104 protein-coding genes and 1 tRNA gene (1 of these 105 only partly in view) are annotated in these 113,193 nt (G+C 72.6%); 36 read left to right on the forward strand and 69 right to left on the reverse strand.

The features are described from left to right. Position 1: 1 nt before the first annotated feature. The 3 genes from clpX to B042_RS0110505 form a co-directional block, all read right to left on the reverse strand. Positions 2-1,279 carry an ATP-dependent Clp protease ATP-binding subunit ClpX gene (gene clpX, locus B042_RS0110495; RefSeq protein WP_036554649.1) on the reverse strand — a complete coding sequence of 426 codons (1,278 nt, stop codon included), beginning with the start codon at positions 1,277-1,279 and terminating at the stop codon, positions 2-4. A gap of 121 nt (positions 1,280-1,400) precedes the next feature. Continuing rightward, positions 1,401-2,456 (reverse strand): TetR/AcrR family transcriptional regulator, encoded by a 1,056-nt coding sequence (locus B042_RS0110500; protein ID WP_028648247.1) that lies wholly within the window; start codon positions 2,454-2,456, stop codon positions 1,401-1,403. A 71-nt stretch (positions 2,457-2,527) separates the two neighbouring features. Next, entirely contained in the window at positions 2,528-3,376 is an 849-nt protein-coding gene (locus B042_RS0110505) for a universal stress protein (protein WP_028648248.1), read from the reverse strand. 176 nt (positions 3,377-3,552) lie between these two features. On the opposite strand from B042_RS0110505, the gene B042_RS0110510 reads away from it, so the two are divergent. After that, on the forward strand, positions 3,553-5,691 hold the full coding sequence (locus tag B042_RS0110510; protein ID WP_028648249.1) for a SpoIIE family protein phosphatase: 2,139 nt from the start codon (positions 3,553-3,555) through the stop codon (positions 5,689-5,691). A gap of 139 nt (positions 5,692-5,830) precedes the next feature. Continuing rightward, positions 5,831-7,870 (forward strand): acyltransferase family protein, encoded by a 2,040-nt coding sequence (locus tag B042_RS0110515; RefSeq protein WP_028648250.1) that lies wholly within the window; start codon positions 5,831-5,833, stop codon positions 7,868-7,870. 45 nt (positions 7,871-7,915) lie between these two features. On the opposite strand, the gene B042_RS22790 is transcribed toward B042_RS0110515, so the two are convergent. Then, positions 7,916-8,578 (reverse strand): septum formation family protein, encoded by a 663-nt coding sequence (locus B042_RS22790; RefSeq protein WP_036554651.1) that lies wholly within the window; start codon positions 8,576-8,578, stop codon positions 7,916-7,918. Between the two features lie 335 nt (positions 8,579-8,913). On the opposite strand from B042_RS22790, the gene B042_RS25655 reads away from it, so the two are divergent. Both B042_RS25655 and B042_RS0110530 read left to right on the forward strand, forming a co-directional pair. After that, complete coding sequence (locus tag B042_RS25655) at positions 8,914-9,474, forward strand: helix-turn-helix domain-containing protein (RefSeq protein WP_155989011.1); 561 nt, start codon at positions 8,914-8,916, stop codon at positions 9,472-9,474. A gap of 170 nt (positions 9,475-9,644) precedes the next feature. Then, positions 9,645-10,409 (forward strand): IS5/IS1182 family transposase, encoded by a 765-nt coding sequence (locus B042_RS0110530; protein WP_028648251.1) that lies wholly within the window; start codon positions 9,645-9,647, stop codon positions 10,407-10,409. A 13-nt stretch (positions 10,410-10,422) separates the two neighbouring features. On the opposite strand, the gene B042_RS0110535 is transcribed toward B042_RS0110530, so the two are convergent. The 4 genes from B042_RS0110535 to B042_RS0110550 form a co-directional block, all read right to left on the reverse strand. Continuing rightward, a tRNA-Val gene (locus B042_RS0110535) sits at positions 10,423-10,496 on the reverse strand. A gap of 39 nt (positions 10,497-10,535) precedes the next feature. Further along, entirely contained in the window at positions 10,536-11,006 is a 471-nt protein-coding gene (locus B042_RS0110540) for a peroxiredoxin (protein ID WP_028648252.1), read from the reverse strand. Between the two features lie 125 nt (positions 11,007-11,131). Then, positions 11,132-11,557 (reverse strand): DUF3052 domain-containing protein, encoded by a 426-nt coding sequence (locus tag B042_RS0110545; protein WP_028648253.1) that lies wholly within the window; start codon positions 11,555-11,557, stop codon positions 11,132-11,134. A 186-nt stretch (positions 11,558-11,743) separates the two neighbouring features. Continuing rightward, a complete protein-coding gene (locus B042_RS0110550; protein ID WP_028648254.1) occupies positions 11,744-12,148 on the reverse strand; it encodes a YjbQ family protein in 405 nt (134 codons plus the stop codon). 128 nt (positions 12,149-12,276) lie between these two features. On the opposite strand from B042_RS0110550, the gene B042_RS0110555 reads away from it, so the two are divergent. Beyond that, the gene (locus B042_RS0110555) at positions 12,277-13,923 is read left to right on the forward strand and encodes an alkaline phosphatase D family protein (protein WP_028648255.1); all 1,647 of its coding nucleotides are present in this window, start codon (positions 12,277-12,279) and stop codon (positions 13,921-13,923) included. Between the two features lie 12 nt (positions 13,924-13,935). Here the strand turns inward: B042_RS0110555 and B042_RS0110560 are convergent, their stop codons facing one another. Together B042_RS0110560 and B042_RS22800 are read right to left on the reverse strand one after the other, a co-directional pair. Next, positions 13,936-14,775, reverse strand: a complete 840-nt coding sequence (locus tag B042_RS0110560) for a hypothetical protein (RefSeq protein WP_028648256.1) — start codon at positions 14,773-14,775, stop codon at positions 13,936-13,938. A 279-nt stretch (positions 14,776-15,054) separates the two neighbouring features. Continuing rightward, positions 15,055-16,275: a CdaR family transcriptional regulator gene (locus tag B042_RS22800; RefSeq protein WP_036554655.1), complete on the reverse strand. Its 1,221-nt coding sequence runs from the start codon at positions 16,273-16,275 to the stop codon at positions 15,055-15,057. A gap of 245 nt (positions 16,276-16,520) precedes the next feature. Here B042_RS22800 and B042_RS0110570 point away from each other — a divergent pair, with 245 nt between their 5' ends. The 5 genes from B042_RS0110570 (at position 16,521) to B042_RS0110590 (ending at position 21,481) form a co-directional block, all read left to right on the forward strand. Continuing rightward, positions 16,521-17,498 (forward strand): ACP S-malonyltransferase, encoded by a 978-nt coding sequence (locus tag B042_RS0110570; protein WP_028648257.1) that lies wholly within the window; start codon positions 16,521-16,523, stop codon positions 17,496-17,498. 2 nt (positions 17,499-17,500) lie between these two features. Next, complete coding sequence (locus tag B042_RS0110575) at positions 17,501-18,457, forward strand: beta-ketoacyl-ACP synthase III (protein ID WP_028648258.1); 957 nt, start codon at positions 17,501-17,503, stop codon at positions 18,455-18,457. Between the two features lie 90 nt (positions 18,458-18,547). After that, entirely contained in the window at positions 18,548-18,787 is a 240-nt protein-coding gene (locus tag B042_RS0110580; protein ID WP_028648259.1) for an acyl carrier protein, read from the forward strand. A gap of 106 nt (positions 18,788-18,893) precedes the next feature. Next, entirely contained in the window at positions 18,894-20,132 is a 1,239-nt protein-coding gene (fabF, locus tag B042_RS0110585; protein ID WP_028648260.1) for a beta-ketoacyl-ACP synthase II, read from the forward strand. 233 nt (positions 20,133-20,365) lie between these two features. Continuing rightward, positions 20,366-21,481 (forward strand): EAL domain-containing protein, encoded by a 1,116-nt coding sequence (locus tag B042_RS0110590; RefSeq protein WP_231493928.1) that lies wholly within the window; start codon positions 20,366-20,368, stop codon positions 21,479-21,481. 75 nt (positions 21,482-21,556) lie between these two features. On the opposite strand, the gene B042_RS22805 is transcribed toward B042_RS0110590, so the two are convergent. Further along, positions 21,557-22,390: an SGNH/GDSL hydrolase family protein gene (locus tag B042_RS22805; RefSeq protein WP_231493929.1), complete on the reverse strand. Its 834-nt coding sequence runs from the start codon at positions 22,388-22,390 to the stop codon at positions 21,557-21,559. A 614-nt stretch (positions 22,391-23,004) separates the two neighbouring features. On the opposite strand from B042_RS22805, the gene B042_RS0110600 reads away from it, so the two are divergent. Beyond that, a complete protein-coding gene (locus tag B042_RS0110600) occupies positions 23,005-25,302 on the forward strand; it encodes a hypothetical protein (RefSeq protein WP_028648262.1) in 2,298 nt (765 codons plus the stop codon). 398 nt (positions 25,303-25,700) lie between these two features. Here the strand turns inward: B042_RS0110600 and B042_RS0110605 are convergent, their stop codons facing one another. From B042_RS0110605 to B042_RS0110640, 8 genes are read right to left on the reverse strand one after another with little or no spacing between them, the layout of a single operon-like run. Beyond that, entirely contained in the window at positions 25,701-26,069 is a 369-nt protein-coding gene (locus B042_RS0110605) for a metal-sulfur cluster assembly factor (protein WP_028648263.1), read from the reverse strand. After that, positions 26,069-26,542 carry a Fe-S cluster assembly sulfur transfer protein SufU gene (gene sufU / locus B042_RS0110610; RefSeq protein WP_028648264.1) on the reverse strand — a complete coding sequence of 158 codons (474 nt, stop codon included), beginning with the start codon at positions 26,540-26,542 and terminating at the stop codon, positions 26,069-26,071. Before sufU ends, B042_RS0110605 begins: the two co-directional genes overlap by 1 nt. Before the next feature lie 20 nt (positions 26,543-26,562). After that, positions 26,563-27,861 carry a cysteine desulfurase gene (locus B042_RS0110615; protein ID WP_028648265.1) on the reverse strand — a complete coding sequence of 433 codons (1,299 nt, stop codon included), beginning with the start codon at positions 27,859-27,861 and terminating at the stop codon, positions 26,563-26,565. Between the two features lie 2 nt (positions 27,862-27,863). Next, positions 27,864-28,625 (reverse strand): Fe-S cluster assembly ATPase SufC, encoded by a 762-nt coding sequence (gene sufC / locus B042_RS0110620; protein WP_028648266.1) that lies wholly within the window; start codon positions 28,623-28,625, stop codon positions 27,864-27,866. 7 nt (positions 28,626-28,632) lie between these two features. Beyond that, positions 28,633-28,968, reverse strand: a complete 336-nt coding sequence (locus B042_RS0110625; protein WP_028648267.1) for a non-heme iron oxygenase ferredoxin subunit — start codon at positions 28,966-28,968, stop codon at positions 28,633-28,635. Continuing rightward, positions 28,961-30,121 carry a Fe-S cluster assembly protein SufD gene (gene sufD / locus B042_RS0110630; RefSeq protein ID WP_028648268.1) on the reverse strand — a complete coding sequence of 387 codons (1,161 nt, stop codon included), beginning with the start codon at positions 30,119-30,121 and terminating at the stop codon, positions 28,961-28,963. The genes B042_RS0110625 and sufD overlap by 8 nt, the downstream gene beginning before the upstream one ends. A gap of 1 nt (position 30,122) precedes the next feature. Further along, positions 30,123-31,535, reverse strand: coding sequence for a Fe-S cluster assembly protein SufB (gene sufB, locus B042_RS0110635; protein ID WP_028648269.1), 1,413 nt, complete (start codon positions 31,533-31,535; stop codon positions 30,123-30,125). Between the two features lie 27 nt (positions 31,536-31,562). Further along, the gene (locus tag B042_RS0110640; protein ID WP_028648270.1) at positions 31,563-32,348 is read right to left on the reverse strand and encodes a metalloregulator ArsR/SmtB family transcription factor; all 786 of its coding nucleotides are present in this window, start codon (positions 32,346-32,348) and stop codon (positions 31,563-31,565) included. A gap of 325 nt (positions 32,349-32,673) precedes the next feature. Between B042_RS0110640 and B042_RS0110645 the strand changes: the two genes are divergently transcribed. The 3 genes from B042_RS0110645 to B042_RS0110655 all read left to right on the forward strand — a co-directional run bounded on the left by B042_RS0110645 (position 32,674) and on the right by B042_RS0110655 (position 35,323). Next, complete coding sequence (locus B042_RS0110645; protein WP_028648271.1) at positions 32,674-33,615, forward strand: ABC transporter ATP-binding protein; 942 nt, start codon at positions 32,674-32,676, stop codon at positions 33,613-33,615. A 1-nt stretch (position 33,616) separates the two neighbouring features. Beyond that, a complete protein-coding gene (locus tag B042_RS0110650; RefSeq protein WP_028648272.1) occupies positions 33,617-34,450 on the forward strand; it encodes an ABC transporter permease in 834 nt (277 codons plus the stop codon). Between the two features lie 84 nt (positions 34,451-34,534). Then, positions 34,535-35,323, forward strand: coding sequence for an inositol monophosphatase family protein (locus B042_RS0110655; protein ID WP_028648273.1), 789 nt, complete (start codon positions 34,535-34,537; stop codon positions 35,321-35,323). 10 nt (positions 35,324-35,333) lie between these two features. Here B042_RS0110655 and B042_RS0110660 read toward each other — a convergent pair whose 3' ends face one another. Continuing rightward, positions 35,334-36,032: an RICIN domain-containing protein gene (locus B042_RS0110660; RefSeq protein WP_051415624.1), complete on the reverse strand. Its 699-nt coding sequence runs from the start codon at positions 36,030-36,032 to the stop codon at positions 35,334-35,336. A gap of 133 nt (positions 36,033-36,165) precedes the next feature. On the opposite strand from B042_RS0110660, the gene B042_RS0110665 reads away from it, so the two are divergent. The 3 genes from B042_RS0110665 to B042_RS0110675 all read left to right on the forward strand — a co-directional run bounded on the left by B042_RS0110665 (position 36,166) and on the right by B042_RS0110675 (position 38,651). Continuing rightward, entirely contained in the window at positions 36,166-36,531 is a 366-nt protein-coding gene (locus B042_RS0110665) for a hypothetical protein (RefSeq protein WP_028648275.1), read from the forward strand. A 6-nt stretch (positions 36,532-36,537) separates the two neighbouring features. Then, positions 36,538-37,470 (forward strand): DMT family transporter, encoded by a 933-nt coding sequence (locus B042_RS0110670; RefSeq protein WP_028648276.1) that lies wholly within the window; start codon positions 36,538-36,540, stop codon positions 37,468-37,470. A 74-nt stretch (positions 37,471-37,544) separates the two neighbouring features. Next, positions 37,545-38,651: a heme A synthase gene (locus tag B042_RS0110675; RefSeq protein ID WP_028648277.1), complete on the forward strand. Its 1,107-nt coding sequence runs from the start codon at positions 37,545-37,547 to the stop codon at positions 38,649-38,651. Here the strand turns inward: B042_RS0110675 and B042_RS0110680 are convergent. Next, positions 38,587-39,873: a PrsW family intramembrane metalloprotease gene (locus B042_RS0110680; protein WP_028648278.1), complete on the reverse strand. Its 1,287-nt coding sequence runs from the start codon at positions 39,871-39,873 to the stop codon at positions 38,587-38,589. The two genes, B042_RS0110675 and B042_RS0110680, sit on opposite strands and share 65 nt — an antisense overlap. A 135-nt stretch (positions 39,874-40,008) precedes the next feature. Between B042_RS0110680 and B042_RS25660 the strand changes: the two genes are divergently transcribed. Further along, positions 40,009-40,419, forward strand: a complete 411-nt coding sequence (locus tag B042_RS25660; protein ID WP_028648279.1) for a hypothetical protein — start codon at positions 40,009-40,011, stop codon at positions 40,417-40,419. A 66-nt stretch (positions 40,420-40,485) separates the two neighbouring features. Here B042_RS25660 and B042_RS0110690 read toward each other — a convergent pair whose 3' ends face one another. After that, the gene (locus B042_RS0110690) at positions 40,486-41,454 is read right to left on the reverse strand and encodes a heme o synthase (RefSeq protein ID WP_028648280.1); all 969 of its coding nucleotides are present in this window, start codon (positions 41,452-41,454) and stop codon (positions 40,486-40,488) included. A 639-nt stretch (positions 41,455-42,093) separates the two neighbouring features. On the opposite strand from B042_RS0110690, the gene tkt reads away from it, so the two are divergent. The 5 genes from tkt to pgl all read left to right on the forward strand — a co-directional run bounded on the left by tkt (position 42,094) and on the right by pgl (position 48,717). Beyond that, the gene (gene tkt, locus B042_RS0110695; protein WP_028648281.1) at positions 42,094-44,187 is read left to right on the forward strand and encodes a transketolase; all 2,094 of its coding nucleotides are present in this window, start codon (positions 42,094-42,096) and stop codon (positions 44,185-44,187) included. A 91-nt stretch (positions 44,188-44,278) separates the two neighbouring features. Further along, entirely contained in the window at positions 44,279-45,388 is a 1,110-nt protein-coding gene (tal, locus tag B042_RS0110700; RefSeq protein ID WP_028648282.1) for a transaldolase, read from the forward strand. A gap of 92 nt (positions 45,389-45,480) precedes the next feature. Then, positions 45,481-47,031: a glucose-6-phosphate dehydrogenase gene (gene zwf, locus B042_RS0110705; protein WP_028648283.1), complete on the forward strand. Its 1,551-nt coding sequence runs from the start codon at positions 45,481-45,483 to the stop codon at positions 47,029-47,031. Between the two features lie 16 nt (positions 47,032-47,047). Beyond that, complete coding sequence (locus B042_RS0110710; protein ID WP_028648284.1) at positions 47,048-47,968, forward strand: glucose-6-phosphate dehydrogenase assembly protein OpcA; 921 nt, start codon at positions 47,048-47,050, stop codon at positions 47,966-47,968. A gap of 2 nt (positions 47,969-47,970) precedes the next feature. After that, positions 47,971-48,717, forward strand: a complete 747-nt coding sequence (gene pgl / locus B042_RS0110715; RefSeq protein WP_028648285.1) for a 6-phosphogluconolactonase — start codon at positions 47,971-47,973, stop codon at positions 48,715-48,717. A 60-nt stretch (positions 48,718-48,777) separates the two neighbouring features. Here pgl and B042_RS0110720 read toward each other — a convergent pair whose 3' ends face one another. Continuing rightward, a complete protein-coding gene (locus B042_RS0110720) occupies positions 48,778-49,203 on the reverse strand; it encodes a DUF6069 family protein (RefSeq protein WP_028648286.1) in 426 nt (141 codons plus the stop codon). Between the two features lie 128 nt (positions 49,204-49,331). Here B042_RS0110720 and B042_RS0110725 point away from each other — a divergent pair, with 128 nt between their 5' ends. Then, complete coding sequence (locus B042_RS0110725; protein WP_028648287.1) at positions 49,332-50,333, forward strand: AraC family transcriptional regulator; 1,002 nt, start codon at positions 49,332-49,334, stop codon at positions 50,331-50,333. Between the two features lie 54 nt (positions 50,334-50,387). On the opposite strand, the gene B042_RS0110730 is transcribed toward B042_RS0110725, so the two are convergent. Continuing rightward, complete coding sequence (locus B042_RS0110730; RefSeq protein ID WP_081748724.1) at positions 50,388-52,007, reverse strand: alpha/beta hydrolase; 1,620 nt, start codon at positions 52,005-52,007, stop codon at positions 50,388-50,390. 233 nt (positions 52,008-52,240) lie between these two features. On the opposite strand from B042_RS0110730, the gene B042_RS0110735 reads away from it, so the two are divergent. Next, a complete protein-coding gene (locus B042_RS0110735; RefSeq protein ID WP_028648289.1) occupies positions 52,241-52,972 on the forward strand; it encodes a response regulator transcription factor in 732 nt (243 codons plus the stop codon). Continuing rightward, entirely contained in the window at positions 52,969-54,432 is a 1,464-nt protein-coding gene (locus B042_RS0110740) for a cell wall metabolism sensor histidine kinase WalK (protein ID WP_231493930.1), read from the forward strand. Before B042_RS0110735 ends, B042_RS0110740 begins: the two co-directional genes overlap by 4 nt. Before the next feature lie 69 nt (positions 54,433-54,501). Here the strand turns inward: B042_RS0110740 and B042_RS22810 are convergent, their stop codons facing one another. The 5 genes from B042_RS22810 to B042_RS0110765 all read right to left on the reverse strand — a co-directional run bounded on the left by B042_RS22810 (position 54,502) and on the right by B042_RS0110765 (position 60,477). Then, entirely contained in the window at positions 54,502-56,172 is a 1,671-nt protein-coding gene (locus tag B042_RS22810; RefSeq protein ID WP_051415625.1) for a CotH kinase family protein, read from the reverse strand. Then, positions 56,172-56,858, reverse strand: a complete 687-nt coding sequence (locus tag B042_RS0110750) for a DUF4956 domain-containing protein (protein ID WP_028648291.1) — start codon at positions 56,856-56,858, stop codon at positions 56,172-56,174. Before B042_RS0110750 ends, B042_RS22810 begins: the two co-directional genes overlap by 1 nt. A gap of 31 nt (positions 56,859-56,889) precedes the next feature. Beyond that, positions 56,890-57,783, reverse strand: coding sequence for a polyphosphate polymerase domain-containing protein (locus tag B042_RS22815; RefSeq protein WP_051415626.1), 894 nt, complete (start codon positions 57,781-57,783; stop codon positions 56,890-56,892). 173 nt (positions 57,784-57,956) lie between these two features. Then, positions 57,957-60,107, reverse strand: coding sequence for a CRISPR-associated protein (locus tag B042_RS0110760; RefSeq protein ID WP_028648292.1), 2,151 nt, complete (start codon positions 60,105-60,107; stop codon positions 57,957-57,959). Positions 60,108-60,120: 13 nt separating this feature from the next. Continuing rightward, positions 60,121-60,477 (reverse strand): hypothetical protein, encoded by a 357-nt coding sequence (locus B042_RS0110765; RefSeq protein WP_028648293.1) that lies wholly within the window; start codon positions 60,475-60,477, stop codon positions 60,121-60,123. Between the two features lie 321 nt (positions 60,478-60,798). Here B042_RS0110765 and B042_RS0110770 point away from each other — a divergent pair, with 321 nt between their 5' ends. Beyond that, on the forward strand, positions 60,799-61,944 hold the full coding sequence (locus tag B042_RS0110770; protein ID WP_028648294.1) for a hypothetical protein: 1,146 nt from the start codon (positions 60,799-60,801) through the stop codon (positions 61,942-61,944). A gap of 11 nt (positions 61,945-61,955) precedes the next feature. Here the strand turns inward: B042_RS0110770 and B042_RS0110775 are convergent, their stop codons facing one another. The 6 genes from B042_RS0110775 to B042_RS22825 all read right to left on the reverse strand — a co-directional run bounded on the left by B042_RS0110775 (position 61,956) and on the right by B042_RS22825 (position 70,710). Next, complete coding sequence (locus tag B042_RS0110775) at positions 61,956-64,118, reverse strand: TIGR03986 family CRISPR-associated RAMP protein (RefSeq protein ID WP_028648295.1); 2,163 nt, start codon at positions 64,116-64,118, stop codon at positions 61,956-61,958. Continuing rightward, positions 64,118-64,867 (reverse strand): hypothetical protein, encoded by a 750-nt coding sequence (locus B042_RS0110780; RefSeq protein WP_028648296.1) that lies wholly within the window; start codon positions 64,865-64,867, stop codon positions 64,118-64,120. Before B042_RS0110780 ends, B042_RS0110775 begins: the two co-directional genes overlap by 1 nt. Further along, positions 64,864-66,456, reverse strand: a complete 1,593-nt coding sequence (locus tag B042_RS0110785; protein ID WP_028648297.1) for an RAMP superfamily CRISPR-associated protein — start codon at positions 66,454-66,456, stop codon at positions 64,864-64,866. Before B042_RS0110785 ends, B042_RS0110780 begins: the two co-directional genes overlap by 4 nt. A 167-nt stretch (positions 66,457-66,623) precedes the next feature. Further along, on the reverse strand, positions 66,624-68,360 hold the full coding sequence (locus B042_RS0110790; RefSeq protein WP_028648298.1) for a hypothetical protein: 1,737 nt from the start codon (positions 68,358-68,360) through the stop codon (positions 66,624-66,626). After that, a complete protein-coding gene (locus B042_RS22820) occupies positions 68,357-69,043 on the reverse strand; it encodes a hypothetical protein (RefSeq protein WP_051415627.1) in 687 nt (228 codons plus the stop codon). Before B042_RS22820 ends, B042_RS0110790 begins: the two co-directional genes overlap by 4 nt. Further along, complete coding sequence (locus tag B042_RS22825; protein WP_231493931.1) at positions 69,040-70,710, reverse strand: hypothetical protein; 1,671 nt, start codon at positions 70,708-70,710, stop codon at positions 69,040-69,042. The genes B042_RS22820 and B042_RS22825 overlap by 4 nt, the downstream gene beginning before the upstream one ends. 409 nt (positions 70,711-71,119) lie before the next feature. Between B042_RS22825 and B042_RS25665 the strand changes: the two genes are divergently transcribed. Continuing rightward, a complete protein-coding gene (locus tag B042_RS25665) occupies positions 71,120-71,296 on the forward strand; it encodes a hypothetical protein (protein ID WP_155989014.1) in 177 nt (58 codons plus the stop codon). A gap of 86 nt (positions 71,297-71,382) precedes the next feature. Here B042_RS25665 and cas6 read toward each other — a convergent pair whose 3' ends face one another. After that, complete coding sequence (gene cas6, locus B042_RS0110805) at positions 71,383-72,288, reverse strand: CRISPR system precrRNA processing endoribonuclease RAMP protein Cas6 (protein WP_197024261.1); 906 nt, start codon at positions 72,286-72,288, stop codon at positions 71,383-71,385. Between the two features lie 92 nt (positions 72,289-72,380). After that, a complete protein-coding gene (locus B042_RS0110810; RefSeq protein WP_028648300.1) occupies positions 72,381-72,920 on the reverse strand; it encodes a DUF1697 domain-containing protein in 540 nt (179 codons plus the stop codon). Between the two features lie 119 nt (positions 72,921-73,039). Between B042_RS0110810 and B042_RS0110815 the strand changes: the two genes are divergently transcribed. Then, positions 73,040-74,062, forward strand: a complete 1,023-nt coding sequence (locus B042_RS0110815; protein ID WP_028648301.1) for a hypothetical protein — start codon at positions 73,040-73,042, stop codon at positions 74,060-74,062. 32 nt (positions 74,063-74,094) lie between these two features. Here B042_RS0110815 and B042_RS0110820 read toward each other — a convergent pair whose 3' ends face one another. Next, a complete protein-coding gene (locus B042_RS0110820; protein WP_028648302.1) occupies positions 74,095-75,882 on the reverse strand; it encodes a cation acetate symporter in 1,788 nt (595 codons plus the stop codon). Beyond that, positions 75,879-76,253, reverse strand: coding sequence for a DUF485 domain-containing protein (locus B042_RS22830; protein WP_369797692.1), 375 nt, complete (start codon positions 76,251-76,253; stop codon positions 75,879-75,881). Before B042_RS22830 ends, B042_RS0110820 begins: the two co-directional genes overlap by 4 nt. Before the next feature lie 320 nt (positions 76,254-76,573). On the opposite strand from B042_RS22830, the gene B042_RS0110830 reads away from it, so the two are divergent. Beyond that, positions 76,574-76,837, forward strand: a complete 264-nt coding sequence (locus B042_RS0110830) for a hypothetical protein (protein ID WP_028648303.1) — start codon at positions 76,574-76,576, stop codon at positions 76,835-76,837. A gap of 108 nt (positions 76,838-76,945) precedes the next feature. Here B042_RS0110830 and B042_RS0110835 read toward each other — a convergent pair whose 3' ends face one another. The 4 genes from B042_RS0110835 to B042_RS0110850 all read right to left on the reverse strand — a co-directional run bounded on the left by B042_RS0110835 (position 76,946) and on the right by B042_RS0110850 (position 79,639). Then, positions 76,946-78,040, reverse strand: a complete 1,095-nt coding sequence (locus B042_RS0110835) for a GNAT family N-acetyltransferase (protein WP_028648304.1) — start codon at positions 78,038-78,040, stop codon at positions 76,946-76,948. Between the two features lie 176 nt (positions 78,041-78,216). Further along, complete coding sequence (locus B042_RS0110840; RefSeq protein WP_028648305.1) at positions 78,217-78,618, reverse strand: type II toxin-antitoxin system VapC family toxin; 402 nt, start codon at positions 78,616-78,618, stop codon at positions 78,217-78,219. Continuing rightward, positions 78,615-78,875 carry a hypothetical protein gene (locus B042_RS0110845; RefSeq protein ID WP_028648306.1) on the reverse strand — a complete coding sequence of 87 codons (261 nt, stop codon included), beginning with the start codon at positions 78,873-78,875 and terminating at the stop codon, positions 78,615-78,617. Before B042_RS0110845 ends, B042_RS0110840 begins: the two co-directional genes overlap by 4 nt. An 83-nt stretch (positions 78,876-78,958) precedes the next feature. After that, a complete protein-coding gene (locus B042_RS0110850; protein ID WP_028648307.1) occupies positions 78,959-79,639 on the reverse strand; it encodes a hypothetical protein in 681 nt (226 codons plus the stop codon). Between the two features lie 122 nt (positions 79,640-79,761). Between B042_RS0110850 and B042_RS0110855 the strand changes: the two genes are divergently transcribed. Next, positions 79,762-80,025, forward strand: coding sequence for a hypothetical protein (locus B042_RS0110855; RefSeq protein ID WP_028648308.1), 264 nt, complete (start codon positions 79,762-79,764; stop codon positions 80,023-80,025). Here B042_RS0110855 and B042_RS25670 read toward each other — a convergent pair. The 11 genes from B042_RS25670 to B042_RS22835 all read right to left on the reverse strand — a co-directional run bounded on the left by B042_RS25670 (position 80,004) and on the right by B042_RS22835 (position 91,052). Then, on the reverse strand, positions 80,004-80,150 hold the full coding sequence (locus B042_RS25670; protein ID WP_155989018.1) for a hypothetical protein: 147 nt from the start codon (positions 80,148-80,150) through the stop codon (positions 80,004-80,006). The two genes, B042_RS0110855 and B042_RS25670, sit on opposite strands and share 22 nt — an antisense overlap. A 169-nt stretch (positions 80,151-80,319) precedes the next feature. After that, on the reverse strand, positions 80,320-80,691 hold the full coding sequence (locus B042_RS0110865; RefSeq protein WP_081748726.1) for an RNA polymerase-binding protein RbpA: 372 nt from the start codon (positions 80,689-80,691) through the stop codon (positions 80,320-80,322). A 77-nt stretch (positions 80,692-80,768) separates the two neighbouring features. Beyond that, positions 80,769-81,002, reverse strand: coding sequence for a preprotein translocase subunit SecG (gene secG / locus B042_RS0110870; RefSeq protein ID WP_028648310.1), 234 nt, complete (start codon positions 81,000-81,002; stop codon positions 80,769-80,771). 294 nt (positions 81,003-81,296) lie between these two features. Then, the gene (tpiA, locus tag B042_RS0110875; protein ID WP_028648311.1) at positions 81,297-82,073 is read right to left on the reverse strand and encodes a triose-phosphate isomerase; all 777 of its coding nucleotides are present in this window, start codon (positions 82,071-82,073) and stop codon (positions 81,297-81,299) included. Positions 82,074-82,111: 38 nt separating this feature from the next. After that, entirely contained in the window at positions 82,112-83,296 is a 1,185-nt protein-coding gene (locus tag B042_RS0110880) for a phosphoglycerate kinase (RefSeq protein ID WP_028648312.1), read from the reverse strand. Between the two features lie 127 nt (positions 83,297-83,423). Continuing rightward, positions 83,424-84,428, reverse strand: coding sequence for a type I glyceraldehyde-3-phosphate dehydrogenase (gene gap, locus B042_RS0110885; RefSeq protein ID WP_028648313.1), 1,005 nt, complete (start codon positions 84,426-84,428; stop codon positions 83,424-83,426). Between the two features lie 327 nt (positions 84,429-84,755). After that, on the reverse strand, positions 84,756-85,736 hold the full coding sequence (whiA, locus tag B042_RS0110890; protein ID WP_028648314.1) for a DNA-binding protein WhiA: 981 nt from the start codon (positions 85,734-85,736) through the stop codon (positions 84,756-84,758). A gap of 243 nt (positions 85,737-85,979) precedes the next feature. Then, the gene (yvcK, locus tag B042_RS0110895; RefSeq protein WP_028648315.1) at positions 85,980-86,957 is read right to left on the reverse strand and encodes a uridine diphosphate-N-acetylglucosamine-binding protein YvcK; all 978 of its coding nucleotides are present in this window, start codon (positions 86,955-86,957) and stop codon (positions 85,980-85,982) included. 127 nt (positions 86,958-87,084) lie between these two features. After that, a complete protein-coding gene (gene rapZ / locus B042_RS0110900; protein WP_028648316.1) occupies positions 87,085-87,969 on the reverse strand; it encodes an RNase adapter RapZ in 885 nt (294 codons plus the stop codon). Then, positions 87,966-89,957 (reverse strand): excinuclease ABC subunit UvrC, encoded by a 1,992-nt coding sequence (gene uvrC, locus B042_RS0110905; RefSeq protein ID WP_028648317.1) that lies wholly within the window; start codon positions 89,955-89,957, stop codon positions 87,966-87,968. Before uvrC ends, rapZ begins: the two co-directional genes overlap by 4 nt. A 195-nt stretch (positions 89,958-90,152) precedes the next feature. Beyond that, positions 90,153-91,052: a helix-turn-helix domain-containing protein gene (locus B042_RS22835; protein WP_051415628.1), complete on the reverse strand. Its 900-nt coding sequence runs from the start codon at positions 91,050-91,052 to the stop codon at positions 90,153-90,155. Positions 91,053-91,228: 176 nt separating this feature from the next. Here B042_RS22835 and B042_RS22840 point away from each other — a divergent pair, with 176 nt between their 5' ends. Then, positions 91,229-92,374 carry a mechanosensitive ion channel family protein gene (locus tag B042_RS22840; RefSeq protein ID WP_036554661.1) on the forward strand — a complete coding sequence of 382 codons (1,146 nt, stop codon included), beginning with the start codon at positions 91,229-91,231 and terminating at the stop codon, positions 92,372-92,374. 64 nt (positions 92,375-92,438) lie between these two features. On the opposite strand, the gene B042_RS0110920 is transcribed toward B042_RS22840, so the two are convergent. From B042_RS0110920 to B042_RS0110985, 14 genes are all read right to left on the reverse strand, one after another. Continuing rightward, positions 92,439-92,831 (reverse strand): Rieske (2Fe-2S) protein, encoded by a 393-nt coding sequence (locus B042_RS0110920; protein ID WP_028648318.1) that lies wholly within the window; start codon positions 92,829-92,831, stop codon positions 92,439-92,441. Between the two features lie 108 nt (positions 92,832-92,939). Continuing rightward, entirely contained in the window at positions 92,940-93,539 is a 600-nt protein-coding gene (locus B042_RS22845; RefSeq protein WP_081748727.1) for an RDD family protein, read from the reverse strand. Between the two features lie 87 nt (positions 93,540-93,626). Then, on the reverse strand, positions 93,627-96,461 hold the full coding sequence (gene uvrA, locus B042_RS0110930; RefSeq protein WP_028648319.1) for an excinuclease ABC subunit UvrA: 2,835 nt from the start codon (positions 96,459-96,461) through the stop codon (positions 93,627-93,629). Positions 96,462-96,758: 297 nt separating this feature from the next. Next, positions 96,759-97,784 (reverse strand): TerC family protein, encoded by a 1,026-nt coding sequence (locus B042_RS0110935; protein WP_028648320.1) that lies wholly within the window; start codon positions 97,782-97,784, stop codon positions 96,759-96,761. Between the two features lie 277 nt (positions 97,785-98,061). After that, complete coding sequence (locus B042_RS0110940; RefSeq protein ID WP_028648321.1) at positions 98,062-99,144, reverse strand: glycosyltransferase family 4 protein; 1,083 nt, start codon at positions 99,142-99,144, stop codon at positions 98,062-98,064. Further along, on the reverse strand, positions 99,141-100,742 hold the full coding sequence (gene murJ, locus B042_RS0110945) for a murein biosynthesis integral membrane protein MurJ (RefSeq protein ID WP_028648322.1): 1,602 nt from the start codon (positions 100,740-100,742) through the stop codon (positions 99,141-99,143). Before murJ ends, B042_RS0110940 begins: the two co-directional genes overlap by 4 nt. A 31-nt stretch (positions 100,743-100,773) precedes the next feature. Continuing rightward, positions 100,774-101,598, reverse strand: a complete 825-nt coding sequence (locus B042_RS0110950) for a hypothetical protein (RefSeq protein ID WP_036554700.1) — start codon at positions 101,596-101,598, stop codon at positions 100,774-100,776. Positions 101,599-101,603: 5 nt separating this feature from the next. Beyond that, positions 101,604-102,779, reverse strand: coding sequence for a copper transporter (locus B042_RS0110955; protein WP_028648324.1), 1,176 nt, complete (start codon positions 102,777-102,779; stop codon positions 101,604-101,606). Beyond that, on the reverse strand, positions 102,776-103,981 hold the full coding sequence (gene steA, locus B042_RS0110960) for a putative cytokinetic ring protein SteA (protein WP_197024263.1): 1,206 nt from the start codon (positions 103,979-103,981) through the stop codon (positions 102,776-102,778). The genes B042_RS0110955 and steA overlap by 4 nt, the downstream gene beginning before the upstream one ends. A gap of 129 nt (positions 103,982-104,110) precedes the next feature. Further along, positions 104,111-105,820, reverse strand: coding sequence for a DNA repair protein RecN (recN, locus tag B042_RS0110965; RefSeq protein WP_028648326.1), 1,710 nt, complete (start codon positions 105,818-105,820; stop codon positions 104,111-104,113). A 74-nt stretch (positions 105,821-105,894) separates the two neighbouring features. Then, positions 105,895-106,821 carry an NAD kinase gene (locus tag B042_RS0110970; protein WP_028648327.1) on the reverse strand — a complete coding sequence of 309 codons (927 nt, stop codon included), beginning with the start codon at positions 106,819-106,821 and terminating at the stop codon, positions 105,895-105,897. A gap of 110 nt (positions 106,822-106,931) precedes the next feature. Further along, positions 106,932-107,738: a TlyA family RNA methyltransferase gene (locus B042_RS0110975; protein ID WP_036554666.1), complete on the reverse strand. Its 807-nt coding sequence runs from the start codon at positions 107,736-107,738 to the stop codon at positions 106,932-106,934. Further along, a complete protein-coding gene (locus tag B042_RS0110980; RefSeq protein WP_028648329.1) occupies positions 107,739-107,933 on the reverse strand; it encodes a hypothetical protein in 195 nt (64 codons plus the stop codon). A gap of 104 nt (positions 107,934-108,037) precedes the next feature. Further along, complete coding sequence (locus B042_RS0110985) at positions 108,038-108,715, reverse strand: hypothetical protein (RefSeq protein ID WP_028648330.1); 678 nt, start codon at positions 108,713-108,715, stop codon at positions 108,038-108,040. A gap of 217 nt (positions 108,716-108,932) precedes the next feature. On the opposite strand from B042_RS0110985, the gene B042_RS0110990 reads away from it, so the two are divergent. The 3 genes from B042_RS0110990 (at position 108,933) to B042_RS0111000 (ending at position 111,878) form a co-directional block, all read left to right on the forward strand. Then, entirely contained in the window at positions 108,933-109,283 is a 351-nt protein-coding gene (locus tag B042_RS0110990; RefSeq protein WP_028648331.1) for an SCP2 sterol-binding domain-containing protein, read from the forward strand. A gap of 80 nt (positions 109,284-109,363) precedes the next feature. Beyond that, positions 109,364-110,671 (forward strand): DUF1015 family protein, encoded by a 1,308-nt coding sequence (locus B042_RS0110995; protein WP_028648332.1) that lies wholly within the window; start codon positions 109,364-109,366, stop codon positions 110,669-110,671. A gap of 199 nt (positions 110,672-110,870) precedes the next feature. Next, complete coding sequence (locus tag B042_RS0111000) at positions 110,871-111,878, forward strand: HAD-IIA family hydrolase (protein WP_028648333.1); 1,008 nt, start codon at positions 110,871-110,873, stop codon at positions 111,876-111,878. Between the two features lie 5 nt (positions 111,879-111,883). Here the strand turns inward: B042_RS0111000 and B042_RS0111005 are convergent, their stop codons facing one another. Beyond that, entirely contained in the window at positions 111,884-112,249 is a 366-nt protein-coding gene (locus B042_RS0111005; protein ID WP_028648334.1) for a single-stranded DNA-binding protein, read from the reverse strand. A 182-nt stretch (positions 112,250-112,431) separates the two neighbouring features. Here B042_RS0111005 and B042_RS0111010 point away from each other — a divergent pair, with 182 nt between their 5' ends. Next, positions 112,432-113,193, forward strand: partial view of an MBL fold metallo-hydrolase gene (locus B042_RS0111010; RefSeq protein ID WP_369797693.1) — the 5' portion only. 228 nt of this gene lie beyond the right edge of the window; only the first 762 of its 990 coding nucleotides appear in the window; the start codon lies at positions 112,432-112,434; its stop codon lies beyond the right edge, outside the window.

A 113,193-nucleotide genomic window follows, 5' to 3' on the forward strand; every position in this document is an offset into this window, starting at 1 on the left:
CTCAGGCGGACTTCTCCTCCGGACCGCCCTCCGACAACCCCCGACGCACGATCGTCGGATTCACGTGGTCCACCACCGTCTCCCCCGTAATGATCACCCGACCCACATCCTCACGCGAAGGCACCTCATACATCACCGACAACAACACCTCCTCGATGATCGCCCGCAACCCACGCGCACCCGTCCCCCGCACGATCGCCTGATCCGCAATCGCCTCCAACGCCCCCTCAGTGAACTCCAACCCCACATCATCCAACTCGAACAACCGCTGATACTGCTTCACCAACGCATTGCGCGGCAACGTCAGAATCCGCACCAGCGCCGCCCGGTCCAGATCATGCACACTCGTGATCACCGGCAACCGACCCACGAACTCCGGAATCATCCCGAACTTCAACAGATCCTCCGGCATCACCTCACCCAGCAGCGCCGACTCCGCCACCTCCGACCGCGGCCGCAACACCGCGTTGAACCCCATCCCCTGCCGACCCGTCCGCGACTCGATCAACTTCTCCAACCCCGCGAACGCCCCACCACAGATGAACAACACATTGGTCGTATCGATCTGGATGAACTCCTGGTGCGGATGCTTGCGCCCCCCCTGCGGCGGCACCGACGCCGTCGTCCCCTCCAGGATCTTCAACAGCGCCTGCTGCACCCCCTCACCCGACACGTCCCGCGTGATCGAGGGGTTCTCGCTCTTACGCGCGACCTTGTCCACCTCGTCGATGTAGATGATCCCCGTCTCGGCCTTCTTCACGTCGTAGTCGGCCGCCTGGATCAACTTCAACAGGATGTTCTCCACATCCTCGCCCACATACCCCGCCTCGGTCAGCGCCGTGGCGTCGGCGATCGCGAACGGCACGTTCAGGATCCGCGCCAGCGTCTGCGCCAACAGCGTCTTGCCCGACCCCGTCGGACCCAGCAGCAAGATGTTGGACTTGGCGATCTCCACACCCTCCTCGCCCGGACGCTCCCCCTCCGACCGCACACGCTTGTAGTGGTTGTACACCGCCACCGACAACGCCTTCTTCGCCGCGTCCTGACCAATCACGTACGAGTCCAGAAACTCGTAGATCTCCCGCGGCTTCGGCAGACTGTCCTCCTGCGCGCTGAGGAGGCCGACGGACTCCTCCTCGGCCATGATCTCGTTGCACAGGTCGATGCACTCGTCACAGATACAGATGTGGCCGGGACCGGCGATGAGCCTGCGCACCGCGCGCTGGTCCTTGCCGCAGAACGAACACGTCAGCAGCGGCCTGTCGTCCGTACCCGTCACTCCCACGATCTCCTCACAGACACCGCCCGGCACCGGGCCCCGATTCCAGATGATGTGATCATCTGGAAGGCACGGTATCCCGTGTCGGCGCGGGCCGCAAAGTCGGCGGGGCAGCCCGTGATCAGCGGCGATCGGCCACGACGAAGGAGGCCGCGGCGTGCGCGGCGCCCCTGCCCAGGGCACTGGCCACGACCCGTCCCCGGTCGACGCGCACCGCGCACTCGGTGGTGTCGTCCACCCGGTCGACGCCCAGGCTCCGGGCGACCCGGCCGCAGGCGTCCAGGACCAGCCGCAGCCGCGGCCAGGCCCACTCGGGGAAGGCCGCCCGCAGCGCCCCGCACGACTCCGCTGCCACGATCCTGGCCAGCGGCATGCGCTCGGCGGGGTCCCCCGTGACCACCGCCGCGGTCACCTCGACACCGGGAGGCGCCGCACGCACCGCCTCCTCCACCGCCTCCAGCCTGTGCAGCCCCAGGACGGCCACCACCCCGTCCCCGGACAGGGCGGCCGGAACGCGACGGACCGCGTCGAAGGCCTCCGGCGGCTCCCACGGCAGGTCGGCGGGCCGGGCCGGGGGAATGTGCCCGAGGTGCGGCGGCGGCCAGACGTCACCGGTGTCCAGATCTGCGAGCCGCTCGCAGGCCCGGACCACGCCGAAGGGGTCGACGAAGCCCGGGGCGGTGTCGGACAGCCGCACGGCCCCGTACAGGAGGGTGAGGACGGCTTCGGCCGTGCGCACCCTGCGGCCGCACCGCCCGCCCTCGACCGCTTCCAGAGCCAGGCCGAGCAGGATCGCGTCGAGCCGCACCAACTGGCCGTAGGCGGTGCGGAGCGGGCCCTCGGCCAGGGCGGCCGCGCCCGACCGCTCCGCCGCGCCGGAGAGCCGTGCACGGGCCAGTGCGCCCAGCACCGCACCGGGTTCGGTACCCCCTCGCGCGGTACCGTCCGGGGCGCTCTCCCCGAATCCGGCCTCGGCGGCGTCGGCGAGGACCGACAGGTACAGGGCCCGCTTGCTCGGGAAGTTGGAGTAGACCGCCCCCCGGGTGAGCGCGGCGCGCTGGGCGATGCGGTCGACCTTGGCGTCGCGGAAGCCCCGCTCGGAGAACTCGTCCCGGGCCGCGGCCAGCACCCTGGAGCGGTTGCGTGCCTGCTGCTGCTCCCTCGTGAGCCGGGCCATCGTCTTTCCCTCCCCCGCACGTGCCCCCATCGTACGGAGACCTGGGATCCGCCCACCCGACGGCGTCGGCCTCAGCGGCGACGGACCACCAGGACCGGGCACGGCGCGTGGTGGAGCACGGCGTGCGCCACACCGCCCAGAGAGAGGCGGGCGAAGCCCCGCGCGCCGCGGGCGCCCACGACGACGAGACGGGCGCCGGATGCCGCCTCCAGCAGTGCGGCCGCGGGCTGGGAGCGGACGACCTCCCGGACCACCTCCACCTCGGGGAAGTCGCAGGTGTGGCGGGCCAGCGCCTCGGCCAGCCTCCTGTGCTGCTCCTCCTCGGCCTCCTCCGCGCGGCGCCCCCGGGAGGCGACGGGGTGCCACGCCCGCACCGCGCGCACCCGGTCACCGTGCCGGGAGGCCGTTTCGAGCGCCGCCAGCACCGCGTCGTCGGCATTGGGTGAGCCGTCCACACCCACCACGACCCCCGAGGCCCCGCGGTCGACCGCCTCTCCGCTGGTGACCAGCACGTCCCCGGGGGCGTGGGCCGCCACCTGGTAGGCCACCGACCCGATCCGCATTCCGAGGAAGCCGCCCCGGCCGCGGTGCCCGACGACGACGAGCCCGAAGTCGCGCGCGTGGCGTAGGAGCTCCTCGGCGGGTGAGCCCGCGACCACGCGCACCCGTGGCTCGAGGCCCGGAGCGACGGACCGCACACGCTCACGGGCCGCCTCGACCGCAGCCAGCGCGTCCTTCTCGTCCAGGTCGGAGGGCCAGCGTGACACCGAGTCGTCCAAGCGCTCCTCGTGCGCGGCCATCAGCGTCAGGTCCGCGTCGCCGCGCAGGGCCTCCTCCGCAGCATGCTCGGCGGCCCGCAGGCCGATCTCGGATCCGTCCACTCCCACCAGTACCGGTCGCACGAGCGCCCCCGTCCCCATAGCCGTCCACTGGCACCACTCTCGCCCACACGCCGCCGGAACACGAGCAGGCGGAGCCCGGAGCGCCGAGCAGGACACGGTCCCTGGCCCGACATTTACCGAAAGTATGACAAACGGCACGTATCGTCGGTTATGGAGTCGTGCCAGCTCCGCCGAGGTGGCGTGTGGGAGGGACCATGTCCGAATCGACCGCACGGGACGAACACTCCGTCGGCCGCGCCCCGGACCTGAGGGACCTGGGCGAGGAACTGCTCCGGATACTGCACACGATGGACTACCACGCCGGAGGCGTCTACCTGAGCGACCCCGAGAGTTCGGCACTGGCGATGTCGGTCCTGACCGGGATCACGCGCGACTTCATGCGCCCCTGGTTCCGCATATCCGCCACGAACAGAGGCCCGGTCACCGAGGCCCTCTACGAGCGGAAGATGGTGTGGCTGCCCAGCGGCGAGGAGATGGCCAAACGCTATCCGCGCCTGGCCATCGTCACTCCCTACGACTACGCCTTCCTCTCCTACCCCCTGCTGGGGGACGGAGGGGAGCTCCACGGCGCCTTCTTCCTGCTGGGCACCTCCTGCCAGCACTTCCCCTCCTCCGCCGAGCGTCGCGCCCTGGCGGAGGTGGCCAAGAGGATGGTCGACCTGCTGCGCCAGGCCCGTGAGGAGGGCCACCCGGTCCTACCGGCGCCGGCCCCCTTCGTGCTGCGCTCCCCGCCCCCGGAGGAGCAGGCGGCGGACTCCCTTGCGGCGGCGGTCGACCGGCTGCCCGAGGGGCTGTGCGCCCTGGACTCCAACGGCCGGGTCGCCATGGCCACGGACCGGGCCCTGGAACTGCTCAGCACCAAGCGCGAGAGGCTGATCGGGTCCCGGCCCTGGTCCGCGCTCCCCTGGCTGGACAACCCCTCCTACGAGGACCGGTACCGGGCGGCCGTCTTCAGCCACAGGTCCGCGGAGTTCGTGGCCCTGCGACCGCCGAACCAGTGGCTCTCCTTCCGCCTCCATCCGGGGCAGGAGGGCGTCAGCGTGCTGATCACCCCCACGGAGGCGGAGTGGGGTTCGGAGGAGCTCCGCCAGGAGGAACGGGGACACGCGCGGGCCGGGGTGCTGTACCACATCCTCCACCTGGCCTCGGCCCTGACCGAGGCCGCGACCGTGAGCGACGTGACCGACCTGGTCGCCGAGGAGATCGTCCCGGGGGTGGGGGCCCACGCACTCGCCCTGTTCGAACACAACCAGGAGCGGCACCGGCTGCGCCTACTCGGCCAGCGCGGGTTCAAACCCGACTTCGTCGCCGTCATCGACGGCGCGCCGACGGAGATCCGGGCGCCGGCCACACGCGCGGCGGTCACCGGCCTGCCGGGCTTCTTCCGGACCAAGAAGGAGTTGCTCTCGGTCTACCCCGACATGCCCTACCTGCCCAACCCCGGGGAGATCGAGGGGTGGGCCTTCGTCCCCCTGGTGGCGTCGGGGCGGCCGATCGGCGTGTGCATGATCGGGTTCCGGCAGCCGCACAACTTCACCGTGCAGGAGCGCACGGTCCTGACCTCCCTGGGCGGCCTGGTCGCCCAGGCCCTGGAACGGGCCCGCCTGTACGACATCAAGCGCGACCTGGCGCGCGGGCTCCAGTCGGGCATGCTCCCGCGCCGCATCCCGGAGGTCCCCGGCCTGTCGATCGCCCAGCGCTACCTGTCCGGGACCGAGGGCATGGACATCGGCGGCGACTTCTACGACCTCATCCCCCTGGGATCGAACCGGGTCGCGGCCGTGATCGGCGACGTCCAGGGGCACAACGTGGGCGCGGCGGCCCTGATGGGGCAGTTGCGGACCGCGGTCCTGGCCTACACCGCGATGCTGGAGGGCAGCCCCGGTGACGTGCTGACCCAGAGCAACCGGCTGCTGTGCATGCTGGAGCCGGAGCTGTTCGCGAGCTGCCTGTTCCTGCGCCTGGACCTGGACACGGGCATGGTGCGCATGGCCCGGGCCGGGCACCCCGAACCGGTGATGGGCGGCCCCGGGGGCGGCCGGGTCCTGGACGCACCCGACGGGCTGCTCCTGGGGATCGAGCCGGACGTGAAGTACCCGGAGATCGAGTTCCCGATGCCCGAGGGCTCGACGCTGGCGCTGTACACCGACGGCCTGATCGAGCGGCCCGGCGTCGACCTGGAGGAGGCCCAGGAGACACTGGCCCACCGGTTGGCGTCGCTGCACGACATGACGGTGGAACAGGTCGCCGACGAGCTGACGTCGGCGGTGAGCTCGGTGCCGCACCGCAGTGACGACATCGCCCTGTTCCTGCTGCGCGCCCAGCCGGGCTGAGCGGCTCCGAGGGGTCCGGTGGCGGGACCGGGGGGGGCGCCGTTCAACCGGCGTTCCCCGGCCGGACATCCTTTTTGTGCACAATGACGGATTCTCCCCTTCCCTGGCGCAGTGAAAGCGCGAAAGCGAGTACCCGCCCGTGTCCCTCACCACCGCCCCCGCCGCGCCCGCGCGGGCCCGGCCCGCAGCCGTCGGCGCACGCGGGCACCGGGCCGACATCGACGGCCTGCGCGCCGTGGCCGTGCTCCTGGTGGCCGCCTACCACGTCTGGTTCGGGCGGGTCTCCGGCGGTGTCGACGTCTTCCTGATGCTGACGGGCTTCTTCATCACGGCCTCCCTCGTGCGCTCGGCCACCGGCGGCGGCCTGCGCTACGGGGCCTTCCTCGCCCGGCTCGCCGCACGCCTGGTGCCGACCGCCGCGATCGTGGTCCTGGCCACGCTGGGCGGCACGTGGCTCCTGCTGAGCGAGATCCGGTGGCGCGACGCCCCCCGCGAGGCGGCAGCGGCCCTGCTCTACCACACGAACTGGCACCTGGCCCTGGACTCGGTCGACTACCTGGCGCGCGACGGGGACGTCAGCCCGTTCCAGCACTTCTGGTCGCTGTCGGTGCAGGGGCAGTTCTACCTGGTGTGGCCCGTGCTGGTCGCGGCCGCCGTGTGGGCGGCCCGCAGGCGCGGGAGCGACCCCAGGCCCCTGCTGGCCGTCGCCCTGTCGGCCGTCTTCACCCTCTCCCTGGCCTACTCGGTCCTGATGACGCGGGCCGACCAGCCGTGGGCCTACTTCGACACCGGGGCCCGGATGTGGGAGCTGGCCCTGGGCGGCCTGCTCGCGCTGGCACTGACCAGGATCGACCTGCCCCGGGGGCCGCGCGTGGCACTGGGCTGGGCCGGGCTGGTGTCACTGGTGCTGTGCGGCGCGCTGCTCCAGGTCTCGTCGGTCTTCCCCGGCTACGCGGCGCTGTGGCCGACCCTGGCCGCCGCGGCCGTCGTCGCGGCGGGCCCCAGAGGTTCGGCGCTGGGCGTCGACCAGCTACTCGCGCTGCGCCCGCTGCGCTACCTGGGTTCGATCTCCTACGCGCTCTACCTGTGGCACTGGCCGCTGCTCGTGTTCTACCTCTCCGTGACCGGCCGCGACCTGGCCACGCCGCTGGGCGGGGCCGCCGTCATCGCGGTATCGGTGGCGCTGGCCGCGGCGACCACGCCGGCGGCCGACCGGCTGGCCGCCCTGGGGCGCGGCGGCGGGCGGCGGGCTGCGCTGAAGGGGACGGCGGTGGCCCTGGCCTGCCTGCTGCCGGTGCTGCTCACGGCCGGGGCCTGGTTCGGGTACCAGAGCACCGAGCGCGACCGGCTGTCGGCCCTGGCCGAGGAGGGAGGCGGCTACCCGGGCGCCGAGGGGGACGGGACCGCAGCGGACCTGCCCGTCTACCCGCCCCTGGCCTGGGCGGCCGAGGACGCCCCGCGCACCTACGACGACGGCTGCAACCAGACCACCGCCGCCGCCGAGGTGATCGTGTGCGAGTACGGCTCCGACGCCCCGGTGCGCACGGTGGCGCTGGTGGGCGGCTCGCACGCGGCACACTGGTTCCCGGCGCTGGAGGACCTCGCCCTGGAGCACGACTGGCGCGTGGTGAACATCGTCAAGGGCGCCTGCCTGTTCACCGACGCCCCGCAGACCTACCGGGGCGAGCCCTACACGGCCTGCGCGGAGTGGAACCGCGGTGTCATGGCCGAACTCGACCGGCTGCGGCCCGACACCGTCTTCACCACGGGCACCACCACGAGCCTGGACACCTCGGCGGGCTACGGCGAGGAGCAGGTGGTGGACGGCTACGTCGAGCGCTGGCGCGAACTCGACGGGATGGGCATCGGCGTGGTGGCCGTGCGCGACACCCCCAGGTTCGGCTTCGACGTCCCCGGGTGCCTGGCCGGGGCCGCGCCGGAGGAGTGCACGTCCGCCCCCGGGGAGTCGATGGCCGAGGTCTCACCGCTGGAGGGGCTGGACCTGCCGGAGAACGTGACGGTGCTGGACCTGACCGACCGGTTCTGCGACACCGACGTGTGCCGCCCGGTGATCGGCAACGTCCTCGTGTACTGGGACAGCAGCCACATCGGGGCGACGTTCATGCGCACCCTGGCCCCGGAGCTGGAGCGGCGCTGGGCGGCGGCCGAGGGCTGGTGAGGGCGGCCGCGTGCCCAGGCGGGTCCGGAGCGCACGGCCACCCGGTCAGCCCAGGTAGGCCTCCAGGGTTCCGGTGAACCGCTGGCCAGGCTGGTAGACCACGCACACGATGTCGCGGTCGCCCGCGTTCCAGCCCTCCTCGGTGGGGGCGAAGTAGGAGATGTACGGGACGGAGTCGGAGTAGGGGATCCCGACGAACTCGGTGAACCCGAGCATGCACCTGTGGTTGGCCTCGGTGTTGACCGCCTCGACCCCGGGATAGGGGTCGGGGTGCAGCGGGTAGACGAGGTAGACCTCCTTGTCGTGGGGCTGGTCGCACGGGACCGTGGGGATCTCCGCGTTCTCCACCACGTCGGCGTCGTCGTAGCAGTCCCCCCTCTCCAGGCCGACGGTGGAGCGCGCGACGACCCCGCCCCCCGAGCCCTCGTAGGGGATGTCGCCGGGGGCTGCGTCCGCCGGTGGGCCGTCCGCGTCGGCGGGGGCCTCGGTCCCGGCCGGAGCCCCGGTCTCGGCGGCCTCCCCGGTGGGAGAGGGGGAGCCCTCCGCCGGAGTGGCGGTGGCGGCAGGTTCGGTGCCGGGGTCCTCGGCGGGCTCCGGGGACGTGCAGGCCGCCAGGAGGAGGGCGGCGCCGACCCGTCCGCTCCGGCACACCCGCCGGGAACGGCTCGGGACGGCGGCAGCCGCCATCGTGTCCGCGCAGCCCGCCACAGGAAAGGATCCCCGCGATGCCCTCAGAGGACGACGGCTGGACCCGGTGGGGCGGCGGCCCTCCGAAGCAGAGCCCCCGGGAAAAGGAAAGCGTGTACGACCGCGAGGCCCGCACGTGCGACCGCTGCCACGCCCGCCTCGACAGCCCCGGCGATGTCACCGAACACCAGAGGAAGGGGGTGCGGGCGGTAGCCCTGCGGCGGGGGTGTCGAGAATCTTGCTGTGGCAGAGGAGAGTGCTGTTCTCCTGGTGGGGAACGGTTGCGGATTCCTTGTCGATCTCCTGTGTCCCGCCGCCACCGGGTTCACATTTATTACAGACACGAGGAGGATGTCATGGCCGCGACTCTCGCCAGAGTGATGGAAGAACTCGACCCGCTGGACACCGACGAGCACCGGGAAGCCGCCCGGGCACTCGTCAGGCATATCCTCAACGGCACCCCGCACGTGCTGCTACGCCTGCCCGGTGGAGAGGAGTACCGACTCGACGGCACGGAACTGCGGGCCCTCCTCGCCGTCGCCTCGGCCCGAGCGGACGGCCAGCGGGTCTCGGTGATCAGCCACGACGTGATGCTCAGTCCGCAGCAGGCCGCTGAGCTGCTGGGGGTGTCCCGGCCGATGGTCTACCGCTTCATCGAGCGCGGTGACCTGGACGCGACGCGCGTGGGTACCCACTGGCGCCTCGTGGCGGCTGACGTGCTCGCCCTGGCGGATCGGCGCTCCCGTCTCACCAGCGAGGTGGACGCCGGACTCCAGCGGGTCACCGAGGTCATGGCCTCCCGGGACGATGAGGTCTCCGGCCTGGACGCGAAGGAGAGTTGGCGCTCGGCCGGCGAGGGGCGGCGTGAAGCGTCCCTGGAGCGGGTGCGGTGCAGGGCGAAGGGGCAGAGGAAATGAACGGGTCCCGAGCCCCTGCTCGGCGTTGCACTGGACGCCAATGAGCCTTTTTCATCCTGAAGGTGCAGGTCACAGCCCCGTACCGGTCTCCCCGCACCTCTTCTGAACATCAAGAAGCCCCTGGTAGGTGGGTTAACAACCACGAAAACCTGCCACACCAAGGGCTCTGCATGCTGTTCTACCGCTCCGCGCTGCCGTTGTCACGCCGCACTCTCAACCTGGCCGCCCGCACCATCCGCTCCCACCGCGCCCGCACCGGTTCTCGATGGCGGCGCCTGGACCCGGCCGCCCAGGCTCTGCTCGTCCCGGTCCACCTGCACAAGGGCGAACCGTTCGCCCAGGTCGCGGCCGGCTTCGGTGTCGGCACCACGACCGCCTGGCGCTACGTGCGCGAGACCACGGACCTGCTCGCCGCCCAGGCGCCCACCCTGGAACAGGGGCTGCGCCGCGCCCGCCGCAAGGGCTGGGCGTACGTGACCGTGGACGGCACCCTCATCGCCTGCGACCGCCTCGCGGCCGACCGCCCGTTCTACTCCGGCAAGCACAAACAGCACGGCATGAACATCCAGGTGGTGTCCGCCCCCGATGGCGAGCCGCTGTGGACGTCGTGGTCGCTGCCCGGGGCGGTGCACGACACCAGGGCCGCCCGGGTGTGGAAGATCGCCGAGCGCATCGAGGCCGCCGGGCTGATCGGGCTGGGCGACAAGGGCTATGTCGGGCTCTCCGACGTGGTGTTCTGCCCGTTCAAGGGGCGGGGCAAGCCGCAGTGGAAGAAGGACGCCAACTCCGCCCACGCCAGGCTCCGCTCGCCGGGCGAGCGCGCGATCGCCCAGCTCAAGCAGTGGGACATCCTGCGCCGCCTACGCTGCTGCCCGCAACGCGCCGGGAAGATCACCCGCGCTGTTCTGGTCCTTCAGCTCCGAGAAGCAGGATGAAAAGGGTTCAAGGTGGGCGCGAAGGGACTCGAACCCCTGACCTATTGCTTGTAAGGCAATTGCTCTAACCAACTGAGCTACGCGCCCGTATCGCGAGTGATCATACCGTCTCGCGGTGGTCCGTGCTCACGGGTTTTCGGTCAGCGAACGCAGTCCGCGCAGGTACTCGCCCGTGTCGCGGGGCTCGGAGACCGGGGTGGCGACCGTCCAGCGCACGCGGCCCCGCGCGTCGATGAGGAAGGTGCCCCTGCGGGCGGTGCCGCGCCGGTCGTCGAACACGCCGTAGGCGTCGGCGACGGCGCCGTGCGGCCAGAAGTCCGACAGCAGCGCGAACGGGAACGACTCGCGGTCGGACCAAGTGCGCAGGGCGAAGACCGAGTCCACGGACACGGCCAGGACGGTGGCCCCGAGGCCGGTGAACTCGGTGTGGCGCGCGCTGAGGTCGGCGAGTTCGCCGGAGCACACTCCGGAAAAGGCCAGCGGGTAGAAGACCAGCAGGACGGGGCGGCCCCGCAGCTCCGACAGGGTGGTGTCCTGCCCGTACTGGTCGCTCAGCGTGAAGTCGGGCGCCGTCGCGCCCTCGGTGGTACCGGTCATGGTCGATCCATATCAGGGCGTGGGGCCTTCTCGGCACCCTCCGGTCGGCGGGCGCTCCACAGGGCCGCGCGTCCTCGCCAGGGACGCGCGGCACCGGGTGCCTCACCCCGTCGGGGCGGGTCCCCTTACCGCTTGGGAACGACCAGGCGTGTGCCCGACCACTCCGTTCCGACGCTCACGGCGCTGGTCTGCGACAGACCGGAGGTGTTGGCCGCCTCGGCGACGTCGTTGGGGGACACGTGCAGTTCACGCCCGGCCTTCGGGGTCAGCACCAGGATGGTGCCGCCGTCGGCGATCAGCGTGACCGTGTCCATCAACGCGTCGGTGAGGTCGCCCTCCTCGTCGGACCGCCACCACAGCAGCGCCGCGTCGACGTCGCCGTCGAAGTCCTCGTCGACCAGTGCCTCTCCGGTCACCTCGGCGATGGACGCACGCAGTGCCTCGTCGACATCGTCGTCGAAGCCGAATTCCTGCACCACCTGACCCGGCTTGAATCCGAGTCGGTCAGCCAAGCCGCGTTCGCTCTGTGCCTGGCCCGCGGTCGCGCTCACGAAAGTTCTCCTCCACAGATGGGTTTTCTCAATCTTGCCTGCACGAAGCAGTTGTCACAACGATGCCGGGCTGTTCTCGCCGGCCGTGCGGTTCCGCGGCCATCGCTGATGGCCTAGTCCACACGCTAGCGGTATCTCCCGTCAACGCACCGCCCACTCCCGGTCACCTTTGGTCCGTCACCGCTGTCATCCCCCAAGGAAGGACAACCGGACCCGGCGGTCGGGGTTGTCCACGTTGAGGTCGACGACGGCGATGGACTGCCAGGTGCCGAGTTCGAGCCGGCCCGACAGGACCGGCACGGTGGTCTGGGGGGCGACGAACGCGGGCATGACGTGCGATCGCCCGTGTCCCCGGGACCCGTGTTTGTGCCGCCATCGGTCGTCGGCGGGCAGCAGGTCGTCGAGGGAGGCGAGCAGGTCGTCGTCGGACCCGGCCCCGAGCTCGATGATCGCCACACCGGCGGTCGCGTGGGGGACGAAGACGTTCAACAGTCCGTCGCCGTCCCCGGCGACGAAGTCCGCGCACGCGCCCGTGATGTCGGTGATGCTCTCCGCTCCTCCGGTGTGCAGCTCAAGGGTCTGTGTCCGCATAGCGCCACCTTCGCGCAGCCGGGGCGCTCGTGCAACCACCTCGTTCGGTCCGTGGATGGCGATATGCCCGCTGGCGGGCCATACTCGTCGGCGACGGATGAGAATCTGGGAGAAAAGAGGGGGAAACGGTGACTGTGGCCTTACGTGTGGGACCCCTGCTGCGGCACGTTGGACCGACCACCGCGACCGTGTGGGTGGAGACCGACGCCCCTTGCCTGGTCCGGGTCCGTGCCGGGGGCCGGACGGCTGCCGAGAGCCAGACCTTCACCGTGCACGGCCACCACTACGCCGTGTGCGAACTCACCGGGCTGGCTCCGGGCTCGGCCCTGCCCTACGAGGTGCTGCTGGACGGGGCCGTGGCCTGGCCGGAGCCGGACGCGGGGCTGCCGCCGAGCACCGTGCGCACGCTGGCCCCGGAGGCGCCCACGCGTCTGCTGTACGGGTCGTGCCGCACCCCCACGAACGACTCCCCCGAGGGGGTGGTCCGCTACGGCCCCGACCTGCTCCGCGCCACGGGCCGGAGGCTGGCCGCGGAGGGGGTCGGGGAGGGGGTCAACACCGTCCTGCTGCTGATCGGCGACCAGGTGTACGCCGACGAGATCCAGCGGCCCATGCGCGACTTCCTGCGCCGGTCCCGGGAGCCCGGCGACGACGCGCCCGAGGGCGAGGTGGTCCGCTACGGGGAGTACGCCGAGCTGTACCGGCAGGCCTGGAGCGACCCCTGGGTGCGGTGGCTGCTGTCCACGGTGCCCACCGTGATGATCTTCGACGACCACGACGTGCGCGACGACTGGAACACGTCCGCGGCCTGGCGCGAGGGGATGGAGGCGCTGCCCTGGTGGCCCGCCCGGATCACCGGCGCGCTGGGGGCCTACTGGGTGTACCAGCACCTGGGCAACCTGTCCCCCGGAGAGCGCGAGCGGGACCCGGTGTGGGCGTCGGTCCGCGGTGAGGACGACGCGGGCGCCGTCCTGGACGCGTTCGCCCGGCGCGCCCACGAGGAGCCCTCCTCCTACCGCTGGAGCCACCGCCACGACGTGGGCCCGGTCCGCGTTCTGGTGGCCGACACCCGCTGCGGCCGTGCGCTGGGCGAGGGCGGCTCCGGTGAGCGCTCCATCCTCGGGGCGCAGGGGCACGACTGGCTGGACGCGCACCTGGGAGGCGGCCACGAGCACGTGGTCCTGGCCTCGACCGTGCCCGTGCTGCTGCCGCACGCGGTGCAGCACCTGGAGGCGTGGAACGAGGCGGTGTGCGCGGGTGCGTGGGGGCGGCGCGCCCGCGGTCCGGCCGAGAAGCTGCGCCAGGCCATGGACATGGAGCACTGGGGGGCCTTCCAGTACTCCTTCTGGCGGCTGGCCGACGGGGTGCGCGCGCTGTGCCGGGGCGAGCGCGGCGAGGCCCCGGCCACGGTGCTGTTCCTCAGCGGCGACGTGCACTTCTCCTACGCCGCCAGGGTCGACGGCGGCGACGCGGCCGGTGGGACGCGCGTGGCCCAGTTGGTGTCCTCGCCGCTGTGCAACCGGCTGCCCGCACCGATGCGGCGGCTCACGCGGCTGTCGACGGCCTGGCCGTTCCGCGTGGCGGGCCGGGCCATGGCCTGGGCGGCGCGGGTGCCGGGTTCCTGGCCGCGCTGGCGTGTGGAGGGCCCGCCGTACTACGGCAACACCATGGGCGAGGTGCGCTTCGACGGGGCACGGGCCGAGGCCCTGTGGTACGACTGCCCGGACCCGGGGGCCGAGCCCTGTCCCCGGGTCCAGCGGCGTATGCGCGTGTGAGCGCCGGGGCGCTCAGTTCTTGTGGGAGCGGGGGCGCCGGGTCGAGCGCCCGGACCGGGTACCGCGACGCACGGCCAGGCCCAGGGCACCGCCCCGGCGCATGATCTGGCGGGTCGCCCTGTGCACGGTGGAGACGCGCACCACGTGTCTGGTGCCCGTTCCCGGTGTGTCGGTGCCCTTGCCGCCGGGCTCCGGAGCGTCTCCGGGGCCGTCGTCCGGGGCCGGGGCCCGCTCGCTGTCCTTCGGGGCGTCCGCCCCCTCGGAGGCGGCGTCGGCGCCCTGGCGCTCGCGGGCGGCCTCCTCGCGCCGTGCGCGCCACTCCCGCCAGTCCCGGGCGAGGGGGGTGGCGATCGGCCAGGTGACCCGGGCCGGGCGGGACAGGGCGTGCCACAGGTAGGCGGTGGTGCCCCAGGCCTCCATCGCCCGGCGCGCGCGGGTGATGGTGAAGAACGTGGGCAGTGCCATCAGCAACTGCGGCCAGGCCAGTGCCAGGGCGGCCAGCATCGGGTAGGCGCCGCCGCCGAGGATCGAGGCCGTGGCGCCGAAGACGACGGCGACGAGTGCCAGGCAGATCCGCAGCGTCGTGAACTGCCGGAAGCGGTGCAGGGAGCGGCGTGCGGAGGCCTGCGGCCCCAGGCCCTCGGGCAGCGGTGTGGGCTGGACGAGTGTGGACAGCAGCAGCGTGCCCATGCCCACGGACGCGGCCAGGAGGATCGTCCAGCCCGCGGCGGAGAGGGATCCGCCGACCAGAAGGAGGACCAGGCCCAGGACCGGGAGGGGCACGGGTAGCCAGAACAGGACCCTTCTGCGTACCTCGCCCTCCTGCGTGGGCTGGAGGACGAGATCGGCCACGGCCGCCGCCGCGGATCGGGCCCTGGTGACCGCGGAACGGCCCCTCTTGCGCTCGAACACAGACTTGACCCCCAAGAACGTCGTGCGAGGGCGTCGCGGGGACCCTCGGGCGCAAGCGCGTCCTCGTCGGCGGTCCCGTCGGCGTTCCGCCCGTCCCAAAACTATCTGCCTGTTTGTGGCCTCACGCCACATACGGACAGTTACAGACGTACCCGAACCAGGTGAAACATCCATAAGACAGGAGATACGGCAAACAACAATCAGGTTACGGGAATCGCCCTATTCCCTGGAAACTGCGGCCAGCCGCCCCAGAGCCACCGCGATCCGCAACACGAACGACCCGCGCCCGTCAGAGGGCGCGTGCCCGGTCAGCTCAGCGATCCGGCTGAGCCGGTAACGGACCGTGTTGGGGTGGACGAACAGCATGCGCGCCGTCGCCTCCAGCGACGAGGCGTGCTCCAGGTACACCGACAGCGTGTCCAGGAGCGGCGAGCCCGCACCGTTCAGGGGCAGGTACACCCGCTCCACCAGGCTGCGGCGCGCGTCCCCGTCCCCCTGGAGGGCGCGCTCGGGCCACAGGGCGTCGGCGAGCACCGGGCGCGGGGCGTCGGGCCAGGCCGCCGCCGCCCGCAGCCCGCTGATGGCCGCCCTGGCCGACGCCCCGGCGGCCCGCAGTTCGGGGACGGCCGGGCCGACGACCACCGGTCCTGGACCGAACAGTGCGGCCAGCGGCTCGGCCGCCGCCACGGGCAGCTCCTCCTCCTGGTAGCGGCCGCCGACGCCGAGCACCACGACCACGCGGTTCCCCTGGCGGCCCGCCAGAACGTCGTAGCCCATGCGCCGGGCGGCGGCGCGCAGGTCGTCGAGGACCTTCGTGCCGGTCTCCTCCGGGGCCTGGCCCGCCAGGGCGATGACCGGCGTGTGCGACCAGCCCAGCGCCGAGCCCCAGGTGTCGAGCCCGTCCTCGCTGTCGCCGTGCAGGAGGGCGTCGACGATCAGGGCCTCCAGCCGCGCGTCCCACGCGCCCCGGGCCTCGGCGGCGCGGGCGTAGATCTTCGCCGTGCTGAAGGCGACCTCGCGCGTGTACCGCAGGACCGCCTCGCGCAACTGCTGTTCGCCGCCGGGCGCGGCCAGGGAGCCGACCTGGGCCTCGACCACCTCGATGACCACGCGGATCATGTCGACCGTCTGCTGCAGCGACACCGAGCGCGTCAGCTCCCGCGGAGCGGTCCCGAAGACCTCGACCGTGATGGCGGGCCGGCCGCTCCCGGAGCTGCGGAACCAGTCGACGAAGGCCGCCACGCCGGACTGGGCGACCAGGCCGATCCACGACCGGTCCTCGGCCGACATGCGACGGAACCAGCCGAGCCGCTCCTCCATCCGCGTGACGGCGGCCGTGCCGAGCGCCCCCATGGAGCGCTCCAGGCGGCGGGCGGTGTCGGCGCGCACGCGGTCCCGGTCGTCCGCTGCGCCGGGTACGTCCTGGTGTTGGCTGTTCACACCTCTAGCGTGGCATCCCCGCCCCACTTCCCGGACCGGCGCACCCCGCGAAACCGCACGCCGCACGCCCCGCCACCGGTGCCCGCGCCGGGACGGGGCTATCGTCGGACGTGACGCTTTCCACTGGTTCCGAGCCCGGGGACACGCCCGTACAGGCGTTTTGTGGAGTACCTACAAACGCCTTCCCGGAACTTCGTGTCCCTCGCCATCGGACCGGCGATCCTCTACACGGCAAGGTTGATGACGTGCTTGTTATCGTTGCTCCCGGCCAAGGCGCCCAGCTTCCCGGCTTCCTCTCCCCCTGGCTCGAACTGCCCGGACTCTCCGAGCAGTTCGCCGCCTGGTCCGAGGTGGCCGGGCTCGACCTGGTCCGCTACGGCACCGAGGCCGGGGCGGAGGAGATCCGCGACACGGCCGTCGCCCAGCCGCTGCTGGTCGGCGCGGGCATAGCCGCGGCCTCCGCCGTTCTCGACCTCCTGTCCTCCCCCGCCCTTCCCGCGAGGGACTCCCTCGTGGACGCGGTCGCCGGACACAGCGTGGGCGAGTTCACCGCCGCCGCGGTCGCCGGGGTGCTCTCACCGGAGGAGGCCCTGTCCCTGGTCGCCGAGCGCGGCCGCGGGATGGCCGACGCGGCCGCCCGCACCGAGACCGGCATGACCGCGGTGCTGGGAGGCGTTCGCGAGGACGTGCTCCAGGCCGTCGAGGAGGCCGGGCTCACCGCCGCCAACGACAACGGGGCGGGGCAGATCGTGGCCGCCGGAACCACCGAGCGGCTCGCCGCGTTCGCCGAGAACCCGCCGCCGCGCGTCCGGCTGCGGCCCCTGCCCGTGGCGGGCGCGTTCCACACCGAGCACATGGCCCCGGCCGTGGAGCGGGTCCGTGCCGCCGCAAACGCGCTGTCCCCGCAGAGCCCCTCCACCCGCCTGCTCTCCAACGCGGACGGGGCGGTCGTGGCCGACGGAGCGGAGTACGTGCGGCGCCTGGTGGCGCAGATCTCCTCACCGGTCCGCTGGAACGCCTGCACCCAGACCCTCGCCGACCTCGGCGTGACCGCCCTGATCGAACTGGTGCCGGCCGGCACGCTCACGGGCCTGGCCAAGCGCGCGCTGCGAGGTGTCGAACTGCTCGCGGTGAAGACGCCGGACGACGTCGACCGCGCCGCGGCCCTCATCAAGGAACACGCCGGCACCTCCGCTCCCTCGAGCACCGGCCAGGAAGGTTGACCATGTTCAGCACCCCGAGCGCTCCCCTGGGCGCGTCGGTCACCGCCTTCGGCGAGTACCAGCCGCCGAAGGTCGTGACCAACGCCGACCTCGAGGCCAGGGTCGACACCAGCGACGAGTGGATCCAGAGCCGCGTCGGCATCAGGGAGCGCCGCATCGCCGGCCCCGAGGACACCGTCGAGAGCATGGCCGTGGCCGCCGGAGGCAAGGCGCTGGCCGCCGGAGGCCTGTCCCCCGAGGACATCGACCTGGTGATCGTCGCCACCTGCACGGTGACCGACCAGATCCCCAACGCCGCGGCGACCGTCGCCGCCCGGCTGGGGATCCACGCTCCCGGTGCCTTCGACCTCAACGCCGCCTGCGCGGGCTTCTGCTACGCGCTGGCCGCCGCCTCGGACGCGGTCCGCGGCGGCAGCGCGCGCAACGTCCTGGTCATCGGCTCCGAGAAGCTCAGCGACTGGATGGACTGGGACGACCGCTCCACGTGCGTGATCTTCGCCGACGGTGCCGGGGCCGCGGTGGTCTCCGCCACCGAGGAGCACCGGATCGGCCCGGTGGTCTGGGGCTCCTCCGGCGACCGCGCCGACAAGATCTACCTGCGCGAGCACAAGTACCTCCACCAGGAGGGCCAGGCGGTCTTCCGCTGGACCACCACGGAGCTGTACGGGGTCGCCCTGAAGGCCATGGAGAGGGCCGGTGTGGAGCCCTCGGAGCTGACGGCCTTCGTCCCCCACCAGGCGAACCTGCGGATCGTGGAGGCCATCGCACGCAAGCTGGGCGCGCCCCAGGCACGCGTGGCCCGCGATATCGTCACCGCTGGAAACACCTCTTCAGCGTCCATCCCTCTCGCCCTGGGGCGCATGGTCGGACGCGGAGAGCTGCCCTCGGGGAGCACCGTCCTCACTTTGGGCTTCGGTGCGGGGCTGGCCTACGCCGCCCAGGTGATCCGCCTTCCCTGATCCGTACAGTCCCTCGCGGCAGTGCCGCACGAGACACCCCGGGCACGGGGGGCTCCCCGAGCCGGAACACTAAGCAAGGAGAGAACACACATGGCCCACAGCGAGCAGGAGATCCTGGACGGACTCGCCGAGATCATCGAGGAGATCGTCGGTACCGAGCCCTCCGAGGTCACCCCGGAGAAGAGCTTCGTCGACGACCTGGACATCGACTCGCTGTCCATGGTGGAGATCGCCGTCTCCGCCCAGGACAAGTTCGGTGTGGAGATCCCCGACGACCAGCTCAAGGACCTCAAGACGGTCCAGGACGTCGTCACCTTCATCCAGAAGTAGCGTCGCCCGGGCCGCCGGCCACCCGTCGGCGGCCCGGCCAAGAACCCCGCCAACGCCTCCCGGCACACCGCGGCCGGGCCAGATCCACGAGAAGGGCGATCGGATCATGTCCCAGACCGATGTCGTCGTCACCGGCCTCGGCGCCACCACCCCCCTCGGGGGTGACGTCGCGACCACATGGTCCGCACTGCTCGAAGGCCGGTCCGGTATCAGCATGCTGGACCCCGACTGGCATGAGGCGCTCCCGGTGCACTTCGCCGGGCGCATCGCGCAGGAACCCTCCGAGAAGCTGCCCCGCCCGAGGCTGCGCCGCCTCGACCGCACCCAGCAGTTCGCGCTGATCGCCGCTCAGGAGGCCTGGGCCGACGCGGGCTCACCCGAGGTCGACCCGCTCCGCCTGGGAGCCGTCGTCTCCAGCGGTATCGGCGGCATCCTCACCATCCTGGAGCAGTACGACACCTTCCGCGAGAAGGGCTGGAAGCGGGTCTCCCCGTTCACCGTGCCCATGCTCATGCCCAACAGCCCCGCCGCCGCGGTCTCCCTGGAGTTCACCGCACGTGCCGGGGCGCACGCGCCGGTGAGCGCCTGTGCCTCCAGCGCCGAGGCCATCGCCAACGCCGTCGACATGATCCGCGCCGGCCGCGCCGACATCGTGATCGCGGGCGGCACCGAGGCTGCGATCCACCCGCTGAACATCGCCTCGTTCGCGTCCATGCGCGCCCTGTCCACCCGCAACGACGACCCGCAGGGCGCCTCCCGCCCCTGGGACGTGAGCCGCGACGGGTTCGTCATGGGCGAGGGCGCGGGCATCGTGGTCCTGGAGTCGGCCGAGCACGCCGCCAGGCGCGGCGCCCGGGTGTACGCGCACGCCGTCGGGGTGGGCTACACCAACGACGCCCACGACATCGTCCAGCCCGACCCCGAGGGCACGGGCCAGACGCGGGCGATCCACCAGGCGCTCGGCGACGCCGACCTCGCGCCGAGCGACATCGTGCACGTCAACGCGCACGCCACGTCCACACCCGCCGGCGACGTGGCCGAGACCGTGGCGATCCGCACCGCGCTCGGCGACTCCGCCGCCGACCGGGTCGCGGTGACCTCCACCAAGTCGATGACCGGCCACCTGCTGGGCGGCGCGGGTGCGGTGGAGTCGATCGCCACGGTCCTGGCCCTGCACGAGGGCCGGATCCCGCCGACGATCAACATCGACGAACTCGACCCGAACGCGGTCGTGGACATCGTCCGCGACAAGCCGCGGGACCTGCCCGGGGGCGACGCCGCGGCGATCAACGAGTCCTTCGGCTTCGGCGGCCACAACGTCGCTCTGGTGTTCCGGCGGCCCTGAGCCCGGTCGAACGCACGGCCCCTGGAAGTCCTCTTCCGGGGGCCGTCGCCCTCTCCCGCGGGTGAGCAGAGCATACGGTCGTTCGAGACATGGTGAACACGCGTGAAGTTCTGCTGAACAGCAGTACACATGCCTTTCTCCGCACCTCGGGTGGGAGCACCATGGGGATCGTGTCTGTGCAAGCGTCCCAGTATCATGCCGGTTCATCCTCCATCGAAACGAGCGCTCCCGAGGTGCACCGCTCCTCTCGCTCCATCGCGCACCGGCCGGTCGTGGACCTGGAGTCGGGTGCGGTTCTCGCGGTCGAGGTGGTCGCCTCTCCCCCGCCCGTGCCCCGGAGCGCTTCCGGCGCGGTGACCCCCCGGGAACAGATCCTCATCGCCGAGTGGCTCGTGAACCTGATCGGCCAGTCCGGCGCTTCGGGAACCCTGCTGCCGCTGGTGCTCCCACTGCCCGCACGGATGCTCACCGCGGGGGACGAGTTCGTCTCCCTGCTCGACAGCCGCCTGCGCCGCTCCGGTCGGCGCCCCAGCGACATCACGCTCATGCTCAGCCCCGAGCTGTCCGCCCTGCCCAGGCAGTTCGTCACCTCGGGCGTGGCCCGGCTCAGGTCGGCCGGGTTCCGGTGCGGGTTCGGTACCGCGCTGGTCAGCCCGGACCTGGTCCTGGAGACGGTGCCCTACCTCATCCGTCTCGACCCGTCGATCGTGTCGGACGTGGCCTCGGACCAGCGCAGGACCACCGTGGTGGAGGGCCTGGCCCGGATCGGTCGCGGCAGTGGTGTGTACTCCATGGCCTCGGGGATCAAGCACGGCGAGGACGTGGTCCGCCTGCGCCGCTGCGGCCTGCGGGTGGGGACCGGCCCGTTCTTCGCCGAGGACACCTGGCTTCCGGGCGAGCGTGTGACCCCGGTTCCCGAGCCGACCGCCGACGCCCAGGACCAGCAGGACTCCGGTCCGCAGATCACCGAGTTCATGCTGCCGCCGGTCGGCTTCGGTGCCGACGTGAGCTGCGATGAGGTCCTGGACGCCTTCACCGGCGACACCGCGCTCAACAGCGCGGTCCTCATCGACCACCGGGACCGCCCTCTGGGCGTGATCGACCGGACCCGGTTCCTGCTGTCGGTGACCGGCAGGTACGGGCACGCGCTGCACGCCAAGCGTCCGGCGCTGCGGCTGGCCGAGCCGCCCCGGACGGTTCCGGCGTGGATGTCGGCGATCGCCGCACTGCGGGTGGCCGGGCAGGACAACGCGCGTGTCTACGACGACATGATCGCCACCAATGCCTACGGCCAGGTCGTGGGCGTGGTCCACGTGGCCGACCTGATCCAGTCGCTCTCCCGGAGCTGACGCGCATTCGGGCGGCCTCCGCGGCGGGGGCCGCGCACGCGGTGCGGCCGTCCCGCGGGGACGGCTCCGGACGAGTCAGCCGACGCCCTCGTCCAAGGCGCGGGCCATCCTGAGCCGGGTGGCCTCGTCATGGAGGTAGTCCAGCGCCGGGCGCTTGGGGAGCCGCCCGTCCCCCGAGGAGCGGCCCATGGCCCTGCGGCTCAGCCACGGGACGAGGTACTGGCGCGCCCAGCGGCGGTTCTCGCGACGGCGCAGGATGCGCGGGACCTCCCGGGGCGGGGTGTCCCACGGGTCCTCCCAGTCCTTGCGCGAGCCCATCGGGACGCCGAGGAGGTCGGCGATACGGGCGGCGACGATCTGGTGGCCGTCGCTGTTCATGTGCAGGCGGTCCTCGCTCCAGGCACGGGGGTCGGCCAGGGAGGTGAGCGCCCACATGTCCACGATCTCCGCGCCGGTGCGCTCGGCGACGGCGCGCATGTGCATGCTGAAGACGGCGATACGGCCGCGGTAGTAGCGCAGTACGGGGATCCACCCGGTGTCGTGGCCGGACACGATCACCACGCGCAGGCCCGCGTCGCGCAGGCGGCGGATCCCGCGTTCGAACTGCTCTCCGAGCCGGTCCAGGTTCCTGCCGGGCAGCAGCACGTCGTTCCCGCCGGCCAGGACGGTCACCAGGTCCGGCCGCCACTCCAGGGTCTGCTCCGTCTGCTCGCCGAAGATGTGGCGCATGCGCCGGCCGCGCACGGCCAGGTTGGCGTAGCGGAAGTCGGGGGTGAACGAACCCAGGTGGTCGGCGAGCCGGTCGGCGAATCCCCGGTAGGCCCCTCCGGGACCGCTGCCGTCGTCGATCCCCTCGGTGATACTGTCACCGATCGCGACATAGGAGCGGATGACATCCGGTCTACTCACACGCGCGACCGCAGGGGGATTCGTCTCTAGGTCTGTCACGTCAACCAATCGTCCGGCTCGGTCACCCCGCGGCCAGTGGGTCCGCAGACGGGGCGAAAGTCCTGCTGGGGCCGCGTGCGGCCGCTGGTCCCGGGCCCGGAAGCGCCGACCGGTGGTCGGCTGTGGAGCGGCCACCCTGCCAGAGTCCGTTCGGGCGAGGACAGTGCCGCCAAGCATACCCGCGCATGGGGTCGCAGTGCCGAAACAGGGAGCATCAAGGCACCCGATCAGCCATGGAGAGAGAGTTAATCGACTATGAATCGGGACATAGCCCCCCTTGCGCGCCCTACAATGAGTACCGTCGATATCGAACGTCGAACAGACTGGTCACAGGAAAGTCGACGAACCCGTGGGGCCCCGGGACTACCCATGTGGCGCTGGGCGACGTACGATCACGGACGACACGTACTCACGGCACCCCTGTCCCCCGGTCAGCCGTGCTCGACTGGTCGGCGTCGGCTCGGTCGGCCGCGTCCCGGTCGGGTGATGGGCGAATGCTGTGGTGCGCCGAACCGAAGGCCCGTGCGGTTCCTCCAATTCACGTGCAGTCACCAGGAGGTCGAGGTCCCCAGCGGATGAACGCCGTCTCCCCGATCTGCCTCGTCGACCTCGCCCCCGCCCTGCGGTGGTCGCGCTCGCAGGACGTGGCACCCCTGCTCCGCCACGATCGGCTCATCGAAGGCTGGTGGCACTCGCTACCCGTCTCCCAGGTCCTGGACATCGCCGGACCGCCCTGGCTCGCCCACGGCATCGCCCGTCTGGCCGCGGAGCAGTGGGGACACGTTCCCCTGGCCTCGTTCCTGCCCAGTCTGCAGGCCCAGAGGGTGGACTGCTCGGAGCTGTCCGACCCCGTCCGCGGCGCTGTCGCCTCCGCTGCCGGGGACTGGGAGCGCCTCATCGCGGCCACGCCGCAGGAGATCAGCTCGTGGCCGATCAGCGGCTGCGGCGCGCTCGACATCATCAGCACGGTCGCCTGGCGGGCCCTCCAGCCCTGCTGCGACCTGCCCAGCGGCCCCACGCCCTCGCCCGCGCTGATGCTGGAGGCCGTGCGCACCATCTCCCACTGGCTGCCCGACTCGGCCCCCGACCACGTGCGCAGCGCACTGGACTACCTCACCAACGCCACCGGGGTGGGCGAGGGGCCCGGGGCCTCCGAGGGTGCCGGGCACGACCCGGCACCTCCGCAGACCCCGGCGACCCACGCCATCCGCACCCTGCGGGCCCTGCGCGCCCAGCGTGACGAGGAGCGGCGGCGCGTCCCCGAGAAGGCGACCGGAACCGAGGGGCCCGGTAGCGCCCCCGGCGGCGCGCCCATCAGCATGGTCAGTTCGGCCGCCATGATCCCGGGCGGTGCCGAGGCCGTGTCGGACGCGGACAGGGACGGCGGTATAGGGGACCTGCGTTCGCAGTTCCGCAGTTCCCTGCTGGGCCCGGGCCGGACCTTGCGCCGCCCCTCGTTCAGCCGCCCCAAGGCGATGCGCTCCGACCACGTGGAGGCGCAGCCCCCGGTGCCCGCGCTCGGCGAGCACCCCCTGGTGGACCTGGTCGACGGCATGTTCCGTTCCTGGCCCGAGCTGGAGCGCACCGTGGCGGCCGAGCGTCTCTTCGCCACCGACCCCATCAGCATCAGGGTGCTCTCGGAGCAGATCGCGGTGGACGTCACCGAGCTCCGCGCGGCCCAGCGCAAGGTGGAGGAGCGCCTCCTGCGCTGGCTCAACTCCCCCGAGAGCGGTCAGATCACCAAGCACCTGCGCGACCTGTCCGAGCAGCTGGGATCGGCGACGACGATCGACCGGCTCATCAACGCGCACGCGGACCACCCCGTGAACGTGCCCACCCTGCACACCCCGCTGTGGCGCGTGGTCATCACCCTGTTCACCGACCGCAGGATGCACAACGGCTGGCTCATCGCCGATGATCCCAACCGCCTGCGCTGGCAGACCCGCGAACTCCTGGGCGACGCCCCCGACATGACCGAGGCCGGGATCCGGCTGGGCCGGATCGGCATCCGCCAGCAGGAACTGCGGGCCTGGCTGCTGAGCACCCCCGGGGTCAGCCTCAAGGAGGGGCGCGTGCTCGTGGACCCCTCCGTCCCCATGGAGGCACCGACCAACCCAGGCCCCGCGGACACCTCCAGCCCCACGACGGAGAACGGACTGCCGATCCGGCGCCGCCTGGAGGGCCCGGAGAGCCCGCCCCCCTCCCCGCAGGCAGCCTCGGGCCTTCCGTACCAGGACGCCCAGCAGGCGTCGGCACCGTTCGGCGGCCCCTCCCCGGTACCGCCGCGGGCGGCGGTACGTCCGGGGGGCGGCCCCGTTCAGCAGTCGGCGGCGCACGACCGCCCGTCGATGGCCGCGCGCTGCTTCCACGCCCCCGACGGGCGCTGGTGGCACCGGGTCGACATCACCGCCGACCACCTCAACGGGGCACCCGTCGCGGTCCCCACCGGCTACGCCGTGCACCTGGGGCTGCAACCGGGGCGCCTGCTGTGCCTCACGGCCCCCGGTGCCGACCTCCTGGTACTGGTCTGGCGGGACCAGCCCGCGTTCGACTCCCTGCGGCCCCTGCTGCGCCGCCAGGCGGCCCAGCCCGGCGACCGGATGTTCATCACCGTGACCGGGGACCGGCTCGACGCGCGCAAGCTTCCCGCCACCGACCTGAGCGGCTTCCCGCCGGCCTCGCGCGCCCTGCACCTGAGCGGCTACACGGCGCACGCCTCCACGGAGGAAGCGCTGGGGATCCTCTCCCGGCGGATCACCGACGGCGAGGAGCGGCTTCCGGCCGATCCGCAGGCGCTCATCGACCGCCTCGAACTGCGCGGGGACACCGACATCGCCGGGGAGCTGCGCGCCGGGCTGTTCGCCGCCCGCTGAGCCCGCCCGAGAAGGCTTCCGGAGCGCCCGGGGAGCCTTCTCGCGTCCGTGGCGCGTCCACCACCCGAAAACGGTTCGGAGACCTGGCACGAACCGACCCTATGCGCCGTGGGTGAGGCCCTGCCTCACCCTTGCGAGGCGGTCCTCCACGACGTCCTCCGCGCCCCCGACCGGGCCGCGGCGCCCGACCTCCGGGCGTGGACCGGTTCGGGCTGCGCCCGCGCGTGGCGACCGCCGACGGGGACCACGACGTGCGGCTGCCCTTCTCCCGGCCCGCGCGCAGCGGGCACGACCTGGCCCACCAGGTGCACCTCCTGACCGGCACCGCCCACCACCGAGCCGGACACGGGTGCGGGCCGGGACCCGAAGGTCACCGGCCCGCCCGTTCACGCTCCGACTCAGACGTTGAAGCCCAGCATGCGAAGCTGGTCGCGGCCGTCGTCGGTGATCTTGTCCGGGCCCCACGGCGGCATCCAGACCCAGTTGATGCGCACCTCGCGCTCGAACTCGTCCAGCGCGCTGGTGGCCTGGTCCTCGATGACGTCGGTCAGCGGGCACGCCGCACTCGTGAGGGTCATGTCCAGGGTGATGACGTCGTCGTCGGCGTTCACCCCGTACAGCAGCCCCAGGTCCACGACGTTGACGCCCAGCTCGGGGTCGATCACGTCCTTGAGCGCCTCACCGATCTCCTCGACCAACTGCTCCGCCTCGGCGGAGAGCGACGCGGCCGACTCGGGGGCCTCCGTCGTCGTCTCGTTCTCACTCATCAGACGCTCTCCTTCTCGAAGGACTGCGACACCGCGTCCTTCCACGCCATCCACCCCAGCAGGGCGCACTTGACCCGCGCGGGGTACTTCGACACTCCGGCGAACGCGACCGCGTCCTCCAGTACGTCCTCGTCCGGTTCGCCCTGACCCCTGGACTGCATCAGCTCGGTGAACGCCTCCAGGGTGGCCATGCCCTCGGCGACCGTCCGCCCGATGAGCAGGTCGGTCAGCACCGAGGTGCTGGCCTGGCTGATGGAGCAGCCCATCCCCTCGTAGGAGACGTCGCTGACGACCGCGTGGTCGTCGAGCGCCGCACCGTCGGCCGGAGTCAGCGCCACCCGGAGCGTCACCTCGTCCCCGCACGTGGGGTTGATGTGGTGCGCCTCCGCGTTGTGCGGATCACGCAGCCCCTTGTGGTGGGGGTTGCGGTAGTGGTCCAGGATGATCTCCTGGTACATCGCGTCCAACTGCATGGTCAGGCTGTTTCCTCGTGTCAGGGGCGGGTTCCGAAGAACCGCTGCGCGTCCCGGATCGCGTCCGCCAGTGCGTCCACGTCCTCCAGGGTGTTGTAGAGGTAGAAGGACGCGCGCGTGGTGGCGACGATACCCAGCTTGCGGTGGAGCGGCCAGGCGCAGTGGTGGCCCACCCGGACCTCGACGCCCTTGTCGTCGAGGACCTGGCCGAGGTCGTGGGGGTGGATGCCCTCCACGGTGAACGACACCGCTCCCCCGCGGTCCACCGCCTCGGCCGGACCGACGATCCGCACGTCCTCGACCGCGCCGACGCGCTCCAGCGCGTAGGCGGTGAGCGCGTGCTCGTGCTCGGCCACCCGGTCCATGCCCACCGCGGTGAGGTAGTCGCAGGCGGCGGCCAGGGCGACGGCCTGCGGAGCCATCGGAACCCCCGCCTCGAACCGCTGCGGCGGCTCGGCCCACGTGGAGTGGTCCATGTGCACGACACCGATCATCGAACCGCCGGTGATGAACGGCGGCATGGCCTCCAGCAGCTCCCTGCGCCCCCAGAGCACGCCGATCCCGTTGGGTCCGAGCATCTTGTGTCCGGAGAAGGCGAGGAAGTCCACGTCCAGCGCGGAGACGTCGACCGGCATGTGCGGCACGGACTGGCAGGCGTCCAGGACCACCAGCGCACCGACCTCGCGGGCGCGGGCGGCGATGGGCGCCACCGGGTTGACCGTGCCGAGCACGTTGGACTGGTGGGCGAAGGCCACGACGCGGGTGCGCTCGTTGACCAGTTCCTCCAGGTCGGACAGGTCGAGGCGGCCCTCCTCGGTCACCGGGAACCACCGCAGCGTCGCCCCGGTGCGCCGGCACAACTGCTGCCAGGGCACCAGGTTGGCGTGGTGCTCCATCTCGGTGACGACGATTTCGTCCCCGGGCCCCACCTGGAAGCGGCGGAGCCCGTCCTCGGCCGTGGCCGCGTTGCTCATCGCGTAGGCCACGAGGTTGATCGCCTCGGTGGCGTTCTTGGTGAACACCACCTCGCCGGCGTCTCCCCCGATGAACCGGGCGATGGTCTCCCGCGCGGCCTCGTAGGCGTCGGTCGCCTCCTCCGCGAGCTGGTGGGCGCCGCGGTGCACCGCCGCGTTGTGGCGCTCGTAGAACCCGCGTTCGGCCTCCAGCACCTGCCGGGGCTTCTGAGACGTGGCCCCGGAGTCGAGGTAGACCAGGGGACGCCCGTCGCGGACGGTCCGGGACAGGATCGGAAAGTCCTTCCGGACCGCCGTGGTGTCGATCGGGCCCGTGTCGGGCCGGACGGACTCGCGGAGGGTCACGGTTACGCGCCCGCCTTCACGAAACGCTCGTAGCCCTCGGCCTCCAGGGTGTCGGCCAGCTCGGGACCGCCGGACTCGGCGACGCGGCCTCCGGCGAACACGTGCACGAAGTCGGGCTTCACGTAGTTGAGGATGCGGGTGTAGTGCGTGATGAGCATGATGCCCATCTCACCGCTCTCCTTGGCCCGGTTGACACCGTCGGAAACAACCTTGAGCGCGTCGACGTCCAGACCGGAGTCGGTCTCGTCGAGGATGGCCACCTTCGGCTTGAGCAGCTCCAACTGGAGGATCTCGTGGCGCTTCTTCTCGCCGCCGGAGAAGCCCTCGTTGACGCCGCGGGCGGCGAAGGACGGCTCGATGGACAGGTCCTTCATGACGCCCTGGAGCTCCTTGGAGAACTGGCGGAGTTTGGGCGCCTCGCCGCGCACCGCGGTGACGGAGCTGCGCAGGAAGTTGGACATGGACACGCCCGGGACCTCCACCGGGTACTGCATGGCGAGGAAGACGCCGGCGCGGGCGCGCTCGTCCACGCTCAGGTCGAGGATGTTCTCGCCGTCGACGAGCACCTCGCCCTCGGTGATCTCGTAGCGCGGGTGGCCGGCGATGGCGTAGGCCAGGGTGGACTTGCCGGAGCCGTTGGGGCCCATGATGGCGTGGGTCTCACCGGAGTTGATCGTCAGGTCCACGCCCTTGAGGATCTCCTGGCGCTCGTCCTCACCGATCAGGACGTCGGCGCGCAGGCCGCGGATTTCGAACTTGGTCATTTCAGCCTCAGGAATTCTTCTCAGCCGGCGAAACGAGCACGTCGTCGCCGTCGATCTTCACGTCGTAGGTGGGGACCGGCTGTGTGGCGGGCGGGTTGAGCGGTGCCCCCGTGCCCAGGTCGAAGCAGGAGCCGTGCAGCCAGCACTCGATCGTGCCGTCCTCGACCTCGCCCTCGGAGAGTCGGACCTCGGCGTGCGAGCACACGTCCCGCACGGCGAAGACCTCGCCCTCGGAGCGGACCAGGGCGATGGGGGTCTCGTCGTCGAGTTCGATCCCCAGGACCCCCTCCTCGGGGATCTCCGAGAGCTCGGCGACCTTCACCCACGGCCCGGTCTCACTCATGTTCGGCCAGTTTCCGCTCGACCTTGGCCATGATCGCCTCGCGCAGGTCCTCGACCGGGATCCGGTTGATGAGTTCGAGGAAGTAGCCGCGGATGACCAGGCGGCGCGCCTCGTCCTCGGGGATGCCGCGCGAGCGCAGGTAGAACAGGTGGATGTCGTCGAGGCGGCCGCTGGCGGCGGCGTGGCCGGCGCCCTCCACCTCACCGGTGAAGATCTCCAGGTTGGGCACCGAGTCCACGCGGGTGTCGTCGGTGAGCTGGAGGTTGCGGTTGTGCTCGTAGGAGTCCGTACCGGTGGTGCCCTCGCCGATGATCACGTCACCGATCCAGACGCCGTGGGCCCCCTTGCCGCTGAGCGCGCCCTTGTACTCCACCCGGGAGCGGGTGTGCGACTTGTTGTGGTCGACCAGCGAGCGGTGCTCGTGGTGCTGGCCGTCGCCGGTGAAGTACAGTCCGTGCAGTTCGGCGTTGGCACCGCCGTCCTTGTAGGCCACCTTCGGCGAGAGCCGGACCAGGTCGCCGCCCAGGGTGACCACGATCGACTTGAGGGTGGCGTCCTTGGACATCTGGGCGTTGTGCTGGGTGACGTCGACGGCGTCGCGGTCCCAGTCCTGGAGGCTGACCAGGGTGAGCCGGGCCCCCTCGCCGACGTGGACGTCCACGCTGCCCGCGCGCACGCCGCCACCGGTCTGCTCCAGGACGACGACCGCCTCGGCCAGCGGCTTGACGTCGATGACGTACTGGTCGAAACGCGTGCCGCCCTGGGCCTGGCGGGTGATGCGCACGGGCCGGTCCAGGACCGCGCCCTGGGCCACCGTGACGACCGTGGCCTCCTCGAAGGAGGTGTAGGCCTGGGCGGTGACGCGGTCGGCGGGGCGCCCGGCGGTGCCCAGTCGGGCGTCGTCGCGGCCGACCGTCTCCACGGTGACGCCCTCGGGGGCGTCCACGTCGAGCTTGTCGGTGCCGTCCGCCTGCGCGCTGCCGTCGTGCAGGCCCTTGAGGCGGCGCAGCGGGGTGAAGCGCCACTCCTCCTCGCGCCCGTTCGGGACGGGGAAGTCGTTCACGTCGAAGGACCCGTGGGTGGCCAACTTGGAGAACGGGATCTCCCCGAGACCGTGACTGTGGGCCTTGGGTTCGATGCTCGGGCCGGTCAACTTAACCAACCGCTCCTTCCATCTGAAGCTCGATCAGCCGGTTCAGTTCCAGCGCGTACTCCATGGGCAGCTCGCGCGCGATGGGCTCGACGAACCCGCGCACGATCATGGCCATGGCCTCGTCCTCGTCCATCCCCCGGCTCATGAGGTAGAAGAGCTGGTCCTCGCTGACCTTGGAGACGGTCGCCTCGTGCGCGAGCTCGGCGTCGTCCTCGCGCAGGTCGTTGTAGGGGTAGGTGTCGGACCGGCTGATCGTGTCGATCAGCAGGGCGTCGCACTTGACCGAGGACTTGGCGTGGTCGGCGCCCTCCTGCACCTGGACCAGGCCCCGGTAGGAGGCGCGTCCGCCGCCGCGTGCCACCGACTTAGAGACGATGGTGGAGGAGGTGTTGGGCGCGCAGTGCACCATCTTGGAACCGGTGTCCTGGTGCTGGCCCTCGCCCGCGAAGGCGATCGAGAGCGTCTCGCCCTTGGCGTGCTCGCCCATGAGGTAGACGGCCGGGTACTTCATGGTGACCTGGGAGCCGATGTTGCCGTCGATCCACTCCATGGTGGCGCCCTCTTCGGCGACGGCACGCTTGGTGACCAGGTTGAAGACGTTGTTCGACCAGTTCTGGATGGTCGTGTACCGGCAGCGGGCGTTCTTCTTGACGATGATCTCGACGACTGCCGAGTGCAGCGAGTCCGACTTGTAGATCGGTGCGGTGCAGCCCTCGACGTAGTGGACGTAGGCGCCCTCGTCGACGATGATCAGCGTGCGCTCGAACTGGCCCATGTTCTCGGTGTTGATCCGGAAGTAGGCCTGGAGCGGGATCTCCACGTGCACGTTCTTGGGCACGTAGATGAAGGAGCCGCCGCTCCACACCGCGGTGTTGAGCGCGGCGAACTTGTTGTCGCCGGGCGGGATGACGGAGCCGAAGTACTCCTGGAAGATCTCCGGGTGCTCCTTGAGCGCGGTGTCGGTGTCGAGGAAGAGGACGCCCTGCTCCTCCAGGTCCTCGCGGATCTGGTGGTAGACGACCTCGGACTCGTACTGGGCGGCCACACCGGCGACCAGGCGCTGCTTCTCGGCCTCGGGGATGCCCAGCTTGTCGTAGGTGTTCTTGATGTCCTCGGGCAGGTCCTCCCAGGAGGCGGCCTGCTGCTCCGTGGACCGCACGAAGTACTTGATGTTGTCGAAGTCGATCTTGGACAGGTCCGCGCCCCAGTCGGGCATGGGCTTCTTGCCGAAGAGCCTGAGGGACTTGAGGCGGAGCTTGGTCATCCACTCCGGCTCGTCCTTCTTCGCGGAGATGTCGCGGACGACCTCTTCGTTCAGACCCCTGCGGGCCTTGGACCCGGCCGCGTCGGAGTCGGCCCAGCCGTACTCATAGGTTCCGAGCCCTTCGAGCTCGGGATGCGCGATAGACGTCATGCGCGGACTCCTCCTGGACTTCAGACGTCACTTGTCGTGTTGCGGTGCTCCATCCGCCGCAGGGCGGGTGGAGTTCTGTGCGGGGTGTGCCGCCCGCCCGTCCCGGGCCTGCCCGGGGACGTCGTCGGCGGGGGTGACGTGCGTGGTGCACACGCCGTCGCCGTGGGCGATGGTGGCCAGTCGCCGCACCGGGGTGCCCAGAAGCCGCGAGAAGGCCTCGATCTCGGCCTCGCAGAGCTGCGGGAACTCCGCCGCGACGTGGGCCACGGGGCAGTGGTGCTGGCACAGTTGGTCGCCGCCTCCGGGCGCGGGTGCCCTGCCCGCGGTGGCGGCGTACCCGTCGTTGGACAGGGCTTCGGCCAGGAGCCGGACCCGCTGCTCCCGGGGTACCGCGTCCAACAGGGGCTGGTAGCGCCTCTCCAGGTCGGCCACCTGGCGCTGGGCGAAGGCACCGACGGCCTCGGGGCCGGCGGTCTCCGCGAGGAAGCGGAGGGCTCCGGCAGCGAGGTCGTCGTAGGCGTGGACGAAGGCGCCCCGCCCGACCTCGGTGATGGCGAAGACCCGTGCGGGCCGGCCTCGACGGCGCCGTCCGCCGTGGGGCCGGGCGTCGCGGGCCTCGACCATCCCCTCGCCGGTCAGGTGGTCGAGGTGGCGGCGGATGGCCGCGGGGGTGAGTCCGAGCCGCTCCCCCAGCGCGGAGGCGGTGATCGGCCCCTGTTCGAGGATGAGCCGGGCCACCCGTGCGCGCGTGCCGTTCTCGGCCCCGCGCTCGGGTCCGGTCAGGGCGCGGGGGGCACCGGAGGTGTCGGGCACGGCGATCCCCTCCTCCCCTGTGGTCCTGACGGCTCTGCTCACGCTTTAGACAACATCAGTGTGGCCTAAATAAGTCCGCTTAGGCAAACCGGCGTTCATGCCGCCGATCACGAAGGTCAGCCTTGCCTAACTGCGATTTCATCCGACCGACATCTGCGGACCCGACACCCGAAGGGACTGACACCCCGCCAGCCGACCGCATCGTGAGACGTCAGTCCATGATATGGACGGACCAGGGGGTGCGGGGCCCGGGCTGACCCGCCCGTACCGGTTCCGCCACCAGCCGGCGACCGGACGCACAGGCCCACACGTACACTCGGGACCCATGGACACAGCCGCGGTCGAGGTCGTCGATCTGGTCAAGCGCTACGGCGCCACCACCGCAGTCACCGGTCTGACGTTCACCGCGCGCCGGGGTGCCGTCACGGCGCTGCTGGGCCCCAACGGCGCGGGCAAGACCAGCACCATCGAGATCTGCGAGGGCTTCCGCCGCGCGGACGGCGGAAGCGTCCGCGTCCTCGGCAGGGACCCGGTCGCCGACGCCGCGGCGCTCAAGCCCCGGGTCGGGGTGATGCCCCAGTCCGGTGGCGTGCCCACCGGTGCCCGCACCGCCGAGTGGCTGCACCTGATGGCCTCCTTCCACACCCGGCCGATCGCCCCCGGGCTCCTGCTGGAACGCCTCGGCCTCACCTCGGCCTCGCGCACGCCGTTCCGGCGCCTGTCCGGAGGGCAGCAGCAGCGCCTGTCCCTGGCCTGCGCCGTGGTGGGCCGTCCCGAACTCGTCTTCCTCGACGAGCCGACCGCCGGCCTGGACCCGCAGGCGCGTATGGCCGCCTGGGACCTCGTGGCCTCGCTGCGCGCGGCCGGGGTCGCCGTGATCCTGACCACCCACCACATGGACGAGGCCGAACGCCTGGCCGACCACGTCGTCATCGTCGACCACGGCTCCGTGGTCGCCGAGGGCAGCCCCTCCGAACTGACCGGCGACCGGCGGGAGGTGCGCTTCTCCGCCTCCGCCGCGCTGGACACCGGGGCCCTGCGCGCCGCCCTGCCCGAGGGCGGCGCGGTGGCGGCGGCCGAAGCGGTGGGCGGCGGGCGCGAGTACGTGGTCACCGCGGGCGGCACCGACGCCCTGGGGCCGGAGTTCCTGGCCACGGTCGCCGCGTGGTGCGCCTCCGAGGGTGTCCTCGCCGAGGACCTGCGCTTGCGACGGCGTACCCTCGAAGACGTCTTCCTCGAACTCACCGGCCGGGAACTGCGCGACTGAGATGACCGAGCACACCTTCAGCACACCCACGACCCTGCCCTCCGCCGGTGTGTCGGCCGGGGACGCGGCGCTGTTCCGCCCCGCTCCGGGGGCCGCGCCGATGTGGCGGATGGTCGCCGCCCAGGCCGCGATGGAGCTGCGGGTCATGCTCCGGCACGGCGAGCAGTTCCTGCTCACCATGGTCATCCCGGTCCTGCTGCTGGTGGGGTTCACCCTCACCGAGGTCCTCGACGTGGGCGGGGGCTCCCGGGTGGACGCGCTCACCCCCGGGGTACTCGCGCTGGCGGTCATGTCGACCTCCTTCACCGGCCTGGCCATCGGGACCGGGTTCGAGCGCCGCTACGGGGTGCTCAAGCGCCTGGGCGCGACGCCGCTGTCCCGGTTCGGGCTGCTGGCTGCCAAGACCCTGGCGGTACTGGGAGTGCAGGCGATCCAGATGACGGTGCTGTGCGCGGTGGCGCTGGGCCTGGGCTGGTCGCCCTCGGCCGGGATCCCGGCCGCACTGGCGGCCCTCACCCTCATCCTGCTGGCGACCGCGGCGTTCGCCTCACTGGCCCTGCTGATGGCGGGGACGCTGCGCGCGGAGGCGACCCTGGCCGGGGCGAACCTGGTGTACGTGCTCATGCTCGGGCTGGGCGGCGTCCTGTTCCCCACCAGCAGTTTCCCCGAGCCCCTGGAGCGCGCGGTGTCCGTCCTGCCGATCACCGCCCTGGCGTCGGGGCTGCGCTCGGTGCTCGTCGACGGTTCGGTGCCCGGTATCGGGGCCTTCGCCGTCCTGGCGGTGTGGACCGCAGTCGGGGCCCTGCTGGCGAGCCGCCTGTTCCGCTGGGAGTGACCGTCCGGGGACGCCCCAGCGCTGGGACACCGCAAGGGCACGGGCGGCCGAACCGCCGCAGCGCCGTGTCCCTAGGATGAGGGCATGTTCGAGGTCGACGCAGTGACCGAAATCCTCCGTGAGGCCGCCGAGGCGGCGATCCTCCCACGCTTCCGCTCCCTGGCCGAGGACGAGGTGTCGGAGAAGGGGCCCGGGGACCTGGTAACGGTGGCCGACCGGGAGGCCGAGGAACTGATCGGTGCCCGGCTGCGCGGAGTCGTTGCCGCTCCGGTCGTGGGCGAGGAGGCGGTCTCCGCCGACCCCGGCCTGCTCAGGGCGCTGAACGAGGAGGAGACAGCCTGGCTGGTCGACCCGGTCGACGGCACGCGCAACTTCGTCAACGGCGACACCCGGTTCGGGGTCATGGCCGCCTTGGTGCACCGCGGGGAGACCGTCGCGTCGTGGATCCTGCGCCCCACGGAGGAACGCGTCTACATCGCCGAACGCGGTTCGGGCACCTGGCGCGACGGGGTACGGATCCGCCGGGGGCCGGCACCGGCCGCCCCGGCCCGGATGCGCGGCCTGGTCCTGACCACGGCCCTCCCGGCCGGAGCGCGGCGGCGCGCAGAGGAGGCCTTCGCCTCCGTGGGACCGGGGGCGCACTGCTCCGCGGTGGACTATCCGCACCTGTTCGAGGGGGAGCTGGACTTCATCGTCTTCGGGCAGACCTGCCCCTGGGACCACGCCCCCGGCACACTGATGCTGGCCGAGGCCGGGGGTACGTCCCTGCGCCCGGACGGCGACGGGTACCGGCCGGGCGACGCCACCGTGGGACTGCTCAACGCCGCCGACGGGGAGTGCTGGAAGACCGCCCGGTCCCTGCTGTTCGGCTGAGTCCAGGGCGCTAGGAGCCCATGGGCACGAGCCGCCAATGCTGGTGGGCCTGCTGGGTGCCGGGGGCCTGGACGACGGCGGTGCCGTTGCCCTGGCCGGCGCCCTGCCCCGTGAGCACCTGCCCGCTCTGGCGATTGACGAGCCTGACCACCCCGCCGCCGACGTCGGCCACGGTCCAGTGCTGGTTGGGGGAGCCGGTCCGGGTGAGCAGGGTGGCGGTGGGGCCCTGAGCGGGGTCGGTGGACACCTGGAGGAGCTTGCCCGAGGCCACCCCTTCCAGTTCGTAGAATCCGCCTTCCACGGGGATGAAGCGCCACTGCTGGTTGGGCTGGTCGAGCCGGTCCCACAGGTGGACGGGGGAGCCGTTGCCCGTGGCCGCCCCGGCCACGTCCAGGACGCGGCCGCCGTTGACGTTGGACAGCATGTAGACGGCCGCGGGGTCGATCCCCGCCGGGTGTGCGGGTTCCTCCGAGGGTTCCTCGCTGGGTTGCTCGCTGGGCTCCCCGACCGGTTCCTCCGATGCACCCACCGGGGCGACGAGGATGCCAGAGGCCACGTTCATGGCGGGCTCCTCGGGCTCCTCCACGGGCACCAGCGCGCCGACCGCGTACCCGGAGATCGCCACTGCGAGGAACAGGGCCACCGCCCCGGCGATCCAGGGCCAGCGGGGCCCGGGGGGAAGGACGGCTCTCTCGAAACGGTCGAACATGAGGGTCACTCCCAAGGCGGCGGGTCCGGGGCGGGGCCGGGGCGGCCCTGAACCATTTCACACCACTTGGGTACTTCCGCGCACATTCAGATCCCCGCGCTCCACCGAAGCGGAACCGATAGGGTCGGCCGTCATGGAGGCCCTCGGAGTTCCCTGGTTCGTCGCGGTCCGCGAGCTCGGACCGCCCCTGTTCCTCTTGGCCGCGGGCGGCGCGCTGCTGCTGTGGCGGCGGCCCGCCCGGCAGGGGGCGGCGTGGGCAGCGCTCGCGGTGAACCTGGCGGCGGCGGCACTCCCCTACCTGTGGCTGGGGCTCCAGCTCCTCACCGGCCAGGCGGAGCGGACGGTGTACGGGCTGCTCCTGACGCTCGTCCAGCCCGCCGTGGTGGCCCTGGCCTGGGCGCTGCTGCTGTTCGCCCTGGTCGCCCCTGCCCGGGACGGGCGGCGGCCCCAGGGGCCGGACGCCCCCGCCCGGGAGTCCGCGCACGAAAACATAGGATGACCGGACATGAACGTCTCTCCGGTTCGCAGGGCCCTCTCCCCCGCCGCGGCGGCGGCCTCCGTCCCCCCGGTCTACCTGGTGCTGGTCGGGGTCGTCTCGGTACAGACCGGTTCGGCGGTGGCCAAGAGCCTGTTCGAGGCCCTGCCGCCGACCGCGGTGGTGTGGCTGCGGCTGTTGACCTCGGCGGTCCTCCTGGGGTTGGCGGTACGCCCCGCCCTGCGCGGACGCGGCCGGGGCGACTGGGCGGTGGTGGTGGGCTACGGCGTCGCCCTGGCGGGAATGAACTTCCTCATCTACCAGGCCTTCGCCCGCATCCCCATCGGCATCGCCGTGACCGTCGAGTACATGGGGCCGCTGGCCATCGCGATCCTGGGGTCGCGGCGGCGGATCGACCTGCTGTGGGCCGCGCTGGCCGGCCTCGGCGTAGTCGCGCTCGGGGCGGAGTCCGGGGCGCTGGACCCGTTGGGGGTCCTGTTCGCGGTACTGGCGGGGACCGCCTGGGCCTGCTACATCCTGCTCAGCGCGGCGACGGGGCAACGGTTCAGCGGAGCCTCGGGGCTGGCCATCGCCAGCGCGGTCGGCGCGGTGTTCCTGGCTCCGGCGGGCCTGGTCCAGGGCGGGGCCGCACTCCTGGACTGGCGCCTGCTGCTGTTCGGCCTCGCGGTCGGCGTCCTGTCGTCGGTGGTGCCCTACTCGCTGGAGCTCACGGCGCTGCGGAGGATGCCGCCACGGGTGTTCGGGGTGCTGATGAGCCTGCAACCGGCCGCAGCCGCACTGGCCGGCCTGCTGCTGCTCGGCGAGACGCTGACCGCGTGGCAGTGGCTCGCGGTCGCCTGCGTCATCGCGGCCAGCGCCGGCGCCACCCTCGGCAGGGGCCGACAACGCGGGCCGGGGACCGGGAAGAGGGCTCGCGACCCCGCCGCCCCACCCCAGGACTGAGCACGTCGCCGCAGGTCGCACGGGATGCCGGGGCTGAGCACGGGCACCCGGGGGGGTGTACTACAGTCTGTCGTATGTTTGCGCTCACGGTCCCGCAGGCGACGGCAGCGGCCCAGGCCCCCCCAGACACCATCCACCTGATCGGCGTCCCCCTGTGGGGCTGGCAGATCGCCGTCGCCATCGCCGGGGTCCTGGCGCTGGTCCTGCTCGCCCGCACGATCTGGGTGCCGACCACGCGCTCCCTGCGCGCCTGGGCTCTGGGCAACGTCGCGGTCAACGCCGGGATCGCCGTCACCGGCGCCACCGTCCGCGTCACCTCCTCAGGGCTCGGCTGCTCGGAGTGGCCCAAGTGCACACCGGAGAGCTTCGTCCCCGTCGGCGGAGACCACCCGGCGCTCAACGCGGCGATCGAGTTCGGCAACCGCACCCTGACCTTCCTGGTGCTCGCGGTCGGCGTCATCACCCTCGTGGCGGTCCTGCGCTCCCGACCGCGGCGGCGCGACCTGACCCGGCTGGCGGTGATCATCCCGTTCGGCGTGCTGGGACAGGGCGTGGTCGGCGGCATCACCGTGTGGACCGGCCTGCACCCCGCATCGGTCGGTGCCCACTTCCTGCTGTCCCTGGTGGTGACCTTCATCGCCGTGGCGCTGTACGTGCGCTGCCAGGAGCCCGAGGGTGCCCCGCAGGTCTCGACCGGCCCCGGGCTGCACGCCCTCAGCATCGGCCTGGTGGTGGTCGGCTTCCTGCTGATGGTGGCGGGCACCGTCGTCACCGGCACCGGGCCGCACGGCGGCGACGCCGAGGCACCGCGCTGGGGCTTCGCGCTGGAGTCGGTCACGCGCATGCACTCCTCCCTGGCCTGGCTGACCCTGCTCGGCGCGGCCGCGGCCGCTGTGGCCGCCTTCCGCGGCGACGCACGCAGGCCGGTCAGGAGGAGTGCCCTGGCCCTGGCCGCCGTGGTGGTGGCGCAGGGGGTCCTGGGCTACGTCCAGTACGCGCTGGAACTGCCCGAGTGGCTGGTGGTCGCGCACGTGCTGGGCTCGACCCTCACCTGGATCGCGATCGCCCGCCTGTACTTCTCCACCACCCGGCTGGTCCCGGACGGCGAGCGCGAACTCAGCGCGGAGAACGCCGACTCGGAGGGGCAGCGTCGTCCTGTCGGGCCCGCGTCTGGGCGATGACCTGGGCGAAGTCCACCCGGCGCAGGAACCCGGAGTCGTCGGGCCGTTCGGCCCACCCGGGGGCGACGGGTCCGGGCACGCGTCCCAGGAAGGTGTCCCGCGCCACGTGCATCAACGCCAGGAACGAGTCCCGGTCCACCTTCCACCCGGTGCTCACCAGGCCGGCGTCCATCTTCTTGTGCAGCAGCGCCAGCTCGGTGGCAGCCAACTGGTACTCCTTCATCGCCTCGCGGCCCCGGCGGCCGGCGTTGCGGGCGGCCCACTCGCGGGCGCGGCGCCGTGCGTGCATGGAGCCGAGCATGGCGATGTCGGCCTGTGTCACCAAGCCGGTGGACAGGTACCTGGGCAGGTAGTGGGCGATGGCCCCGATCTGGGTCTGCCGGTCCCTGACGGCGGTCGCCAGGACGCACATCAGCACGACGAAGAGCACCAGGTAGGCCAGGCCCAGCCCAAGCCAGCCGAAACGGGTCGAGGCGTTCCACATGCCGTGCAGAGCCACCGCGGCCCCCCACCCGGCGACCGGGGCGAAGACCCGCCCGGTCCCGGTGTTCATGGCCGCGTAGGCAACACCGATCCCGATCATCGCGGTGTAGATGGGGTGTCCGAAGGGGGCGATGAGGCCGCGGAGGGCGAACGTGGCGATGAGCGTGCCGTCGAAGAAGGCCCCGAGAAAGTACAGGACGTTCTCGGTGAAGGCGAACCCGGTCGCCACCATCGCCGCGTAGACCACCCCGTCGGTGAAGGTGTCGATCTCGTGGCGGCGGCGCCAGAGCAGGACGAGTAGGACCACCCCCTTGGCGCTCTCCTCCACCACGGGTGCCACCACAGCGGTGGACACGTAGTCGCCCAGGTCCTGGCCGTAGAGCGGAACGGTGATGTTGCTGGCGCCCCAGGTGTTGAGCAGCAGCGAGGCCACCACCGCCACGCCCGCGCCCCACACGAAGGCGAAGAACATCACCGACCCGGGCTCGGGCTCGATCCGGTCGAGCATGAGGATGAGCGGAACGAGGATGGTCACCGGCACGACCGCGGCGGCGAGGCTGACACCGAACCCGACGGCCCCGTCGATCCCGGCGGCGGCACCGCCCGCCATGGCGAGGAGCCAGAGGTAGCCGAACATGCCGACGAGACACACCATGCTGACCGAGATGCCCGTGATCAGGGTCATCGAGTAGCGGGAGCGTCGGCCCTGGAGGATGGCCTTGCTGTCGAGTCGGGGCATGGGCACCGATGGTAGCCGGGACGGAGCGGTCCAGAACACGGCGGGGCGAAGACCGAACCGCAGACCCCTCGGCCCACTCCTATACGTGCGACAGAATCGCCCCGCATACACGCACACACGCTGAAAGGCCTCCCCATGGACACGACGGCATCCGGCCACCCGACCGCCCTGTGGATCGTCCGCGTCGCCGCGCTCGCGCACCTGGCCCTGCTCCTGTGGGAGGGGGCGACCGCCGGACAGTTCATGACCACCAACCCGGGAGGGCTGCCGCTGCACTACCTCGGGGCCTTCGGGGTCCACGCGGCCGCGGGCGTGCAGGTACTGGCCGCCGCGTGGCTGTGGTGGGGCGCGGGCCGCGGCCCGGGCGGGGCCCGCACCCTGCTGCTGGTCAGCGCGGTCGCGTTCGTGCTGGGCTTCCCCCAGGCGGCCATGGGCAGCTACGGACCGATCCAGGCCCACGTGCCCGTGGCCCTGCTCCTGACCGGGGTGGCGGTGTGGGCCGCCGTCCTGGCCTGGCGCCGTACGCCCGCGTCCCAGGCGTCCTGACGCGTCCCGGCCCGCTCCGCCGTGTTCGTCCGGCCGCGACGGAGCGGGCCCCGGCCGGAGCCGGGGTCAGGCGAGCAGGCCGGCGATGAGCGGGTCGACGGTGACGGCGACGAACAGCAGCGCCAGATAGGCGTTGGACAGGTGGAAGAAGCCCATGGTCTTCAGTTGGGGCCCGCTCACCCCGGCCCGGGAGCGGCTGAGCAGGCGGTGTGCCTGCACCACCAGCAGCGCGCCGAGCACGGCGGCCACGGCACCGTAGAACCAGGTGGTTCCGGCGACCGGCCAGAAGACCAGTGAGACGATGGCGGTGGCCCAACTGTAGAGCACGCACTCCAGGAGCACGCGGCGGTCGCCGGCCACGACGGGCAGCATCGGTACGTTGGCGGCCGCGTAGTCCTCGCGGTAGCGCATGGCCAGAGTCCAGGTGTGCGGTGGCGTCCAGAAGAACACCACCAGGAAGAGCACGAACGGTTCCCAGGCGAGGCCGCCGGTGACCGCGGACCAGCCGATGAGGACCGGCATGCACCCGGCGATGCCGCCCCACACCACGTTCTGCGCGGTGCGGCGCTTGAGCAGCATCGTGTAGACGAAGATGTAGAAGGCGATCGCCAGCAGCGACAGCGCGGCGGAGAGCCAGTTGACCACGAGCGCGAACCCCGCGGTGGAGCCGACGGCCAGCACCAGCCCGTAGACGAGGGCACCGCGCGGGGTGACCAGGTCCATCGCTCCGGGACGTTTGCGGGTGCGGCGCATCTCACGGTCGATGTCGCGGTCGATGTAGCAGTTCATCGCGTTGGCGCTGGCCGCCGACATGGTGCCGAACAGCAGGGTAGCCACGGCGGTGCCCAGCGGGGGCACCCCGCCGGCCGCGACGAACATCACAGGGATGGTCGTGATGAGCAGCAGTTCGATGACACGGGGCTTGGAGAGCGCCACGTAGGCGCGCACGTGGTCGGTGAAGGAGGCCCGGTCGGCGGCCGCGGGGCCGCCGACGTCCGCCGAGCGCGGGTGCGTGGACCGGTCGGTGAGGGCCATCAGCACCGCGCCCTCGGGTCCGGGCGGCTCGTGGGCGTCCCCGCAGGGGGGACCGGCTCGATTCCAGACACGCGGATACCTCGACAACTCGATAGGTCTCGACACTGCTCGCCACGCGGGGCCGAGCGGACCGACAAAGCGTCAGGATCAGCGAAAACCCCGTCAACGACATACTGTAGTACTTCATCTCGAGCCCCGGTGACGAGCCCCCTCGCGAGGCGGACCCTCCGGAGCGGCCCGCCCTCCGGGCCAGGCCAGGGGTGTACAGCACCCTCGCACACGCCCCGCCGCGCCACCAGCACGCCACACGCCGTCCCGGCCCATGCGCGGGCGGCGGGCCCGGGCGAGGCCGCGCTACCCGCGGGTAAGGGGCGGTGTCGGGCCACGGCCCGCCGGGGATGAGCGATAGGGTCGCACTCGGCCGACCCTGCGGGGATTCCCTCGACCCCCTCCGCCGTTGTACCGGGTGATGCCCGACGGGGAGGGAAGACGCCGTGCCGTGGTCGCAGTACCCAGGGTGACACTCGTTCCCCTCCCCGAATCCTGGCGGTGCCGCGCTTCGGCGGCGGCACACCGCACCGACAACGACACCTCACGCACACCGTGCCGAACGGGTGCCCGAGAAGGAGAGGCAAGTCCGTGAACGCCCACATACCGCAGAAACTGGAGTGGTCGGACCTCGACGACCGCGCCGTCAACACGGTCCGCGCGCTGGCAATGGACGCGGTCGAGAAGTCGGGTAACGGACACCCCGGCACCGCCATGAGCCTCGCGCCCGCCGCCTACCTCCTCTTCCAGAAGGTCATGAGGCACGACCCCGCCGCCCCCGACTGGGTGGGCCGGGACCGGTTCGTACTTTCCTGCGGCCACTCCAGCCTCACCCTCTACATCCAGCTCTACCTGGCCGGCTACGGCCTAGCGCTGGACGACCTCAGGTCCCTGCGCCAGTGGGACAGCCTCACCCCCGGGCATCCCGAGTTCGGGCACACCCCCGGCGTGGAGACGACCACCGGCCCACTGGGACAGGGCATCGGCAACGCGGTGGGCATGGCCATGGCCGCCCGCCGCGAGCGCGGCCTGTTCAACCCCGAGGCGGGCCCCGGCGCCAGCCCGTTCGACCACCACGTCTACGCCTTCTGCTCCGACGGCGACGTACAGGAGGGCGTGAGCCACGAGGCCAGCGCCCTGGCCGGCACCCAGAACCTGGGCAACCTCACCGTGGTCTGGGACGACAACCAGATCTCCATCGAGGACGACACACGCATCGCCCACAGCGAGAACGTGCTGGAGCGCTACCGCGCCTACGGCTGGCACGTCGAGGAGGTCGACTGGACCGCCACCGGCGACTACGTCGAGGACGTGGCGGCCCTGTACGAGGCGATCCTGCGCGGCAAGGCCGAGACCGAGCGCCCCACCTTCATCAAGCTGCGCACCGTCATCGGCTGGCCCGCCCCGAACAAGCAGAACACCGGCGCGATCCACGGCGCGGCCATCGGCACCGCCGAGATCTCCGCCACCAAGGAGATCCTCGGCCTGCCCGACGAGCCCTTCCACGTCGATGACGCCGTCATCGAGCACACCCGCCTGGCCCTGGACCGGGGCCGCGACGCGCACACCGAGTGGGAGTCCGCGTTCCAGGCCTGGCGCCGCGGCGCCGGCGAGCACGGCGACCTGTTCGACCGCCTCCAGTCCGGCAAGCTCCCCGAGGGGTGGGAGAACTCCCTGCCCTCCTTCGAGGCGAGCGAGAAGGGCATGGCCACCCGCAAGGCCAGCGGCGAGGTGCTCAGCGCCGTCGCACCGGTGCTGCCCGAACTGTGGGGCGGCTCCTCCGACCTGGCCGGCTCCAACAACACCACCCCCAAGGGAGAACCGTCCTTCCTGCCCTTCGAGCGGGCCAGCACGATGTTCCCGGGCAGCCCCTACGGGCGCGTACTCCACTTCGGCGTCCGCGAGCACGGCATGGGCGCGATCCTCAACGGCATCGCCCTGCACGGCCCGACCCGCCCCTACGGCGGCACGTTCCTGGTCTTCAGCGACTACATGCGCCCGGCGGTCCGCCTGGCCGCACTGATGAAGCTGCCGATCACCTACGTGTGGACGCACGACTCCATCGGCCTGGGTGAGGACGGCCCCACCCACCAGCCGGTGGAGCACCTGTGGTCGCTGCGCGCGATCCCCGGCCTGGACGTGGTCCGCCCGGCCGACGCCAACGAGACGGCAGTGGTGTGGCGCAAGATCCTGGAGACCGCCGACCGCCCCGCCGCACTCGCCCTGACCCGGCAGAACCTGCCGGTGCTGGACCGCACCGCCCACGCCCCCGCCGAGGAGGCGGTGCACGGCGGCTACGTCCTGGCCGAGGCCGCCGGCGGCGCCCCCGAGGCGATCATCGTGGCCACCGGCAGCGAGGTCCCCATCGCCTTGGAGGCCCGCACCGAGCTGGAGCGGGCCGGCACACCCACCCGTGTGGTGTCCATGCCGTGCGTGGAGTGGTTCGAGGCCCAGAGCCAGGAGTACCGCGAGCGGGTCCTGCCCTCCTCGGTTCGCGTGCGCACCTCGGTCGAGGCGGGCATCGCCCTGGGGTGGCGCTCCTACGTGGGCGACGCCGGGACCTCCGTGGGCCTGGAGCACTTCGGTGCCTCCGCGCCCTACCAGACCCTGTACGAGAAGTTCGGCATCACCGCGGAGGCGGTCGTCGCGGCGGTGCGTGACAGCTCCGCCAAGGCCGGGCGCTGACGCCGCGGGGGACCGCCGGGACGCCCGGCGGCCCCCGCCTCCCTGTGTGCGAGAGGGCGCGCAGCGCCCACGAGGAAGGTCACGAGAGAACATGAGCTACGCACCCATCGAGGCCCTCGCCGACGCCGGCGTGTCCGTCTGGCTGGACGACATCAGCCGCGAACGGCTGCGGTCGGGCAACCTGGCCGCGCTGATGAGCACGCACCGCGTGACGGGCGTGACCTCCAACCCGACGATCTTCGACAAGGCGCTCGCCGAGGGCGACGCCTACGACGAGCAGGTGCACGAACTCGCGGTGCGCGGCGTGTCCGTGGACGAGGCCGTGCGCATGCTCACCGCCTTCGACATCCGCTGGGCCGCCGACACCCTGCGCCCGGTCTACGACGCCACCGGCCGCGTGGACGGCCGGGTGTCGCTGGAGGTGGACCCGCGCCTGGCCCGCGAGACCGAGCGCACGGTCGCCGAGGCCCGCTCACTGTGGTGGATGGTCGACCGGCCCAACCTGATGATCAAGATCCCGGCGACGGCCGAGGGCCTGCCCGCGATCACCCGGGCGCTGGGCCACGGCATCAGCGTGAACGTGACGCTGATCTTCTCCCTGGCCCGTTACCGCCAGGTGATGGACGCCTTCCTGGAGGGCATGGAGCTGGCGCGGACCAACGGCCACGACCTGTCCCGGATCCAGTCCGTGGCCTCGTTCTTCGTCAGCCGGGTGGACACCGAGGTCGACAAGCGCCTGGAGGCGATCGGCACCGACGAGGCCCGCGCACTGCGCGGCCGCGCCGCCGTCGCCAACGCCCGCCTGGCCTACCAGGCCTACGAGGAGGTGTTCTCCTCCCGGGAGTGGACGGCACTCGCCGAGCAGGGTGCCGCGCCGCAGCGCCCGCTGTGGGCCTCCACCGGGGTGAAGGACCCCGAGTACGCGGACACCCGCTACGTGACCGAACTGGTGGCGCGCGACACCGTCAACACGATGCCGCAGGCCACACTGGAGGCCACCGCCGACCACGCCCCGGTCATCGGCAACACCGTGCTGGGCACCTACGAGCATGCCGAGGCGGACTTCGCCGCGCTGGAGGGTGTCGGCGTGAATCTGACGGAGGTGTTCGGTGTACTGGAGGAGGAGGGCGTACGCAAGTTCGTCGACTCCTGGGAGAGCCTGCTCGAAGGCCTGTCCGCCAAGCTCGACAAGCTCGCCTGACGCATCCGGCGCACCCGTCCCCGCCTCGGCGGGGACGGTTCCCGGTCCACGGCCGCACCCGACAGGAAACCAGGAACGTGAAAGAACCGGTCATGCCCGGGGCGGTGCCCAACCCGCTCCGTGACGCCCTGGATCGCCGCCTGCCCCGTATCGCCGGGCCCAGCGTGCTGGTGCTGTTCGGCGTCACGGGCGACCTGGCGCGCAAGAAGCTGCTGCCCGCCATCTACGACCTGGCCAACCGGGGCATGCTACCGCCCGGCTTCGGGCTGGTGGGGTTCGCGCGCAGGGACTGGGAGCACCAGGACTTCGCCGCCCAGGCCCACGAGGCGGTCAAGGAGCACGCGCGCACCCCCTTCCGTGAGGACGTGTGGCGCCAGCTCAGCGAAGGTGTCCGGTTCGTCCCTGGCAACCTGGACGACGACGCGGCCTTCGACCGCCTGGCCGAGACCGTGCGCGAACTGGACGGTGTACGCGGCACGGGCGGAAACTACGCCTTCTACCTCTCACTGCCGCCCAAGCTGTTCCCGACCGTGGTGTCCCAGCTCAAGCGCAGCGGCCTGGCCTCGGCCCAGGAGGGAGAGGGCCCGGGAGGGGCCACCCCGTGGCGGCGGGTGGTGATCGAGAAGCCCTTCGGGCACGACCTGGAAAGCGCCCAGGAGCTCAACGCGGCGGTGGACGACGTGTTCCCGCCCACGTCGGTGTTCCGCATCGACCACTACCTGGGCAAGGAGACGGTCCAGAACATCCTGGCGCTGCGCTTCGCCAACACCCTGTTCGAGCCGCTGTGGAACCGCGGGTTCGTCGACCACGTGCAGATCACCATGGCCGAGGACATCGGTGTGGGCGGCCGGGCCGGCTACTACGACGGGATCGGTGCCGCCCGCGACGTCATCCAGAACCACCTGTTGCAACTCCTGGCCCTGGTGGCCATGGAGGAGCCCGTCTCCTACGACGCGGACGCGATCCGCGCCGAGAAGCAGAAGGTGCTCTCGGCGGTCTCCCTTCCCGCGGACCTGGCCACCGGGACCGCGCGCGGCCAGTACGCGGCGGGCTGGCAGGGCGGTGCGGCGGTCCCCGGCTACCTGGAGGAGGAGGGCATCCCCTCCGACTCGGCCACCGAGACCTACGCCGCCCTGAAGCTGATGGTGGACACCCGCCGATGGTCGGGGGTGCCGTTCTACCTGCGCACCGGCAAGCGGCTGGGCCGCAGGGTGACCGAGGTAGCGCTGGTGTTCCAGCGGGCCCCGCAGGAGCTGTTCCCGCGCGCCGACGTCTCCGAACTGGGGCAGAACGCCCTGGTACTGCGCATCCAGCCCGACGAGGGGGTGACGCTGCGCTTCGGGTCGAAGGTGCCCGGCGCCAGTATGGAGGTGCGCGACGTCAGCATGGACTTCACCTACGGGCAGTCCTTCACCGAGAGCAGCCCCGAGGCCTACGAGCGGCTGATCCTGGACGTGCTCATCGGCGACCCGCCGCTGTTTCCGCGCCAGGAGGAGGTCGAGCTGTCCTGGCGGATCCTGGATCCGGTGGAGGAGCACTGGGCGGCCTCCGGCCCGCCCGAGCAGTACGGTTCCGGCACGTGGGGCCCGCCCTCGGGTGAAGCGCTGCTCGCCCGCGACGGCCGCCAGTGGCGGCGCCCGTGACCCGCGAGGAGACGTCATGACGCTCTACCTGCCCAACACCACCACCGCGGCCATCACCGAGGCGCTCACGGCCGAGCGCCACAGCGTCGGCGGCGGCGCGATGAACATCGTCCTGACCCTGGTGATCATCACCGACGAGGCCGGGCACTACGACGCGGTACGTGCCGCCACCGAGGCCGGAAGGGAGCACCCCTCGCGAGTGGTGGCCCTGATCCGGCGCGACGCCGACGCCGAACCCGCGATCGACGCGGAGATCCGCAGGCCGGGGACCTCCGGACCGGGCGAGGCCCTGCTGCTGCGGCTGTACGGGCCGCTGGGCGAGCACCCCGACTCGGTGCTCACGCCCCTGTTGGTGCCGGACGCCCCGATCGTGGCGTGGTGGCCGGGCCAGGGACCACAGGATCCGTCCTCGGACCCGGTGGGCCGCCTGGCCCAGCGCCGCATCACCGACGCGTTCCAGGCGCAGGACCCCCTGGAGGACCTGACGCGGCGCACGGCGAACTACACTCCGGGCGACACCGACCTGTGCTGGACCCGGATCACCCCGTGGCGCTCGCTCCTGGCCAGCGCCATGGACCAGCCGTGCGGGTGGGTGACCTCGGCGTCGGTGGCGGCGCAGGCGCGCTACCCCAGCGCGGAACTGATGGCGGCGTGGCTGGCGGACCGGCTGGGGGTGGAGGTGACCCGTGAGGTCTCCGACGGCCCGGGCCTGACACGGGTGCGCCTGACCACCGACCTGGGGGACATCTCCCTCACCCGGCTGGACGGGGGCGCGGCCACGCTGTCGCGCTCGGGCCGGCCGGACCAGCGTGTCGCCCTGGAGCGGCGCAGCGCGGCCACGTCGCTGACCGAGGAGCTGCGCCGGCTGGACCCTGACGAGATCTACGAGAGCGCCGCCGGCCACCTGGGATCGGTGCTCTCCGGAAGCGGAGCGTGAGTATGAGTGGACCCGAGGTCCTCCGGTACCCCGACGGAGGACGGCTCGCCGAGGCCGCCGCCGAGCGCCTGGCGGACATGATCGCCCAGGCCGGGCGGGAGGAGCGCACGTTCCACCTGGCGCTGACCGGCGGCGGTGTGGGGATCGCGACCCTGCGGGCGCTGGGCGAGCGCGCGCGGGCCGTCGACCTGGACTGGTCCCACGTGCACCTGTGGTGGGGCGACGAGCGGTTCCTGCCGGAGAAGGACCCCGAGCGCAACGAGACGCAGGCGTGCGAGGCGCTGATCGACCGGATCACGATCCCGGTGCACCACGTGCACCCCATGCCCGCCTCCGACGGCATGGACGGCGACAGCGTCGACCACGCGGTGACCCGGTACAAGCGGGAGCTGACCGCGGCGGCCCGCGGCCGGGCGCCGGTCCCCCGGTTCGACGTGTGCCTGCTGGGCGTGGGACCGGACGCGCACGTGGCCTCGCTGTTCCCCGGCCTGCCCGCGGTGCGCGAGGACGAGGCGGCCGTGGCGGCGGTGCACGACTCCCCCAAGCCCCCGCCTCGGCGGATCTCGCTGACACTGCCGTCGATCAACACGGCACGCGAGGTGTGGCTGCTGGCCTCCGGCGAGAGCAAGGCGCAGGCCGTGCGGCTCGGCCTGGCGGGCGGCGACCCCGGCGAGGCGCCCGTGGCGGGTGCGCGCGGCGCGGAGCGGACCCTGTTCTGGGTGGACGAGGCGGCCGCGGCCCGGATCTGAGCGTGGCCGGCGGCCCCGTCCGGACCGTGGGTCCGGGCGGGGCCGCCGTGCTGCGGCAGGTCAGTCCGTGGGCGAGGAGCGCCGGAACACCGGGACCATCACCGCCGCCGCCAGGAGGTGGGTGGCGGCCAGGAGCACGCCGGTGGCCGCGCTGCCGCCCGCCGCCAGGGACGGGACGCAGGAGAGGACGGCGAAGACGAGCGCCACGACCGTCCACACCAGGAGGCCCCGCCTGCCGAGGAAGCGCTCGGCGAGGGCGAGCGTGCCCCAGCCGATGAGGCCGAAGGCCACGGTGAACAGGGCGAAGGCGGTCAGCGGGACGGTCGCCTCCTCCTGCCCGGGGGGAGAGATCACCAGGTCGGCCCCCACGAGGGGGGCCGCCGCCCCGGCCAGGACGTTGACCACGGCCGCGGCGGCGATGGCGATCAGGCGGGGCTTCCACGCGCCGCGCCGGGCGGTGGTGGTGTCGGGGGCGGTCGGGGCCATGGGTCTCTCCTCGCGTCGTGTGCGTACGGATCGACCGTACGGACCCGTGGTGAGACTTTCCATGCGCCAAACGCTTCCCTGTTTGCGCGAGCGTCTTCTGCCGGTGTTCTCCGGGGTACGTTCACCGTATGGACGTACTCAGCGACGTGGTCGGGACGATCCGGTCGGGGCAGCCGCATGCGGCCCGCGTCGAGTGGCACTCCCCGTGGGGTATGAGGTTCCCGGAGCTGTCCGGGGCGGGCTTCCAGGTGGTGCTCCAGGGATCGTGCTGGCTGCGGACCGACGGGCTCGACCCGCTCAGGCTGAACGTGGGGGACGTGGTGTTCCTGCCGCACGGCCACGAGTACGTGCTCTCCGACCGGCCGGAGGCCCCCGTGGACGACATGACGTGCGCGGCGGCCCTGGAGCCGCAGGCGCCCCCGACCTGCCCGGGACCGGTGGGCGCGTTCGTGTGCGACTCCGCAGGGGCGCGGCCCCAGCCGCGCTTCGGTTCGGCCTCGGTGGGCTCCCCGGACGGGGACCCGCCCTCCTGCACGACCGTGGGCGGCGCGTACCGGACCTACGCCTCGCGCTCCCATCCGATGCTCACCGAGCTGCCCCGGGTGGTGCACCTGCCCGCCCAGGTGGGGCGGCACCCCGATCTCGCCGCCGCGGTGGGGCTGCTCGGTCGGGAGCTGGACGCCCCCCGCCACGGCGGCGACACGGTGGTCCCGGCGCTCCTGGAGGTGCTGCTGATGTACATCCTGCGCGCGTACCTGGAGGAGCAGCCCGAGAGCGCGTGCGGATGGGCCGGGGCGCTGAGCGACCCGGCGGTCAGCGCGGCGGTCAGCGCGGTGCACGAGGACCCGGCGCACCCGTGGACCGTGGCGGAGCTGGGCGAGCGCGCGGGGCTGTCGCGGGCGGCGTTCTCGCGTCGGTTCACCGCGCTGGTGGGGCGGCCGCCGCTGGCCTACGTCACGTGGTGGCGGCTGAGCCGGGCCCGCGCCCTGCTCGGCGAGTCGGACGCCCCGATCAGCGCGATCGCGGCGCGGGTGGGGTACGGGTCGCAGTTCGCCCTGGCCAACGCGTTCAAGCGGGAGTTCGGGGTCTCCCCGGGGCAGTACCGCGCCGGTTTCGCCGACGCCTCGTGAGCACTCCCGCCCCGGGGTCCGGCCCCCGTGGGGACCGGACCCCGGGCGCCGATCTCAGCCGAGGTCGACCTGCGGGCAGGAGAGCCCCTCCTCGGGCACGGTGCCGGTCAGCAGGTAGCCGTCCAGCGGATCGTCGATGCACGTGCTGACCCCGTGGCCGTAGATCGTGTGGCCGGAGCCCTCGTAGGTCACCAGGGTCGCGGTGTCCAACTGCTCCGCCAGCTCCTGGGACCAGGCGTAGGGGGTGGCGGGGTCGCCGACGTTGCCCGCCACCACGACCGGCGGCGCGTCGGGGGCGGTGAACCCGGTCGGCGCCGTCTCGGTCTCCGGCCAGTAGGCGCACAGCACGTTGCCCCACACCGCGCCCGCTCCGAACAGCGGCGAGTCCTCCTCCATACCGTCGACGGCCTCGAAGTAGACACCGATGTCCTCCGGGTCGTCGCGGTCGGCGCAGTTGACGGCGACGAGCGGTGCGTTGGCGTCCTTGCCGTCCTCCTCCTCGTCCAGCCAGGCGTAGGTGTTCTCGTACATGAACCCCAGGTAGTACTCGGTCGCCGCACGGTCCTCCACGGACATGTAGGCCAGCATGTCGGCCAGGTAGACCCACGTGAACTCGTTGTAGAGCTCCATGGCGAGCATCCCGACGAAGGCGGGGCCGTCCACCGTCAGGTCCTCCACCGTGAACGGCTCCTCGTCGAGCCAGGTGAGGATCTGCTCCATGCGCTGCTGGGAGCCCGCCACCCCGTCGAACGCGCAGAACGAGGCGTTCTCCGCGCAGTGGCCGACGAAGTCCTCCCAGGTCGCCTGGAAGGCGAGCCCCTGGTCGATCCCGACCTCGACGTTGGGCCGCTCGGTCTCCACCGCACCGTCCAGGATCAGGGCACGGGTGTGGTCGGGGAACATCTCGGCGTAGAGGGATCCGATGTAGGTGCCGTAGGAGTAGCCGACGTAGGTCAGGCGGTCGTCGCCGAGGGCGCCGCGCAGGACGTCCAGGTCCCGGGCGACGTTGACGGTGCCCATATTGGCGAGGAACCCCTCGCCGACCGTGTCGACGCAGTCGTCCACGTAGGCCCGGACGTCCTCCTCCAGGGAGGCGACCCTCTCCTCGGGAAGGCCGGTGAGGTCGCCGACCTCGACGTCCTCGACCTCCTCGTTCACCGCCTCCCAGTCGCCGCAGGCGAACCCCTGGCTGTCCCCCACGCCGCGCGGGTCGAAGGAGACCAGGTCGAAGGCGGAGCGGACCTCGTCGCTGAAACGAGGGAAGTCGAGCATCTCCACACCGCTCTGCCCGGGGCCGCCCGGGTTGAGGACGAGCGACCCCACGCGCTCCTCCTGCGGCCCGTCGGCGGGCACCCGGACGAGGGCGAGGTCGATGGTCTCGCCCTCGGGCAGTTCGTAGTCGACCGGGACGGTGACCGTGCCGCACTCCAGGGCGGCCTTCCAGTCGGGGTCGGCCCCCCAGTCGCGGTACTCCTCGACGAACTCGTCGACCTCCGCCCCGTCGTAGCAGGTCTCCCAGTCGACCTGTTGGCCGACGAACAGTTCGAACGGGTCCACCGTCTCCTCGGGCACCGGCTCGGGCTCCGGGGCCGCCGGGCCGGGGGCGCACCCCGTGGTCAGCGCCGCCGCCGTCAACACCGCTCCGGCCCCGAGGGCCGAGACTCCACGCCGCACCAGCGGTCTCTGTTTCCTGTGTGGTTCCGCCGCCCCGGCCACTCCGGAGAGACGTCTAAGGAACGGATGATTTGCGCATTACACGCGTTTACGAGGTATATGAGAAGTTCATTGGACGGTTCCCTGAAAGAAACCGCGTCCGGGGCGACACGCGCCGGATTCTCACCCTCCTTTAGGGCACGCGGCCTACCATCACTGCCTGTTCTCCGCTCACCGACAGTCAGGGCCGCAGCATGTCCACGCACCACGGTGACCACCGTGACCCGTCCGGGTCGCCACGGGTCCTCCTCGTCGAGGACGAGCCCAACATCCTCGAACTGCTCACCTCCTCGCTGGAGCTGAGCGGGTTCGCCACCCGGGGCGCGCCCGACGCCGAGACGGCGCTCGCCCGGGTGGAGGGCTTCGGCCCCGACATCGCGGTGGTGGACGTCTCCCTGCCCGGCCGCAGCGGCCTGGACCTGGTCCGCGACCTGCGCGGGACGGCCCCCGGCCTGCCCGTGCTGTTCCTGACCGCCCGCGACACCGTCGAGGACCGCCTGGCCGGGCTGCGCGCGGGGGCCGACGACTACGTCACCAAGCCCTTCAGCCTGGAGGAGGTGGTCCTGCGGCTGCAAGCAATCCTGCGCAGGTCGGGGGCGCCCGCGGAGCGGGATGCGGACGTGATGCGCTACGCCGACCTGGAGCTGGACGAGCGGGCGCACGAGGTGCGCTGCGCGGGCACGGTGGTCCCGCTCTCCCCCACCGAGTTCTCCCTGCTGCGCTACCTGATGGCCAACTCCGGCGGCGTGGTGAGCAAACCGCAGATCCTCGACCACGTGTGGGAGGGGCAGACCGAGGACACCCGGCTGGTGGAGCTCTACGTCAGCTACCTGAGGCGCAAGCTCGGCACCCGCGGACCGCGCCTCATCCACACCGTCCGAGGCGTGGGCTACAGCCTGCGGCTGCCGCCCGGGGAGCGCCGGTGAGAGCGGGCGGGCGCGCGCGTTCGATGAGCCTCACGGCACGGCTGACGGTCGCGGTGCTGTGCCTGACCACGGTGGCGCTGGCCGCCTTCGGCGCGGTCGGCACGACGCTGCTGCACCGGTCCCTGGTGGAGGAGGTGGACCACCGGCTCCGGGGCCTGGGCGGGACGGGCGGTCCGGAGCGGCCCCCGTCTCCGGACGACGAGACGCCGCAGCCACTGCTCCCCACGGACCTGCGCGTCCTCGTCCTGGACGCCGACGGGGAACCCGTGCGGACCGTGGGTCAGTCCGAGGGCGACCAGGGCGTGCCCGACCTCTCGGAGACGGATGCCGATGCCCTGCGCGAGCGTTCCGGGGAGCCCTTCGAGCTACCCGACGCCTCCGGTGACGGCTCCTGGCGGGTCCTGGCCACCGAGCGCGGTGACGGGACGTTCCACCTGGCCGCGCAGTCCCTGGACGGGGTGGACAGCACGCTGAACCAGTTGGTTCTCATCGAGGCCGCGCTGGGGGCGGCCGTGCTGCTCCTGCTCGGCGCGGGGGCGGTGGTGACAGTGCGCGGCCAGCTCCAGCCGCTGAAGCGGTTCGAGGCCACCGCCCAGACCATCGCCGCCGGGGACTTCGGGCGGCGCGTGCCCGACCACGGGACGGACACCGAGACCGACCGGCTGGCGGCGGCGCTGAACACGATGCTGGAGGAGCTGTCCCGCGCCCTGGCCGAGCGCGACCGGTCGGTGGCCACCACCAAGCGCTTCGTCTCCGACGCCTCCCACGAGCTGCGCACGCCCCTGTCGTCGATCCGGGGGTTCGCCGAGCTGTACCGGCAGGGCCGGGAGCGGGGGGTGGTCGGCGCGGACACCCGCACCGAGCGGTGGGTGTCGCGGATCGAGGAGGAGGCGGTGCGGATGGGGCGCATGGTCGACGACCTGCTCGTCCTCTCCCGGTTCGACGAGGCTCCGGTGGTCGATCGGTGCGATGTGGAGCTGGCCGGGATCGTCGGCGACGCTGTGCGCTCGGCCCGGGCCCGCGCCCCGGAGCGGGAGGTCGCGTTGGAGGCCGCCGAACCCGTGCACGCGGTCGCCGACGCCGTGCGCATCGGTCAGGTCCTGGAGAACCTGCTGGGCAACGCCCTGGTCCACACACCGGAGGGCACCCCGGTGCGGGTGCGGCTGACCCGTACGGACGATGCGCCGCCCCCGGGCCCGGCGCATGCGGGCGGTCTCCCTCCCGGGGTGAGTGAGGTCGCCGTGATCAGTGTGGCCGATGAGGGTCCGGGGATCCCCCGGGAGGAGCTGCCACACGTCTTCGACCGCTTCTACCAGGTGGGCGGCCAGGGCCGCGGTTCCGGAACGGGGCTGGGACTGGCGATCAGTGCCGCGTTCGTCGCCGCCCACGAGGGGTACCTGACGGCGGAGTGCCCGGCAGGCGGGGGGAGCGTGTTCCGCGTGGTGCTGCCGCTGGGCTGAGATCCCGGCCGGCACGGGGCCGGGACACGTCCGTGCCGACGCACCCCGGCCCCGTGCCGGTCCGAACGGTTAGCCGGTCTCCTCCGGGGCGTTCCCTGCGGCTCCCGGCATCGCCGAACCGTCGTCCTGCTGCGGGGTCTCGGCGATGGCGGCGACCTGTTCGGCCAGGCTCGTCCCCGCGGCCTCAGCGCCGTCGTCACCGGCCCGCGCGGCACGGTCGACAGCCGACTCCAGCAGGTCGGAGGCGGTCCCGTCGGCGACCAGGGATGCGTGGAGGTCGGTGTAGGCCCGCTCGTACAGGGCGGTGAAGTCCTCGTCGGCGAGGAAGCGCTCCTTGAGAGCGCCGCTGCCGCCCATACCGTCCCGGCCCCCACCGGTGTCCTCGGCGTCCGCTCCACCCTGGTCCGCGCCGATTCCCTGGGGCGGCTCCATGCCCCCGGGCGGCTCCATGCCCCCGACCGCGTCCGCCTCCTCGGTCGCCCGGCCTCCGACGGTGCCCGGGGTATCGCCCGCACCACCGCCGTCCATGCCGCCGAAGGACAGGTTCAGGTCCCAGGACAGCACGGTGAAGCGCTCCTGCTCGGTGTCGTACCACAGGTAGTAGTTGTTGCCCGGTCCGTCCATGGCGTCTCCGTTGGAGATCAGGTCCTGCGTGGCGAGGTAGGCGGCGAAGGCCTCCGTGTCCAGGTGGGTGTCCAGCTCCTCGGCGAACTCCTCGTCGTCGGCCTCGGCCACGAACCTCAGCAGGTCCATGACCGGTTGCAGGTCCTGCGCCCCCTCGGCGTTGACCTGTTTGAAGGCCTCCTCGTAGTCGGTGGGGTCGTCGCCCAGGTAGGAGAAAGAGCCGCCGGCGCGCCCCTTGTAGAGGACGCCCTCCCCCAACTCCTCGCTCCACAGCGCGTCGGGGTGGTCGATGAGCAGGCGGGGCACCGCCTCGCCGCCGTTGACCGCCACGGAGGTGAAGGTGTAGTCCTGCACGGTCTGTCCGGAGGCCGCCGTCAGGTCCAGGGCCAGTGCCTCGTTGAGCGCGGTGTCGGAGACCGAGGTCGCCGGGCGCAGGGCGAGTTCGGTGTGGCCCTGGTAGGCGCGCCCGGCGACGAACTCGTCGAAGCTGATCAGCCACGGCAGCCTCTCCGGCTCCTCCTCGGACAGGGAGACCGTGCCGCCCATACCGCCGCCCTGCCGCGCACCGGCCGCCCCCTGGTCCCCGGCGGCCTCCTCCGTGCCCTCGGCGGCGTTCCCGGGCATCCGGGGGAAGTCCCCCTCCGCCATGCCCTCGGGAATCTGCGGCATCGCTCCGCCGCCCTCACCGCCGTCCTGGGACGTCCCGCCCCCGCTCAGGCTCCGCAGGGTGGAGTTGCCCTTGAGCCGCAGGCCGACGTCGGTGACCAGGGTGCCGTCGATGGTGATGTCGGCCTGGATGAACTCCTTCTCCCCCTCCTCGCGGAAGGTCGCCATCATCTCGGCGTACTCGTCCTCGTTGAAGGACACCTCGATGCTGTGCTCGCCCCCGTCGAACAGGTCACCGGTGCCCTCGATGTCCTCGGTCACGGTCACCGCCGAGGACAGTTCCGAGGTGATGTAGGGGCGTACCCGCGCCTCACCGAAGACGAGGAGGAGGGCCAGCAGCCCTACGCAGACCGCCGCAAGCGGCTTCCAGTGGTGGCGCAGCCGTACCGGGATCCGGTGCCTCAGGCGTCGGCTCGGCGGGGTGGGCTCGGTCGGTGCTCGGTCGGCCATCACAGGTCCGTCTGGTCGTATCCGGTCAGGACGGTCGCCTTCTGCCCGGCGTTGATGGCACGCAGTGCCTCGATCAACCGTCCGGGCTTGACGCCCTTCTTGAGCCGGGCGGTGTAGGCCAGCTCCAGCAGAGAGCCGCCGCGCACGGTTTCGGTGCTGATCAGTTCGTACTCGTCGGTGTGGCGGATGAGCACCTCGTCGATCAGCGGGCCGTGGTCGGTGCCGTCCGCGGGGACCTGGACCTTGACGACCTGGCGCTGCACGTTCAGCGCGAACAGGTTGAAGCGGTGCATGAGCACGATGACGGCGCAGATCACGGCGGTGGCGATGATGGCCAGGGCGTAGAAGCGGGTTCCGCAGGCCATCCCCACGCCCATGACGAGGAAGATGAACCCGACGTCGCGGGTCTCCTTGATGGCGTTGCGGAAGCGGACCACGGAGAGCGCGCCCACCAGGGCGAACGCACGGGCGATGTTGGAGCCCACCACGAGCATGATCAGGGCGATGATCATGCCCAGGATGATGAGGGTGTGGACGTAGCTCTGGCTGTAGGAGATGTTGCGGTGGGTGGCCCGGTAGGTCCAGGCCACCACAAGGCTGGTGGCCAGTGCCAGCATCAGGGACAGGACGACGTCCATGACGCTGAAGGTGCCGGACAGGTCGGTGACGCTGAAGTCGAGGTTCATCGGGGAACGCCTTGGGTCGGTACGGGCGGGTTCACAGGCTCTGGGTCTGGAGGAGGCGCGGTGCGCCGAGCGGGGCCGCGGCCCCGGGAAGGGGGCCGGGCACCTCGGATTGGTCGCCCTCGGGGACGTGGAAGACGGACCTGGGCGCCTTGCCGAAGGCCTCCACGCTCTGGCAGTACTTGGAGATGCGCTCCACCTGGAGGTCGAGGCGCGCGGCCATGTCGGTGACCCAGTAGGGGGCGCGCTCGTCGGCCTTGACCTCCATGACCACGTGGCCGGGGTCGATGATGTAGCGGTTCTCGGCCTCGGCCCGCAGGTCGAAGTCGCGGTCGCGGCCCCGGACGCGGTGGTCGAGTGTGACGCGCAGTCCCAGGTCGGCGCCGGTGCCGACGTAGGGTTCGCGGCGGTAGCCGGTCATGGCGACCGGGCGCAGGTCCAGGCGCACGACGAGGTCGAGCACCTCGTCGACGAAGGGCTGGTCGGCACCGGGGTGGGAGACGCGGACGCGCCGGTCGCACAGGGCGCGGGCCGTGTCGTAGGGCAGCAGGACCCGGCGCTTCTGGGTGACCCTGTTCACCCTCTGTTTGATCTCGACGGAGACCGGTGTGTCCTCGGGTGCCTCGCCCGTCTCGCCGTAGCGGCGGACGCGCAGTTTGCGGCGGAACCTCAGGCCCTCGACCTTCTCCCAGTAGAAGCGGAGCCGGTCGGTGTCGTAGTAGACGCTCCAGACGCCGTAGCCGCCCGCTCCGGCGTTGCGGTCCACCAGCATCCGGCCCGCGAGTTCGGACCGGATGTCGGCGACCTTGCCGACGGGGACGAGGTACTTGATCTCGTACCGGTTGAACGCGTGCAGTCGGCCGGGGGCCCTGAGCCGGTCGCCCGCACCGCTCCGGGCGCGACCGCCGGCACCATGCTTCGGTGACATGGACACCTCCTCTTCATCGTTTCAGTGACGACAGAGAGCACTGAATCCGACGAAGCTATGAAGAGGCGTGGAGTTTCCTGTGTGAACCCTGTGAGCGGTGCGCGCGACCGCAGGCGGGAGCGGGGACGGCGCTCCGAGGTGAGAGGCGGGTGAGAATCCGCCTCCGGTCCGCTTCACAGTCGGCTGGCGTCGGTGTGCAGCAACGCGGGCAGCGCGCCGGGGGCGGCGTCCACGACCAGGGGACGCAGGGGCTCCCCGAAGGACAGGCGCGGCTCCGGATCGGCTTCCGCCGTCCCAGCACCGGTGATCCAGTCCACCAGTTCACGCGCACGCCCCGCGTCTCCGCCCGGCCGGGTCAGGGCGATCACCTTCCCGGCCACGTCGCACCGCAGCTGGAGGTGGGTGGTGGCCGCGAACACGCTCTGGGCCCACGCCCCGCGGGTGACCGGGTGCCGTCCTCCGCCGTGGGGGCGGCGGCGGTGCCAGGCGGGGGCGGCCAGCCCCACCGCCCGGTCGTCGAAGGTGAGCACCAGGCTGGGCCGCTCCTGTGCGCTCAGACACCCCCGGGGGTCGGTGAGGGAGGCGTCCGCCCAGACGCCGACGGGTCCGCCCGCCGCGCGGACCAGCGCGGTGCGCGCCGCGTCGAGGAGGGGGGCGTCCACCTGGCCACGGGCCGGCGGGCACAGGTGTTCGGCGAGCGGGCCCCCGATCGGGGTGTAGCCGGTCAGGGCCAGCGGCCAGTCCACGGCCGCCCTGCCCTTGAGGGGGATCCTCCCGTGGGCCGCGCAGACCACCTCGCGGGTCCCGGGAAGCTGGTAGACCGCGCAGGCCCCCGTCTCCTGGGCGGCCAGGGCCAGGCCGAGACTCATGGCCTTGGTGCCGGTCGTGACGTCCACGATGGCGGGCGGCACCCCCTCCGGTCCGGCTGTTTGGGAGGTGATCCACTCCCGGGCCAGGTCGGCGACGGCCTCGGCGTCGGATCCGTCGACGGGTTCGGCGGGCAGGCGCACCCGGTCCCGGTACCCCTCCTCCTTCAGCCGGGCGGGGTCGGCGGGTCCGGCCCCGGGGTGCTCGGCGGAGCGCAGGGCACGGGCGGCGGCGGTGCGCACGTTGTCGCGCAGGCTCTGCCGCGAGGGCAGGATGAGCGCGCGGGAGGGCCGGTGGGCGTGCAGGGCGGTCAGGGCGCCCACGCGGCTGCCGCCCAGGGGAGTGACCAGGAGGGGACCGTCCCCGGGGCCGGGGTGGTGCTCGGGCGGGGGGAGGTGCGGGGCCGGGGGGCGCGGCGCGGGCCGGGCGCCCGGGGCGGGCGCGGCGGCGGGTCTCCCGGTTCCGGGGAAGAACGCCTTGCGCAGGTCGTCGAAGGAGGCCAGCCGGTTCAGGAGGTCGTCCAGGCTCCACACGTGTACGAGCCTCGCCGACAGTGCGGGGTTGTACCCGGTGATCGCCTTCCTCAACGCGGGATCGGCGGGGCCGGTGTGGACGAACAGCACCTGTGCCGCGGTGCCGAACACGCGGCGTGCCTTGGCCACGGTCCATCCGGCGCGCGCCACGACGTCGCCGGGCCGGGTCTTGGCCTCCACGCACAGCACCCGGTGGCGGTAGCGGACGACGGCGTCGAAGTCGGCGACGGAGGCGGCGGGGTGGAGCGGGTCGGCGACCTGCCGGGGGCCGAGGACCTCCGCCTCGCTCTGGCGGCGCAGGTGTCGGCGCAGGTGGGACAGGACACGTCCTTCGGCGACGACTCCTCGGCGCACGGCCGGAGACAGGTCCGGGCGGCGTGCGGTGAGGGCCTGTGCGCCGCCCTGGACGAAGAGGCGGATGGGTTCGGGGTCGCGGTCGGCCAGCCATCGGGCGCCGTGGAGTCCGGCGAGCACGGCCAGGTCCACCCCGGCGCAGGAGAGGGGGAGGGCGGGGTGGGTGCCGTCGGCGGGGCGCAGCGCGTCCGCGGTGGCGTCGAGGTAGTAGCGCCACCGGGCGGCCCGTCCGGGGTGCAGGTGTGCGTGCAGGAGGGCGGCGGCCACGCTCATCACCTTCGTTCCGCCCGTGTAGTCCAGGGACCACGCCCCGCCGCCGCTCGTGTGGTGCCAGTCCTCCAGGCACCGGGTCACAGCGCGGAAGTCGTGGGGGTCGGGTCCGGCGCTCAGCACCCGGACGGAGCGCGGCGGTCCGACGCGCGCGGCGGCCTCGGCCACGCGCCGGGCGACGGACAGGGTGTCGTCGCTGGCGATGAGGGCAAGGCGGTCGGCGGCCAGGGTCAGCGACGACAGGAGCGCGGGGGTGGGGCTGCGCCCCACGAGCACGGCGGCGGCCGCGGGGGCGCTCACGCGGCTCTCCCTGTCATGTGTCGCCCTTCGCCGGGGGCCTGCTGACGACGAACGCGCGGCAGCCGGTGACCACGCCCCTGCCATCGCGGACCAGGTCGGAGGGGATGAGGAGGTCGTGGCGCTCCGGGTGGGCCGATCCGACCACGGACGAGACGATGAGCCACACCCCCTCACGCGGTTCCGGCAGGTCGGCGCGGGTCCGCCGTTCGGTCAGCAGGGGAAGGCCCTCGGGCATGCCGTCCGTCTCCCTGATCGGTTCGCGTACGGCCTCGACCCGGGCGGGCCGACTGGCCTTGGGCCAACTCCGGATCACACGCGACCGCTCGTCGACGACTGTCACCACATGCGGCGTCAGGTTGAACACCGGCATCCGGCGACCTCCGTTCCTCTCGTTCCGGTGCTGCTACCGCCGTCTCTCGGACACATCCGCGCAGGCGCTCCGCCGGAGTTCGCAGACCGCCGCAGAAGAGCCTCATGATCATGATGTCCGATTCATTTCCAAAGTCATGCTTCGGGGGAATGCGGAGTCCTCCTTCGATCATTGACATCCATGACACGAACGCCCTAGCTTGGTTGAGGATCTCCCGTTGGCGCGGGCGTGTCCAGAGAAAAGCCTCGCTGACTCTTCAGTGCGCTTTCCCGGAGGGCTGGGAGAGCGACCCGGCCCCGGCACACCCGGGGAGAAGAGTTCGTGAGCACCCACCACTGCTCCGCGTGGCAGTTGTTCGGTTCCGCCGCCTTTCTGCGCGTCTTCACACGCGTACTGGGCTGCGGGCCCTGCTCCGTGGACGGAACCGCACAGGGCTGCGCGGGCCATTCCGAGCAGTTCTGTGACTATGTCGACTTGTGCGCCGAGCACTGTCCGTGCCCGGTGCACGGCGGTGACCCCGAAAGCGTCATCGCCGTGCGCATGGAGCGGGCCGCACCCGCCGACGGGATCGACCGTACCGCCGCCCACCGCCTGCGCGACGCCCTGGACGACGTCCGCCGCGACCGGTCGTACAAGAACCTGCGCCGCGTGTACCCGGTGACCGCGGCCGACGGCGGGATCCGCTGCGCGTTCTCCGAGCGCCCCCGCCGCTGGGCGCAGCGCCGCGACGTCGCCCGCGTGGCCACCGACGTGGTCGACCAGGAGGCCCTGGCCATGCTCGTGCTGACCGCCGGGTGGGGCAACCCGGCCGCGGACCTGCCCGAGGACGTCCACACGGGTGAGAGCGCCTCCTTCACCGAGGACGGCAGCGCCGTGCCGGTGGCGGACCTGCACGGCCGCGCCGCCGCCGAGACCCGGGAGCCGCCGATGGTCTCCACCGCCACCGGCGACTACCTGCTGCGCAAACTCGCCGAACTGGCCGCCGGGCGCGACGCCGACCGCGGCCGCACCCCCGACCAACGGCGCAGGCTGCACCTGCGTGAGATCCTGCCCGGGCTGAACGGCGAGGACGTCGCCCGGCGGCTCACCGGCGTGCTGGGGCGGATGGCCGTGGACATGCCCGTGCACTTCACCCTCGTTCAGCGGGCGCGGGGCCGCGCGCGCGGCGCCCCCTACGCACCGGTCCCCGGTGACGGCGGCGCCCCGACCGCGGACGGCCCCCGGCGGGAGGTTCTGACCGCCAAGGAGCGGGCGTGGCTTGAGGAGACCGGCGGGGCGCTGGCCGTGCGCGCCCAGGCCGACCGCGCGGCCTTCGACGCCGCCCCGCAGAAGGCGCTGGATACCCTGCTGCGCGTCCTGCTCACCGAGGGGCCCGCGGTCCCCGAGCGCTGGCGCGGTGCCCAGGAGGACCCCGATCTGCGCGCTGACCTGCTGGAGGCGCTCGCCGAAACCATCGACGGGCGGTGAGGCGTCCTCGCTCAGGCACCGGCGTCCCGGTCGGCGTCGGCGAACCTGCGGACCAGCGGCGGCAGCACCGGGTAGTCGGCGAACTCCCGCAGTGACATGACCGCCGTGCGCTCCCAAGGCAGGCGGCCGCGCCACCGGCCCGCCAGGCACACGTCCACCGCCTGGTCCACCTCGCGCCACCGGTCCGGGTGCGGCGCGCCGGGCAGCCTGCGGCGCGCCAGCGCGGTGCCGAAGGCGTCCAGGAACCCCCGTACCCGCTCCGGTGCGGCGCGTTCGACCCCGGCGGCGGGGTCGAGGGAGACCGCGCGCGCCCCGCGGTCCACCAGGTACAGCTCCGGGCTCAGGTGCACGCTGCCCATGCCCAGTGACTTGCCCATCCCGATCTTGTGCGCGTGGCCGGGGTCGGCGGGGTCCCCGCCGCCGACCGGGTTGTCCAGCAGCAGCGCCCGCATCAGGGCGCCGAGTTCCCCGTCGGTGAGGTTGGCGAAGGTGATCCTGGAGTGGAAGGTGAGCCCGTCGCGCAGTGGGACGACGTCGCGCTGCGTCTCCCCCGGCGGTTCGGCGCGGTGCCCGCGCGGCAGCACCTCCAGGCCCAGCTCCTCCTGGGTGCGCGCGTCGTAGCGCACCGGACGCCCCAGGTCGGAGCGGTGGCGGTGCAGGTACACCTTGTACCCGCCCAGTCGCACCCGCCCCTCGTGCGACCAGGTGACGATGTCGGGCCGGTCGCCCTCCGCCGCGTCGGGCCCCTGCACGAGGTAGTTGGCGAAGCAGCCGCGCTGCGGGGAGAGCAGGCGCACACGCAACGCGGCGCCGTCGGGGTAGTCGGGGTCGGGGTCGGTGCTCAGGGCGTGGCCGAAGGACACCCGGCCCTTGGCGGCGGACGCCTCGCCGGGGAAGGTGTCGGTGTCGCCGAACAGGGCGCGGCACACGTCCACGGGCCGCCCCGCGCGGCGCCCGCGGTCGGCGTCGGCGCGCTGGGGCCCCAGGACCGGCTCGGGGACCGCTCTGCGGACCGGGTTGTCGTCACTGACCGCGATCCGGTAGCCGCCCGACCGCCCGAACGAGACCACCTCTCCCGAGGCGTCGGTGTCGAACCAGACCGGTTCCAGCCCGCGGCGGGGCAGTCCGCCCCCGCCGGTGCCCGCCACCGGGGGGCGTCCGGGGTCTGCGGTACCCACTCCCAGCGTGTCGGGGAAGGCGGCGCGCTGGTAACCGGTGATCTGCTCGGCCGACTCGAAGAGCCGCACGAGACCGGCGGGGACCGGAGAGCGGCCGGTGCGCAGGTCGTCCGTGCGCGGGAAGAGGTAGGCGTTGCGGCGCCCGCCCGCGGCGACGCCGGTCAGGACGGTCAGGCACGGGATCACGCCACCGCGGTCGCTGCCCCGCGCGGGCCGGGTGCCGAGGTACTGCCTGGCCTGGTGGTCGGTGGGGGCGACGGCCGCGATGCGCCGCTCCCCCGGCGGGTGGACCGCGTACACCCAGCGGAACTGGAGTTTGCCGTGCTGCTCGTGCGCGGTGGGGACGTAGGTTCCGGTCCTGGGCGGGTCGGGGAAGTCGTCGACGCCGAAGTCCCACCTGCGCATGCTGTTTCTGAGGACGTCGAAGGAGACCTTGAGCGCCCGGCCCGCCTCGGTCAGCGGTGTGGCCGCGACCGCCGTCACGTACCAGCGGTCCCCGGCGCGGAAGAGGAAACCCTGCCGGGTGCGCAGGCGTTCGCGGCGTGTGCGGTAGTGGGCGTGCTGGCGGGCCATGACGCTGCGGGCCCGGGGCGAGAGCGCGCTGTCGGCGTCGCCGGGACCGATGCGCACGGGGGCGCGGAAGAAGAGCATGGGGGTGTTGACCGGCCCGGTCTCGCCTCCGGTGAGCATGCGCACGGTGTTGCGGACCAGGCCGCGCAGGGTCGGCCCGGGGATGGCCGGCAGCGCGCGGCCGCCGTGGGGGAAGCGGGCGGAGGGGTTGACCGCCCCGTGGTCGAGCCTCTGGCCGACGAAGGTGGGGGTGAGGGTGGTGAGTATCAGTTCGATCCAACCGGTGTGGGTGCCCGACACGGTCCGGTCGTGGCTGCGCAGCAGGTCGCCGGTGGCGTGCCCGGTGTGCAGGTCGGCGGCGGGCATGGGGGTCTCGGCGAGGCGCACCAGCCCGTAGGGGGCGGTGGCGTGGAAGCGTCCGTCCATCAGGGTTCCGGGGGGAGGTCGTCCCCGGTCCCCGCGTCGATCAGCGGCCCCGTGGGTTTGGGCCCGTGGGTCAGGCCGGTGAGGCGGTGGAAGGCCACCCCGACCGCGCCGGTGCCGGGGTCGCTCGCCCAGTACTCGCGCAGGGTCAGCCACGTGCCCTCGCTCTCCAGTGCGGTGCGCCCGCCCGGGAGGGGCCGGTGGCGGCCGGAGAAGTCGGCCCACTCCACTGGCAGGATCGCCTCGGAGCCGCCCGGTTCGCGCGCCACCGACAGGGGCGCCCGGCGGTCGAGGGTGCGGCTGTGGTCGGGGCCGTTCCAGCCCTGGAGGAGGAGGGAGCGGTCACGGGGGCGCAACCACTCGGGCGGTGCGGTGGGGGCGTCGGCGCTGATCCATCCGGCCTCGGCCGCCTCACCGATCCTGATCTGCGCCCGCGGGCCGAAGACGAGGACCTCCAGGATGCGCCACCGGTCGGTGCCGGGGTCCAGCGTCGGTGCCGCGGGGGACGGCTCGGTGAGGGTGTCGGAGCGGGTCCACCGGCCGCCGTGGCACGCGCCGGTGACACGCGCGTCTCCGAGTTCGGCCAGCAGCCACTGGGGGTGGCCGTGGGATGCGGGGCAGCCGTCCGTACCCGTGTCGAGCAGGCGGCAGCGGGTGCCGCGGGTGAAGACGTCGGTGAGGACCCCCTCGATCTGCTTTGCGGTGAGCGGTGCGACGGTCAGCCCCTCGGCGGGCGGGGGGTGGTGGCTCATCGGGTGCCCTCCCCGGGGCCTTCGGCGGTGAGGGCGGTGCGCAGGGCGGCCAGCCAGCCGCGGGCGGTAGCCGCCTCCCCGCTCTCGGGGTCGAACAGTGCGGTGATCAGGTCGACCGTGTGGGCGGAGCCGCCGGTGCGGATACTCACGCGGGCACGGGTGGCGGTGAGTCGGCCGTTGCCTCCCCCGGTCCCCGCCCCGAGCGTCTCGAAGGGGACCGTGGCCAGTTCACGCACGACCAGGGTGAGCAGTCCGAGCACGGCGTCGTCGGGTTCGCTGATGTCCAGGACGGCTTCGGCGGTCCCCCCGCAGTACAGGTCGGCGGTGAACAGGTGCCCGTCGACGGCGTCGCCGAACAGGGCGTCCACGGTGAGCCGGGTCGTGGTCAGCGGCGCCCCGCCGGACAGGACGGGGGCCGAGCGCAGCCGCACACGCGAGGCGGCGGGCGGGGTGTCGGCGCCCCACCAGTGGGCGTGCCAGTCCCGTCCGTGCTCGGGTGGGGCACCCCACCGTTCGGCGGCGTCGCGTACGAGGCGGGCACCGATCCGCTTGAACAGGGAGTACAGGGCGGTATCCCCCAGAAGGGGGGCGATCCGGACTCCGTGGGGGCCGTCCGGGACGGGGCGGTGGCGGTGGGCGCGGTCGGCCTCGCCGGCGCGGTCCGCCGCGGGCAGGTCGCCGAGCATGAGCGGTACGGGGCGAGGGTCCCCCTGCGCACGGCCGGGCGGCGGGCCCGGCGGGGGCGCGGGGCGCTCCCCCGCGGCCAGGGTCAGGCGGAGCTCGGCGCGGTGGCGGTGGTCGCCGGTGTCGGAGCGGGCGGCCAGGTCGGCGGCGGCGGGGTGCCGCCCGTGCGCCCGCAGTTCCCGGTCCAGGGCGCGGGCCAGGCGGGTGGCGGCGTCGGACGGGGGCTCGGCGGCCCACCGCTGGGCCCAGGTGCGCCCGTGGTAGGCCAGCCAACCGTCCTCGCCGGACAGGTCGTGGCGGGCCGCGGTCCAGCGCACCGCGGCCACAGCCCCGAACCCGCGTCCGGTCCGGGCGCCGAGGCGGGCCCCCGGGCCGTGCCCCTCCAGTCCGGTCACGGCGGTCAGGAGCAGTGCCAGCAGCCGGGGTTCGTCGGCGGGGGCCGGGCAGCGCAGGCGCAGGTGCGCGGTGAGGAGCGTCCCGGCGGGCAGCACCTCCCAACGCCACACCCGGCCGGGGTGCACGGTCCCGGTCGCGGGGTCCACCCGGGTCCCTGTCCGGATCGCGACGGCGGCCCCCTCGGGCAGGACGGTGCGGGCGTCGTCGAGGTCGAGTGCGCCCGTGGACTGCGGCACGTCCCTGTGGGCTCCGGAGGATCCGAAGAGCGCCCGGACCCTGCCAGGGTCGCCCGTGCGGGCGGCCAGTTCGTGGCGCATGATCCCGGCCAGGGTCGTGGCGCGCACCCGGGGCAGCCCGGTGCGCGGGTCGCGGTCCAGGTGCAGGTCCGCGTCGCCGCGTACGACGTGGTCACCGGGGTTCCGGGCGGCACCGACATGGGTGTCCGACTCCAGGCGCAGGTGCGCGGCGATCTCCCACACCACGGGGCCGGGCCGGGGACTGCTGGTCATGGGGTGTCCGTGGAGGAGGAGGGGCGCGTGGGCACGCGCCGTGGTGCGGTGGCGGTCGCGCCGGTGCCGCGGGGGTGCGATCGCCTCGGTACGCGGTGCGGGAAGGGCCCGGCGGGGGCGGGGCGCGCGGGAGGTGCGGCTCCGCCGGATGCGTGCGCGGGAACGGTTCACTCCGGTCCTCCCCTCGCGGCCCGGGCCGTCTCCGCGAGCCAGGAGGAGACCAGGAGCAGGGACAGGCACGGCGCGGCACGGCGCTCCCACTCCAGGGCGTGCCGGGAGAGCCCGGCCGCCGTGGCCGGGGGGCGACCGTCGGCCAGGGTCAGGTCCACGACCGCGAGGGCCCCGGTGTAGGCGGGTGCACGGCCGGGGCGGTTGTCGTCCCACCAGGCGGTGGTGCGGGTGGACAGCCCCTCCAGCCAGGAGCGGACGCTGGTGCGCCCGGGGCGGTCCGGACGCACCAGCAGGGCCCGGTCCAGTGCGCGCAGGTCGTGCTCGCACAGTTCTCCGGCACCGTTGCCGGGGCCGCGGGCGCTGTTCGGAGCGACGGTGTGTTCGAGGGCGGACAGTGCACGGCCGGGGGTGCGGCGCGGCTGGGCGAGGACCTCTCTCAGGCACTCCAGCAGGTGTGGCGGCAGTTCCGCCGACCGTGGCGCGGAGGCCCGCGCGAGGGCACGCGCGTGGTCGCGGACCGGTCGCACGGCGGCCTCCCACAGGAGGCGGTCGTACAGGAGGCGCAGCCGCTCGTCGCGGTCCGGTTCGGGGGGAGCGGGGCGGCGGCGGGCCGCGAACGGGGCCGCCTGCGGGGCGAGCGGCTCGGGTCCGGCGGGCGGCGGTGAGGCCAGGGTGAACTGGCCGTAGCCGTCCACGGCGCGCTCTCCGAGGGTGTGGGCCTCCAGGAGCCTGGCTCGGGCGGTGGTGAGGTCTCGGTCGGGGCGCAGGCGGACCACCGCTCCGGGGCGCGCGGCCCAGCGTTCGGCCATGGGGCCCCGGTAGCCGCGGTGGTAGCCCCCCACGCTCTCGGCCTCCACGTGGTCGGCGAGCACCTCGACGCGGGTGTCGGGCAGGACTCGGGCGCACAGGTCGAGCACGGCCCGGGTGAGCGCGGAGGGCCGGTGCCGGCCGTGTTCGTCGACCACCAGGGCCGGGGAGAGCAGGATGAGGTCGACGGGGGAACCGGCGGGCCAGGTGCGGACCCGGCCCGCGGGGTCGATCCGGTCCGGAGAGAGCAGGCGGTCGGGGTCCACGGGCGCGACGCTCACACCGCCGTGGGCCCTGGTTCCGCCCGATCCCAGAGTGAGGGTTCCCTCGGCCCGGGCCAGCGCCGCGGCGACCCGTTCGGCCAGGCGTTCCAGGGACGCGGTGTCGGGGGCGCGCAGTTGCCACCGGGCCTCGAAGACCTGGCCGGCGTCGAGCGCGGTGGTGACGAAGGGCACCCCCTGGGTGCGGGCCCCGGTGCGGGTGCGGCCCAGGCGGCGCTCCGCGGTGGTGTGCACACGGGCGCGCAGGGCGCGGTCGGGGGTGAGGGGGTCGCGGACGGCCCGGTAGGGGGTGGCGGGGTCGGTGTGCCCGAACACGTCGACGGTGGTGTCCCCCTCCTTGCCGGGTGTGTGCAGGTAGGCGGGCGGGGGGTAGGCGACGGCCGGGGCCGTGCGCCCCGGTCCCCGTTCGAGCCGGGGGTGTGCGGGGGCGAAGCGGATACGGTCTCCGCGGGCCACCCAGGCGTGCAGGTCGTCGTGGCGGCCCGCGCGGGTGAGCGCGGCGGCGAGCATGCCGCGCTGCGCCCGTCCGCCGATGACGTGTTCGGAGTCGATCCCGGAGGGGTCGTAGGAAGTGCGGACTGCCAGGCTGTCAGTGAGGACGTAGCGCAGGGGCAGGTAGGCGCTCAGGAGTGGGGCGGGGCTCACGTTCGGGCCTCCTCTCCTCCGACGGGGGGCTCCACCGGGCGGCGGGCCGCCAGGGCGAGCGTCGCCGCGTGCGGGTCACCGGCAGGCGGGGCCAGACGGACGTCCACGCGCCCGCGTCCGCGTGAGCCGCGCAGGCCGATACGGGTGGTGGCCAGGCAGGCACGGGCCAGGATCCGCCAGTGCTCCGCGGTCGGCGGTGCGGCCCAGACCAGGGGCGCGGTGAGGGTGAGGCCGGGCAACAGCACACGGTGGGTGCGCAGTCGGCCGGGGACGGGGGCGCCGTCGGGCCCGGCCTCCGTGCTCGACTCCAGCGCGGTGCAGGCGTCGGTGACCGCCCGGCGCAGGGCTGTGCGCTCGGGCTCGTCCCTGCCGTCCAGGGCCCACACCAGCGCGTCGCGGACGGTGTCTGCCATGACGGCGTGCCCCAGGCGCAGGATGCGGTCCGGGCCGTGGGAACGGTCGCGTCCCAGGACGTCGTCGGCGGCGGCCCTCAGATCCGGGGCGACGGAGAGGGCGTCGTCGGCCCCGGCCCGCAGCCGGGCCGAGAGCCGGTGCCGGGGCAGGTAGGGGAGGCCGTGGCCGTCGGTGACCACGTCGGTGTCGGCCGCCGTCCCGTCGGCGCTGTCTCCGGTGAAGAGCGCCGGGGAGGCCAGGTACACCGTGATGCGATCCGGGGCGCTCACGAAGGCGCGCCCTTCCGTCCGCGGATCTGGGGCAGCCGGGGCGGCAGGGCAGCGGCCAGACCGGGGTCCAGATACAGGTCGGCCACCCCGATCGCGTCCAGCACCGCGCCGGGGGTCCACTCCAAGGGCAGGTCCACGGGGGCGCCGACCGCGCGGGAGCGCCGGGCGAGTTCGGGGCCGGGGTCGGCCCCCGACTCCAGGAGGGGGGCCAGGGCCGAGACCAGCCAGCCCCGGCGGCGGGTACCACCGTCGGCGAGCAGGCCTCCGGGGGCGTCTGCGGACAGGTACCGCTCCAGGAAGCCGATGAACCGACGGCCCGTCAGGGGCAGTTCGGTGCGCGGCAGAGGGGGGCGACGGTCACGGTCGAGCATCCGTTCGACCCGCTCCACCCCGCCGGACCGGGTCGTCCAGGCCACGGCGTGCTCCTCCGCCACCCGGGGGTCGGTCTCGGCGCTCTCGGTCCGGTACCGCTTGGCTCGGCGACACATCGCCTCGCACAGGTCGTACCCCCAGGCCAGCGGCGCACCGACCGGTTGGATCGCGATCCCGGCCCCTACCGTGGGGACGTGTGTGGCGTGGGTCAGCCCCCCGGGAGCGGTGACGGTGCGTCCGGGGCCCGGGACGGCGTCCGCCAGGGCCAGGTGCAGGGCCACCCTGGGGTCGCGGGGGTCGGCGACCGCCTCGGGGTCGGCGTCCAGCCAGTCGAGGGCGTACCGGACCAGGCTCAGTGCGAGCCGGGCGTCGCACAGGACGGTCAGGTCGTCGCCGGCCACGACGATGGGGCGCAGGGGCAGGCACACCCGGCCGTCGGGGGTGTGAGAGAGCGGGACCGGACCGGCCGTGCCGGCCCCGGGGATCACGGGCCGGTCCCCGTCGCCGGCGCGGACCGTGGCGGCCACCGCGCGGACCAGGGTCCGTGCGAGCCCCTCGACGAGTCCGCGCAGGTGTGCGGACAGGTGGCGCTGCGCCATCGCCCCGGATCCGGGGACGGCGGGGTCGGCGACCCGCTCACGGTAGTCGCCGAGGATCGCGCCCAGTCCGTTGACGTCCACGTGGACGAGGGCGACGCGGCTGAGTCCTCCGTGCTCGCGTCCGAGGAGGTCGGCCTCCATGGGCAGGGCGAGCGGGGGCGATCCGCTGGCGGCGGCCGCCCCCTCCAGCCAGTCCTCGCTGTGCGCCCGGTGCCAGCGGCGGCCCGCCCCGCGCGCCCGTGCCACGTCGGCCGAGACGCGCTCGTACACGTGCGTGTCCTGGAAGCGTGTGCTGTCCACGACCTCGGCGGGGCCCCCGCTGACGGAGCACGGCGCGGTGATGCCGTGTCCCCGTGCGGGCGTGTGCAGCGCGGACATGGACCGGCGTGCCCTGCGCAGGCGCTCGGGGAGGACGGCCAGTGCCTCGTCTACGCCGACTGGCGTGTCCGGGGGCCCCTGCTCCCACCGGCCATAGGGAACGTGGGCCACCACGGGGGTGAGGTCCCCGGCCCGTTCGCGCAGCCGCCGCGTGTAGCGGCCGGTGAACTCCCGTGCCGCGGCGGCGTCCGGCAGGACCACGGTGAGCGCTCCTCCGGCGTCGCGCAGGACCGCGTGTCCGGGGGGCAGCAGGTCGGCGGCGCCGCCCCTGGGGCCGGAGGTGGCCGTCAGCTCCGCGACCAGGGCGGCGCGCCCCACCGCGTCGAGGATGCGGTGCCCTCCGAAGACGAACGCCTGTATGCCGCGGAGGTCGACGGCGACGAGGACCCCGCGCCGTGGGAGGCCCTCCCGCGCGGCGTCCGGTGCGCGGACAGGCCGCCCTTCCGGTGGTACCTCCGGCGGGGCGTCCCCGCGCGTCGGGGGCGGCGGAGGGCAGGGGTGGGGCGGCACTGTGTCACGTCTCCTCGTCGGCGGGGCGGGGCGGCGGGCACGGCCGGAGGCGGGACGCCGGGCCGTATCGGCGCACGGACCACGACGCACTACCGATATCAGGAGATTCAACCGGTAGTCACCCCTTCGCACCATATTGACCTGTTTCGGCCAGTAACACGCGGGGGCCGTCCGAGAGACCTGGGTACGCCCATCAGTTCCCCTCCCGGAGGTCCCCGTGACGCACGGCCGCGTACCGCGCTCCCCCGCACCGCACCACACCGCACCGGAGCGCGTCCCGGACCCGCTCGCCCCCGGTGACCTCGTCCCCCATCTGCTCGGGCTGGCACGGGCGCTGAGAGAACGGGCGGCGGCCCGCCCCGAACCGGGGGACGCCCCACCCCCGCAGCGGTGACCGCGGTCCGGCGGCCGGATGCCGGACCGCGGCCGCGCACGGGTGTGCGGGACCGCCCCCGCCCGCCCCGGGCCGACGGTCCGGCATCAGTCGAACAGGGTCCCGCTGAAATCCCCGGTCCGTACCCGTGCGCGGCGCCCTCCCCCGCGAGACGTGGGCACCCGGACCCGCGCCGCCGCACCGGTCATGGTGTCCACCCGTACCGCACCGAACCCCTGGGCCGTGTACTTGCCCACACCCGACAGCTCGACCAGTTCCAGGAGCGCGGCGAAGGCGTCGGCGTGGTGGCGCTCCCCTCCCACCAGCTCCAGGCGCAGGCCCCCCTCCCACCCCAGGACGGTGCGCTCGTCGTTGTGCCGGTGCTCGCCCACACGCACGGGCTCCTCCGGCAGAGGAACACGCCGCACGTGGGCCAGCCCGCCGAACAGCAGGTCCAACCAGGGGTCGGCCAAGTCCGCGGGGGCGAACCGGGCGACGGCGCCCACGGCTCCGCTGCCACCGACGATCCCTCCCCCCGAGCGGTGCACGGCCCCGAAGAGCCGCCGAGGACTCGGCCAGACCTGCGGGATGCGCTCACCCCCGGAGTCGCGCGCGACCATCACCACGGGCGTGCGGCTGCGCACCACCGCCGAACGCACCGCGAAGGGGCCGCGCGCGGCGGCGAGCATCCCGGCGTAGGTGCGGTCGAAGGTGCGGGTCACCGACAAGGGCTCCATCAGGTGGTCGCCGATCCGCTGCGGCTGGCCCACCAGGGTCTCGGGGTCCACGGGGGGCGGGTCGTCGTCGAGCCAGGAGACGGACCAGTGGTAGAGCCGGTCCCCCAGCGGCGCAGGCCACCCGTTCATCGACCACCGTTTGGCGGCCGTGTGGTCCTCCTGCGGCTGCGGCCACCAGTGGTTGAGCAGGCCGTGGCAGTCCTCAGACCGGATCGGCCGCGCCGCGTCCGCCAGGTCCCGTAGGATCACAGTCCAGCGTCTGGGCACGTACACCACCCCTTCTCGTGTGGTCCCGACGGCACGCGCCGTCCTCGGTTCACCGAGGACTACTCTCGGACAGTCGGACAGAATGCCCCGAACCGGGGCGTTCAGCGTTCCACCATCTCCAGGAGGCGGACCACGGTCCGCCAGTTCCGGGCGGTGACGGCGCCGGTGGTGCATCCAGCGACCGCGTCCGGGAGCGCGGCGAAGCGGACCCCGTCGCGGTGGCCGGTGTAGACCTCCGTCGCGGTGAAGGCGAGGCGCTCGTGCGGGTAGGCGGACAGGTCGACCGCGCCCAGCGCCTCCGTGTCCCAGGCCTGGGAGGAGAACAGCACCAGGAACCGCGAGGGGTCGGGGACCTCCAGCGGGTTGGCCGCCACCGCCGCGCGCCACCGCCGCGCCGTGCGCACCACGACCGGCACGTCGTGGCCGAGCCCGTCGAGAACGGCACCGCGGATCGCCGCGGCCACCGCGTCGGGACCGGCGCCCCCGGCCTCCAGGACCGCGTTCCCGCTCTGAAGGTGTGTGGCCACACCGGTGTAGCCGAGTCCGGTCAGGAGCGAACGCAGATCGGCCATGGCGATCCGGCGGTGCGCCCCCACGTTGACTCCGCGCAACAGCGCGACGTACCTCGTCATACACGCCATTGTGCGGCATCGCGCCCCCGGAGGGGCACCCGCCGCGGGGACTCGCGGCCGTGCGCCGCATACTCTGGTGCGCGTGCGGACCAGAGCCCGCGCGACCCGACCACGACACCGGAGCCGACTTGCCCCGCCTGAGCCACACCTTCGACCTCGCACCCGTGGACCACGGGGCGGTGGTCCGTTCCGTCACCGCCGCGCACGCGGTCGCCCGCGCGTGCGGGTTCGACGGAAGGGGGTGGCTGATCACCCCCGACGAGGCCGTTGTCGACCGCTGGGAGGAGCGCGCCGACCGCCTGGGGCTGGTCGACCGCGCGGTGGCACGGAGCAACCGCGAGCGCCGCCGCGCCGCCGCCGAACGCCTGCGCGAGGGGGTCGAGGACCCGGCGGAGGCGGAGGAGCTGGCCATCGAGGCCTCCACCACGGCGCTCCAGCTCCAGTCCGGGCGCCACCTGGAGCCCCGGAGCCACTACCTCGTCTCCGAACTCTCCCCCGGGGGCGTGCCGGTAGAGCCGGTCTACGAGCGGCAGGGGTGGACCAGCACGGGGCTGACCATCACCTCATGGGATCCGGAGGGCACCAGCGCGCTGGAGTTCGCCATGCCCGACCGGGTCGGCGGCGGCACACCGCCGGTGACGTCGGGGACGGCCGCCCACGACGCGGTGGCAGGCACCCTGGCCCTGACCGTCAAGGTCCGCCTGCCCGGCCGGGGCGCGTGGCTGCGCTCGGCGCGCGGCTCACTCACGATCGACACCACCGCTTGGTACGCGGCCCTGACGGGCCGCACCGGGCCCGCCCCGGTACGGCTGACCGCGGCCCACGCGCTGGCCGACATCGAGGCCGACCTCTCCCCCACCACCCGCACGGACGGCCGGTGGGACGTAACCGCCACGCTGCGGGCCCGGGGGCGCGGACCGTTCGCGCGGCCCCTGGTGGCCCTGGCGTTCTGGGCCGTCCGCGGCTCCTACCGCCGCGAGCAGCGGCGGGCCCGCAAGGGCGCGGCGGGCGTCACGGTGACGAGCCCCCGCGAACAGCTCGACCGGGGAGCGCGAGCCTGGGACCGGATGGCCCGCGGCGCCGAGGAGATCCCCGACCTGCTGCACGACGTGGCCCGCGGCATGGCCGAGGCCGCTCGGCGCGGAGCCTGACCGCGACCCGTACCGCCGGGCCGGCCCCGCCGTCACCGGCCCTCGGTCCCCCACCCGGTGAGTGAACGCACCCGCAACTCGGTGAAACGGGCCGTGTTGCGCTCCGGAGAGAGCAGGCTGCCGACGATGGCGCACAGGAACCCGAAGGGCACCGCGATCAGCGCCGGGTTCTCCAGAGGAACGAACTGGATGTCGATCGACGCGGGCAGCACCGACAGGTTCTCCCCGGTCAGCGGGTCGGTCGTGCCCGACATCACCGGGGAGAAGAGCATGAGCGCCAGTGTGCAGGACAGCCCCCCGTAGATGCCCCACTCCACTCCCCGGGTGTTGAAGCGGCGCCAGAACATCGTCAGCACGATGACGGGCAGGTTCGCGGCGGCGGCGATGGCGAAGGCCAGGCCCACGAGGAAGGCGACGTTCATCTCCTGCGCGCGGATGGCCAGCAGGATGGCCACGCCCCCGATCACGCACGCGGAGAAGCGCGCCACGGACACCTCCTGCGACTCCCGGGGACGCCCCCACATGAGGACGTGGCCGAACAGGTCGTGCGCGATGGAGGTCGACGAGGCCAGGGTGAGGCTGGCGATCACGGCCAGGATCGTGGCCAGCGCCACGGCGGAGATCAGCGCGAGCAGCACGGCGGCACCCGCCGGACCTGCGGCACGCCCGCCCAGCTCCTCGGCGAGCATCGGCACGGCACTGTTGCCCGAGGGGTCCAGCGCCAGGATCCGCTCGGAGCCCACCAGCGCCGCCGCGCCGAAGCCCAGAGCGAGCGTCATCAGGTAGAACACCCCGACCATGACGATGGTGCGGTTGACCGAGGCGCGTGCCGAGCGCCCGTCGGGGACCGTGTAGAAGCGGATCAGGATGTGCGGCAGCGCGGCGGTGCCCAGGACCAGGGCCAGGCCGAGACTGATCAGGTCGAGCTTGTTGAACAGCGTCGCCGCCGCGTCCCCAGGCACGTCCACCCCCAGGTGGAGCCCCGGTTCGAGGAAGGCCTGCCCGTGACCGCTGGCCCCGGCGGCCTCCGACAGCAGGGCGCTGGGGTTGAAGGAGAACAGGGCCAGGACCATGGCGGTGAGCAGCCCGGTGGCGGCCAGCAGGACCACCGCCTTGATGATCTGCAGCCACGTGGCCGCCTTCATCCCGCCGTACATGACGTAGACGATCATGAGCACGCCCACGAGCACGATCGCCCCGGACCGGGCCTGGTCGGCACCCACCCCGAGGAACGTGCCGCCCTCGTGCAGCCCAAGCAGCACCGCGGTGAGGGCGCCCGCGCCGACCATCTGCGCGACGAGGTAGAACACGCAGACGGTGACCGTGGAGACAGTGCAGGCCAGGCGGACCCGCATCCGGCGCAGGCGGAAGGCGGGCAGGTCCGCCATGGTGTAGCGGCCGGTGTTGCGGGTGAGCTGGGCCATCGGCAGCACCAGCAGCCAGGCGACGAGGAAGCCGACCGAGTACAGGAAACCGTCGTATCCGCGCAGCGAGATCATCCCGGCAATGCCCAGGAACGAGGCGGCCGACAGGTAGTCGCCGGTCAGCGCCAGCCCGTTCTGGGTGCTGGAGAAGCCGCGCCCTCCGGCGTAGAAGTCGACCGCGCCGCGGGTGGTGCGCCGGGCCCTGACAGTGATGACCAGCGTGGCCAGGACGAAGAGCGCGCACAGGGCGATCGTCCAGGCGTGCGCGGCCCCGAAGCGGTCGCCCAGGACCGATCCGAGGTCGGCCGCCCAGTCCGGTGCGGCGGGTCCGGGGGCGGTGCCGTCCCCCGTGGCGGCACCGCCCGCGAGGGCTCTGTGAACGGGGGGCGTGTTCATCGGCCGACCACCCGGCCGGTGACGGTCTCCTCGTCGCGCACCCGGTCGCGGATCCGCTCCGCGAGCGGATCGGTGCCGCGCTCGCAGACACGGCCGAAGGCCCATGCGAGGGCGAACGTCACTGCGAACTGGCCGATCCCCAGGAGCAGGGCCACGTTGACGGAGCCGACGACCCTGACCCCCATGAGGTCACGGGCGTAGGCCGAGAGCAGCAGGTAGAGCGTGTAGCTCACGAGGAGCCCGGCCACCAGCAGGCCCGCGTTCAGGGCGAACCTCCTGCGCAACCTGACGAACGCCGGGTCCGCCGACACGCGCTCGCTCACGCTCCCCGTGTCGGCCCGGCTCCGGGCGCCCTCCATGTACTCGACCACGGCCTACCCCCCTTGTTGGCTCTCCGTCGAAAGTGGGCAACACGATAGCCACGGCGCCCGCTCCGTGTTCACCGAACGCACAAATTCGGTCGCCCACAGCCGCAGGAGTGCCGGAACCGACGCGGGGCCGACCGCGACACGCGCCCTTGCAGGGCGGACGCACACGCGCGGTACGCGGCAGCGCCCGGACTTCGCTAGGCTCGGACGGACCCCGCATCCCGTACGGCGAGCCCTGGCGCACGCCCGGCCCTCCGCGTTCGTACAGGTGTATGATTACGGGGTCCGCACTGTTCACGCGATACCGAAGGGAAATCCCCGCCGTGGTCACCGAGGTCTTCACGCTCAAGTACTGCGACCCCCACGCTGTCAGCGAGGAGAAGGTCGAGGCGACTGAGGTCATCCAGTTCGCCTGGGAGGGCACGGTCCGCGAGGTCGACGCCTGCGGCGAGTGCGCCAAGGAGCACGAGGCCCGCTTCGAGCCGCTCGTGGACTACTCGCGCCCGGTGAAGAAGCGCCGTGCCAAGAAGGCCGCGTCTCCGGCCCCCGCCGCGGACGACGAGTCGGCCTCCGCGTCGGACGAGTAAGAGAAAGCAGGGCCCCGCCCGGAAGACGGCCTCACCGCGCCACAGACGGGCGGGGGTCGGCGGCACCCCCCAGTGACCGCCGACCCCCGCGTCTTTCCCCGGTAGCCGCTATCCCTGCCCCATCAGCCGCGCGACCTGGCCGCCACGCCGCTGACCGCCGCGGGTGCCGAACTGGAGCGCCTCGACGACCGGTGCCCGCGCGTGCACCTGCGCCCCGCCCGACGGACGCACCGACGCGCCCAGGTGGCGCATGACGCGCAGCATGGCGGTGTTGGACAGGGTGGTCTCCGCCCTCAGCTCAGCCAGCCCCCAGTCGGCGGCGGTGGCCGTCAGGGCCCGGGCCAGGGCCGTGCCCACACCGTGCCCCTGCCAGGCGTCCTCCACCATGAGGGCGATCTCCCCCACGCCGGGGTCGAGCGTGTACATCAGGTGCCCGAGCGCCACGGGCTCCTCGCGGCCGTGGGGCCGCACCGCCAGCGTCAGCCCGCGCTCGGGATCACAGAAGACCTGACGCATGTGCGGGCTCAACTCCCGCATACCCGTGGAGTACCTGCCGCGCACCGTCTCGGGCGAGCAGCGCCGGTGCAGGCCGTCCAGGGCGGGCAGGTCAGCGTCCCGTACCTGCCGCAGGGACAGTTCCACACCGTCGGCCGTGGACACGGTCCGCTCGGTGGGCACCGGCCCGGCCGAGGGCATCACGGAGCGGACCAGCGCGTCGGCGCGACTGTTCTCGGTCCAGGTGAAGGGACGTGACCGGCGGCGCACGAGCACCCCGCGCAGGGGGCCTACCGGGACGAGCATCACGGTGCCGACCGCCGTGTCCGCGACCTCGTCCTGGCTGGTCAGATTGGTCCAGCAGGCCTCGTCGGCCAACAGCAGATCAGCGAGCGCGTCGGGCAGCGCGTTGGGGTGCGCCCTCAACCGGGCGGTGAGGAGCAGGGCCCGGGTGACGTCGTCACCGACCTCGCGCCGGAGGGCGGGGACCGCGTTCGTCTTGCCGGAGGGGCAGCGCTCGGCGACCGCGTCCACGGCCCGGACGTGGTCCCCGGGCAGGTCCACGACGAACTCGTCGACCACGCCCGACACGTCGGTGTGGATGGAGAGCCCGACGATGTTGCCGCCGCACCGGGCGAGGGCGTCGACGATGCCGGCCAGCTCCCCCGGGCGATCCTCGACCGTCGTCCTGATCCTCCACAGGCCCACAGGCGCTCCCTCCCAGTGGATGTCCCCGCCGCCACGACGCGTCGTCGGGCCGTGGCGGCGGGGTGCGCACCGACGTGGTATTACCATCGCCGACCCGCGTTTCGGGGATGTTAGGCCACCGTTGAGTTCCCGAGCCGCCGTGCGCGCCCCCGTGACACGCCGTTCACCTGAGTGCGCTAGCGGAGGACGCGCACCTCGCACCGGAGCCCCGGCGCCGCGACCAGACGAGCGTCACCGGTCACCAGAGCACAGTCCAGGGCTTCGGCCACCGCGACGTAGGCCGCGTCGTAGGCCGTCAGATTGGATCGCAGTTCCCAGATCCGGTCAGCGACTTCCCTGACGGGCTCCACATGGGAGATCGCTTGCAGGGAATAGAGTTTGCGTGCGGCTTCAGCGTCACCGATGGGCACCTTCCGCCCGAGCACAAGCCCCCTGAGCGCGTTGAGGAACTCGACGGGCTGGTGGCTGGGGGCGTACCACTCACTGTCGGCACCGAGCACCCGACGTACTGCGGCGGTAGAACGGCTCGGTGTTCCCAAGTAGAGATCGATCAAGACAGAAGTGTCGACGACGATCACGCGACACCGCTCTTCCCGTCACCGCCCGACACGTCGTCACCGCGAGCGGCGCGGACCGCCGCGACGATCTCGTCCATGCTCAGAGCGGCTCCCGGCAGAGGCGTCTGTTCGACTACCTGCCGATTGCGGGCGAAGCGCGCCTCACGCTCCAACACGGCGAGCACGTACGTCTGGAGTGACTGCCCCGATCGCCGGGCTTCCGCAGCCAGGATCTCTCTGACCTCGTCCGGAACGTCTTTGACCTGAATAGCTCCCATGGCGCGATAATAGCTGAAGCATCCTCGACATAGATCGAAAATAGAGGACTTCTTGGCGCCATTTCAGCGCCAACCGACATCTGTCACCGCGGGGGCGGGGTGCGCTCCACGATCGAGGGCAGCGGGGCCGTGTACTCGACCATGCGCAGGATCCGCTCCTTGACCGCCGAGGGCACCTGGACGTAGAACTGCGTGGGTGCCTCCTCCGGTTCCAGCCCCAGGCCGTCGGCGGTCTCCGCCCAGTTGGGCAGTTCGGCGTCGGTCCGGTGGGTGTCCAGGACGAACTCGATGAAGTAGAGGGGCCTGCGCTCGCCCACCCGCACCTCGCGTACGCGCCGGATCTCCGGCCAGGCGACGAACGTCCCCTCTCCGGGGAACCACCACTTGCGCTCCTGGAGCACCGTGATCCCGTCGCTGTCGGCACTGATGCCCTGGCGGGTGATGCGCTGGGGAAGGCCCCGCACCATGAACACGTTGCCGACGGGCCCCAGGAAAGCCATCACCACCGCGGCGGCGCCCCACAGCGCCACCGAGCCGACGGTGTAGTCCGCCGTCATCAGGTGCCAGACCAGCGATCCCGTCACCGCGGCGAACCCTGCGGTGAGGAGTGCGGAGAAGTAGGCGGCGGCGATCCACATCCTGGTGTTGGGGCCGCGCAGACTGACGTAGCGCCTCAAGTGGGAGACGCTGGCGGGCCGATGGGACAGGTCCGAGGGCAGGGCGTGCGTCGTGGCGGGAACGTCGGGGGGCTCGGGCGCAGACATGCCCCCATTGTCCCAACTCCGCACAGCGCTCCGCGCGTCGGAGCACCGGCGTCCCTGAGCCGCAGCGGGGCGTGGGGAGAATCCCCGGCGGATCGGTCGCGGGTCCCGCTAGAGTCCATGCCATGAGACGCAAGACACACGAGTACGACACGGAACTGCGGGTCCGGGGGGAGGTCCTCGTCCTGGACGGTGTGTCCTATCAGGGACGCACGGTCCTGGAGGAGGGCCCCGACGGTTTCGCCCCGCTCGATCGGTGGGCCAAGGGCGTCGCCGAGACCCTGGGGGAGCCGGTGACCTGGTATGCCCTGGACGGGGAAGAGGTCGCCGCACGGAGCACTGTGCAGCCGGAACGGAACCGGGACCCTCAGAACCGCCGTGCGCTCTGAGCTCCGCACTTGGCGCACTGGAACTTGCGGTCGTCGCCGAGAATCCAATCGTGGTCGCCACCGGTCGGACAGGTGGACATCGGCACCATCTCCTCGAAGGGGTTGTCGGGGTCGGTGCCGGTCACTGTATTTCTCAGAGACCACACCGGTCCCAGGAATGAGAAAGTGCTTCCGTCTTTCACCTCCGAAGCGGGAAACCCGAACCCAGAGAATCGCCATGAAAACCCTGAGTGATCGACTCTGGGCCGAGAAAGGGCCCGGGGCCGCAACCGCGGCGGACCCGAGCCGGGCGACCTAGTTCCGGGACGCCTGCATGTGCGCCTCGACGGCGGCGCGGTCGGCACGGAGCTTGGCGAGCGCCTCGTCGAGGATGAGCTTGCCCTCCTCCTCGCTGCGCCGTTCCTTGACGTAGGCGAGATGGGTCTTGTACGGCTCGGTGCGCGGCGGCGAGGGGGGGTTGGCCCGGTCCTTGCCGGCGGGGAAGCCGCACCGGGGGCAGTCCCACTCGTCGGGGACGGCCGCCTCACTTGCGAAGCTGGGCACGACCTCGTGACGGTTGGCGCAGTAGAACGACACCCGGATCCGAGGGGCGGCCTCGCCCCGCTCCGCCTCGCCCATGGGGCCTGCTCCGACACGGCTGCCACGGATGGCACTGCCACTACCCACGAAAAACTCCTTCGGCGAACGCGCTCACCGGGGGAATCCGGGCGAGCGTGACTGTGGAGGGGCCCTACGGGAGGCGGCTACACCCGGCTGTACAGGACGCCAAGGACGATGATGGAGAGGATCCACACGATGCCGACGGCCACCGTCATGCGGTCGAGGTTGCGCTCGACCACCGACGACCCGCCGAGCGAGGACGTGACGCCACCGCCGAACATGTCGGACAGGCCACCGCCCTTGCCCTTGTGCAGGAGCACCAGGAAGATCAGCAGCACACTGAGAACCATCACGAAGATGGACAGACCGAGAGTCACACGCTCACCCGTAGTTCGACCCCGAATCGGGGGGATGGACACCGCGGCCCCGCATCCCCCACGCACCTGCGGCGGCACCGCGGTAGCGGGCCGACCGGCTCGGTCCGTGTGAGGAGGAGGCCGGGACGATTTCGGATTTTACCGTGTCTTGGCCGGACACGGGTGGGGCTTGGCCCGCGAGGCACGGGAAACCCCTGGACGAAGTCTAGCCTGATCGCCGTCCCCGTGGCGCACCCCGCCCACCGCGACGGGTGGTTCCACCCGTCTGGACGGGGCGTGCCGGGGCTCCGGACCTCAGCTCTCGCCGAAACGGATCACCTTGACGAACTCGTCCGCCTTCAGGCAGGCACCGCCGACCAGGGCGCCGTCGACGTCCTTCTGGGCCATGATGCCTGGGGCGTTGTCGCCCTTGACCGAACCACCGTAGAGGATCCGGACCCGGTCGGCGAGCTCGGGTGAGTACAGCTCACCCAGCCGCACACGGACCGCGGCGCAGACCTCCTGGGCGTCCTCGGGGGTGGCTACCTCGCCGGTACCGATGGCCCATACCGGCTCGTAGGCCACCACCAGCTTCTCGGCCTGCTCTGCGGTGACTTCCTTCAGCGCTCCGTCCAACTGCGCCAGGACGTGCTCGACCTGGGCGCCCCGTTTGCGGACCTCCAGGCCCTCGCCCACGCACAGGATCGGGACGAGCCCGTGCCGGTAGGCCGCCTTGACCTTGGCGTTGACCAGGGCGTCGTCCTCGTCGTGGTACTCGCGGCGCTCGGAGTGGCCGGCCAGGACGTAGGAGCACTCCAGTTTGGCCAGCATCGCTCCGGAGACCTCTCCTGTGTAGGCCCCCTTGTCGTGGGCGGAGAGGTCCTGGGCGCCGTACCCGATGCGCAGCTTGTCGCCGTCCACGAGCGTCTGGACGCTGCGCAGATCGGTGAACGGCGGGAGGACGACGACCTCGACGCTGTCGTGGTCCTTACCGTTCAGGGCGAAGGCCAGCTTCTGGACGAGCGCGATGGCCTCCAGGTGGTTGTTGTTCATCTTCCAGTTGCCCGCGATGAGCGGCAGGCGCTGGGACATGGTCACTTCCCGTCGGTTCGGTTGGAGTGAAGGGGGCGTCAGCGGAGCACGTCGATACCGGGCAGGTCCTTGCCCTCCAGGTACTCCAGGCTCGCACCGCCTCCAGTGGAGATGTGGCCGAAGGCCGCCTCGTCGAACCCGAGGGCGCGCACGGCTGCGGCGGAGTCCCCGCCGCCGACCACGGTGAAGGCCCCGGAGCCGATGAGCGCCTCGGCCAGCGCACGGGTGCCGCCCGCGTAGGGCTCCATCTCGAACACGCCCATCGGGCCGTTCCAGAACACGGTGCGGGTGTCGGCGATCTTCGAGGCGAAGAGCTCCTGGCTCTTGGGGCCGATGTCCAGCCCCATGCGGTCGGCCGGGATCGCGTCGACGTCCACCGCGGCGTGGGGGGCGTCGGCGGCGAACTTCTCCGCGGCCACGACGTCCACGGGCAGGACGATCTCCACGCCCTCGCGCTCGGCGCGGTCGAGGTATCCGCGCACCGTGTCGAGCTGGTCGGCCTCCAGCAGGCTGGCACCGACCTCGAAGCCCTGGGCCTTGAGGAAGGTGAACACCATCCCGCCGCCGATGAGCAGGCGGTCGGCGGTACCGAGCAGGTTGTCGATGACGCCGAGCTTGTCGGAGACCTTGGACCCGCCGAGCGCGACGGCATAGGGCCGCTGAGGCTCGGAGGTGAGCCGTTCCAGGACCTCGACCTCGGTCAGGACCAGGCCGCCGACGGCGCGCGGGAGCCTGCCGGGCAGGTCGTAGACGCTGGCGTGCCTGCGGTGCACTGCCCCGAAGGCATCGCCGACGTAGAGGTCGGCGAGCTGGGCGAACCGGTCGGCGAGCTCACCGCGCTCGGCGTCGTCCTTGCTGGTCTCACCGGGTTCGAAGCGCACGTTCTCCAGCAGCGCGACCTGGCCGTCGGTGAGGGCGGCCGCGGTGGCGTGCGCCGATTCGCCTGCGGTGTCAGCGGCGAAGGCCACGTCGGTGCCGAGCAGCTCGCCCAGGCGGGCCGCGACGGGGCGCAGGGAGAACACCGGGTCCGGGGCGCCCTTGGGGCGGCCCAGGTGGGCCGCGACGATGACGCGCGCGCCGCGCGCGCGCAGTTTCTCGATCACGGGCAGGGCCGCTCGGATGCGGCCGTCGTCGGTGATCCGATCGCCGTCCAGGGGAACGTTGAGGTCGGATCGGACGAACACACGCTTACCGGAGACGTCGAGGTCGTCGATCGTCCGCATGGCAGGTCTCCTCGGGAAGGTCGGCCCGGACGTCGCTCCGGGCGGGGCGGGCAGGTCCCACGCACGGCACCCCTTCGCGGCGGACGAAGGGGTGCCGTGCGTGCGGAGGGCTCGGTCGGTCCGTCCTCTACAGGCCGGTGCCCACCAACTTGGCCAGGTCGACCAGGCGGTTGGAGTAGCCCCACTCGTTGTCGTACCAGCCGACGATCTTGACCTGGTTGCCAAAGGCCATGGTCAGGCTCGCGTCGAAGGTGCAGGAGGGCGAGGTACCGACGATGTCGGAGGAGACGATCGGGTCCTCGGTGTAGACCAGGAGGTCCTTGAGTGGACCGTCGGCGGCGGCCTTGAACGCGGCGTTGACCTCGTCCTTGGTGACCTCGCGGTCCAGGGTGACGACCAGGTCGGTCACCGAGCCGTCCGGCACGGGGACGCGCATGGCCATGCCGTCCAGCTTGCCCTGGAGCTCGGGGATGACCAGGGCGGTGGCCTTGGCCGCGCCCGTGGTGGTCGGGATGATGTTCTGCGCGGCGGCGCGGGCACGGCGCAGGTCCGAGTGGGGGAAGTCCAGGATGACCTGGTCGTTGGTGTAGGCGTGCACCGTGGTCATCAGGCCCTGCTGGACGCCGAAGGAGTCCAGGAGCACCTTGGCCATGGGCGCCACACAGTTGGTGGTGCACGAGGCGTTGGAGACGACGTTGTGCTGGGCGGCGTCGTACTTGTCGTCGTTGACGCCCATGACGATGGTCAGGTCCTCGCCCTTGGCCGGGGCGGAGATGATGACCTTCTTGGCGCCGGCCTCGATGTGCTTGCGCGCGTCCTCGGCCTTGGTGAAGCGGCCGGTGGACTCGATGACCACGTCCACGTTCAGGTCGGCCCAGGGCAACTGGGCCGGGTCGCGCTCGGCCAGGACCTTGAAGGACGTGTCGCCGACCCGCAGGGAGTCCTCTCCGACCTCGACCTCCTCCTTCAGGGAGCCGAGCACGGTGTCGTACTTGAGCAGGTGCGCGAGCGTCTTCGTGTCGGTGAGGTCGTTGACGGCGACGATCTCGATGTCGCTGCCGCCGGCGGCGACCGCGCGCCAGAAGTTGCGGCCGATCCGACCGAAGCCGTTGACGCCTACACGGATGGTCACGGAACCAATCTCCTCATGTGTCGCACATCATTTCCACCCGCGCATCCACCTTCTGCGCCGCGTGTGCCGCCGGCTGGGCAGGTCACCGCGTTGAACAGGGTTAACACGCGCCAGGTGTTGTCAGAAGAGCCTAGCGGAGGGCCGCGGGGCGGCGGTTGCCGACCCGGGTCGACCGCGTGGCAGGCCTTGTGGGCTCGTTCCCATACTGACATCCACCGCACAACAGGTCTAGACCATTGTGAAGAGTTGTACAGGGGTTTTTGCAGCTCACAAAGTCGAACACCGCGCCGCGGAGGCCCGCGGCCCTTTCATCGGGGCCGCCGCCGCTCAGGGCACGAGCATGTCCGGGGTGAGGTTGGCCTCGGTGCCCTCGATGCCCAGGTCACTCGCCCGCTTGTCGGCCATCGCCAGGAGCCTGCGGATCCGTCCCGCGATGGCGTCCTTGGTCAGAGGTGGAACCGACAACTGCCCCAGCTCCTCCAGGGAGGCCTGCTTGTGCGCCAGGCGGAGCTTGCCCGCCGCCACCAGGTGCTGGGGGGCCTCCTCTCCCAGGATCTCCAGGGCCCGCTCCACCCGTGCCCCCGCGGCCACCGCCGCGCGGGCGCTGCGCCGCAGGTTGGCGTCGTCGAAGTTGGCGAGCCGGTTGGCCGTGGCCCGGACCTCCCGGCGCATGCGCCGCTCCTCCCAGGCCAGCACGCTCTGGTGCGCCCCCAGCAGCGTCAGCAAGGCTCCGATGGAGTCGCCGTCGCGCACCACCACCCGGTCCACGCCGCGCACCTCGCGCGCCTTGGCGTGCACCTTGAGCCGACGCGCCGCACCGACCAGGGCCAGCGCCGCCTCCGGTCCGGGACAGGTGGCCTCCAGCGACATCGACCGCCCCGGCTCGGTCAGGGAGCCGTGCGCGATGAACGCGCCGCGCCAGGCCGACTCGGCGTCGCACGCACCGCCCGCCACCACGTGGCGCGGCAGCCCGCGCACGGGACGGCCGTTGTTGTCAACCAGGCCGGTCTGCCGTGCCAGGGACTCGCCGTCCCTGATCACCCGGACCACGTACCGGTTGCCCTTGCGCAGCCCGCTCGGGGACAGGACCACCATCTCGGACTCGTGCCCGAAGACCTCGGAGATGTCCTTGCGCAGGCGGCGCGCGGCGATACCGGTGTCGAGTTCGGCCTCGATGACGATCCGCCCGCCCACCAGGTGCAGGCCGCCGGTGAACCGCAGGATGGTGGACACCTCCGCCTTGCGACAGCATGGCTTGAGAATGACCAGACGGCTCAACTCGTCCTTCACCACGCCGGTCATCGCCATCCCCGCGATCCTCCCCCTATGAAGTGAGCCGTTCCGGCGTCCCCGCACCGGGCGCCGGCCCGCGCCGCCGTGGCCCCGCCACGCTCGGCGTCCTCGTGGCAGACTACGTGACGGGGCGCTCGCTGCCGACCCCCGCGCCGCGTGTCGCCGGGCCCCGATCCCGCTGGCAGGGCGGCGTGTCGTGCTTCGTGGCGGTTGCATCCCATTGCTCCGCGAACAGTCCCGGCGGCGGGGCCGCCCGTCTCACCCGCCCAGGACACCCTCCAGCGCGACGGCGAAGCGCTCGGCGTCGTGCCGGGGCGTACCGTCCTCCCGCGCCAGGTCGGCCAGGACCAGGCGGCCGCCCAGCCGACACACGACGTGTTCGAGCGGCTCCACCTCGTCGACGGTCCCGCGGTCGGCCAGAACCACGTCCACACCGAGTTTGGGCGCGTGCTCGTGCAGGACCTCCAGGTAGGTCTCGGGCCGGAACCCCTCGGTCTCGCCCTTCTGCGGGGAGAGGTTCAGCGCCACCAGGCGTCGGGCCCGGGTGGTGACCAGGGCGTGGGCGAGATCGGGCACCAGCAGGTGCGGCAGCACGCTGGTGAACCACGAACCGGGACCGAAGACCACCCAGTCGGCCTCGCGCACCGCCTTGACCGCCTGCGGGCTGGCGGGCGGGTCCTCGGGGATGAGGGAGATGGAGCGGACCCGGCCGCTGGTGCTCGCGCACGCCACCTGGCCCCGCACCGTGGTCAGCTTCCCGGGCCGGGACGCGTCGATCCCGGCCACCTCCGCGGCGATGTCCAGGGGCACCGACGACATCGGCAGCACCCGCCCGTGCGCCCCGAGCAACTGCCCCACCCAGTCCAGGCCCGCCACGGAGTCGCCCAGCAGTTCCCAGAGCGCCACGATCAGCAGGTTGCCGACCGCGTGCCCGTGCAGTTCGCCCTCGGAGCGGAACCGGTGCTGGAGGACCTGGCTCCAGGTGTGGCCCCAGTCGTCGTCGCCGCACAGCGCGGCCAGCGCCATCCGCAGGTCCCCCGGGGGCAGCACGCCCAGCTCACGGCGGAGCCGACCGCTGGAACCGCCGTCGTCGGCGACGGTGACGACGGCGGTGACGTCGGTGGTCACCCGACGCAGCGCGGACAGGGAGGCGTGCAGGCCGTGCCCGCCGCCCAGCGCGACCACCCGTGGCGGACGCTGCCCCTCGACGTCCTCCGACACCCTGCGTTTCGACATGTCGACTGCGGCCTGCCCCTCGTCCCTGTACACGATCGCCACCGACGGTGACCGGGCCAATCTAAGCGAAGGCGCTACAAATGGCGATTTCGCTCACCGTACGTGAGACACCACGCATATACAGGGATTACTCACGCCCTACATCGCGGTGCACGACGTGCACGTCCACGCCCTGGGAACGGAGCCGCTCGGCGAACTGCTCGGACATGGCCACGCTGCGGTGCTTGCCGCCCGTGCAGCCCACGGCGAGCGTCATGTAGTGCTTGCCCTCGCGCTGGTAGCCCTCGATCGTGAGCCTGAGCACCTCGGAGTAGGCCTCGACCATCTCCTTGGCTCCGTCCCGGGACAGGACGTAGTCGCGCACGGGGGCGTCGCGGCCGTTCATCGACCGCAGGTCGGGCACCCAGTGGGGGTTGGGCAGGAAACGGCAGTCCAGCACCAGGTCGGCGTCGACGGGCAGGCCGTGCTTGAACCCGAACGAGACCACGTTGGCGCGCGGGCGCTCCTCGTCCCGCTCCCCGAAGAAACCGACGACGCGGGCCTTGAGCTGGTGGACGTTGAGCTGGGAGGTGTCGATGACCAGGTCCGCGTCGCCCCGGACGGGCCGCAGTGTCTCCCGCTCCCGTGTGATCCCGTCCGTCAGCAGGTCGTCGCCCTGGAGCGGGTGGCGGCGGCGCACACCCTCGAAGCGGCGGACCAGGGCGTGGTCCCCCGCCTCCAGGAAGAGCACGCGTGCGTTGATGGCGCGGTGGCGCAGGTCCTCCACCGTGGACAGCAGGTCCTCGGTGAAGGCCAGTGAGCGCACGTCCACCACAACCGCGACCCGGGGCACCGCGCCGTGGGTGCGCCCGGCCAGCTCGATCATCGTCGGCAGCAGCTCGGGCGGCAGGTTGTCCACCACGAACCAGCCCAGGTCCTCCAGAGCCCTGGCCGCCGTACTGCGTCCCGCACCGGACATCCCGGTGACGATGACCACCTCGGGCGGCAGCTCGCCCCCCAGTTCGACCGTCATCTCTCTCCTCCCCCGTCGTTGGCTTGCTCCGTCGGCGCCCCGCCCCTGTCCGCCTCTCCCGACAGGTGCGCGTGCACGGCCCCGGCCAGCACGGGACCGATGCCGGGGACCCCGGCGATCTCCTCCTCCGTGGCCGCGGCCAGGCGCCTGACCGATCCGAACTCCTTGATGAGCGCCGCTCTGCGCGCCGGGCCCAGGCCCGGCATGTCGTCCAGTCCGCTCCCGGTCAGCGCCTTGGCCCGCCGCTGGCGGTGGTACTGGATCGCGAAGCGGTGCGCCTCGTCCCTCACGCGCTGGAGCAGGTACAGCCCCTCCCCCGCCCGGGGCAGGATCACCGGGTCCTCGTCGTCGGGCAGCCACACCTCCTCCAGGCGCTTGGCCAGGCCGCACACGGCGACGTCCTCGATCCCGAGTTCGTCCAGCGCCCGCCTGGCCGCCCTGGCCTGGGGGCGGGCACCGTCCACGACCACCAGGTTAGGGGGGTAGGCGAACTTGCCGGGACGCGGGCCGTCCTCCCGCGAGGGGTCGCCGCCGCCACCGCCCATGCGGGCGACCTCCCCCGCCTCGGCGCTCTCCCTGAGGTAGCGCGTGAAGCGGCGCCTGATCACCTCGTACATGGCGGCGACGTCGCCCTGGTCCCCGCCGGCGGCACCGCGGATGCCGAACCGCCGGTACTCGGACTTGCGGGCCAGGCCGTCCTCGAAGACGACCATGGACGCCACGACGTGCTCCGCCTGGAGGTTGGAGACGTCGTAGCACTCGATGCGCAGCGGTGCCTCGGGCAGGCCGAGGGCCTCCTGGACCTCGTTGAGGGCCCGTCCGCGGGTGCTCAGGTCCCCGGCCCGGTGGGTCTTGTGGCGGGCCAGTGCCTCACGGGCGTTCTTGGCCACGGTCTCCATCAGGTCCTTCTTGTCCCCCCGGCGGGGCACCCGCAGGTCCACGGCCGCCCCCCGCCGCTGCGACAGCCAGGAGGCGACGGCCTCCGCGTCGGCGGGCGCGTCGGAGACCAGGACCTCGCGTGGGACCGCGCCACCGCCGTCCGCGCCCTCGTCCCCGGAACCGTAGAGGCGCCCCAGGAAGGTCTCCACCAGCTCGCCGGGGCCGGAATCGGAGACCTTGTCCAGCACGTACCCCCGCTGCCCCCGGATCCGGCCGCCGCGCACGTGGAAGACCTGCACGGCGGCCTGGAGCTGGTCGTCGGCGATCGCGACGACGTCGCAGTCGGTGGAGTCGGGCAGGACGACCGCCTGCTTCTCCAGCGCGGCGCGCAGGGCCTGGATGTCGTCGCGCAGGCGTGCGGCACGCTCGTACTCCATGTCCCGGGCGGCCTCGGCCATCCGCGACTCCAGTCCACGGATGAAGCGCCCGGTGTCGCCGGCGAGGAAGGAGCAGAAGTCCTCGGCCAGACGCCGGTGCTCCTCCGGGGTGGCCCGGCCCACGCAGGGGGCCGCGCACTTGCCGATGTAGCCGAGCAGGCAGGGGCGTCCGCTGTTGCGGGCGTCGCGGAACACCCCCTTGGAACAGGTGCGCACGGGGAAGACCCGCAGCAGCAGGTCGACGGTCTCCCGGATGGCCCAGGCGTGGGAGTAGGGGCCGAAGTAGCGCACGCCCCTGCGCTTGGCGCCGCGCATGACCTGGACCCTGGGGAACTCCTCGTCCAGGGTCACGGCGAGGTAGGGGTAGCTCTTGTCGTCGCGGTACCTGACGTTGAACCTGGGGTCGTACTCCTTGATCCAGGAGTACTCCAACTGGAGCGCCTCCACCTCGGTGGACACGACCGTCCAGTCGACGTCGGCGGCGGTGGAGACCATCTGCTGGGTGCGCGGGTGCAGACCGGCGAAGTCCCGGAAGTAGGAGGAGAGCCGGGCCCGCAGGTCCTTGGCCTTGCCGACGTAGATGACCTGCCCCGAGGCGTCACGGAAGCGGTAGACCCCCGGGTCGCGCGGGATGGATCCGGGTGCGGGGCGCAGGTGAGGTGTCGCAGCCATGGCCCCATTCTCGTCGCTCCCACGGACATCCGGCCACCGATTCCCGGGTGCCGGCAGATCGCGGGTGGCCTCCCCCTCCTCCGGAGGGGACCAAGGCCATTCGACTTCCTCCCCACGGCTAGAGCCGGGGGATTCCAACCAGCTCGAAAGCGAGCCGGACCGGTACTGCCTCGCGGGGCCCCGGAAGTTCCTGCTTCACCGACCGCCCAACGGCGAGGTCTCCACGGGCTGGCACCGCATGCCCTGCGGAGCTGAGGACGTTCTTCGCCGCGTTCGCATCGGCGTGGTCCCGGTGGCCGCAGGCCGTGCACACGAAGACCGCTCGGCTCTCGCGGTTCTTCGCGTCCACGCGGTCGAGTCGGCACGCCGGTCGGTGACCCCGCCCAGGATCCGGCTCATCGCGGCCAGGATCCCGCGGCGGTTCGCCGAGCCCTTCTCCGAACGGGCGGGACTCCGCTGAAGACACCGGTACCGGGCCTTCTCCCCGCTGGTGACGCACTCGCGGTCGCGGAAGTCCCCGGTGCTCGTGGTCGCCGCGACGCCAGCGCCCCCGTCGACACCGACGGGCGTGCCCGCGTGGTGCTCGGAGACGGGGGCACGGTCCTCCACGAGCAAGGAGACGTACCGGTGCCCGGCCTTGCGGGACACCGTCGCGGAGCGGATCTCCCCGCAGGGACGGCGGGACCGGCGGAAGGCGACCCAGCCCAGCTTGGGCAGCTTCGCGCGGCCCCACCTGCGGTTGGGCCGCTCGGTGGTGATGAGGTTCGCGGCGGGGAACCTGAACGAGGGGTTCCAGCGGGCCCCGGAGCGCCAGCGGACCTCGAACGTGCCGTGCGTGCGGCATGCCTTGTCGAGATCCTTGAGGTCCTGCTGGAGGACGTGCGAGGGAGCGGTGCGCAGCCACGCGTGCTCGCGCTTGGCATCGGCGAGTTCGGCGGCACGCCGGACGTAGTTCATCCCTGCCCCGCGCCGCCGGTACTCCCGGCGCTGTTCCAGGGCGGTGCCGCACGCCAAGCGGCAGAGGTCGCCGAGCCCCTGCGCCCTCTCGGCTTGTTCGGCCGTGGGACTGAGGCGGTACTTGCGGCCGGCCAGCATGGGAGGCCCCCTCCCCCAGACGTTCCTCTGGTTCTCGGCGTACTCCCCCACGGCTTCCCGCGGCGCGCCATCGAAGACATGTCATGCGCTCGCCCCCAACGTCACGAACGCGTCTCGGCATGGTCTACGTTGGGCGGGAAGAACTCTCCGACCCGAACGACTAGGGGTTCTCCGTCGTGTCTGCTGAGCAATGGATCGCGATCGGCGTCGCCGTCGCCGTCGCCCTCCTCATCGTGGCGCTGGCGCACTGGCTGCTGTACCGCCAGGTCAGCAGGGTCTGGCCCCACGCCCGATTCATCGTCGAGAGGTCCTCCGTCACGGCCTACTTCGCCGCGGCGGTCATCGGCGCGAACATGGCCATGCCCGAGATCACCGAGGTGGGCTGGAGCACCTACCAGACCATCCAGCACGCCATGCGCATCCTGATGATCGCCTCCCTGACGGGTCTGGGCGTCAGCCTGTCGCACGCGGCCACGGACATGATCCTGGACCGGCTCTCGGCCTCGAACGGCGACGCCGACCGCCGCGCCAGGCGCCTCCAGACCCAGCTTCGGCTGCTGCGCAGGGTGATCACCTCCATCATCGTCATCCTGGCGATCGCCGCCATCCTGTTCACCTTCGACGAGGTGCGCGCACTCGGTGCCGGGCTGCTGGCCTCGGCCGGCATCATCGGCATCGTCGCCGGCGTGGCCGCCCAGGCCACTCTGGCCAACCTGTTCGCCGGACTCCAGCTCGCCTTCAGCGACGCCCTGCGCATCGGCGACGTGGTCGTCGTCAAGGGCGAGTGGGGCCGGATCGAGGAGCTGAGCCTGGTCAACGTGACCGTGAAGATCTGGGACGAGCGCCGCCTGGTGGTCCCCGTGGCCAACTTCACCACCATGGCCTTCGAGAACTGGACCAAGAGCGGCACGGACCTCACCACGCAGGTCCGGCTCCCGCTCGACTGGGAGGTGCCCGTCGAGCAGGTCCGCGAGGAGGCCGGGCGCTTCATCACCGCCAACGAGCACTGGGACGGGCGCAACTGGTCCTGCCAGGTGGTCGACATCACGCCCACCGGTGAGGTCGTCGTGCGCGTGGTGGCCACCGTCGCCGACTCCGGAGCCCACTGGAACCTCGCCGTCCAGATCCGCGAGCACCTGGTGACGTGGCTGGCCGAGCACCACCCCCTGTCCCTGCCCCGCCACCGGACCGAGTTCATCTCCGAGAGCGGGGAGGCGCCCTACGCCAGTACCTTCCCCGAGTCGGCGTTCCGGCGCCCGGTCCGCGAACCGAGCGGTGCGGGCACCCAGCGCGGCGGTATCTCGGACGGCAGCGAGAACTGATCCCCGGGAAGGCGGCCCCGGAGTGCTCCGGGGCCGCCTTCCGCCGGTGCACGGCCGGGGCGGATCAGTCGTCGAGGACGATGTCGGTGCCGTCGACGGTGACGGTGAACGGCTCCAGCGGCTCGGTGGCCGGGCCGACGAGGGGTTCTCCGGTGACGATGTCGAACCGGCTGCCGTGGCACAGGCAGCCGATGGCCTCCTCGTCCACCTCCTGCACGGTGCACCCGCCGTGCGTACAGGAGGCACCGAAGGCCTTGTACACGCCCTCCTCGGGCTGGGTGACGACGAGTTTGCTGTTGTTGAAGACGGTACCGGTGCCGACGGGGACGTCGGTGGTCTGTCCGATCACCTGGCCGCGCCGTACGTCCTGGGGCTTGGGCACCTCTCCCGCGCAGGCGGAAGCGGCCGTGACCGCAGCGGCGGCCCCGGCGGCACCGAGCAGTCGGCGCCTGCTCATCCCGCACTCACACGTTCTCCCCACGACCGCTCCCATCCGCGCAGACACGTACAACACTACGAACTGTAGTAGTAGACGGCGGGTGCCCGAACCGGCCCCCGCAACCGCTCAGCCCACGTGGAGCACCACGGTTCCGGCCACCTTGTCGTGGACGCCCTGGCGGTTCGGGCGGTCCCCGGCGGCCGCGCCCCCGGTGATCCCGACCACGGCGGCCAGCAGCAGCCACCACAGCGGCGGCGGAAGGAAGAGAAGCAGACCGGGCAGGGCGAACACCGCGGCGCGAACGGTGAGCGCCGCGACGGGCAGCGGGCCGAGGCGGCCCTCCCCGGAGGCGGGTGCCACCCGCAGACCGGTCCAGCGCTTGCCCAGCGTCCGCTGGAAGCGGACCAGGGCGACCGTCTCGTACCCGGTGTACAGGACGAAGAAGACGACGCCGAGCATGATCCGGTAGCGGCCCTCCGCGTCCCACGGGCTCCCGCCGGCCAGGACCCGGAGCCCGGTCCAGGCCAGGGCGAGCAGGGCGGCGACCAGCAGCGCCGGCAGCGCCGCGACGACGAGGTCGATCCCGCGTGCCAGCGCGCGGGCCTGCAGGGACGCCAGTGGATAGCGGAGGCCCCCCTCCTGCCCGGGGGGCGGTCCGGGCCGTGTGCCACCGTTCCCGTTCCGCCGCCCCGTTCCCCGGGGGTCCTCCGAGAGGGAAGCGTTCATCACCGTGTCCGATCTCCGATGCGGTGGGAGTGCCTTCCCACGTGACTGTATCCGCCGCGCCCGCCGGCCCCCGGCCCGCCCACCGGCTCAGAGCACCTTGGCCAGGAACCGGCCGGTGTGGGATCCGGCGACCGCCGCGACCTCCTCCGGCGTCCCCTGTGCCACCACCCGGCCGCCGCCGGCCCCGCCCTCGGGGCCCATGTCGATGACGTGGTCGGCGGTCTTGACGACGTCGAGGTTGTGCTCGATGACGATCACCGTGTTCCCGGAGTCGGCCAGCCGGTCGAGGACCTCCAGGAGCCTGCGGATGTCTTCGAAGTGCAGGCCCGTGGTGGGCTCGTCCAGGACGTAGACCGTGCGTCCGGTGGAGCGCCGCTGGAGTTCGGCGGCGAGCTTGACCCGCTGCGCCTCGCCGCCGGAGAGGGTGGTGGCGGGCTGGCCCAGGCGCACGTACCCCAGGCCCACGTCGGAGAGGGTCTGCAGGTGGCGGCGGATGGCGTTGATCGGCTCGAAGAAGTCCAGCGCCTCGGAGATGGGCATGTCCAGCACCTCGGCGATGCTCTTGCCCTTGTAGCGCACCTGGAGCGTCTCACGGTTGTACCGGGCCCCGTGGCACACCTCGCAGGGGACGTAGACGTCGGGCAGGAACTGCATCTCGATCCGGAGCGTGCCGTCGCCCGCGCACGCCTCACAGCGGCCGCCCTTGACGTTGAAGGAGAACCGGCCCTGCTGGTAGCCGCGCGCCTTGGCGTCGGTGGTCTGCGCGAACAGCTTGCGGATGCGGTCGAAGACCCCCGAGTAGGTGGCCGGGTTGGACCGGGGGGTCCGGCCGATCGGGCTCTGGTCCACGTGCACGACCTTGTCGACCTTGCCCGTGCCGTTCACCCGCAGGTGGCGGCCGGGAACGCTGCGCGCGCCGTTGAGCTCCTTGGCCAGGGCCTTGTAGAGGATCTCGTTGACGAGGGTGGACTTGCCCGAGCCGGACACTCCGGTGACGGCGGTGAACACGCCCAGCGGGAAGGTGACGTCGATCCCGTCGAGGTTGTTCTCCCGGGCCCCGCGGACCACGAGTTCGTGCCCGCGGGTGGTCGGGCGCCGCGTCGCCGGCAGCGCGATCGAGCGGCGCCCGGACAGGTAGTCGCCGGTCATCGAGTCCGGGCTGGTCAGCAACTGGTCCACGATGCCCGACACCACGACGTGGCCGCCGTGCTCGCCCGCGCCCGGGCCGATGTCCACGACCCAGTCGGCGGCGCGGATGGTGTCCTCGTCGTGCTCGACGACGATGAGCGTGTTGCCGATGTCGCGCAGGCGCTGGAGGGTCTCCAGCAGCCGCGCGTTGTCGCGCTGGTGCAGGCCGATGGAGGGCTCGTCCAGGACGTAGAGCACGCCCACCAGACCGGATCCGATCTGGGTGGCGAGCCGGATGCGCTGGGCCTCGCCGCCGGAGAGCGAACCGGCCGAGCGCGACAGGCTCAGGTAGTCCAGTCCGACGTCGAGCAGGAAGCCAAGGCGGGCGTTGATCTCCTTGAGCACCTGGGCGGCGATGATGAGTTCGCGCTCCGACAGCTCCAGTGCGGCGAGGAAGGCGGCGCTCTCGCTCAGCGGCATGTCAGCCACCTCGGCGATGGACCTGCCGCCCACGGTCACGGCGAGCACGGTGGGCTTCAGTCGCGTCCCCTCGCAGGTGGGGCAGGGCACGGTGCGCATGTAGCCTTCGAGGCGCTCACGGGTGGCGTCGCTCTCCGACTGGGCGTGGCGGTTGCGCACCCAGGGGACGACCCCGGGGAACTCGGTGTAGTAGGAGCGGCTGCGCCCGTAGCGGTTGCGGTAGGTGACGTGGACCTGGGTGTCGTGGCCCTCCAGGATGGCCTTGCGCGTCCGGCGGGGCAGGTCCTGCCAGGGGGTGTCCAGGTCGAAGCCCACTGCCTCGCCCAGGGCGGTGAGGATGCGCTCCCAGTACTCCGAGGTGGAGCCGCCGGACCAGGGAGCGATGGCGCCCTCGGCCAGGGTCCGCTCCGGGTCGGGGACCAGCAGGTCGGCGTCGACCTCCATGCGGGTGCCCAGCCCGGAGCAGTCGGGGCAGGCGCCGTAGGGGGCGTTGAAGGAGAAGGAGCGGGGTTCGAGCTGTTCGAAGGAGAGGTCGTCGTAGGGGCAGTACAGGTGCTCGGAGAACACCTTCTCCCGCTCGGGGTCGTCGCGGTCCAGGTCGACGAAGTCCAGGGCGATGGTGCCGCCGGCGAGCTTGAGCGCGGTCTCGATCGAGTCGGTGAGGCGCCCGTGCGCAGCGGGCTTGACGGCGAGCCGGTCGACGATGACGGCGATGTCGTGCTTGTCGTAGCGGCCCAGCTTGGGGGCCTCGTCGAGACGGACGGCGGCACCGTCCACGACGGCGCGCGTGTACCCCCGGGACTGGAGGTCCTTGAGGAGTTCGACGTACTCGCCCTTGCGGCCGCGCACCACCGGGGCCAGTACCTGGAAGCGCGTGCCCTCGGCCATCTCCATGACCCGGTCCACGATCTGCTGCGGTGTCTGCTCGGCGATCTCGCGGCCGCACTCGGGGCAGTGCGGCACCCCCACCCGCGCCCACAGCAGGCGCAGGTAGTCGTAGACCTCGGTGATGGTGCCGACGGTCGAGCGCGGGTTGCGGCTGGTGGACTTCTGGTCGATGGAGACCGCGGGCGAGAGGCCCTCGATGAAGTCGACGTCCGGCTTGTCCATCTGCCCCAGGAACTGGCGGGCGTAGGCCGACAGGGACTCGACGTAGCGGCGCTGTCCCTCGGCGAAGATCGTGTCGAAGGCGAGCGAGGACTTGCCGGAGCCGGACAGCCCCGTGAACACGATCATGGCGTCGCGCGGCAGGTCCAGCGAGACGTCCTTGAGGTTGTGCTCGCGGGCTCCGCGGACCACCAGTTGTTCGACCATCGAGTGAGACATCCTTCGGCTCGGGCACACAGGACGCGGGCCTCGTCGCGCGGCGTCGACCGACCCGCGTACGGACTGCGCGGTACGGCGCGGGGTGCAGGCCGGCGGCCGGGGCCGCGCGGGGCGAAGGAAGTGCACCCCGACCCGTCCGCTCCAGACTAACGACCGCCGACGCCGCTTTCCCCCGTATCGGGAAAGCGGTGGTGTCCCGGAGCGCCGGGACACCACCACTATAGACGAACACGAGTTCGAAGACGGCCGTCGCGCGAAGCCCGGCCCCTGCCGGGCCGGGTCGGCTCAGGAGCGCTCGGCCGAGGAGTCCTCCTGCGCGCCGGAGGCGGCGGCCCTGCGGCGCCGGTCGTCGGCACGCGCCTTGACCAGGCTGGCGATGATGGTGACCGCCATGACGCCCACGATCACCGTCAGGGAGGCGCCGATACCGATCTCGGGGGTGTGCACACCGTTCTCGTGGAGGGCGTGCAGGATCATCTTCACTCCGATGAAGAGCATGATCGCGGACAGGCCCCAACTGATGTAGGCGAGCTTGTCCATGAGCCCGGCCAGCAGGAAGTAGAGCTGCCTCAGACCCAGCAGCGCGAAGGCGTTGGCGGTGAAGACGATGTAGGCGTCCTGGGTCAGGCCGAAGATCGCCGGGATGGAGTCGACGGCGAAGACGAGGTCGACGACACCGATGGCGATGATCACCAGCAGCATCGGGGTCACGTGCCGCTTGCCGTCGATCTTCACGCTCATGCGGGCGCCGTGGTAGCCGTCGGTGACGGGCCAGAAACGCTTGACCAGGCGCACAGCCGGGTTCTCGCTGAAGTCCTGGTTCTCGTCCTCGCCCTTGACGTGGTCCCGGACGATCTTGTATCCGGTGTAGATCAGGAAGGCGCCGAACAGGTAGAAGACCTCGCTCCAGGCGTTGATCACCTGCGCACCCAGGACGATGAAGAAGCCGCGCATGACGAGCGCGATGACGATGCCGACGAGCAGCACCTCGTGCTGGTACTGCCTGGGGACGGCAAAGGCCCCCATCAGGAGGTAGAACACGAAGAGGTTGTCGACACTCAGGCTCTTCTCGGTGACGAACCCGGCGAAGTACTCCGCGCCCGCCGTCGTGCCGCCGAAGTACATCACCCCGAAGCCGAACACGATGGCGATGCCGATGTAGAAGACCGCCCACCAGGCGGCCTGGCGGACCCCGAACTCCTTGGGCCCGCTCTTCTTGCTCCAGGGGTGGTCGACGATGGCCAGGTCGATCACCAAGATGGCGATCATGGCACCGATGGTGGCGGCCCATACCCACAGGGGGACGTTCACAGCGGGGTTCTCCTCCGGTCAGGTGCGCGCGAGCGCTCTCACGCGCACGGCGAATCACCGGAGGTCTCTCCCGCCCGCGCCGCGACCGGCTCACGGGCCGACGGAACCGGGAACACGGTCTCGGACCGCGTTCCGTGATGACGGCACCGCCGCGACAGGGATACTCCCCTCACGTGCCCCCCAACGCTACCGGGTGCGCGCGTTCGCGTATACCTCGACCCGGCCGAATGAGTCATCGGACACACGCGGGGGAAGCGTCCCTCCCCCCGGCGGCGGCTCAGCCGCGCACCATCGTGCGGTACACGGCCGCAGCGGCCTCCACCGCGTCCTCCTCCGTGGGCAGCTTCCCCGCCGCCGCGGTCGACCGGGCCCGCATCTGCCCGGCCAGGACGGGGTCGTCGAGCACCCTCCCAACCGCCGCGGCCAGGGCCCGCGGGTCCCCCGGCGGCACCATCAGCGCCGCGCCCTCGCACAGGTCGGGGATACCGCCCACCCGGGTGGCCACCACCGGCAGCCCGGCACGCAGCGCCTCCATGACCACCAGGGCCGGCCCCTCCCACCGGCTGGGCAGGCAGAACACGTCCGCCGCGGCCAGCAGGTCGGCCACGTCCGAGCGGTGCCCCAGCATGCGCACGTCGGCACGGAGTTCGGCGGCGGTGTCGTGCAGCACCCCCCAGAGGGGCCCGTCGCCCGCAATCGCAACCACCGGTTCGGGGCTGCGGTCGGCGATCGCCGGAGCCGCGGCCAACAGCGTGTCCAGCCCCTTCTGCTCGGCGAGGCGCCCGACGGTGAGCACCAGCGGCCGATCCGGCAGGACCGCCAGATCGGCGCGGGTGGCCTCACGTCCCTCACGCGGGGCCCCGACCGGTGGAGCCGCCACGACCGCGGCCCCCGCACCGCGCGCACCGGCCGCACGCAGTCGCCGCACCAGGTCGTCCGACACCCCCAGGACCGCAGCCGCACGCCAGGCCACGATCCGCTCCAGAGCGGGGTAGGCCAGGGCCAGCGGGCCCTCGGCCGAGGGAGGCGCGTTGTGCGCCGTCACCACCAGGGGCGAGGCCCCGGCCAGCGCGCACAGGGCACCCGCCCGCATCCCGTGCGCGTGGACGACGTCCGCCCCGCGCGTCAACAGGCCCAGCCTCAGGACGGCGCCCGGGTCCCCCGCGGAGGGCGCGGCGCCGATCGGCACGGGCGCGAACCTCAATCCGGCCGCGGTGAAGCCGAACACCCGGTCGGCCGACTCCGGGCCGATCACCGCCACCCGGTGCCCGCCGCGGCGCAATCCCTCGGCCAGGGAACGGACATGCCGACCGACCCCTCCGGTACTGGTACCCATCACCAACGCGATCCTGTGGTTCACCGTCCGCCCTCTCTGCTTTCCCCTGCGGTTCTCAGACGCGCCCTGAGCACACGCGGCGTGGCCGGGTCCACCAGCCCCGCCACGAGTGCGAACACCGGCACCGACGCAGCGCACGACGCCGCCGCGGCACCGACCGCCGACCACACGCCGTCGACGGGCACCGCCGCCGCTACGGCACGGCCCGCGATCCACCCCGCGGACCCGCCGACCAGCGCCGCCGCCACGGACCTGCCCAGGCCACGCAGTGCCGCGCGCCCATACGATCCGGCCACGCCCGCGCACAGCGCGGCGGCCGCGAGCGTCAGACCGACCGTGGTCGCCGCCCCCAGCCCGGTGACGGCCCACTCCGGCGGCAGGATCCGTACCAGGAGCACCGCGCACACCATCACCGCCAGCCACCCCGCCACCTGCGCCGCGGCTGCCCCTCGGCCGCGGTGGGAGGCGTACAGGGCGCGGCCGAGCACGGCCGCGAGCCCGAACCCCACCATCCCGGGCGCATAGGCGACCAGCGCCCGCTCCAGTTCCTGGGGCTCGTGCCGGGCCAGGACCGCCGCCACCGGAGCGGCCGCACCGGCCAGGGCCGTGGCCACGGCGGCCGCGGCCACGACGGTCATCCGCGAGGCGCCGGAGACCAGGGCGGCGAATCCTCCGTGGTCGTGCTCGGCGTGGGCCACGGCCAGAGCCGTGAACGCGCTGGTGGCGATCGGTACGGCAATGACCCCGTAGGGAAGGGTGAACAGGGTCCAGGCGTAGGTGTTGAGCACTGCCGCGCCCGCCCCGCCCCCGTGGTTGGCCAGGGCGACGAACAAGAGCAGGCACACCTGCATGGCCGCCAGCGGCAGCAGGGAGGCCACGGCCAGGGAGCGCACACGCGCCCCCACCCCCGGCGGAAAGGTCAGGCGCGGACGCAGCCGCACCCGCAGTCCGGCCGCGGGCCCCAGGACGGTCAGCAGCAGTGCGGCCACGCCCGCGGTGGTGCCCAGCGAGAGCGTGAGTTCCGCGGCCCGGGGCAGCCGCGCGACGTCCTGGAGGTGCTCCTGTCCCAGCGGGACGAAGGCGAGGTAGGCGGTGGCCACCACGAGACTGGAGACCAGCGGTGCCAGGGCCGGCGGGAGGAAGCGGCTGTGCGCCTGCAGGAGGCCGTACAGGACCGCCGCCAGACCGTAGAAGAGGACCTGGGGGGAGAACAGGACGAGCATGCGCGCGGCGAGCGGGAGCAGCGCGGCGCGGTCGCACCCGGCCACGTCGCCCAGGATGAGCGCCGTCACGGGCACCGCGGCCAGGGCGAGCAGGGCGGAGAGGGCCACCGACAGCAACAGGACCCACGTGACCAGCGCCGACGCGGTGTGTCTGACCAGCGCGCGGTCCCCTCCTCCGACGGCCGGGGCCAGGACCGGCACCACCATGGCCGTCAGCGCCCCGCCGATGGCGACCTCGAACAGCACCGCGGGTATCTGGTTGGCGGTCACATAGGCGGTGCCCAGGCAGGTGTCGCCGACCGTCTGGGAGAACACCACCGTGCGGCCGAACCCGGCCAGGCGGGCCCCCGCGGTGGCCACCGCGATGACAACCGCAGCCGTACCGACACCGCTTGTCACGCCGCGGCCCGGGAGGGGGCCGGGCCCCGCTTCACGCACACCTGCCCCATCGGTCGAGCCGACGCAGCGTGGGGAACCGTTCGATGACCCGCGAGAAACTGGTGCGCTCACTGGCCAGGGTCAGGGCCAGCACCGCCGCGAGCACCGCACCGCGGACGGGCCGCGGCGCCCGTGCGACGGCGGCGGCACCCAGCGCGGCACCGAGCGCGTTGGCGCCCGCGTCGCCGAGCATGGAGCGCTCGGCCAGGTCGTCGGGGAGCAGCGCGGCCGCGGCGCCCACCGCCGGTCCTACGGCCGGCGCCGCCGGGGAGGCCAGCAGAGGGGCCGCGGCGAGCAGGCAGACCTTGGCCGCCCGCCCCGGGCGCAGGTCGAACAGGTTGACCAGATTGGCGCCGGCCGCGATGAGCACGCCGTCCATGACGGTCTCCGCGGCGGGGCGGCGCAGCAGTGAGGCGGCGGCGACACCGGTGGCGCCGATCCCGGCCATCTTGACCAGGCCGGTGGTCACCCGGCCGCGCGCGAGCGCGCCCAGGTGTCCGCGGATTCCGCGAGCGTCGGCCGACCCGAACAGGTCGTCGTAGGCCCCGAACCCGGCGGCACCCGCCGCCGCCAGCGCGCACACGGCACGTACGCGCGGGGTCAGACCGGGGGCGAGGAGGCTGGCCGCGCACACCCCCGACGCCAGGGCCGGGCCCTGGTGCAGGGTGACGACGCGTCCCCGGTAGTTGGTCCGCCGCCACGCCCGGGCGCCGTCCGGCGCGGGGTCCGCGTCCCGGCGGGTGAGCAGGGTGTAGGCACAGCGGGCGGCGGCGGCCCCCAGGACTGCTCCCACCAGGCCCTGGAACGGGCCCACCATGGCCCTCACTCCCCCTCCTCCACGGCTCGGGGCGGGTCGTCGGGGACGGCGGAGGTCTGGGCGACGGTGCCGTCGGCGAGCCCACCGGCGGTCGCGGCACCGGCCGACGGCACGGCGGAGGGCTCCACGACGGGCCGTGGACGGGGGCCGGGCAGCGGCACGGGGGCGAACCCCGCCGCGCCCTCCCCCACCCCGTAGGCGCCGGGGGCACCCTCCAGCGCGTCGGCCAGGGCCAGGACGGTGATGACGTCGCCCACGGGGCGCCCCGCCAGGTCGACCGTGGCCAGAGCCGACTCCTGGGAGCGCACGCGGGCGATCAGGCCGCCGGGCTGCGCGGAAGCGGCGTCCCCGGCCAGGACCGTGGGGCCAACCTGGCCGCCCAGGGCGGTGACGAACGAGACCAGGGCCGCGGTGACGGCCTCGGAGTCCCCGTCCGAGCCGAAGAGCGGGGCCGCGGGCGCCACCACGACCACCGTGTCGGCGGCACCGGCCGGCTCACCGTGGAGCGCGATCAGGCCGTGCTCGGCGAAGTCGTCCAGGACGGCGCCGGCCCGCGCCCGTGCCGCGGCACCGCCGTCGGCCTCCCGGGGCTCTGCGCTCTCCTCGGGTTCGGACGCGGAGGGGCCGTCGGACGCACTGCCGGCCTCGTCGTCCCCGTCCGTGCCGCCGGTTCCGCCGCCCTTCCCGACGTCGGCCAAGGCCCGGCCGAGCACGGCTCCGGCCTGCTCGTAGGCGGTCCCCGAAAGCTGTTCGGAGGCACCGAAGGCCCGGCGCGCGACCGCGGCGACGAAGGAGGCGCTGCCGTGCTCCACCAGGTCCGGAGTGAGGTCGATCCGCCCCACGATCTCGCCGTCGGCCTCGGCCACGCGGTCGGCCAGGGCGGCGACCACGTCCGCATCGGCACCGGGGGCCGCCACCACGGCCACGCCCAGGCCGTCCAGACGGCGGCCGAGCACGTCCCCGGACAGGGCCTCGGCCAGTTGGTCGGCACCCAGCGCGACCTGGTCGGCCGCGTCGCGCTGGACGCGCAGCTCCTCGCTCTGGACACGCAGGTCGGACGTCTCCGCCTGGAGGGTGTCGAGCAGGGGGTCCTGGAGCATCGTGGTGCCCAGCACGATTCCCACGGTCAGGGCGAGGAAGACCGCGACGATGGACACCAGGTGGTAGCGGAAGTCGATCACGTGAGCAGCCCCGTCAGCCAATAGGAGAAAGCGTCCCACCGCGCCGCCAGGAACGTGAGGTAGACCTGCCCCGCCGGAGAACTGTAGGCGGCGACGACGATGGTGAGAAGGCACGCGGCGACCAGGCCCAGCAGCGCCCACGGGGAGATCCGCGACCGGTAGAGGCGGCTGACCCCCTTGGCGTCCACGAGTTTGCCGCCCACCCGCAGCCGGGTGAGGAAGGTGCTGGCCATCCCGGAGCGTCCCTTGTCGAGGAACTCCTCCAGGGTGGCGTGTGTGCCGACCGCCACGATCAGGGCGGCGCCCGCCCCGTCGGCAAGCATCATCGCGACGTCCTCGCTGGTGCCGGTCGCGGGGAAGACCACAGCCGTGTACCCGAGGTCGGTGAGCCGGGGCAGGCCCGGGGCCCGGCCGTCCCGGTAGGCGTGCACGACCAGTTCGGCGCCGCTGCCCAACGCCCGGTCGGAGACCGAGTCGAAGTCGCCGACGATGATGTCGGGGCGGTATCCGGCGTCCATGACCGCGTCCGCGCCGCCGTCGACGGCGATGATCACCGGGCGGAACTCGCGGATGTAGGGGCGCAGGGCGGCGATGTCCTCGCGGTAGTGGTAGCCGCGCACCACGATGAGGACGTGGCGCCCCTCCATCTCGGTGCCGATAGCGGGGATCCCGACACCGTCCAGGAGCAGGTCGCGCTCGTGCTGGAGGTAGGCCATGGTGTTGGCGGCGAAGGCCTCCAACTGGGTGGCCAGTCCGGCGCGCGCCCGGGCCATGGCCGCGCCGACGGTCTCGGCGCTCTGAGGGGTGCCGCTCGCGAGGACATCGTCGCCGCGCAGGAGGGAGCCGCCGAGCAGGCGCAGGCGCTCGCCGTCTCGGATCCGGGTGAACACCTCCGGGTCGACGTCGTCGACGAGGGGGATCCCGGCGGAGACGATCATCTCGGGGCCCTGGTTGGGGTACCGGCCGCTGATGCTCCGGGCGACGTTGAGGACCGCGGAGACGCCGCATCCGACGAGGGCCTCGGCGCTGACCCTGTCGAGGTCGACGTGGTCGATGACGGCGATGTCGCCGGGCCGGAGCCGCTTGGTCAGGTTCTTGGTGCGCCGGTCCGAACGTACGGGCGCGACCAGTCCGGCGGGGGCCTCCCCCCGGGCTCGGCGGAGCCGCAGGACTGTGGCGCTGAGCGCATCCGATACCTTCATCAATCGCATACTGTCATAATTCGACGACAGTGCGTCACAACGATGGGTCGGTCGGCGTGTTCTTGCCCCCTCCGGTCCACCCCGGCGGGCCGCGGTGTCCGTGCCCTCACGGGGGCACGGACACCCTCATCAGGCCGGGTACGCGCGCTCGGGGTCGGCGTTGCCCAGCAGCTCCTCGGCGTGCGCGCGTCCCAGTTCGGAGTCCTCCAGCCCGGCGAGCATCCGCGAGAGCTCACGGACCCGTCCCGCACGGTCCAGCCGCACCACACCGCTCTCGGTGACCAGGCCGTCCGTGGACTTCTCCACCACCAGGTGGGCGTCGGCGAACGCCGCGACCTGCGGCAAGTGGGTGACGACGATGACCTGCGCACTGCGTGCGAGGCGGGCCAGGCGGCGGCCGATCTCCACCGCGGCCTTGCCGCCCACACCCGCGTCGACCTCGTCGAAGACGAACGTGGGCACCGGGTCTGCGCCGGCGAAGACCACCTCGATGGCCAGCATCACACGGGAGAGCTCACCGCCCGAGGCCCCCTTGTGCAGGGCCAGCGGCCGGGCGCTCGGGTGCGGTGCCAAGAGCAGCTCCACCTCGTCGCGTCCGTGCGGCCCGAACTCCTCGCCGGTCTCGACCCGCAGGACCACCCGCGCGTGCGGCATGGCCAGGGCGGTCAGCTCCTCGGTGACCGCCGCGCCGAACCGCTCCGCCGCCTCGGTGCGGATACGGGTCAGCTCCCCGGCCGCCTCGTCCATTCGGGCGTACAGGTCGTCGGCCTCGGTGCGCAGCGCGTCGATCCGCTCGTCGTCCCCGTCCAGTTCGGAGAGGCGCTTGGCCGCGTTCTCCGCCCAGGCCAGGATGTCGTCGGCGCTCTGGCCGTACTTGCGCGAGAGCTGGGTGAGCAGTGCGCGCCGCTCCTGCACGACCGCCAGGCGCGCCGGGTCGGCGTCCACCGACTCCCCGTAGGAGGCCAACTCGGTGGCGGCGTCGGTGAGGATGTAGGACGCCTCGTCCAGGCGCTCACCGATCGCGGCGAGCCGCTCGTCGTGCTCGCTGACCGACGCCACCGCCTGGCGTGCCGTGGACAGCAGCCCGACGACGTCGATCTCGACGTCGGAGGCCGGGTCCCCGGCGAGCGCCTCGTGCGCGGTCGTGGCCGCGACCCGCAGGCCGTCGGCGTGCGCCAGCCGGGTCTCCTCGGCGAGCAGCTCCGCGTCCTCGCCGGACTGCGGTTCGGCCTCGGCGATCTCCTCGACCCCGAAGCGGAGCATGTCGGCCTCCTGGGCACGCTCACGCGCCCGCTCGACCAGCGTCTCCAGCTCCGCCGACACCTCGCGGTGGCGCCGGTAGGCCACCGTGTACTGCTTCGCCACGCGGGCCAGGTCGGGGCCCGCGAAGCGGTCCAAGGACGAGCGCTGGCGCTCGGCGCGCAGCAGGCGCTGCTGGTCGGACTGGCCGTGCACGGCGACCAGGTCGTCGGCGAGGTAGGCGAGCAGGCTCACGGGGGAGGAGCGGCCGCCCATCGTCGCCCGCGAACGCCCCTCGGCCGACACCGCGCGCGTGAGGATGAGGACGTCGTCGTCATCGATCTCGCCCCCGGCCTCCTGCACGCGCGAGGCCACCCGGCCCTCCTGGGGCACCGTCAGGCGGCCCTCGACGACGGCGCGCGGCGCACCGGGGCGCACGCGCTGCGGGTCGGCACGCCCACCGAAGAGCAGTCCGAGCCCGGTGACGACCATGGTCTTTCCCGCACCGGTCTCACCCGTGACGACGGTCAGACCCGGTGACAGTTCCAGAACGGCGTCGTCAATGACACCGAGTCCCTGGATACGGACTTCCTCGAGCACCGATCCCTCTCCTGTGGTTGACGCCAGTGCGTTCATGTCCGGACCCGCGCGTCGCGTCGGGAACCGCGCCCCGGTCAGTGGCCGTTGTCGACCCGCCCGCGCCAGCCCGCGACCGGTAGGCCGAACTTGGCCACCAGCCGGTCGGTGAACGGGGCCCGGTGCAGCCGGGCCAGCCGGACCGGCGTGTCGGCGCGGGTGATTTCGATTCGTGCCCCTGCGGGCAATTCGACCATACGCCGTCCATCACACCAGAGCACGCCCGGTGCCGTATCTGGGAGCACCTCCAGCGCCACCGTGGCCTTCGGCCCGACCACCAGGGGCCGGGCGAACAGTGCGTGCGCGCTCAGCGGCACGACGAGGATCGCGTCGACGTCGGGCCAGACCACGGGGCCGCCCGCGGAGAAGGCGTGCGCGGTGGAGCCGGTGGGTGTGGCACACACCACACCGTCGCAGGTCCAGCGGGACAGCGGGCGGCCGTCGATCTCCAGGACCGCCTCGATGATGCGCCGGGCCTCACCCTTCTCCAGAGTGGCCTCGTTGAGCGCCCAGGTGCGCACCGGCGGCGCGCCGTCGCCGCGGCCCCCGTTGAACACCGCCACGTCCAGGGTGATGCGTTCCTCGACGCCGTAGTCGCGGTCGACCACGCTGCGCACCGTCGCACCGAGGTCCTCGCGCTCGGCCTCGGCGAGGAAGCCCACGTGTCCCAGGTTCACCCCGAGCACCGGCGCACCGGCCGGGCGGGCGATCTCAGCGGCACGCAGCAGAGTGCCGTCACCGCCCAGCACCATGACCAGTTCCACACCGTCGGCGGCGTCGGCCGGTTCGACGACCTCCACCGGCGACAGGGGGCGGCCGACCTCGGCCAGCGCCTCGACCTCGCCCTTGAGCATGCGTACGGACAGGCCGGCGCCGGTGAGCCGCTCGTGCACCAGCCGCGCACTGCGCACCGCCGCGGGCCGGCGTGTGTGCGCCAGCAGGAGGACGCTGCGTTCGCGAGTCATCGCCCTCCCCTCGTGATCAGCTCCCCGCGGGGAGTCGGATGCGGGCCGGGTGCGGTCGACGACCCGGCCGGGTCACGCTATCGGACACCGCCGACACGGTGCCACGGGGCTCAGCCCGGCCCCTCCTCGACCACCCGGGCCAGGCGGCCGGGGTCCAGGGGCGGGGCGCCCGCGCGCATCCACAGGAAGTACTCGACGTTGCCCGAGGGGCCCGGCAGGGGGCTGGCGGCCACATCCACGGTGCCCAGCCCCAGGCCGAGCGCGCTGGCCGCCACTCCGGTGACGGCCTCGGCACGCAGCGCCGGGTCACGGACCACACCGCCCGCTCCGACCCGGTCCTTGCCGACCTCGAACTGGGGTTTGACCATGAGCACGAAGTCCGCGCCGGGGAGGGCGCAGTCGCGCAGCGGTTCGAGGACCAGGGACAAGGAGATGAACGACAGGTCGCCCACGACCAGGTCGGGCCGCGGCTCACCGATCATCTCGGGAGTCAGGTGGCGCACGTTGACCCGTTCCATGACGCGCACGCGCTCGTTGCTGCGCAGGGGCCAGGCGAGCTGGCCGTAGCCCACGTCCACCGCGGTGACGCGCAGGGCCTCACGCCGCAGCAGTACATCGGTGAACCCGCCGGTAGAGGCCCCGGCGTCGAGGACGTGGCGTCCGGAGACGTCGAGGACGAACGCGTCGAGGGCGCCGATGAGCTTGTACGCGCCCCGGGAGACGTAGGGCGGACCGTCGGAGGGGGCGCGCACCACGATGGGCTGGTCCGTACCGACCTGGGTCGCGGGTTTCGCGGCCACCATCCCGGCCACCCGGACATGCCCACCCTCGATGATCTCGGCCGCGTGGCCGCGTGAGCGTGCGTGTCCGCGCCGGACCAGTTCCGCGTCGAGACGGGTACGTTTCGCCATGGTCATCTAGAATAGCGTCGGCCGCGGGTCGCCGCCGGTGCTCTCTTCGAGTGACCTGAGGACGGCGGACAGCTCCCGGTGCAGGGAGTCGAACACCGTGACGTGCTGGGCCGTGGGCAGCGACTCCAGCGACGCCAGGCGCTCCCGTGCGGCCTCCAGGGTCTGTTCGGCCAGCGCGGCGGCCTGTTCCGTGGATTCCATGTCCCTGACCTCCTCCTTCCGGGTAGGCGGCTCCACCCGCGGGTACCGCGGAACGGATCGGTTCCACACGGGAGCGCGGGGCGGGGCGGCACCGCGCACCGACCCTACTTCTTGGCCGGCCCCTTGCGCTTGGCCGTGGAGCGCGACCGGGCGGGCTTGGGGGTGCTCTTGGCCGCGGTCCTGGGCTTGGCGCGCGGGGCGGGCTTCTTGGCGGTGTGCTGCTTGGCGTCGCCGTCCTCGTCCTCACCGCCCGGGGCCGACGGCGCCCCGGTCCTCGCCACGCCGTCGGGATCCTCGTCGGCCTCCGCACCGTCCGCGCCGCTCTCCGCCCTCGCGGCCTCCCCGTCGGGGAGCGGGGCGGCGCCCCCGTCGGAGGGGACCGACCGGGCACCGGACGCGGTGGCACCCTCCGCCTGCGCCGAGGGGCGCTCCACGCCCTGCCGGGCGGCCAGACGGCGTTCGAGTTCGGCGGTGCGGCGCACCAGGCGGTCATGCTCGGTGCGGGGAACGACGTCCATGCGCTCCAACTGCCGCCCGACCTCCACCCGCACGAGGTCGGCGATCGCGGAGCGGTTGGAGCGGTTGGTCTCGATCAACTCGCCGGCGAGGGCCTGGATGCTCTGACCGAGCCGGGGAGGCGGGGCCTCGTGCTCCGTCGGTGCGGGGGCCGCGGTCCCCTCCGCGCGGAGCAGGGCCTTGGCCGCCGTGACCGCGTCCTTGCGCGAGAGTTCGGTAAGGCCACTGGCGGCATCGAGATAGGTGCGTACCGCGTCGACGACCATGGATGTCTCCTTGATGGGACCGCAGAAGGCAGGAACGGGAAAGAGCACGCACGGACGGGGAGGCCGCACGGCGAAAGGTGCGTGCACCACGCTACCGGGGCCCGCGCTCCGATGGCGCGTGAACCAGGAGGCCACACCGGCCACCGGCACGAGGAGGCCGTCGCGGACCCCGGGTACCGGTGCCCGGCCACGGGGCCGGCGGCGGCATCATGGAGCCATGAACGACATCGAGGCGTGCCTGGCGGGCATCGCCAAGCTCAATGAGCGGATCCTCGACCAGCCCGTGGCGGAGCGGCGCAAGCACATCCGCGACCGGTCGGTGAGCGTGGCGGTCCCGGACCTGTCGGCGGTGTTCGACATGCGGCTCACCGTGGACGGCCTGGTCGGTATCACCCACCGCTCAGCCGACACGTCCGCACCACGGGCTCAGGTGAGGATCACGGTGTCCAGCGGAGACCTCGTGGAACTGGCCGAGGACCGGCTGGACGCGGCCGGTGCGCTGCTCACCCGGCGGCTCCGGGTGGACGCCAGTGTCGGCGACCTGATGCGCATGCGCCGCATGCTGTGACCCGGCGGGCGACGCGGCAAGGCACCGCACCCGCCGCGGGTTCCCACAGGTGCGCACACCGACCGGGTAGCTTTCGGGGCATGGCACGCCCACCTCTGGCACTGGCCCCGTTCCGGGGGCTGCGCTACACGGACCTGAACGTCGGACGGGCCCTGGACTCGGGTGAACTCGACGCCGCCGCCCTCCTCGCTCCCCCCTACGACGTCCCGGGCCCGGAGGAGGCGCGGGACCTGCTGCGCTCGGACCCGCACAACGCCGCCCACCTCACGGTGCCCTACCAGTTGAACCCGACGGTGCGCGGTGACGGCGCGGGGCGGACCTCCCAGGTCGTCTACGAGGGCGCGGCCACCCGGCTGCGCGCGTGGATCGGCCAGGGGATCCTGGCCCAGGACCCCGAACCCGCCCTGTACGTGTACGAGCAGACCACCGCCGCAGGGGTCCGCCAGCGCGGACTGATCGGTGCGCTGGCCCTGCCACCGGTCTCCTCCCCCGCCCGCGAACCGGTCCGTCCGCACGAGGAGGTGGACCACGGCCCCGTACTCGACCGGCTCCGGCTGACGGTCAGCACGGGAGCCCACCTCGAACCGGTCTTCTTGCTGTACCCGGGCGGCGGTGGAGCCGCCACCCGGGTCGCGGAGGACGCGGAGCGGCGGGGAAGGGCTCTGGTCGACACCCGCACCGCGGACGGGACCCGGCACCGGCTGTGGGCGCTGACCGGACCGGCCGTCCACGCCGAGATCGCTGCCGACCTGGCCCCACGTACCGCGCTGATCGCGGACGGGCACCACCGCTACGCCGCCTACCAGGAGATGCACGCCTCCGGGCGCGTTCCCGGCAGCGGCCACGGGCTCGCCTACCTGGTGGACAGTGACACCCACCCGCCCGACCTGGGAGCCATCCACCGTGTCGTGCCCGGCCTGGACACGGCGGCGGCGGTCGGGGCGGCTCGCTCGGCCGCCCGGGTCGAGGAGCTCACCGGTGCCTCGCTGCCCGACGCCGAGCGGGCCCTCGCCGGGGCGGGCCGCCCGGCCCTGCTCCTGGCCGACCCCTCCGGCCGCTTCCACCTGGTGCGGGACGTGGACGCGGCGAAGGCGGCCCAGGCCGCCCCCTCCCGTTCTCGGACCTACCGGGAGCTGCCCACCGCCGTTCTGGAGCATGTACTCCTCCCTCTGTGGGGATATGCCGAGCACCAGACGCGGAAGGTGCACGACGATCCGGCAAAGGCCGTGGCGGCCGCACGGGAGGAGCACGGGACCGCCGTCATCGTGCCCCCGCTGCGTGTGGAGCAGGTGTACGCCGTCGCCGACCGAGGGGAGCTCACCCCGCGCAAGTCCACCTCGTTCGGTCCCAAACCCCGCACCGGACTGGTCATGCGCCTGCTCCCGTGACGGCTGAGGGCCCAACCCCGCGACCGGGGCCGGGTGCGGGTACGGGGTGCGCTTCACGCTCGGCGCCCGGAACACACGGAAGCGGCTGCCCGGCCGCACCGGTGCGACACAGCGCACACCGGCGACCGCGGGTCCTCGCCGCCCCGTCGGCCCTAACCTGGGACACGTCCGCGCACCCACACGGAACGGGTACCCCGAGATGGCCCTGCTCGCCGCCGAACGTCCGCTCTCGGAGCTCTACGACGCGATGCTCCTCGACCTGGACGGGGTGGTCTACATCGGTTCCCGTGCGGTGCCGGGCGCACCGGAGGCGGTAGGCAAGGCGCGTGCGGCGGGCGCGCGGGTGGCGTTCGTGACCAACAACGCCGGGCGTACCCCGGCCCGGATCGCCGATCACCTCACCGAACTGGGCGTGGCCGCCGTACCCGAGGACGTGGTGACCTCGGCCGAGGCCGCCGCGCGCCTGGTGAGCGACCGCTTCCCCTCCGGGTCGGAGGTACTGGTCGTGGGCGACACCGGGCTGCGCCAGGCGGTGTGGCGCAGGGGACTGCGCCCGGTGACCGTGGATTCGGGGTCCGTGGTGGCCGTCGTCCAGGGGTACGCGCGCACCCTGTCCCGCGACCTGCTCGACCAGGGCGCGCTCGCCGTCTCCCGGGGCGCGCTGTACGTGGCGAGCAACGCCGACGCCACCGCCCCCCACGAGTGGGGGATCACTCCGGCCAACGGGGCGTTCGTCCAGGTGATCGTCCACGCTACCGGGGTGGAGCCGATCGTGGCAGGCAAACCGATGCGCCCCCTGCACGAGGAGGGCATCCTGCGCACCGGTGCCCACAACCCGCTGATCGTCGGCGACCGCCTGGACACCGACATCGAGGGTGCCACGACCCACGGCGCCGACGGACTGCTGGTGCTGTCGGGGGTGGCCACACCGCTGGACGCCCTGTGCGCACCGGAGCACCGGCGTCCCCGCTACCTCGCCTGGGATGTGTCGGGCATGAACCAGACCCACCCTCTGGTGGTCGCGGAGGGAACGCGGACGCGCTGCGGCGGATGGACGGTGGCCGTCGAGGGCGCGGACCTGCGCCTTGAGGGCTCCGGGGACCGCCTGGACGGGCTTCGCGCGCTGTGCTCGGCCGTGTGGTCGGACGGGTCGGTCGATCCTGCGGGACCGGACGCGCGCGCGGCACTGGCCCGTCTGGGCTGGTGAGGCCGTCACCGGTCCTCCCGCCTCCGCAGCCGGGCGGCGGTGCGCACCTCCACCTCGTACACGCTGCGCACGCCGCCGGGGACCCGCCAGGTACGCCGCCGCAGCGCACCGCTCATGCGGGCCACGTCGCCCAGCCGCCACGCGCCCACCATGTCGTGGACCTGGGGATCGAAGCTGACACAGGTCATGGAGTCGCCGCGGCGGCCCCGGAAGCGGGTCTCGGCGGTGCGGGCCACACAGACCCGCCAGGTGGCCAGGCGGTCCCCGCTGGGGAGCACTCGGAACACCGGTGCGGCGGTGAGCCGGCCGGCCACGGTGATCTCGTTCCGGTGGTCGGTGTCCGGCGCGGCGGGGGCGGGCTCCTGCTGCATGTGCACGTCCTTCCTGGAGGAGCGAGGGGACGGCGCGGCACGGCGGAGAGGACTGCGATGGAGAGCGTGTACGCCGGTATCCAGCCTCCCCGGCGCGTACCGGAACGGCAAGGCCCCTCCTCGCGCCTGTGGACGGACGCCCTAGAGTCGGATGGGTCCGTGCGATCTGAGAGGTGGCACCCGTGGTGGATGTGAGCGGCCTGCCGGAGGGGACCGTCTCCCTCGGCGACGACATCTTCGTCATCGACACGATGCTCGCCGGGTATCCGGGAGTGGTGTCGGCGTACCTGATCCTCACCGAACGGCCCTGTCTGGTGGAGGTGGGCACCGCGGGGTCGGCCCGGACACTGCATCGGGCGATCACCGCTCTGGGGCTGGCCCCGGAGGATCTCGCCACCATCGTGGTGACGCACATCCACTTGGACCACGCCGGCGGGACCGGTGACATGGCGGCCCTGTTCCCGAACGCGGAGGTCGTCGTCCACGAACGCGGCGCACGGCACCTGGCCGACCCCGGCCGTCTGATGCGCAGTGCGGCGATGGTGTGGGGCGACCGGCTGGAGACCCTGTTCGGCCGGATGAGCCCGACCGAGGCGGCCCGGATCCGTTCGGTGGCCGAGACGGGCGAGATCGACCTGGGCGGTGGCAGGCGCCTGGTGTCCCACTACGCGCCCGGCCACGCCAAGCACCACATGGGGCTGGTGGACACGGCCACGGGCGACCTGTACGTCGGGGACGCCCTGGGCGTGTACACCCCGCTCACCGGAGACCTGCGCCCCGCGACCCCGCCGCCGGACTTCGACATGGACGCGTGCCTGCGCACACTGCGGCTGTTCGGGGACATCGACGCGCAGCGGCTCATGTTCTCCCATTTCGGCGCGGTGGACACGGTGGCCGAGACCATCGACCGGTCCGAGGCCGAACTGCGGCTGTGGGTGGAGACC

Source organism: Nocardiopsis sp. CNT312 (genome assembly GCF_000515115.1).
In the GTDB taxonomy this organism is placed as follows: Bacteria; Actinomycetota; Actinomycetes; order Streptosporangiales; family Streptosporangiaceae; genus Nocardiopsis.

What these genes read in the sequence shown, in the direction of transcription:
- B042_RS0110500 (WP_028648247.1), bottom strand. Translation starts at nt 2,456, where the DNA reads ATGGCCCGGCTCACGAGGGAGCAGCAGCAGGCACGCAACCGCTCCAGG.
- B042_RS0110505 (WP_028648248.1), bottom strand. Translation starts at nt 3,376, where the DNA reads ATGGGGACGGGGGCGCTCGTGCGACCGGTACTGGTGGGAGTGGACGGA.
- B042_RS0110510 (WP_028648249.1), top strand. Translation starts at nt 3,553, where the DNA reads ATGTCCGAATCGACCGCACGGGACGAACACTCCGTCGGCCGCGCCCCG.
- B042_RS25655 (WP_155989011.1), top strand. Translation starts at nt 8,914, where the DNA reads ATGGCCGCGACTCTCGCCAGAGTGATGGAAGAACTCGACCCGCTGGAC.
- B042_RS0110530 (WP_028648251.1), top strand. Translation starts at nt 9,645, where the DNA reads ATGCTGTTCTACCGCTCCGCGCTGCCGTTGTCACGCCGCACTCTCAAC.
- B042_RS0110540 (WP_028648252.1), bottom strand. Translation starts at nt 11,006, where the DNA reads ATGACCGGTACCACCGAGGGCGCGACGGCGCCCGACTTCACGCTGAGC.
- B042_RS0110550 (WP_028648254.1), bottom strand. Translation starts at nt 12,148, where the DNA reads ATGCGGACACAGACCCTTGAGCTGCACACCGGAGGAGCGGAGAGCATC.
- B042_RS0110575 (WP_028648258.1), top strand. Translation starts at nt 17,501, where the DNA reads ATGTTCAGCACCCCGAGCGCTCCCCTGGGCGCGTCGGTCACCGCCTTC.
- B042_RS0110580 (WP_028648259.1), top strand. Translation starts at nt 18,548, where the DNA reads ATGGCCCACAGCGAGCAGGAGATCCTGGACGGACTCGCCGAGATCATC.
- fabF (WP_028648260.1), top strand. Translation starts at nt 18,894, where the DNA reads ATGTCCCAGACCGATGTCGTCGTCACCGGCCTCGGCGCCACCACCCCC.
- B042_RS0110600 (WP_028648262.1), top strand. Translation starts at nt 23,005, where the DNA reads ATGAACGCCGTCTCCCCGATCTGCCTCGTCGACCTCGCCCCCGCCCTG.
- B042_RS0110605 (WP_028648263.1), bottom strand. Translation starts at nt 26,069, where the DNA reads ATGAGTGAGAACGAGACGACGACGGAGGCCCCCGAGTCGGCCGCGTCG.
- sufU (WP_028648264.1), bottom strand. Translation starts at nt 26,542, where the DNA reads ATGCAGTTGGACGCGATGTACCAGGAGATCATCCTGGACCACTACCGC.
- sufC (WP_028648266.1), bottom strand. Translation starts at nt 28,625, where the DNA reads ATGACCAAGTTCGAAATCCGCGGCCTGCGCGCCGACGTCCTGATCGGT.
- B042_RS0110625 (WP_028648267.1), bottom strand. Translation starts at nt 28,968, where the DNA reads ATGAGTGAGACCGGGCCGTGGGTGAAGGTCGCCGAGCTCTCGGAGATC.
- sufB (WP_028648269.1), bottom strand. Translation starts at nt 31,535, where the DNA reads ATGACGTCTATCGCGCATCCCGAGCTCGAAGGGCTCGGAACCTATGAG.
- B042_RS0110645 (WP_028648271.1), top strand. Translation starts at nt 32,674, where the DNA reads ATGGACACAGCCGCGGTCGAGGTCGTCGATCTGGTCAAGCGCTACGGC.
- B042_RS0110650 (WP_028648272.1), top strand. Translation starts at nt 33,617, where the DNA reads ATGACCGAGCACACCTTCAGCACACCCACGACCCTGCCCTCCGCCGGT.
- B042_RS0110655 (WP_028648273.1), top strand. Translation starts at nt 34,535, where the DNA reads ATGTTCGAGGTCGACGCAGTGACCGAAATCCTCCGTGAGGCCGCCGAG.
- B042_RS0110660 (WP_051415624.1), bottom strand. Translation starts at nt 36,032, where the DNA reads ATGTTCGACCGTTTCGAGAGAGCCGTCCTTCCCCCCGGGCCCCGCTGG.
- B042_RS0110665 (WP_028648275.1), top strand. Translation starts at nt 36,166, where the DNA reads ATGGAGGCCCTCGGAGTTCCCTGGTTCGTCGCGGTCCGCGAGCTCGGA.
- B042_RS0110670 (WP_028648276.1), top strand. Translation starts at nt 36,538, where the DNA reads ATGAACGTCTCTCCGGTTCGCAGGGCCCTCTCCCCCGCCGCGGCGGCG.
- B042_RS0110675 (WP_028648277.1), top strand. Translation starts at nt 37,545, where the DNA reads ATGTTTGCGCTCACGGTCCCGCAGGCGACGGCAGCGGCCCAGGCCCCC.
- B042_RS0110680 (WP_028648278.1), bottom strand. Translation starts at nt 39,873, where the DNA reads ATGCCCCGACTCGACAGCAAGGCCATCCTCCAGGGCCGACGCTCCCGC.
- B042_RS25660 (WP_028648279.1), top strand. Translation starts at nt 40,009, where the DNA reads ATGGACACGACGGCATCCGGCCACCCGACCGCCCTGTGGATCGTCCGC.
- B042_RS0110690 (WP_028648280.1), bottom strand. Translation starts at nt 41,454, where the DNA reads ATGGCCCTCACCGACCGGTCCACGCACCCGCGCTCGGCGGACGTCGGC.
- tal (WP_028648282.1), top strand. Translation starts at nt 44,279, where the DNA reads ATGAGCTACGCACCCATCGAGGCCCTCGCCGACGCCGGCGTGTCCGTC.
- zwf (WP_028648283.1), top strand. Translation starts at nt 45,481, where the DNA reads ATGCCCGGGGCGGTGCCCAACCCGCTCCGTGACGCCCTGGATCGCCGC.
- B042_RS0110710 (WP_028648284.1), top strand. Translation starts at nt 47,048, where the DNA reads ATGACGCTCTACCTGCCCAACACCACCACCGCGGCCATCACCGAGGCG.
- pgl (WP_028648285.1), top strand. Translation starts at nt 47,971, where the DNA reads ATGAGTGGACCCGAGGTCCTCCGGTACCCCGACGGAGGACGGCTCGCC.
- B042_RS0110720 (WP_028648286.1), bottom strand. Translation starts at nt 49,203, where the DNA reads ATGGCCCCGACCGCCCCCGACACCACCACCGCCCGGCGCGGCGCGTGG.
- B042_RS0110725 (WP_028648287.1), top strand. Translation starts at nt 49,332, where the DNA reads ATGGACGTACTCAGCGACGTGGTCGGGACGATCCGGTCGGGGCAGCCG.
- B042_RS0110735 (WP_028648289.1), top strand. Translation starts at nt 52,241, where the DNA reads ATGTCCACGCACCACGGTGACCACCGTGACCCGTCCGGGTCGCCACGG.
- B042_RS22810 (WP_051415625.1), bottom strand. Translation starts at nt 56,172, where the DNA reads ATGGCCGACCGAGCACCGACCGAGCCCACCCCGCCGAGCCGACGCCTG.
- B042_RS0110750 (WP_028648291.1), bottom strand. Translation starts at nt 56,858, where the DNA reads ATGAACCTCGACTTCAGCGTCACCGACCTGTCCGGCACCTTCAGCGTC.
- B042_RS22815 (WP_051415626.1), bottom strand. Translation starts at nt 57,783, where the DNA reads ATGTCACCGAAGCATGGTGCCGGCGGTCGCGCCCGGAGCGGTGCGGGC.
- B042_RS0110765 (WP_028648293.1), bottom strand. Translation starts at nt 60,477, where the DNA reads ATGCCGGTGTTCAACCTGACGCCGCATGTGGTGACAGTCGTCGACGAG.
- B042_RS0110775 (WP_028648295.1), bottom strand. Translation starts at nt 64,118, where the DNA reads ATGGACGGACGCTTCCACGCCACCGCCCCCTACGGGCTGGTGCGCCTC.
- B042_RS0110780 (WP_028648296.1), bottom strand. Translation starts at nt 64,867, where the DNA reads ATGAGCCACCACCCCCCGCCCGCCGAGGGGCTGACCGTCGCACCGCTC.
- B042_RS0110785 (WP_028648297.1), bottom strand. Translation starts at nt 66,456, where the DNA reads ATGACCAGCAGTCCCCGGCCCGGCCCCGTGGTGTGGGAGATCGCCGCG.
- B042_RS0110810 (WP_028648300.1), bottom strand. Translation starts at nt 72,920, where the DNA reads ATGGCGTGTATGACGAGGTACGTCGCGCTGTTGCGCGGAGTCAACGTG.
- B042_RS0110820 (WP_028648302.1), bottom strand. Translation starts at nt 75,882, where the DNA reads ATGAACACGCCCCCCGTTCACAGAGCCCTCGCGGGCGGTGCCGCCACG.
- B042_RS0110845 (WP_028648306.1), bottom strand. Translation starts at nt 78,875, where the DNA reads ATGGGAGCTATTCAGGTCAAAGACGTTCCGGACGAGGTCAGAGAGATC.
- B042_RS0110850 (WP_028648307.1), bottom strand. Translation starts at nt 79,639, where the DNA reads ATGTCTGCGCCCGAGCCCCCCGACGTTCCCGCCACGACGCACGCCCTG.
- B042_RS0110855 (WP_028648308.1), top strand. Translation starts at nt 79,762, where the DNA reads ATGAGACGCAAGACACACGAGTACGACACGGAACTGCGGGTCCGGGGG.
- tpiA (WP_028648311.1), bottom strand. Translation starts at nt 82,073, where the DNA reads ATGTCCCAGCGCCTGCCGCTCATCGCGGGCAACTGGAAGATGAACAAC.
- B042_RS0110880 (WP_028648312.1), bottom strand. Translation starts at nt 83,296, where the DNA reads ATGCGGACGATCGACGACCTCGACGTCTCCGGTAAGCGTGTGTTCGTC.
- whiA (WP_028648314.1), bottom strand. Translation starts at nt 85,736, where the DNA reads ATGGCGATGACCGGCGTGGTGAAGGACGAGTTGAGCCGTCTGGTCATT.
- yvcK (WP_028648315.1), bottom strand. Translation starts at nt 86,957, where the DNA reads ATGTCGAAACGCAGGGTGTCGGAGGACGTCGAGGGGCAGCGTCCGCCA.
- rapZ (WP_028648316.1), bottom strand. Translation starts at nt 87,969, where the DNA reads ATGACGGTCGAACTGGGGGGCGAGCTGCCGCCCGAGGTGGTCATCGTC.
- uvrC (WP_028648317.1), bottom strand. Translation starts at nt 89,957, where the DNA reads ATGGCTGCGACACCTCACCTGCGCCCCGCACCCGGATCCATCCCGCGC.
- B042_RS22835 (WP_051415628.1), bottom strand. Translation starts at nt 91,052, where the DNA reads ATGCTGGCCGGCCGCAAGTACCGCCTCAGTCCCACGGCCGAACAAGCC.
- B042_RS0110920 (WP_028648318.1), bottom strand. Translation starts at nt 92,831, where the DNA reads ATGAGCAGGCGCCGACTGCTCGGTGCCGCCGGGGCCGCCGCTGCGGTC.
- B042_RS22845 (WP_081748727.1), bottom strand. Translation starts at nt 93,539, where the DNA reads ATGAACGCTTCCCTCTCGGAGGACCCCCGGGGAACGGGGCGGCGGAAC.
- uvrA (WP_028648319.1), bottom strand. Translation starts at nt 96,461, where the DNA reads ATGGTCGAACAACTGGTGGTCCGCGGAGCCCGCGAGCACAACCTCAAG.
- B042_RS0110950 (WP_036554700.1), bottom strand. Translation starts at nt 101,598, where the DNA reads ATGGTGGGCCCGTTCCAGGGCCTGGTGGGAGCAGTCCTGGGGGCCGCC.
- steA (WP_197024263.1), bottom strand. Translation starts at nt 103,981, where the DNA reads ATGAAGGTATCGGATGCGCTCAGCGCCACAGTCCTGCGGCTCCGCCGA.
- B042_RS0110970 (WP_028648327.1), bottom strand. Translation starts at nt 106,821, where the DNA reads ATGACTCGCGAACGCAGCGTCCTCCTGCTGGCGCACACACGCCGGCCC.
- B042_RS0110975 (WP_036554666.1), bottom strand. Translation starts at nt 107,738, where the DNA reads ATGACCATGGCGAAACGTACCCGTCTCGACGCGGAACTGGTCCGGCGC.
- B042_RS0110980 (WP_028648329.1), bottom strand. Translation starts at nt 107,933, where the DNA reads ATGGAATCCACGGAACAGGCCGCCGCGCTGGCCGAACAGACCCTGGAG.
- B042_RS0110985 (WP_028648330.1), bottom strand. Translation starts at nt 108,715, where the DNA reads ATGGTCGTCGACGCGGTACGCACCTATCTCGATGCCGCCAGTGGCCTT.
- B042_RS0110990 (WP_028648331.1), top strand. Translation starts at nt 108,933, where the DNA reads ATGAACGACATCGAGGCGTGCCTGGCGGGCATCGCCAAGCTCAATGAG.
- B042_RS0110995 (WP_028648332.1), top strand. Translation starts at nt 109,364, where the DNA reads ATGGCACGCCCACCTCTGGCACTGGCCCCGTTCCGGGGGCTGCGCTAC.
- B042_RS0111000 (WP_028648333.1), top strand. Translation starts at nt 110,871, where the DNA reads ATGGCCCTGCTCGCCGCCGAACGTCCGCTCTCGGAGCTCTACGACGCG.
- B042_RS0111005 (WP_028648334.1), bottom strand. Translation starts at nt 112,249, where the DNA reads ATGCAGCAGGAGCCCGCCCCCGCCGCGCCGGACACCGACCACCGGAAC.